Source organism: Methylobacterium sp. DB0501 (assembly GCF_011043735.1).
GTDB lineage: Bacteria > Pseudomonadota > Alphaproteobacteria > Rhizobiales > Beijerinckiaceae > Methylobacterium > Methylobacterium alsaeris.
Genome location: NZ_JAAKGV010000011.1, coordinates 1 through 114701, shown reverse-complemented (window position 1 = coordinate 114701; position 114701 = coordinate 1). Strand labels below are relative to the sequence as shown.

Genomic DNA, 114701 nt, shown 5'->3' with positions numbered 1-114701 from the left:
ACCAGGGCTTCCGTCCGCCGCTTCATGCCGCGCACCCGCGCCACGGTGAACTGCGCCATCACCTGGCGGCGCAAGGCGCCGTGGTCGGGCGGATCGCGGAAGATGAAGGGGCGGTGGCGGTCGGCGATCCGGTCCTTCAACGGGTTGACGATCCAGTCCTTGACCGGGTTGCCGGTGGCCGGGTGCTCGGCCGGCGGCAGGTCCTCCGAGCTGACCCGGGGATCGTGCAGCAGGGCGCGGATCGCCGCATGGCCGCTCGCCACGAACGTGCCGTCGTCCTGGCGCGCGACGGGACAGGCGCGCAGGCGGGCATAGAGCGGATAGGGGTCGGCGCGGTGCGCGGGGTCGCGGACCTGCGCGAACAGGGTGGCGTCGGACATGGAGGAGCCTCGGGGTGAACCGCGACGGATCAGGCGGCCTGAGCGGGCAGGCCCGGCGGCACCGGGTCCGGGTGCGGCTGGTCGGCGCCGCCGGTGATCGGCGGGAACGGCGCGCCCTCGCGGATCGCGCCCGCATAGGCCGGCAGCCAGCGCCCGGCATTGACCGCGACCGCCGCGATCGTGCGGCCCTCCCGGCCGTAGACCGCCAGGAAGCGGGCCGATCGCGGATCGCCCTGCACGATCGCCACCGCATCGGCCCCCTCGGTGAGCCCGAGGGACTTGATGTTGAGGCCGAACTGGCTCGACCAGAAGGCCGGCATCTCGGCGTAGGGGCCGGCGGCCTCCGGCCCCTCCAGCATGGCGCGGGCGGCATGCGCGGCTTGCGCGACGGCGTTGCCCCAATGCTCCAGGGCGACCGGACGGTTGTCGTAGACGGGGTGGGGGAAGCGCGCCACGTCGCCGGCGGCGAAGACCGCGTCGTCCGGCCGGCCGGCCGCGTCGAGTGCGCGGCAGGCGCCGTCACAGGACAGGCCGCCCTCGTCCGCGTCGAGGCCGGATCCGGCGAGCCATTCCGTGTTGCGCACCGCACCGAGCGCCACCACGACGAGGTCGGCCGCGATGGTGCCGCCCCCGGCGAGCCGCGCACGCCGCACCCGGCCGTCCCCGCCCTCCAGATGCGCCACCTCGGCGCCCATGCGCAGGTCGATCCCGGCCGCCTCCATTCGCCCGGCGACGAAGCCGCCGATCACCTGACCCAGGGCCGCCGTGAGGGGCGAGGGTGCCGGATCGACCACCGTGACCGGCAACCCGAGGGCGCGGATGCTGGAGGCGACCTCGCAGCCGATGAAACCGGCGCCGAGGATCAGCACCCGCCCCGGCCGCGCCGCCAGCCCGGCGGCGAGCGCCGCGGCGTCGTCGCGGCCGCGCAGGGTGTGGACACCCGCCAGGGCCGCGGCGCCGGCCTCCGGCCACGGCCGGGCGCGGGCGCCGGTGGCGATCAGCAGGCGGTCGAAGGGCAGGCGCTCGCCCCCCGCCAGGAGGAGCGCCCGCCCGGCGCGGTCGAGGCCCGCGGCGGGCGCGCCGAGGCGCCACTCGGCCCGGAGAGCCCCGACGCCCGGCAGGGTCGTGGCGCCCGGCGCGATCTCCCCGGTGAGGACGTGCTTCGACAGGGGCGGGCGGTCGTAGGGGAGATGAGGCTCGTCGCCGACGAGGACCAGCCGGCCCGCGAAGCCGCCGGCCCGCAGCGCCTCGGCGCCGCGCAAGGCCGCGAGCGAGGCGCCCGCGACGACGATCGTCCCATCCCTCACGCCGCGCGCTCCCGAGGCTCGTGCTCGACCCGGATCGCCCGGACCGGGCAGGCCAGCACCGCCCGGTCGATCGCCGCACGCTCCGCCTCGGGCGGGGCCGGGTCGTAGACCAGGATCTCGTCGCCCCGCAGCACGAATCGCTCCGGCGCCGCGTAGCAGCACTGGGCGTAGGCCTGGCAGCGATTCAGGTCGACGACGACGCGCATCCGCGGCTCCTCGGCGGTGGGGTTCGGCGGAAGAACCGCAGCGGCAGGCCCTGGTTCCGGCACCGGGCGGCGTGCGCGGCGCCCGATCGCGCTGCCATCGGGCGTTGCTCTAGGTCTCTGATTTTGCCGCATTTTCTGAGACGCGCCGGCAAGCACTTCGTCGGACCATGCTTGAGCGGATCGACAAGGCCGCCAAGGTCATAAGCGCCTGTTACGTCTAACAGACGCTTTCCGCTGAGAAATCGATTTTGACCGACGGATAATCCTTGCCTTTTCGGGCAACGCTAACTTAAGGATGTGAACCGATTTGCAATGACCGCAGAGCGTGCCGGCATGGACGAGACCGCCAACCCTCACGACCAGATCGTTACGCTAACGGCAGATATCATTTCTGCCTATGTCAGCAGCAATCATCTGCAGAGCGCCGAGCTTCCGAAGCTGATCGCCGATGTCTACGCTGCGTTGAACGACATGGCGCAGGGCGGCAAAGCTGCTCCCGAGCCGGCCCATCCCAAGGCGACGCCGGGCGAGATCCGCCGGTCGATCACCCACGACTACCTGATCAGCTTCGAGGATGGCAAATCGTACAAGACCTTGCGCCGCCACCTCACGTTGCGCGGCCTGACGCCGGAAGCCTATCGCCAGAAATGGGGCCTGCCCCACGACTACCCGATGACCTCGGCGAGCTACTCCGAGCAGCGCTCCGAGCTGGCGCGTTCCCTCGGCCTCGGCCAGCAGCGCCGCCGCAGCGCCGCGCGGCCCGAGGAGGAGGGCACCGGCGAGGCCGGCGATGCGGGTGAGACCCTCGCCCCGGACGCCGCCGCGCCGGAGGCCGAGATCGCCGCGGCGCCCGATGGCGCGGGCGAGGTCAAGCCCCGCCGCGGCCGCCGCGGTGCCTGACGCGATTCCCAAGTAGGGGCCTTTCGAAGACAGGGCCTTTTCGGGACCCGGGTCGCGGCCCGGGGATGGCAGGACTGTCCGGGTTTTCCCCCGACCTCCGTGTGCCGCAACTCAGCCGCGCGCCAGCGCCGCGAAGGCCCGGGCGACCGCGACGGCGCCCGGATCCTCCACCCCGGCGAGATCGGCGGCGGCGAGATAGCTCGACCGGCCGGTCCCGGCCCGGGTCATCCGGGCGGTCGCCGCGGCGCCCGCTTCGGCCGCCCGCGCCGCCGCGTCGAGGCCGCCGGCGGACAGGGCCCGGAGCGCCGGCACCAGGGCGTCGAGCAGGGTGCGGTCGCCGGGCCGCGCCCCGCCATGGGCCTGCAGTCGCGCCACCCCGGCCTCCAGGGCCTCCGGCCAGCCCATCCCTCGAGCGAGGCCGGAGCCGGCGGCCTCGAAGAAGATCGACATCAGGACCCCGCTCGATCCGCCGGCCACCCGGGCGAGGCGGTCGGCGAGGGCACGGCAGAGGGCGGCGGGCTCGGCCTGGGGCAGCCGGTTGCGGTCGGCGAGCACGGCGCGCGCCGCCGACGCGAAGGTGGACCCGGTATCGCCATCCCCGACCCGGGCATCGAGGGCGTTGAGCTCGGCTTCCGCGGCGATCAGGGCGGTGCAGACGGCCTCGAGCGCCGCCGCCACCGCGGGATCGTGCGAGGGCGTCGGCGCCGGGCCCCGGTCGAGGCGATCGGGCAGGGGCCGCGTCGCCGGGGGCGCGACGGGTACCGCCCGCGGCCAGGCCGGCACCTCGGTCGGGGCGGTGAGCGCCGCTTCGGTCTCCGCGTCGAGCGGCATCAGCGAGAGCGAGGCGCCGTGCATGTCGAGGGCCGTCATCGCGGCCGCCGGGCCGAGGAGCAGGCGCACCCGGGCGCCGAGCGGCGTCGCCAGCACCGCCCCCGTCAGCACCTGCCTCTCCAGGGCCGTGGTGCCGCCGAGATCGTTGACGAGGAGGGCGAGCGGTCCTCCCTCCGGCAGGGCCTCGGCGAGGCGGGCCGTCATCAGGCGGGCGAGGTCGTCGGCCGGCGGCAGGGCGATGCGCTCGATGCCGGGCTCGCCGTGGATGCCGAGGCCGAGCTCGGCTTCCCCCGGGGCGAGCCGGGACTCCGCCGTCCCGCCGGGCATCGTGCAGCCCGAGACCGCGATGCCGAGGGACTTCACCCCGGCCGCCGCCGCCCGCGCCACCCGCGCCACCTCGGAGAGGGAGCGCCCGCTCTCCGCCGCGAAGCCCGCCGCCTTGTGCACCAGGAGCGTTCCGGCGATGCCGCGGGGTTGCGCCGCCCCGGGGATCGCGACGTCGTCGGCCACCGTCACCGTCTCGACCGCGAGCCCGCGGGCCCGGGCCCGCTCGGCGGCGAGCCCGAAATTCAGCCGGTCGCCCGCGTAATTCTTGATGATGAGGAGGCAGCCCGCCGGCCCGGTCACCGCCAGGATGCCCGCCAGCACCGCATCGACGGAGGGCGAGGCGAACACGTCGCCGCAGATCGCCGCGGTGAGGAGGCCGCGCCCGACGAAGCCCGCATGGGCCGGCTCGTGGCCCGAGCCGCCGCCCGAGACCACCGCGACCCGGTCGAGCGACCAGTCGGCCCGCAGCACGACCCGGATCGACGGATCGCCGTCGAGGCGGGCGAGCCGGCCGCCGCTGCCGGCGACGAGGCCGTCCACCGCCTCCGCCACCAGGGCGGCGCGATCGTTGATGAAATGGGCCATGCGGTCGGTCCCTCCGTCGTCGCGACCCCGCGGCCGCATCCGTCTGCCCATCCTGGCCCGGAGAGGGCGGCATACGCCAGCGGCGGTATCCCCGGCCGATACGGGCCGTCCGGCCGCACCGTCGCCACCGCACCCTCCTCCGATCCCCGACATTCCGGTTTCCATGCACCCATCGTCGACACGATTTTATATTGCAGATAATCTTGAGAATGATTCACAACGGCCAGATCATCAATAGATATAAATCATGACATTATCATATCGTGAAAATCGACCGGAGATGTCCTTGCGCAAGTCCTCTGGCCGGGATCGGGGGGCATGCTCGGCTACGCCGGTATGCCCGGTCTCGCCGATCGCGTCCTTCCGCCCATATCTCCGGTCATGTCCTTTCCGATGTCTCGTCCGGTGTCGCTTCCCATGCCCTGTCGGGCCGACCACCGGGAGGAGGGTTCGCCCTGGTGACGCGGCGCGCGTCCTCCGACGCACCTCCGGACAGTCAAGCCTTTCCGCCGTCGCGGATTCGATTTCGGGTGAGACCATGACGCAGAAGCAGCCGCCGCTCCGAACACTGCGAGCCTTGCATCCCAACTGGACCGGCCATCTCGACTTGTACCCGGATGGCATCGTCGTCCACCGGGAGCATGGAGACCGCGGAACATATACTCTCGACGATGGCATCATGGCGATCGAGTGGAATCGGCACGGGGCCGACAGATACGTTGCGCACGGCGACATCTACATGCAGCACGGGATCGAGCCCGTCGATCTCGGCGCCTTGAACTGGGTGTCCCTCCGGAAAGAACTGTTCCGGGCATCGGGGCTGAGGGTCCGGCTGCCCGGGACCGGCTACGAAGTCGCGATCCGCCTCGGAACCACCGATATGGCTGTCTTCGAGCAGGTCTTCGTCGCGCGGGAATACGAATCCGCGGCGCTGCCGTCCTCGGCGCGGACCATCATCGATCTCGGGGCGAATGTCGGCTACGCGAGCATCTACTTCGGGCTGCGCTATCCGGAGGCCAGCATCACGATGGTCGAGCCGGACCGGGCCAACCTGGACGCCGCCATCGAGAATACCCGGGCGCTCGGGCCGCGGGTGACGGCCCACCACGCCGCGATCTGGTCCGACGACGGCGTCGTCAGCCTGCGCCGGCAGGGCGAGGACGGCGCGAGCCTGGAGAGCTGGGGCTTCCAGACGTCGCGGAACGCCGTGCCCGACGGGGAGGTCGTCCCGAGCATGACCATGTCCAGCATCATGCGCGCCAGCGGATGCGCGGAGGTGGATATCCTGAAGGTCGACATCGAGGGCGCCGAGATCGAGCTGATGTCCGACGGCGACACGGGCTGGCTGTCGGCCGTGGGAATGATCATCGTGGAGACGCACGACCGCTTCCGCCCGGGCAGCGACGCTGCGGTCAGGGGGGCGCTCGCGACCCTGTTCGAGGAGCTGCCGCCGCAGGGCGAAAACCTCATCTTCCGCCGCAAGGAGCGGCGTTGAGGGGACGGCGAGCCGGGCGGGCCCGCGCCGCGCCGCCCCCGGTGCGTCCGGTCCGCGTTGACACGGACGCCCGAGTCGGGTTGTGGAAGCGGGCGCGGACGGAACCGAGACCGTGTCGCGGGCGCCGGGACGGCGCGCACGGAGATTTCTGCGGTGGCGCGGCAGCCGGGTGCGGACAGGACCTCGAGACCCGCCGGAGCGTTTCGCAGCGATGCAAGCCCGGCCTGTCTTCGATGAACCGGCCGCGACGCCGATGACCGACCCCCTTCCGTTCCTGGCCGGCGGTGGCCGCGCGGCCGAGATGATTCGCGCGCGCGACTGGTCCGATCATCCGCTCGGGCCTCCGGAGACGTGGCCCGAGACCCTGCGCACGGCGCTCTCCCTGGTGCTGAACTCGCCCGAGAGCATGATCCTGGCCTGGGGGCAGGACCTGCACTTCTTCTTCAACGAGACCTACTTCCCGCTGCTCGGGCCCCGCCTCGACTGGGCGATGGGCGAACGCTTCGACCGGGTCTGGGCCGATGGCTGGGAGCAGGCCAAGCCCATCATCGACGATGCCTTCGCGGGACGCAGCCGGCGCTTCGTCGACCTGCCGTGGAAGCTCGGCACCGACCGGGGCGAGGCCGAGACCTGGTGGACCTTCTCCTACTCGCGGGTGCTCGACGGCGAGGGCCGCGCCGCCGGCCTGTTCATCCTCACCAACGAGACCACCGCCCAGGTGACCGCGACGCGGCGCCTGCAGGAGAGCGAGGCGATCGCCCGGCAGAACATCGAGCGGGTCCAGCTCGCCCTCGGCGCCGGGGCGATCATCGGGACCTGGTTCTGGGACCTGCCGACCGACCGCTTCACCGTCGACGAGGCCTTCGCCCGCAGCTTCGGCCTCGATCCGCATCTGGGCCGCGACGGCCTGAGCCTGGAGCAGGTGATCGAGACGGTACATCCGGACGACCGGGCCGGCGTGATCGCGGCGATCGACGCGGTGGTGATCCGCGGCGGCGCCTACGCGCATCAGTACCGCACCCGGCGCGCCGACGGGAACTACTACTGGCTCGAGGCGAACGGGCGGGTCGACCACGCCCCCGACGGGACGCCGCTGAGCTTTCCCGGCGTCCTCATCGACGTGGAGGAGCGCCGCGCCGTCGAGGCCGAGCGCGACCGCGCCACCACGATGCTGCGGGCCCTGACCGAGACGCTGGAGCAGCGCGTCGCCGAGCGAACCACCGAGCTGATGCGGGCCGAGGAGGCCCTGCGCCAGTCGCAGAAGATGGAGGCGGTGGGCCAGCTCACCGGCGGCCTCGCCCACGACTTCAACAACCTGCTCGCCGGCATCTCGGGCTCGCTCGAACTGATGCAGACCCGCATCGGCCAGGGCCGGCTCAAGGACATCGACCGCTACATGGCGGCGGCGCAAGGGGCGGCCAAGCGCGCCGCGGCACTGACCCACCGCCTGCTCGCCTTCTCGCGCCGCCAGACGCTCGACCCGCGCCCGACCGACGTCAACCACCTCGTCGCCGGGATGGAGGAGCTGATCCGGCGCAGCGTCGGCCCGGCGATCGAGATCGCCGTGGACGGACCGCCCGATCTCTGGACCGTGCTGGTCGACCCGCCCCAGCTCGAGAACGCGCTGCTCAACCTCTGCCTCAACGCCCGCGACGCGATGCCCGACGGCGGCCGCATCGCCATCGCCACCGGGAACCTCGTCCTCGACGCCGCGGCGGCCCGCGACCACGAGGTTCCGCCCGGCGAGTACCTGTCGCTCGGCGTGACCGACACCGGCAGCGGCATGCCGCCCGAGGTAATCGCCCGGGCCTTCGACCCGTTCTTCACCACCAAGCCCCTCGGGCAGGGCACGGGCCTCGGCCTGTCGATGATCTACGGCTTCACCCAGCAATCGGGCGGGCAGGTGCGGATCGCCTCGGCGGTCGGGCGCGGCACCACGGTCCGCCTGCTCCTGCCGCGCCACCACGGCACCTCCGAGACGGAGGCGGAGCAGCCGGGCCTCGCCGACGCACACCGGGCCGAGCAGGGCGAGACCGTCCTGATCGTCGACGACGAGCCGACCGTGCGGATGCTGGTGACCGAGGTGCTGGAGGATCTGGGCTACACCGCGATCGAGGCCGCCGACGGCGCGGCCGGCCTCAAGGTGCTGCAATCCGACGTGCGGATCGACCTCGTCGTCACCGATGTCGGGCTGCCGGGAGGCATGAACGGTCGCCAGATGGCGGATGCGGCCCGCGTGCGGCGGCCGGGCCTGAAGGTGCTGTTCATCACCGGCTACGCCGAGACCGCGGCGCTCGGCACCGGGCAGCTCGAGCCCGGCACCGCCATCCTGACCAAGCCCTTCGTGGTCGAGGTCCTGGCCGCGCGCATCCGCGAGATGCTCGCGCGGGGCTGAGCAACGCCGATTTTTTGCATCGCGCAGGCGATCGTACGAGGGTGCGGCGTCCGGCCGCGGGATGAGCGTGCGTTACGCAACGTTAAACGCCGTCATGCATACACGATGGAACGCCCAAAAAATTCCCTGGGACTCCACCATGTTCGCCCCCGCGCGCCGCTCGAGCACCGCCGCCAAGCTGGATGCGATCGAGCGCTCCCAGGCCGTCGTCGGCTTCGATCTCGACGGGATCCTGACCGAGGCGAACGAGAACTTCCTGCGGCTGATGGGCTACGGCCTCGACGAGGTAAGGGGCCGCCACCACCGTCTCTTCGTCGACCGCGCCGAAGCGGTGGAGCCCGCCTACGAGGCGTTCTGGGCGTCCCTGCGCCGGGGCGAGGTCAAGAGCGCCGAGTTCCGGCGCCTGGCCAAGGGCGGACGCGAGGTCTGGATCCGTGCCAGCTACAACCCGGTGCTCGATGCCCGCGGCCGGCCGGTCCGGATCGTCAAGGTCGCCCTCGACATCACCGCCGAGAAACAGGCGGCGACCGATGCCGCCGGGCAGATCACGGCGATCAACCGCTCGCAGGCGGTGATCCACTTCACCCCCAACGGGACGATCCTCGACGCCAACCCCCACTTCCTGGCCGCCATGGGCTACGGCCGCGACGAGATCGTCGGCCGCCACCACCGCCTGTTCGTCGCCGCGGAGGAGGCCGAGTCGCCGGATTATCGCGACTTCTGGGCCCGCCTCTCCCGCGGCGAGTACCATGCGGGCGAGTTCAAGCGCCGGGGCAAGGACGGGAGCGAGGTCTGGATCCAGGCGACCTACAACCCGATCCTCGACGCGACCGGCCGGACGCTCAAGATCGTCAAGTATGCCGCCGACATCACCGCCGCCAAGCAGCACGCCGCCGACACCGCCGGCAAGATCGAGGCGGCGCTCCGCTCGCAGGCGGTGATCGAGTTCGACATGGACGGCATCATCCTCGATGCCAACGGCCATTTCCTGAAGGCGATGGGCTACGGCCTCGACGAGGTCGTCGGCCGCCACCACCGGATGTTCGTCACCCCCGACCAGGGCGAGAGCCGGAGCTACGCCGAGTTCTGGGAGGCCTTGCGCGCCGGGCGCTACTCCGCCGCGGTCTATCGGCGCCTCGGCAAGGGCGGCCGGGAGGTGTGGATCCAGGCGACCTACACCCCCGTCCTCGACCTCAACGGCCGCCCCTGCAAGGTGATCAAGTTCGCCACCGACGTCACCCACAGCATGACCGTCCGGTCCCGGTCGATCGCCGCCGCCGAAACGACCCTGACCCGGGTCCAGGCGGTGGCGAGCGCCTCCGAGGAGCTTCACCGCACCTCGACGGCGATCGCCGACCGGATGGGACAGTCGCGCGAGGCGGTCGACGCGATCCAGGAGCGGATGGGGCGTGCGAGCCAGGCCACCGCCCGGCTCGACGAGGCCGCCCAGGCGATGAACGGCGTGGTCGAGGCGATCACCGCCATCGCCGAGCAGATCAACCTCCTGGCCCTCAACGCGACGATCGAGGCGGCCCGCGCGGGTGCCGCCGGCCGCGGCTTCGCGGTGGTCGCCGCCGAGGTGAAGAACCTCGCCGGCCAGGCGCAGGCGGCGACGGGCCGGATCTCGGGCGAGATCGGCGCGATGCAGACCGTATCGCGCGAGGTCGCCGAGGCCCTGGGCTCGATTCGCGGCGTGATCGATGCCGTGCAGGGTTTCATCGTCGAGACGGCGGCGGCGAGCGAGCGCCAGCGCCGCACCAGCGGCGAGGTCAGCAGCAACATCCAGGTGACCGCCGCAGGCGTCGCCGACATCGCCGGAAGCCTCGACGATTGGCTGCTCGGCCTGGAGGGGCGTCGGGCCGAGGAGCGGGTCCGCACCTCGCGCTCGGCCCGGATCACGCTGCCGGACGGGGCGAGGCCGGTCGACGCGATGGCCTGCATCCTGCTCAACCTCTCGGGCTCGGGCGCCAAGATCGCGCTCGAACGTCCGGTGCGGCTGCCGGGCCGGGTCGAGCTGCAGGTCGACGACGGTCCGGCCCGGCCTTGCGAGGTGGTGCACCAGCGCGGCTGCGACGTCGGGGTGAAGTTCCTGGCCCGATCCGATTGATCGTTTTCCCCAGGAAAACATTTTATGAGCCGGCTAATTTAGCCCGATGTACGGTCGCGGCGGCGTGCGGGAGAGGCGATCGCCTTACAATCGTGGCCATCCCAGCAGCCGCGCCGGTGCGAACGGCGCCACCGGCACCGACGGCGCCCGACCGGCGGCGAGGTCGGCAACCAGCTGGCCGGTGATCGGGCCGGTCGAGAGGCCGATATGGCCGTGGCCGAAAGCGAAGATCAGGCCGTCGTGGCGCGGGGCGGGGCCGATTACCGGCAGGCCGTCGGGGGTCGAAGGGCGGGAGCCGAGCCAGGGCCGGTTGTCGAGGGGCTGGCCGAGGCGCACCGTGCCGGCGGCCTCGCGGGCCGCGGCCTCGATCTGGCGATAATCCGGAGGCGCGTGACGGTCGGCGACCTCGACGCCGGAGAGCACCCGCACCCGACCCTCGCCCATCGGCGACAGGATCGAGGCGGCGCCGGTGTCGTAGATCGGCCGGTTCAGGGCCGGGCTGCCGGGCTGGAGCGCGTAGTGCCGGTGATAGCCGCGCTCGGCCGCGAAGGCGAAGCGGTAGCCGAGAGGTCGGGCGAGTTCGTGCGCCGCCGCCCCGGTCGCCAGCACCACCTGACGCGCCCGGACCATGCCCCCGGGATGGACGACGCGCCAGCCTTCCGCCGTCGGCTCCAGGCGAGTCACGGTGGTGCGCAAGGTCCGCCCGCCGAGTCCGGCAAACAGCCGCTCGCAGGCCTCGACGAGCCCGCCCGGATCGGCGACGGCGCCGGTTTCCGGCAGCAGCATCGCCCGGGCGAAGGGGCGGATCAGCGCCGGCTCCAGCGCCTGGATGCCGGCCGCGTCGAGGATCTCGAACGGAACGCCGTGATGCCGGAGGATCTCGCGCTCCAGCCGTGCTCCGGCGAAGGCCGCGTCCGTGCGGTAGAGCTTGATCCAGCCGCATTCGCGCAGGAGGTGGGGCACGCCGGCCCGCGCGGAGAGACGCTGATGCTCGGGGTAGGCCGCGCCGGTGAGCGGGGCCAGCGCGTCGGCCGCCCGGCGCCAGGCCGAGGTCCGGGCGCTCGCCAGGAAATGCGCCGCCCAGGGCATCACCCGCAGCAGGTGCTGGTGGCGCAGGCGCAGGCCGGCATCGGCGTTGCGCAGGTAGGCCGGCAGCTTGCCCCACAGGGCCGGGCTCGACATCGGGAAGATCGAGCCGCGGCTGACCACTCCGGCATTGCCGTAGGAAGTGCGCGCCCGCGCCTCGCCGGGATCGCACAGGAGCACGTCCCGCCCGCGGTCGGTCAGGGCGATGGCGGAGGATAGGCCCACCATCCCGCCGCCGACCACCACGATGTCGGCCGTCCGTTCGTCCTGCTGCATCGGAGAACTCTTTCGCCGCTCAGGCGTATTCGGTTGTTTTCAAGACTCGTCCCCGACCCGCGCCCTCGTCCTGAGGTGCTGCCGTGTGCGGCAGCCTCGAAGGAGGCGGTCGCGAATGGGAGGGGGGAAAGAAGAAGGGTCCCGGTCTCGCATCGACGGACCGGTCCGGCATCACCCGGGCAGCCCCGCCAGATCCCGCACCGTACCCAACAGCACCCGCGTCGCCGCGTCGGCATCATCCAGGGTGATGGCTTCGGCCGGGTTGTGGCTGATGCCGCCGCGGCAGCGCACGAACAGCATCGCCGAGGGGCCGAGCGCCGCCATCGCCACCGCGTCGTGGGTGGCGCCCGAGGGCAACCGCAAGGGGGCGTGTCCGAGCCGCCGCGCCGCCCGGTCGAGGGCGTCCTGGAAGCCCGGATCGAGGGCGACCGCCGGGTTGTCCATGAAGGTCTCGCAGGTGAAGCCGACCCCGCGGCGTTGCGCGATCGCCCGACACTCGGCCCCGATCGCCGCGAACAGGGTGCTGCGGTCCGCATCCTCGGGAGCGCGGACGTCGAGGCTGAAATCGACCCGGCCGGCGATCACGTTGACGGCGCCCGGCACCACGGCGAGCGCGCCCACCGTCGCGACCGCGCCCGCGACGGCCTCTCCCAGGCGCTCGACGGCCAGCGTCATCTCGGCGGCGGCCGCGAGCGCGTCCCGGCGCATGCCCATCGGCACGGTTCCGGCGTGGTTGGCCTCGCCCGTCACGGTGCAGCGCCCCCGGGTGAGCCCGACGATGCCCGACACCACACCGACCGGCTGCGCCGCGGCCTCCAGGGCCGGCCCCTGCTCGATATGGATCTCGAGGTAGCCGGCGACCTCGCCCGGCCTCCGGGCCAGGGCCGGGATGCCCTCCGGGTCGCCGCCGAAGGCGAGGAGCGCGTCGCGCAAGGTGGTGCCGGCGGCGTCGCGTCCCTCCAGCCACTCGGTTTTGTACTGCCCGGCCCAGGCCTTCGAGGTCGAGAGCGAGGTCGGGAAGCGCACGTTCTCCTCGTCGCCGAAGGCCACCACCTCGAGGGCGAAGGGCAGGCTCGCGCCGCGCAGTTCCTCGGCCACGGCGAGGCCCGCCGCCACCCCGAGGGGCCCGTCGTAGCGCCCGGCATCGACCACGCTGTCGATATGCGAGCCGAGCACCAGGGCCGGCAGGCCCGGCTCGCGGCCCTCGATCCGCCCGACCACGCTGCCGGCGGCGTCGATCCGCGCCGCCATCCCGGCCGCCCGCATCAGGCCGAGCACCGCCTCGGCCGTCGCCCGGTGGGCCGGCGACAGGTAGAGCCGGGTCAGCCGGCCGGGCTCGTCGGTGTGGCGGGCGAGGTCGTCGATCAGCGCCATCACGCGGGCGCCGAGGCGGGGATTGGTCTCGGTCATGGCTGGTCGCGACCCTGCGGCTTCGAGCGGGCGGTATGCAGGGTCGGTGCCGGTCGAGGCAAGCCACGGCGTACGAACCGCGGCGACGTCCGGTCAGCGCCCGGCGGGCACCGGCCCGTCGAGCGGCGCGAGGGCATCCGGGACCGCCGCGGTCGGGCGGATGCGGGCGAGGTCGCGGGCGAGGCCTCTGAGATCCGGCACCGGCACCCCGCCTTCGCCGAAGAGCGCCGCGTCGAGGGCGGCGAGCCGTGGGCCGAGGGTCGGATCGGCGCGCCACGCCGCGGCGAGACCCGGGTCGCGGCGGGCAGCCTGGGCGAGAGCCGCGTGGAACCCCGCCGCGTCGCGCCGCCGGGCGGCCCGGGCGAGATCCCGCAGCGCGCGCGCCGCCGGCGTCTCGCGGCGCTGCCGCAGGCCCCAGGCGCCGAGGCCCAGCCCGAAGGCGAGGGCACCTGCGAGGAGCGCCCGCCAGGGCGAGGCGGGGGGCGGCGGCGCCTCGGCGGGCTTTTCGGCCCGCCCGCCGATGATGCGGGCCGGAATCTCGGCCTCGCGCATCACCCGCGCCCGGGTGTCGAACCACGGGATCGAAATCGCCGACAGGGTGATCGGCTCGGGCACGCCGGGGCGCACGTCCCAGCGATAGGTGACGCGGGCCACCGGCCCCGCCGGGGTGATGCGGGTCTGGCGCTCGACCGGGCCGGCGAAGGTGAGGACGCCGCGGGTGCGCAGCACGGGCCGCGGCGGCAGGGCGTCGGCGGTGACGCCGCGAGCGTCGAGCGTCACGGTGCGGCGGGCGGGCTCGCCGAGCTTCAGGCCCTCGGGCTCGGGCTCCCACTGGTCCGTCACGGTCACGTCCTGCGCGGCCAGCCACCAGGGCTCGGGCGCATCCGGCCCGCCCGGTCCCTGCCAGGCCGCGACCTCGATGGGCAGAGGCGCGGACCGCACGTCCACCACCCGGCGCTCGCCGCCGTCGACGATGGTCAGGCGGTGGACGAAGGGATCGATGACGAAGCGGCCGGGTCCCTGCGGGAACACCGCGACGGTGCGCTCGAAGCCGCGCGCCTCCTGGCCCTGGATCGTGACGCGGGACCAGTGGTCGCGGCCGAGCTGGGTCCAGCCGAAATGCGGCAGGCTCGGCTGGCGCAGGTCCTCGAGCGCGATCTGCGCCCGGTAGGTGCCGCGGATGTGCAACAGCACCATCTCGCGCGGGTAGGGCGTGGCGCCGCCCGGCACCTCGGCGGTGACGGTCAGGCTCAGGTCGCCGTCCTCCAGGGCCGAGGCCGGCCTCGGGGCGAGCGCCGGCGCCGCGGCCAGCACCAGGGCGGCGACGAGGCACCCTCTCACCATGGGTTACTCCCGGGCTGCACGGCGGTGCCGGCCTCGCGCCGGCGGGTCTGCTCGGCGAGGATCCGCAGGCGCACGAAGCGGCCGGGATCGTCGGTCAGGGTGGCGAGCCAGTGCCGGTCGGGGCGAATCTCCCGCGCCTCGAAGCTCTTCGAGACCCGGCGCACCTCGCGCTCGATCACCTCGGACACGCTGGCATTGGCGCCGCCCTGGCGCCCGCCGCCCTCGGCGTCGCTCGCCGAGCCGCGGGCCTGGCCGCGGCCGGGATCGACCGCCCGCTGTTCGGCCCGGCCGGTGCGGGCGGCCTTGGAATTGCCCGGCGAATCGGCCGCCGAGGACGCCTCGCGATGGCCGGCCAGGCCCTCGCCGCTGGAGGCGGTGCCGGGATCGTTGGCATCCGATTCGGTCTTGGTGGCGTAGCGGGTGGTGGCGTCGGCCTGGGCGTTGGCCTGGCCGGCGGTGCGGCCGCCGGGGGCGTCCGGCGTGTCGAGGAGGCGCGCGATCAGCTCGCGGTTGGCCCTGGCGTCCTCGTCCGACGGGTCGCGGGCGACCGCCGCCTCGTAGGAGGCGAGCGCCCCCTTGAGGTCGCCGGCGAGCGCCAGGGCGTTGCCGCGGTTGTAGGGCGAGCCCGAGAAGGCCTCGGCGGCTTCCGCGTAGCGGCCCGCGGCGTAGAGGGCGGTGCCGCGCCAGGCCGGGTCGTCGCTGACGCGGGCGGCCAGCCCCGGCATCCCGGCCCCGAGGAGCAGGCGGGCGAGCGCCGCGGGCTCGACGGCGAGCCCCAGCAGGAGGACGGCCCCGGCGGCCGGCAGGATCCGCATCAGGCACTCCGCCGGAAGAGGAGCAGGACCGGCACCAGCGCGAGGCCGGCGAGGAAGCGTCCGAGATCCTGCCAGGCCAGCACCGCGTAGCCCCCCTCCGCCAGGTGGCGGGCGACGCTCTCCGACACCGCGGCCAGGACCGGGGCCGGCGCGTCGAGGCTGCCGGCCGCGCCGCCGCCGAGGGCGGCGAGGCGGGCGAGCCCGGCGCCGTCCGGCCGCGGCGCGTCGGGCGGCAGGGCGGGACCCGCCGGCACCAGGATCGTGTGCAGCCGGTGGCCGTCGCTCGCCAGCGCCGCCGCCTCGCGGGAGGCGGCCTCGTCGAGGCCGCCGCCATCGGTCACCAGCACCACGTCGCCGGTCACCACCGCGCTCTCGGCCAGCGTCCGGCGGGCGAGCGCCAGCGCCCGGGCCGGATGGCTGCCGCGGTCGGGCACGGTGGTGCCGTCGAGGACGAACAGGATCGTCCCCAGGGTATCGCGGTCGGTGGTCGGCGGCGCGGCAAGGTAGGCGTCGCCCGCATAGGCGACGAGGGCGACCGCCTTGGTGCCGGCGGCCTCCGCCAGCCCCTGCGCCAGGACCCTCGCCTCGCCGAGGCGCCCGCCCTCGGCGACCGAGCGCGACAGGTCGAGGGCGACGATCGTCGCGTCGAGGTTGCGAAAGCCCGCGGTGTCGCGGCGCTCCACGGCCGGCCCGGCGAGGCCGAGGGCGAGGAGGGTGCAGGCCGCGACCAGCAGCCATTGCCCGCCGCGCCGGCCCGGCCGCACCGCCCCGCGGGCCTGGAGCGCCGCCATCAGGTGCGGCTCGACCGCCCGGACCCAGTCGCCCAAGGGGGCGGAGCGGTGGGCGGCGCGCCAGGCGAGCAGACCCAGGACCGGCAGGGCGAGGAGCCACCAGGGACGCAGGAGGGTGAAGGCCTCGGTCACGCCGCCCTCCGGGTCAGCAGGAGCACGAGGGCGGAGAGTAGCGCCAGCCCGCCCGGCCAGGGCCACAGGTCGCGGCGCAAGGGCACCGGCGGGGCCCGGTCGCGGCCGCCCTCGAGGGCATCGATGCTGTCGGCGACGCCGGCGAGGTCGTCGGTGGTGCGGACCCGGAAGAACCGGCCGCCGCTCGTCGCCGCCACGTCGCGGAGCGCCTCGGAATCGACCACGTCCTGCTCGCCATTCGCGTCGGCGAGGTCGCGCGGACCGAGCGCGATGGTGTGGACCCGGATGCCGAGCTCGCGGGCCAGCACCGCGACGTCCCGCGGCGTGGTCTGGCCGGCATTGTTGGCGCCGTCGGACAGCAGCACCACCACCTTGGACGGGCCCGGCAGGGCGTTCAGGCGCTTGAGGGCGAGGCCGAGCCCGTCGCCGATGCCGGTCGAGCGGCCGACGAGGCCGATCTGCGCCTCCTCCAGCGCCCGGGCCACCGCTTGCGTGTCGAAGGTGGGGGCCGCCGCCACGTCGGCCTGGTCGGCGAAGATCACGAGGCCGACCCGGTCGCCGGCCCGGCGGCGGATGAAGTCGGCGCCGACGCGCTTGACCGCGGCGAGGCGCGAGGTGTTGCGGCCGTCGAGCGAGAAGTCGATCCGCTCCATGCTGCCCGAGAGGTCGAGGGCGAGCACGATGTCCCTTCCCGAGGCCGGCAAGGCCGCCCCCGGCAGGACCATCCGCGGCCCGGCGAGGGCCGCGACGAGGGCGACCCAGACGAGCCAGGTCAGGGCGGCGCGCGCCTTCGTCCCGGCGGCGAGCGGCCCGCCGCGGTCGAGCCCGGCGACGAGGGAGGCGGGCACCGTCAGGGCGCCGCTGGTCCCCGCCTTCGGCGGCAGGAAGCGCGCGGCGAGGAGCGGCAGCGGCAGGAGCAGGCCGGCGAGCGGAGCTGCGAAATCGAGGGTGGCGAATCCGGCCATCGTCTCAGGCCCGCAGCCGCGCGAGAAGGCGGGCGAGGCCGGCCTCGGCCTCGGCGAGGTCGGGCGCCGGGCCCGGGGCGTAGAGGTTCTCGGTCAGCGCCCGGCCGGGACCGTCGCCGAAGAAATCGGTGCGCAGGGCGGCGTCGAGGCCCGCCGGCCCCTCGACCCCGAGGCTGCGGGCGAGCCGGCGGCTCAGGCGCGCCAGGGCGACGCGGCGCTCCGGAGGCGGCAGGGCCCGGGCGGCGGCGAGTTCGGCGAGCGCGGCGCGGCGGATCGGGCGGCCCCGCCACCGCGGCGCGAGCCAGGCCGCGAGGGCGGCGAGCGCCAAGCCGGCGATGACGGCCGCCAGCATGTCGAGCCGCACCAGCCCGGGATCGGGCGGGGCATGCAGCCCGCGAAGCCCGGCGAGCGCCCCGTCACAGCACGGCATCGAGCCGCTCCATCAGGGGCGCGAAACCCTCCGGCCCGGTCTCGGCGTCGAGGCGCACCACCGTGACGCCGAGACGGGCGAGGCCCGCGGCGCGCTCCTCCGGCACCGGCCGCTGACGCCCGATCCGCGCGGTGCCGCGCTGCCCGTCCGGCGTGGCGTAGGGATAGAGGCCGGGCGGGGGCTCGCGCTCGAAGGCGTCGCTCACCAGGATCAGGCTCACCGTGATCCGCTCGGCCAGCGCCGCCAGAACCTCCTGGAAACCATCGCCGGGTGCGTCGAGGGCGCTCGCCAGGACGAGGTGCCCGCCCGCCGGCAGCAGGGCGCGGGCCCGCTCCAGGGCCGGGCCCAACGGCGGATCGGCCCGGGAATCGGCCGCGAGCGCCGTCGCGTGCGCCCGGGCGAGGCCCTGGCACAGGGCGGCCATGCCGCGCCCGCCGGGCCGCGGCGGCAGCAGCGCCGGCTCGGGAGCGGCGGCGCACAGCCCGACCCGGCCGCCATCGCCGGCGATGCGCCAGCCGAGCAGCGCCAGCGCCTCGGCGGCGGCGACCGAGCGCAGGGCGCGGCGGGTGCCGACCAGCATCGAGGGCCGGAAATCCGCCAGCATCACCACGGCGCGGTCGCGCTCCTCGTGGTGGGTGCGGACGTGGAGCGTGCCGGTGCGGGCGGTGGCGTTGCGGTCGATGTGGCGCACGTCGTCGCCCTCGGCCCAGAGGCGCACATCGTCGGGCTCGCTGCCGCGCCCGCGCCGCCGGGTGACGATGCCGCCGGGCAGCCCCGACCGGGCCCGGTTCGTCGCCCCGGTGCCGCGGCGGGCGAGATGGCGCAGGCCCATGAGCAGGCCGGCCTCGACGGCGATGCCGGGGGCGCGCAGCGGATCCGTGCCGGGAAGCGGCCGCGCCGCAATCGGGACCATCGTCAGAGGGGCCGCACCCGGTCGAGGAGGCCGGCCACCACGGCGCGGGCGGTCTGCCCCTCGGCGGCGGCGCGCCAGGTGAGCGCGAGGCGGTGGGCCAGGGCATCGCCGGCGAGCGCCACGACGTCGTCCGGCACCACGTGGTCGCGCCCGTGCAGGTAGGCCCGGGCCTTGCCGGCGAGCATCAGGGCCAGGGTGCCGCGGGGCGAGACCGGGTGCTCGATGGCGCTGCGCAGATCCGCTGCCGCCGGCCCGCCGCGGGTGGCGGCGACGAGGCGGACCAGGAAGTCCTTGAGCGCCGGCGAGACGTGGGTCTTGAGCGCAGCGGCGCGGGCGGCGCGCAGCTCCTCGGCGGTGAGCCGCACCGGCATCGGCGCGGCCTCCTCGTTCATCTCGCCCTCGACGAGGTCGAGGATGCGGCGCTCGGAGGCCTCGTCCGGCATCCCCACCACGACGTGGAGCAGGAACCGGTCAAGCTGCGCCTCCGGCAGCGGGAAGGTGCCGGCATGCTCGATCGGGTTCTGGGTCGCCACCACCATGAAGGGATCGGGCAGCGGGTGGGTGGTGCCCGCCACCGTGACCTGCCGCTCGGCCATCGCCTCGAGGAGCGCCGACTGCACCTTGGGCGGCGCGCGGTTGACCTCGTCGACCAGCACCAGGGAGTGGAACAGGGGGCCGGCCAGGAACTCGAACCGGCCGCCGTCGGGCCGCCAGACCGTGGTGCCGGTGAGGTCGGCGGGCATCAGGTCGGGGGTACACTGGATGCGGGCAAAGCCCGTATGGAGCCCGTCGGCGAGGCGCTTCACCGCCCGGGTCTTGGCCAGCCCCGGCGCCCCCTCGATCAGCAGGTGGCCGCCGGTGAGGAGCCCGATCAAGAGCCGCTCGACGAGGCCGGACGCGCCGATCAGCCCCGCTTCGAGGCCGGTCCGCAGGGCGTCGAGCCGCGCCCGCACCGGATCGTCGGACGCCAGGGGGTCGGCTCCCGCAATGCTCCGCATCGCAGCCTGCTCAGCGCCTCGCGCCATCCTGGCGTCTCCCCTCGGGCCGGTGCTTCGTGGGCCGGCGTTGCGGGGATCAGGCCGCGTCTTCCCCGGTGCGTCAATCCCGTGGGTGAGGGGGGCGGGGTGTGCTTAAGTCCGCGGCAGGGCCGATCGAAGTCCTTCGCCGTACGGGCCCGGCTCCTCAATCTCCCGCACAAGCCGGAGCTGGGCGGAGAATGGAGAGGCGCGGGTTTGCTCCTCGTCCCGCGGGCCGGGAGACGAGCAAACCCGCGCCGTCTATTTCTCCCGGACGGGCCCGTCATCCGGGGGAGGGAAAGCACGAGCCTTCACAGGCGCTTGACGCCTCACACCGTCCAGGGTGCCGGCCGGTTCGGGCTGAGGCCGTAGCGCGCCACCGCCTCCGCCACCTTCGCCCGGTCGAGCTTGCCGTCGTCGGCGAGCGCCGCGAGGGCCGCCACCGCGACGTGGTGCCGATCGACCTCGAAGAAGGCGCGCAGGGCGCTGCGGGTGTCGCTGCGGCCGAAGCCGTCGGTGCCCAAAGTCACGAAGCGGGCCTGGATCGCGGTCGCGATCAGCTGTGGGTAGGCACGGACGTAGTCCGTGGCGGCGACGACCGGGGCGGACCCTGACAGCGACTCCTCGACGAGGCTGCGCTTCGGCGGCAGGCCGGGATTCAGACGGTTCGCGCGCTCGACCTCGCGGGCCTCGCGGGCGAGTTCGCTGAAGCTCGTGACGCTGTGGACCTCGGTGGCGATGCCCCATTCCGCGGCGAGAAGCTTTGCGGCCGCAATGACTTCCGGCAGGATCGCACCGGAACCGAGGAGACGGATAGCCGGCTCACCGTCTCCGTAGCCGGCAAAACGGTACATCCCGCGGATGATTCCGTCCCGCACGCCCGCCGGCATCGAGGGCTGGGCGTAGTTCTCGTTCATCGCGGTCACGTAATAGAACGCGTCCACGTCGCGCTCCATCATGTCGCGGGCGCCGTGATCGAGGATCACCGCCATCTCGTAGGCGAAGGCCGGGTCGTAGGCGCGGCAATTCGGGATCGTCGCAGCGACGAGGTGGCTCGAACCGTCCTGGTGTTGCAGACCCTCGCCGCCGAGCGTGGTGCGGCCGGCGGTCGCGCCGATGAGGAAGCCGCGGGCACGCTGGTCGGCCGCCGCCCAGATCAGGTCGCCGACGCGCTGGAACCCGAACATCGAGTAGTAGATGTAGAACGGCAGCATCGCGAGGCCGTGGACGCTGTAGGAGGTCGCGGCCGCGGCCCAGGACGAGATCGCCCCGGCTTCCGTGATGCCCTCCTCCAGGAGCTGACCGTCGCGGGACTCCTTGTAGTAGAGCATCGAGCCGGCATCCTCCGGCTCGTAGAGCTGGCCCAGCGGCGAGTAGATGCCGACCTGCCGGAACAGGTTCGCCATGCCGAAGGTACGCGCCTCGTCGGCGACGATCGGCACGACCCGTGGGCCCAGCTCCTTGTGCTTGATCAGGCTGCTGAACAGCCGCACCGCCGCGGTGGTGGTGGACATCTCCTTGCCGTCGGCTTCCAGCGCGAAGCCCGCATAGGTGGAGAGATCCGGCACGGTGACATGGGCCGCCGTGCGACGACGCTTGGGCAGGAAGCCGCCGAGCTTTTCGCGGCGCTCGCGCAGGTAGCGCAGCTCGCGGCTGTTCTCGTCGGGCTTGTAGAATTCCAGCCGCTCGACCTGCGCGTCGGTGAGCGGCAGGGCGAAGCGATCCCGGAACGCCTTGAGGGCGTCGGTGTCGAGCTTCTTGGCCTGGTGGGCGGTCATGCGCGATTCGCCCGCGCCGCCCATGCCGTAGCCCTTCTTGGTCTTGGCCAGGATCACGGTCGGGCGGCCCTTGGTCGCCTTGGCGGCGGCGAAGGCCGCGTAGAGCTTGCGGAAATCGTGACCGCCGCGCTTGAGCTTGTCGACGTCGCCGTCCGACATGTGGGAGACCAGCGCCTTCACCTCCTCGTCCTCACCGAAGAAGTGGGCGAGGTTGTAGGCGCCGTCCTTCGCTCCCAGCGTCTGGTACTTGCCGTCCACCGTGGCGGCGAAGCGGCGCAGCAGGGCGTGGTTGGTGTCGCGGGCGAAGATCGCGTCCCATTCCGAGCCCCACAGCACCTTCACGACGTTCCAGCCGGCGCCGCGGAAGACGCTCTCCAGCTCCTGGATGATCTGGCCGTTGCCGCGCACCGGCCCGTCGAGGCGTTGCAGGTTGCAGTTGATGACGAAGGTGACGTTGTCGAGCTTCTCGCGCGCCGCCAGCGTCAGGGCGCCGATCGATTCCGGCTCGTCCATCTCGCCGTCGCCGAACACGCCCCAGACGTGCTGGCCGCTCGTGTCGGCGAGCCCCCGGTCGCTCAGGTAGCGCATGAAGCGCGCCTGGTAGATCGCGTTCATCGGCCCGATGCCCATCGAGCCGGTCGGCACCTGCCAGAAGTCGGGCATCAGCCAGGGATGGGGATAGGAGCACAGGCCCTCGCCGGCGATCTCCTGGCGGTAATGCTTCAGGTTGGTCTCGGAGAGCCGCCCCTCCAGGAAGGCGCGGGCATAGACGCCGGGCGCCGAATGCGGCTGGAAGAACACCAGGTCGGCGCCGGCCCCGGAGGCGTCGCCGGCCTGGAAGAAATGGTTGAAGCCGAGCTCGAAGATCTCGGCGGCCGAGGCGTAGGAGGCGACGTGGCCACCCAGTTCGCCATAGGCCATGTTGGCCCGCACCACCATGGCGAGCGCGTTCCAGCGCATGATCGAGGTGAGGCGCTCCTCGACCGCGAGGTCGCCCGGATAGGGCGGCTGCTTCTCCAGCGGAATGGTGTTGCGGTAGGGCGAGTAGGGCGGCGCCTCCTCGACGATTCCGATCTCGCGCGCCTTCTGTTCCAGCCGGTCGAGCAGGAAGCGGGCCCGGGCGGCGCCACCGTGGCGGAGCACCGATTCGAGCGAGGCGAGCCAGTCCGCGGTCTCGGCCGGATCCGGATCGGCCACGCCGCGCGGGCCCAGGATGGCTTGACCGTTCGGGCGGTCGTTCTCGTTGACCGGCACGGCCGGGATCGGCTTGGCGCTCGCGCTCATGGCGTCGTTTCTCCCATCGATGGCGCCAGGATAATTCCCCGGTCGCGGCAGAAGCTGCTTCGTTTGCCGCCTTCCCGACCGAAAGCGCAAAACATTTTCGCGAGATCGGTCGTGCGCGGTCGATCTTGCCAAGGAGTACCGCCGGCGCCGCCCGTTCCGTCCTGGCATCGGGCGCACAGGCGGCAGCGCTCGCCGGGTAGCGTCAATGGCACTTTTGTCCTAAGCTCCCCGGCAAAATCAGGCCGTGCGGGACCGGCCTTCCCGTGATGTTTCCTCGCCGGACGGCTCGGCAAGGGACACGGGGTCGCCGGCTCGCTCACGCCCGGATACGCGGGAGCCTCCATTCCGATGACCGCCGACACGGCCTCCAGCCTGCTCCAGACGCCGCTGCACGCCCTGCACCAGGAGGCCGGCGCCCGGATGGTGCCGTTCGCCGGCTATCTGATGCCGCTGCAATATCCGCTCGGGCTGCTCAAGGAGCACCTGCATGCCCGCAAGGCCGCCGGGCTGTTCGACGTCTCGCATATGGGCCAGATCGCGGTGCGGGCCCGCTCCGGCGACCTTGCGGACGCCGCCCGCGGCCTCGAGACGGTGCTGCCGATCGACGTTCTCGGCCTCGCTCCCGGGCGCCAGCGCTACGGCTTCTTCACCACGCAGGGCGGCGGCATCCTCGACGACCTCATGCTCGCCAACCTGGGCGACCACTACCTCCTGGTCGTCAACGCCGCCAACAAGGCCGCCGGCCTCGCTCATCTCCTCGACGCGATCGGCACCGAGTGCACGGTCGAGCCGCTCGACCGAGCGCTGATCGCGCTCCAGGGTCCGGGGGCGGAAGCCGCGCTCGCCCGCCACCTGCCGGTGGTGGCCGAGATGCGGTTCATGGATGCGCGCACCGTCACCTTCAACGGCGAGGACGGCGTGGTCGTCCGCTCCGGCTATACCGGCGAGGACGGGTTCGAGATCGCGCTGCCGGCCGAATCCGCCTTGGCGCTCGCCCGGGCGCTGCTTGCCGATCCGGAGGTGAAGCCGATCGGCCTGGGCGCCCGCGATTCGCTGCGCCTCGAAGCGGGCCTGTGCCTGCACGGCTCGGACATCGACCACGAGACCTCGCCGGTCGAGGCCGGCCTGTCCTGGGCGATCCCGAAGGTGCGCCGCCGCGGCGGTGCCCGGGCCGGCGGCTTTCCGGGGTCCGAGCGCATCCTGGCCGAGCTGGAAGAGGCGCCGGCGCGCCTGCGGGTGGGCCTGCGGCCGGAGGGGCGCACCCCGGTACGGGCCGGTGCGGCGCTCTACCAGACCGCCGATGCCTCCGAGGCGGTCGGCCGGGTCACCTCCGGCGGCTTCGGGCCGAGCCTCGACGGGCCGATCGCCATGGGGGTGCTGCCGCGCCCGCTCGCCGTGCCCGGCACTCCCGTCTTCGCCGAGGTGCGCGGCCAGCGCCTGCCCTGCACGGTGGTGCCGCTGCCGTTCCGTCCCGCCGGCTTCAAACGGTCCTGAAGAAAGGGAAGTTTCATGCTGAAATACACCGACGAGCACGAGTGGCTGCGCCTGGAGGGCGATGTGGCGACGGTGGGGATCACCGACCACGCCGCCGAGCAGCTCGGCGACCTCGTCTTCGTCGAGCTGCCGAAGGTCGGTGCCACGCTGACCAAGGGCGCCGCCGCCGCGGTGGTGGAATCGGTCAAGGCAGCCTCCGACGTCTACGCGCCGGTGGACGGCGAGGTGACCGAGGTCAACGAGGATGCGGTAAGCAACCCGGAGAGCGTCGGCACGGATCCGCAGGGCGCCGGCTGGCTCTACCGCGTCCGCCTCAGCGACCCGTCGCAGCTCGACGGATTGATGGACGAAGCGGCCTACCGCGCCTTCGTCGGCTGAGCCGACATCCGTCTCGACGGGCGGGGTCGCACGGCTCCGCCATTCGCTTTCGAGCCGCCCCACGCGGCGCCGATCAGGGCAACTCCCCCATGCCGATGGACAAGTACGATCCCTACGACTTCGCCAACCGCCGCCATATCGGCCCGTCGGTGGACGAGATCGCCGGCATGCTGGAGGTGGTCGGTGCCGAGAGCCTCGACGCCCTGATCGACGAGACCCTGCCGGCCGGCATCCGCCAGAGGGACGCGACCGAGTTCGGCGCCGCCCTGTCGGAGCGCCGGGCGATCGAGCGCCTGCGCGCCACCGCCAACAAGAACAAGCTCCTGACCTCGCTGATCGGCCAGGGCTATCACGGCACCACGATGCCGCCGGCGATCCAGCGCAACATCTTCGAGAACCCGGCCTGGTACACGGCCTACTCGCCCTATCAGCCCGAGATCAGCCAGGGCCGGCTCGAGGCGCTCCTCAACTTCCAGACCTGCGTCAGCGACCTGACGGGGCTCGACATCGCCAACGCCTCCCTCCTCGACGAGGCGACCGCCGCCGCCGAGGCGATGGGCATGGCCCGTCGCATCGCGACAGCGAAGCCCGACACCTTCTTCGTCGACGCGCAGTGCCTGCCGCAGACCATCGCGGTGCTGAAGACCCGGGCCGAACCTTTCGGCTGGCGGATCGTCGTCGGCGATCCCTTCACCGACCTCGACCCCGCGGCCGTGTTCGGCGCGATCGTCCAGTATCCGGGCGTCGAGGGCGCGGCCCACGACTTCACCGACGTGTTCGCGCGCCTGCACGAATCCGGGGCCATCGCCGTGGTGGCGGCCGATCCGCTGGCGCTCACGGTCCTGAAGCCGCCGGGCGAGATGGGGGCCGACATCGCCGTCGGCTCGATGCAGCGCTTCGGCGTGCCGATGGGTTATGGCGGACCCCACGCCGCCTACATGGCGACGCGGGAAGCCCACAAGCGGGCGCTCCCCGGGCGCATCGTCGGCGTCTCGGTCGATTCCCGTGGCAACCGCGCCTACCGGCTCGCGCTCCAGACCCGCGAGCAGCATATCCGGCGCGAGAAGGCGACCTCGAACATCTGCACCAGCCAGGTGCTGCTGGCGGTCATCGCCTCGATGTACGCGGTGTTCCACGGGCCGCGCGGGCTCAAGGCGATCGCGATGCGCATCCACCGCGACGCGACCCGGCTCGCCGCGGGCTTGAACCGGCTCGGCTTCGAGACCCATCCGGACGCCTTCTTCGACACGATCACCGTGACGGTCGGGCCGTTCCAGGGCGTGATCCTGAAGAACGCCGTCGCCAACGGGATCAACCTGCGGAAGGTCGGCAGCGACCGGATCGGCATCACGGTCGACGAGCGCACGAGGCCCGACATCATCGAGGCGGTGTGGCGCGCCTTCGGGGGCGACGCGCTCACGTACGACGAATCCTGGCCCGAGCCGCGCCTGCCGGTCGATCTGGAGCGCACCTCCGATTACCTGACCCACCCGATCTTCCACATGAACCGGGCCGAGAGCGAGATGACGCGCTACATGCGTCGCCTCGCCGACCGCGACCTCGCCCTCGACCGGGCGATGATCCCGCTCGGATCCTGCACGATGAAGCTCAACGCGACCGCCGAGATGCTGCCGGTCTCGTGGCCGGAATTCTCGGAGCTGCATCCCTTCGCGCCGAAGGATCAGGCCGAGGGCTACGCCGAGATGATCGCCGATCTCTCGCAGAAACTCGCCGACATCACCGGCTACGCGGCGATCTCCATGCAGCCGAATTCCGGCGCGCAGGGCGAGTATGCGGGCCTCTTGGCGATCCGCGTCTACCACCTGTCGCGCGGCGAGGGGCACCGCACGATCTGCCTGATCCCGTCCTCGGCCCACGGCACCAACCCGGCCTCGGCGCAGATGTGCGGCATGACCGTCGTGGTGGTCGGGGCCGACCGCAACGGCAACGTCGACGTGGCCGATTTCCGCGCCAAGGCGGAAAAGCACGGAAAAGACCTCGCCGCCTGCATGATCACCTACCCGTCCACCCACGGGGTGTTCGAGGAGGCGGTGCGGGAGATCTGCGACATCACCCACGCCCATGGCGGCCAGGTCTATCTCGACGGCGCCAACCTCAACGCCCTCGTCGGCCTCGCCCGGCCGGGCGACATCGGGGCCGATGTCAGCCACATCAACCTGCACAAGACGTTCTGCATCCCGCATGGCGGCGGCGGGCCCGGCATGGGGCCGATCGGCGTCAAGGCGCACCTGATCCCGTTCCTGCCCGGCCACGTGGAGACCGACGGGCGCGAGTTCTCGGTCTCGGCGGCCCCGTACGGCTCGGCGGCGATCCTGCCGATCTCCTGGAGCTACTGCCTGCTGATGGGCGGGCGGGGTCTCACGCAAGCCACCCGCATCGCGATCCTCAACGCCAATTACATCGCCAAGCGCCTCGCCGGAGCCTACGAGGTTCTCTACACCGGCACGCATGGGCGCGTGGCGCATGAATGCATCATCGATGCCCGCCCGCTGATGAAGAGCGCGGGCGTCAGCGTCGAGGACATCGCGAAGCGCCTGATCGATTGCGGCTTCCACCCGCCGACGATGAGCTGGCCGGTGGCCGGCACGCTGATGATCGAACCGACCGAGTCCGAGACCAAGGGCGAGATCGACCGCTTCTGCGACGCCATGCTGGCGATCCGCGAGGAAATCCGGGCGATCGAGGAGGGCCGGATGGACCGGGCCGACAACCCGCTCAAGAACGCCCCCCACACGGTCGAGGACCTGATCGGCGCCTGGGAGCGGCCCTATTCCCGCGAGGCTGCCTGCTTCCCGGCCGGCGCCTTCCGGGTCGACAAGTACTGGCCGCCGGTCAACCGGGTCGACAACGCCTATGGCGACCGCAACCTGGTCTGCGCCTGTCCGCCGGTGGAGAGCTACATGAAGGCGGCGGAGTAGGCGGAGGTTCGGAGCGCCCGGTCTCGGTGGAGGCCGGGCGCCGCCCGGATCAGGCCGCGTCCGGGATGCGAAGCTTGGCATGCAGCCCGGCTGCGGCCAGGAGGGCGACGAGATCGTCGCGTGGAAACGCGTTGATCCTGCCGCGCGTGAGATCCGCGACACGAGGCTCCGTCATGCCGCCTCGGCCGCCGTCCGCTCCTTCGCCCGGATATGCCGCTGCATCAGGCCGTCGGCTCATCTCGAATGTTCGATGCCAGGCCAGCGGCTTGGCGAAGATTCGAGAACGGAATCAAAGGTCGCTTTCAACGACCGTTGGTATGATCCTCCACCCGTCGAGTTGAGCAGGCTTGGCTCCGCATCTCGCCTGGAATATCCTCGGTGGATATTCTTTATCTCCGCGTGGAACAGGCCAGGCCCTTTTCGCCAAGGATCCAGAGGTCGACGCACTCGCTCGGGCACTGGCGTCACTCAGGCGCACCACCAAGACCGAGGCGGTGCGGCAGGCCCTGCGCAGCGAAATCGATCGCGAGAAGAACAAGTTCGATCTCGTCGCCCAGTCGATCGCCTTCGCGCGCGGACTTCGAGAACAGGCCGGCCCAAATCCTCGCCCCGCCGACAAGGCCTTCATCGACGGGTTGTACGAGGATCCGTGATGTTCATCGATGCTCCGCATCGACCGCGATCCTCGCCGGCGAGCCGGATGCGGCGGCCCTCGTCGCGCGCCTTCAGCAGGCTCACCAGCGCGTTACATCGCCACTCGCGGTCTGGGAGACGAAGGTCGCACTCGCCCGCATCCTCAACCTGCCACTTACCAACGTGCAGCGGGCCATGCGCGACTACCTCACGCTCGCGTCGGTCGAGGTTGTCGCCCTGCCTCCCAGGGTGGCCGACGGCGCGATCGAAGCGTTCGATCGCTATGGCAAAGGCCGTCATCCCGCCGGGCTCAATTTCGGAGATTGCTTCGCTTGCGCCTGTGCCCAGATCTACCGGATGCCACTCCTTTTCAAAGGCGACGATTTTCCCCTGATCGACATCCCGGCCGCCTGAGAGAGCCTCCCCTCGACGGGCGCCTCAGCCCGCCTCCCCCAGATAATCCCGCCAGATCGCCTTCTCACCCAGCCCCGCCGAGAACGCGGCATGCGCCGCCCGCTCGGCATCGGTGAGCCGGCTGCGGGTCGGGCGGGGGCCGTGCTCGACGGGGGCCGCACGCAAGGAGGGACCGGCCGGGCCGGCATTGCCGTCCACCGTCAGCCCGAGCGTCGTCTGCTTGCCGCCGAGCAGCTCGATATAGACCTCGGCGAGGATCTGCGAATCGAGGAGCGCGCCGTGCTTGGTGCGGCGGGAATTGTCGATGCCGTAGCGCGAGCAGAGCGCGTCGAGGTTGTTGGCCGCCCCCGGATGCTTGCGGCGGGCGAGCGCCAGGGTGTCGACGACGGAGGCCAGGTCGATCAGGGGCGGGGCCTTGTCGCCCAGGCGCGCGTACTCGGCGTTGAGGAAGCCGACGTCGAAGGCGGCGTTGTGGATCACGAGCGTCGCGTCGCCGCAGAAGTCCAGGAAGTCGGGCAGGATCTGCGCGAAGAGCGGCTTGTCGGAGAGGAACGCGTCGGAGAGGCCGTGGACCCGGAACGCCCCCTCCGAGACCGGCCGCTGCGGGTTGATGTAGCGGTGGAACTCGCGCCCCGACGGGATGTGATTGAGGAGCTCGATGCAGCCGATCTCGATCAGCCGGTCGGTCTTGGCCTCGGTGCCGGTGGTCTCGGTGTCGAGGACGATCTCGCGCAGCATCCTGCGGCTCCCCTGTGAGAATGGTTCCGACCGGTGTAGCGACGAAGCGTTAACCGGCCCGCCTCGCCGCCGCCGCGGCGATCACCGCGTCGACCTGCGCCTCGGCATGGGGGAAGCCCCGGTCGGTCTCGATCAAGAAGTCGGCGCGCCGGCGCTTCTCGGCGTCGGGCATCTGCTTGGCCAGGATCTGCGCGAAGGCCTCCCCGGTCATGCCCGGCCGGGCCAGCACCCGGGCGCGCTGCACCTCGGGCGGGGCGGTGACCACCGCGACGGCGTCGCACCCCGCCTCGCCGCCGGTCTCGAACAGCAGCGGCACGTCGAGCACGACGAGCGGCGCCGCGGCGTGGGTGGCGAGGAAGTCGTCCCGCGCCTGACGCACCAGGGGGTGGACCAGGGATTCGAGGCGGCGCAGGCGCTCGGGCTCGCCCAGCACGGCGTTGCGCAGGGCGGCCCGGTCGACCGAGCCGTCGGGGGCGAGCGTCCCGGGGAAGGCCTCGCCGATCGCCGCCGCTGCCGCCCCGCCCGGCCCGTAGAGGGCGTGCACGCAGGCATCGGCGTCGTGGACCGGCACGCCGCGCGCCCGGAACATCGCCGCGGTGGCGCTCTTGCCCATGCCGATCGAGCCGGTGAGGCCGAGGACGAACGGCCGGCTCATCCGTGGCTCCCGAGATCGGCGACGATGCGCGCGCGCAGGGCCGGCGACACGTCGGGCGTGCGGCCGAACCAGCGCGAGAAGCCCGGCACCGCCTGGTGCAGCAGCATGCCGAGGCCGTCGACGGCCGGCAGCCCCCGGGCCCGGGCGGCGGCGAGAAGCGGGGTCTCGAGCGGCACGTAGACGATGTCGGAGACCGCCGCCCGATCGGGCAGCGGCGCGAGATCGAGGACGAGCGCGTCCTGCCCGGCCATGCCGAGGGCGGTGGTGTTGACGAGGAGCCCGGTCTCCGGGAGTTGCGCCGGCACCGCGTCCCACGACACCGCCTCGATCCGGGCCGGGTCGAGGGCGGTCAGGCCCTCGGCGCGCTCGGCGCTGCGGTTGGCGACGATGAGGCGGGGAAGGCCGCGCTCGAGGAGCCCGACCAGGATGGCGCGCGCCGCCCCGCCGGCCCCGAGCACCAGGGCGGCCCGGCCCGCGGCGACGCCCGTCGCCTCGGGCCAGCCGGCGCCGAGGCTGGCATCGAGATGGCCGAGGAAGCCGGGCGCGTCGGTGTTGTCGCCGTGCAGGCGCCCATCCTCGAACCACAGCGTGTTGACGGCGCCGATCCGCTCCGCCCGCGGCGTCAGCACCTCGGCGAGGCGGAACGCCGCCTCCTTGTGCGGGATCGTGACGTTGCCGCCGACCCAGCCTTCGGCCCGCAGGCTGCGAACGAAGTCCGGGAAGGCGTCGGGATGGACGTCGACGCGCTGGTAGGATCCCGGCAGGCCGTGCTCGGCGAGCCAGTGGCCGTGGATCAGCGGCGAGCGCGAATGGGCGATCGGGTGGCCCACCACGAAGGCGCGGGGATGCGGGGTCGTCATCGGGAAGGTCGTCTCAGAAGGCAAGAAGTCCCCGTCCGCGCAACCGCGCGAGCAGGGGCAGGAGCGGCAGGCCCAGGATGGTCGAGTGGTCGCCCTCGATACGGTCGAACAGATGGATGCCGGCGCCCTCGAGCTGGTAGGCGCCGACGCTGCCGGTGACGGCGGGGCCGGCGGCGTCGAGATAGGCGGCGATTGCCGCCTCGCCGAGCGGCCGCATGGTGAGCCGCGCCGTCACCACGAAGCCCTCGACCACCGCGCCGTCGATCGCCAGCGCCACGGCGGAGTGGAGCGCGTGGGTGCGTCCCTGCAATCTCGCGAGGTGGGCGGCCGCACCCGCCCGGTCGGCGGGCTTGTGGAAGACCGTGCCGTCGAGGTCGAGCACCTGGTCGGCGCCGATCACCACCCGGTCGGGCGCTCGGCCCGCGACGGACGCGGCCTTGGCGGCGGCCAGGCGCCCGGCGAGGCTCTCGGGGGAGAGGCTCTCGGCCGCCGCCTCGACGGCGCGCTCGTCGACGTCCGGGGCCCGGGTCTCGACGGCGAGCGCCGCCGATTCGAGCAGCCCGCGCCGGGTCGGGCTGGTCGAGGCGAGGAGGAGCGGCGCGGGCCCGCGCCAGAGGGAGGACATGGAGAAGGACGTGGGGGAGGACATGGGCGGCATCGGCGTCAATCGGCGATGAACTTCAGACGATGCTCGCGGTGGAGGTCGACGATCGCCGCCGCCGTCTCCTCGATCGAGCGCCGGGTGACGTCGATCACCGGCCAGCGGTTGCGGGCGAAGAGCCGGCGCGAGGTCGCGATCTCGTTCGCCACCGCGTCGCGGTCGACGTAGGAGGACGAATCGTCGGCCTTGAGGCTGAGCAGGCGGTTCTGGCGGATCTGCACGATCCGCTCCGGCGAGGCGATCAGCCCGACGATGAGCGGCTGGCGCAGGGTCTCGAGCACCGCCGGCGGCGGCACGCCGGGGATCAGCGGGATGTTGGTGGTCTTCAGGCCGCGATTGGCGAGGTAGATCGCCGTCGGCGTCTTCGAGGTGCGGCTCACCCCGAGCAGGATCACGTCCGCCTCGTTGAGGTCGAGCGGCAGGTTGCCGTCGTCGTGGGCGAGCGTGAAGTTCATCGCGTCGATGCGCTTGAAGTACTCCGCGTTCAGCATGTGCTGGGCGCCCGGCCGGGCGGTGGAGTGGGTGCCGAGATAGGATTGCAGCAGCCGGTGCACCGGCTCCAGCACCGAGAGCAGCGGCGAGCCGGTGGCCCGGCAGGCCTCTTCCAGGCGCTCGGTCAGTTCGCGCCCGACCAGGGTGTAGAGCACGATGCCGGGGGCCTGCTCGATCTCGTTGATCACCCGTTCGAGCTGGGTGCCGGAGCGCACGAGGGGATAGACGTGCTCGATCGCCGAGACCCCCTCGTACTGCGCGGCCACGGCGCGGCCGACATTGATCAGGGTCTCGCCGGTGGAATCCGACACGAGGTGGAGGTGGAAGTAGCTGCGGACCACGCGGACTCCCCGGGCTCGCCGCTCCGTGCGGCAGACGCTGGCGCATTTTCCGACGAGGCGGGTACCGGTTCGTCGCGGAAAATGCAGCACGATCAAAGGTCTGGAGCAGAACCCGATGGCCAGGCGATCGGGCGCCGCTCCAGCGATTCCGGCGCCCGGCCTGTCGTCCACCGATCGGCCGCGCGGAGTCGATGAGTGTGGATAATGCGCCGACGAAGCGAGGTCCAGGCGCGAGGCCTGTGGGTTAACGGCTCGACGCCTCAACAGGCCGACCGTTAACACTCGTGGCGGGCCGCCCGTGGGAGAATCCGGGACGTGGGACCGCCGAGTCGAGTCCGGCAGGGGCCAAGCCCCTCCTGACTCTCGTGATCCTTCGACAATGGAGCAAATCTGTTAAAGGCCTCTTAACGCACCGGCGGTGGGGACGGCCTGTGGACGCCGCTGGGGCCCCGCGATGCCTGCCCCCAATAGAAAAAACAGATTCCTAGAATCTCTCTTTTCTTTTCAGAGGCCTGGGTGGGGACGAGGATCGCCGGGGGTCGCGACCACGCGTCGGGCTGGCGCCGAGGGGCGGTTCTCGGCATAGGGAAACGACCGCCGGCGTGGCGGCAGACGGTTTTCGGGGGGACGGAGAATGGGCGGGACCGCGGGAACCGGACGGGGGGCCGCCGAGCGGCCGATCCTGCGGGTGCTGAACGGCGAGGCACTCTCGCCGCCGCCGGCCTGGATGATGCGCCAGGCCGGGCGCTACCTGCCGGAATACCGGGCGGTGCGGGCCGAGGCGGGATCGTTCCTCGACCTCTGCTACAACCCCGACTTCGCCACCGAGGTCACCCTGCAGCCGATCCGCCGCTTCGGCTTCGAGGCGGCGATCCTGTTCTCCGACATCCTGGTGGTGCCCCACGCATTGGGCCAGGACGTGCGCTTCGTGGAAGGGGAGGGGCCCCGCCTCGACCCGATGGCCGGCCGGCCGGAATTCGACCGGCTGATCGAAGCGGGCGACCCGCGGATCATGCGCCACTTGCGTCCCGTCTTCGAGACCGTCGGGCGGCTGCGCGCGGAATTGCCGGCCGAGACGACGCTGCTGGGCTTCTGCGGCGCGCCCTGGACGGTGGCGAGCTACATGATCGGCGGGCGCGGCACGCCGGACCTGGCCCCCGCCCGCGACCTCGCCGCCCGCGACCCCGCCCTCCTCGATGCGCTGATCGACCGGCTGGTCGCGGTCTCGATCGAGTACCTGGTGCGCCAGTTCGAGGCCGGCGCCGACGCGGTGCAGATCTTCGAGAGCCATGCCGGCGCCCTGCCGGACGTGCCCGCCGGGGAGACCGGCGACGCCCTCGCGCGCTGGAGCCTCGGGCCGATCGCCCGGATGGTGTCCGGCATCCGCGCCCGGGTGCCCGGCGCCAGGATCATCGTCTTCGCCCGCGGCTCGGGGCTCGACGGCCATGCCCGCGTCGCCGGGGAGACCGGCGCCGATGCGGTCGGGGTCGACTGGGCGGTGGATCTGAAGGCCCTCCGCGCCCGCCTGCCGGCCTCGGCGGTCACGCAGGGCAACCTCCACCCCGAGACCCTGATCGCCGGTGGCGAGGCCCTGGACGCGGCCGTGGACGCCATCCTGGAGGCCACCGCCGGCACGCCCCACATCTTCAACCTCGGCCACGGCATCACCCCGCAGACGCCGATACCCCATGTCGAGCGGATGCTGGCGCGGCTGCGGGGGTGAGGGGAGGGGGGCTCGGCTCGCTCTCCGCGACGGCCCTGCATCCCTCCGGGTCGTCCCACGGCCGCCGCGCAATGAACCCTCCCCCACTCTGCGGGGGAGGGTGCCCCACGAGGTGGGGCGGGAGAGGGGAACCACGCTTCCGGAAAGGTCGCGAGCGTCATGGAGGGCGCCCACTGAACTTATGTCGCGCTGCCCCTCTCCCGGCCTGCACCGCCGGCCGCCCTCCCCCGTCCCAAGTCGGGCATGCCCGATTTGGGCACGTCGATACGGACCTCGGGCAAGCCCGAGGTCCGTGGGGGGAGGGTTTCGGCGCGGCGGCCGTCGCTCCCGCACCTCGCAGCCTGCTGTAAGATTTCGAAAAACCTTACATCCCCAACAGGAACCATCCCACCGTGTATCTCTGGATCAAGTCCGCCCACATCATCGCGCTCATCGCCTGGATGGCGGCGATGCTCTACCTGCCGCGGCTGTTCGTCTATCACGCGGCGCAGCCGGCGGGGTCGGCGCAGGGCGAGATCTTCAAGGTGATGGAGCGGCGGCTCGCCAAGGCGATCATGCTGCCGGGAATGATCGCCACCTGGATCTTCGGCATCGCCCTCGCGGTGATGAGCGGCGCCTACACGCAGGGCTGGATGCACGCCAAGTTCGCCCTGGTCCTGGCGATGAGCGGCATCCACGGCTGGCTGTCGCGGATGGTCAAGGACTTCGCCGCCGACCGGAACACCCGCAGCCCCAAATTCTACCGGGTGCTCAACGAGGTGCCGACGCTGCTGATGGTCCTCATCGTGATCCTGGTGGTGGTGAAGCCGTTCTGAAGGAGTCGGCATGTCTCAAGGGACTTTCATGGCCGCCATCGAGACGCAGACCCTTTCCCTCACCCTGGCCGGGCGGTCCCTGAGCCTGCCGGCCGACCGGATCGGCGAAGGACCGCCGGCCCTGCTGCTGCCGGCCCTGTCGTCGATCTCGACCCGCGAGGAGATGCGGCCCCTGGCGACGCGGCTGTCCGCCCGCCACGCCTGCCTGGTGCCGGACTGGCCCGGCTTCGGCGCGCAGGCGAGGGCGCGGGTGCCGCTCGCGCCCGCCACGCTCCACGCCTTCCTCGACGCGCTGCTCGCCCGGGCGCCCGGCCCCTACGCGCTCGGGGTCGCGGCCGGTCACGCCGCCGGCTACCTCGTCGCCGCGGCGGCCCGGCACCCGGGCGCCTTCGCCCGGCTGGTCCTGGTGGCGCCGACCTGGCGCGGGCCGCTGCCGACCGCGATGGGCGAGGAGCGCCGACCGCTGTTCGAGCGCCTGCGCCGGGCGGTCGAGGCGCCGGTCCTCGGCAACCTGCTCTACCGGGTCAACGTCAGCACGCCGATCGTGGCGCGGATGATGCAGGCCCACGTCTATGCCGACCGGGCCCGGGTCACCCCGGCGCTGCTCGCCGAGAAACGGCGGGTGACGCACCAGCCCCGCGCCCGCTTCGGCACCGCCGCCTTCGTGACCGGCGGCCTCGATCCGGTCCGCAGCCGGGAGGCGTTCCACGCCCTGTTCGGCCCCGGCCTGCCGCCGGTGCTGATGCTGCGCCCGAGAGGGGCGCCGCGCCGCTCGGGCGCCGAGATGGCGGCGCTCGCCGAGAGCGGGCTCGTTCGCAGCGTCGAGATCCCGGGGGCGCTCGCCGCCCACGAGGAATGCCCCGAGGCGGTCGCCGCCGCGATCCTGGCGGCGGAGGCGTGAGGCCGGTACGGGCGCTCCTCGCCGCGGCGCCCGCCGCCTAGGCCAAGGCAGAACCGGGGGCCCGAACGAAAACGGCGCCCGGTCGCATCACGACCGGGCGCCGTCCTCGGTTCGTCGAAAGGCCGGGCCTCACGCCACCTTGCGCTTGGCCTGCCTGGCCCGCCGGCCGAGGATGTTCAGCACCTCGACGCCGGCGGAGAACGCCATCGCGGTGTAGACGTAGCCCTTCGGCACGTGCGCCCCGAAGCCCTCGGCGATCAGCGTCATGCCGATCATGATGAGGAAGCCCAGCGCCAGCATCACCACCGTCGGGTTGGCGGCGATGAAGCGCGACAGGGGGTTGGCGGCCACCAGCATCACGGTCACGGCCGTCACGACGGCGATCACCATGATCGGCACGTGGTCGGTCATGCCGACCGCCGTGATGATGCTGTCGATCGAGAACACGAGGTCGAGGAGCAGGATCTGTCCGATCGCCGCGGTGAAGCCGAGGGAGGCGCCCCCGCCGGCCTTCTCCTGCGGGTCGGGGTCGAGGCTGTGGTGGATCTCCTTGGTGGCCTTCCAGAGCAGGAACAGGCCGCCGGCGATCAGGATCATGTCGCGCCAGGACAGGCCCTTGCCGAAGATCTCGAAGACCGGCTGGGTCAGGTGGACGATGTAGGCGACGGTGCCGAGCAGCGCGAGGCGCAGGACCAGCGCGAGCCCGATGCCGATGCGCCGGGCCCGCGACTGCTGCTCGGCCGGCAGCTTGTTGGTGATGATCGAGATGAAGATCAGGTTGTCGATGCCGAGCACGACTTCCATGACGACCAGGGTCGCGAGGGCGGCCCAGGCCGTCGGGTCGGCGGCCAGCTGAACGAGGGATTCCACGGCGGACGGTCCTGCTTCACGGGAAGATCGAGGGGCGGTCCGACGGCGCTTCAGGCGGGGCGCGGTCGTGCGGCGCGTGAACCTGCACGGCCTTGGGCAGCACCCGGACATGGGCGGGGGTGTAGGTGGTCAGCTCGCCGTCGGTGTTGACCGGGCGCGGCTTCCTGGTGCGCAGGATCACCTCGGTGGTCTGGAAGGCGCGCACGTCGGCAGCCTTGCCCTGGGTGCCCCGGCGCAGGGCCGGCAGCAGGGCGAGCAGCCGCCACCAATGGGCGACCTCCAGGCTGTAGAAGTTGAGCAGGCCGTCATCGACGGTGGCGTTCTCCTCCACCGTCATGCCGCCGCCGTAATGGCGGCCGTTGCCGACCGAGACCTGGATGGTGCGCACGGTCTCCACGGTGCCGTCATGCTCGATATAGACCGTGAACGGCCGCGCCCGCCGCAGCAGCCGGAACGCCGCCACGCCGTAGCCGATCGTGCCGAGGCGGCGCTTGAGGTCCGCCGTCAGCTCGCCGGCGAGATCGGCCGAGAAGCCGATGCTGGCGACGTTGAAGAAGTAGTGGCCGTTGACGCAGCCGAGGTCGATCGGCCGGGCCGGCACGGTGGCGATCACCTCCGCCGCCTCGAGCGGATCGGCCGGCAGGCCGAGGCTGCGGGCGAGGTCGTTGGCGGTGCCCAGCGGCAGGATGCCGAGGGGCAGCTGCGCTTCCGCCAGAGCCTGGGCGGCGGCGTTGAGGGTGCCGTCGCCGCCGCCCAGGATCACCATGTCGCAGGTCGAGGCGTGGGCGTGGATCAGCGCCTTGCAGTCGGTCTCGCCCGGGTGCGGCTCGACCGGCTCGATGCCGCCGCGGCGCAGCACGCCCTTCACGGCATCGAGGTCGAGGCCGCCGTTGCGGGCCTTCTTGTTGACGACGAGCAGGGCCCGCCGGGTCGCCTCAGCGCCGGACATCGGCACCTCCCGCGACGGAATGGGGATGGGTGGGGGGAATGACGCGCAAGGATGCGGTCCCTCCAGTGCGATCGTGCCGCGTCAGCACAAAGGCAGAGAAGGGGTCCGACATCGCGGTCGACGCCTCGAACCGCCAGAGGGGCCCGGACCCGGCAAGACCCTGGAGGTGGGGTCGCGGCCGCGCTTGGCAAGGGGTCGCTTGGCAAGACGGAAGGAGAAGTTCGCGCGCGGCGCGCGCCCGGGCCGGTGCCGGAAACCGATTTTGCCGGATGTGCCTTTCCGGATGTGCGCAGCGGGGGTAGCGGGGAGGGCGGCGGACCCGCAATGGAACCGTAACCGCGGCGACGAACGTTCACTTCCCTGATCGTGGTCCTCCCCCCGGTGCCGCTCCCCATGTCGCCGCTTTCCCTGCCGCCGCTCCCGCCCTCCCGCCTGCGCGCCCCTCCGGCGTCGGCCCTCCTCGCCGGCCTCGGACTCCTGGTCTCGTCGGCCGCCCTGGCGCAGGGCTGGGTCGATCCCCCCGGTCGCGGCGGCGCGGCACCCGCGCCCGCGCCGGCCCCCAGATCCGAGCCCGCGCCGGCCGCCCGGGCGGCGGCGCCCGCCCCTCAAAAGGCCCACACCGCCCCCCGCCGCGTCGCCGAGGAGCCGCGCCGGCCGGCCCGCAGCACCATCCACGCGGCCACCGAGGCCCGGCGCGCCGCGCGGCTCGCACGGACCGAGCGGCCGCCGCTCCCCGTCACGATCCCGGCCCGCCCGCCGGTCGCGGTCTCGGACGGGCAGATGCGCGACTGGGCCCAGGCGTCGCAGCGCCTCGCCCGCGACTACCTGGCGTCGATCTCGGGGCCCAACGGCGCCGCCCTGGCCGCCGCACCCGGCTTCTACGGCGATCAGGTCGTCTTCCACGGCCGCACCATGACCGTCTCCAGCCTGATGTCCGAGAAGCGCCGCTTCGTGCAGCGCTGGCCCGAGCGGCGCTACCGGCCGCGCCCGGATTCCCTGCGCACCGCCTGCAATGCCGGGCTCGCCGTCTGCCGGGTCCAGGCCACCGTCGATTTCTCGGCCTTCAGCCCCGATCGCCGCGCACGCTCGCAGGGCACCGTCGACCTGGAACTCACGGTCAGCCTCGCCGGGTCCCGCCCGGTGATCATCGCCGAGACCAGCCGGGTGGTCAGCCGCGAGGCGGTGGCGAGCCGCGAGTAGTGCGGGCGCGGTTCAGGAGACGTGTGACAGGTCGCCGGTCCGTCCCTAGATGTGGACGGATGACGGCTCGGGGCCCCGCGGCCGGGGGCGATGGGATACGATGCGGACATGACCTCGCGTGAGCAGTTGCAGGCGCTGATCCGGGCGGAGATCGACCGGCAGCGTCCCGTCGCGGTGGCCCGTCGCACCCTCGAACTCCTGGTGGAATCCGCGATCCGCCGCCACGACGCCCCGCCGGGCTACGAGGTGGTCGACCGCGACGGGCGCCCGCGCACCCGGACGGTCGCCGGCGAGGCGCTGCCGCTCACCCTGAGCGATCTCGTCGACGAGCTGCGTCGCCAGCATCCGACCTTGTTCCAGCCGCCCGCCGCGCCCGTTCCCGTGCCTCCTGCCGAGGCGCCGCGGGATTGGATCGTGGTCAAGCCGGCGACCCCGCCGGCTCCATCGCCCCCCGCCGCGGCCCCCCGTGCCGATCGGTTCGCGCGCCTGCGCGAGGCCCTGGGCGACCTGCCGGAGCGCCTGCGCCTGCCGCGGCGGGAGCCGGTCGCCCCTTCCGTCGCGGCGGCGCCCGTGATCGTGACCCCGCCCGCCGGCGAGGGACTGAAGCCGGGCCTCGCCCGGCCCCGGCCGCTGCCCGGCGGCAGCCTGCCTCGCCGCCCGCTCTACGCGGCGCTCGGCACGCTGGCGGTGCTGGGCGTCGGCTACGCGGCCCTGCGCGGCGGCGAGCCGACCCGCGAGGCCGCGGTCGCGCAGGCGCCCGCCCCGGGCACGGACCGGCCGGCCGGCAAGCCCGCGGAGGCGGGAAGCACCGAGCGCAAGGCGGCCGACGGCAAGACGGTTGACGGGAGGACGGCCGAGGCGAAGGCGCCGCCCGGTGCCGGCGACAAGGCCGGGCCCGCGAGGCCCGGCGAGGGGAAGCGCGAGCCGGTCGAGACCGGGGCCCTGGTGCCGGAGGCGGCCGGACCCGTTGCCGGCGTCGCCGAGGTGCTCGACACCGCGACCCTGCGCCTCGGCGGCCGGACCCTGCGCCTCTACGGCGTCGAGGCGGCGCGGGGCGCGCAGGCGAGCGACCTGACCGGCTACCTCGCCGGCCGTCCGGTGAACTGCCAGCCCAATCCGGGCCGCACCGCCTGGATCTGCACCGTCGACGGCCACGACCTCTCCGAGGTGGTGCTCTATAACGGCGGCGGCCGCGCGACGCCTGAGGCGACGCCGGACCTCGTCGAGGCCGAGCGGCACGCCCGCACCGGCAAGCTCGGGATCTGGGCGAAGCCGTAAGTCCTGCGCCTCACCGCAGCCCCGGCGCGCCGAGGAGCGCCACCAGGGCACCCTGCCGCCCGGTGCCGGTCTTGGCGAACACCGCCTTGATGTGGCTGCGCGCGGTCTCGACCGCGATGCCGAGCTGGTCGGCGGCCTCGTCGAGCGCCGCGCCGCCGGCGAGGATCGCGGCGAGCCGCGCCTCCGCGGTGGTGAGGCCGAAGACCTGCGCCAGCAGGGCCGGATCGGGCCGCCGGTCGGCCTCGAGATCCGTGACGAGGAGGAGCGCGCTCGCACCCAGGAACGGCGAGCGGGCGGCTTCGATCACCGGCAGGGCACGCAGGACCAGGGGGCGGCGGTCGCGCCGCGGCACCAGGACCGGCCCGGCAGGTCCGGCGCGACGCTGCTGCAGGAGGCCGGCCGCCTCCTCCCGCGCCCGCGGATCGGCGATCCGCAGGATCCCGTCGATGGCCCGGAAGTCCGCGTCGAACAGGGCCTCCGCCCGCGCGTTGGCGCCGATCACCCGGCCGGCCCCGTCGAGGGCGAGCGCCGCCTGGGCGACCTGATCGAGCCCGCGCAAGGCGCCGTCGAGGGCGGTGCGGCCGATCGCCTCCGACAGGGCGGCGGCCCGGCCGAGCCGCGGCATCAGGCCGGCGAGCGGCCGCACTTGCGCCGCCTCGAAGGGACCGCGCGGCGTCCGGCGCTGCACCGACACCCCCCAGTGCTCGGGCCCGGCCCGGAAGCCCGCGACCGCGAACCAGTGGTAGCCGTGCGGCCGCAGCAGCTCGTTGTAGAACGGGGCGCGGGCCATCTCCTCGGCGCTCAGGATGTCGGGATCGGTGACGACCTCGCCCCGCATCACCCGCGGCACCGCGCGGGTGCGCAGGTCGTTCACGTGCCAGCCGTGCCGGAAATAGTCGGCGACCAGCTCGTCGACCTCGGCGGTGCAGGGCGCGCCGGGCGTCCGCCGCCGGCTCTGCAGCAGTATCGCGCCGTCGCCGCCGACGAGGGCCGAGACGCGCTCCAGCACCGCGCTCCAGCGCGACGGATCGAACACCGCCTCGCCGAGGCTGTCGTCGAGGCGAAGCAGGGCGTCGGTCGGGACCATGGCGGCACGGCTCTCGGATTGACCCTGCCGGACTTTAGGTCATCCACCGCCGGACGCCGTGGGCTGTTTGGCCCGATCGACAGGATTTCTGTCCGTGAGGCGGCGGATCGGTCGGGAATTCCGACCGTGTGCGGAAAACTGTTTCTCGAACGGGGCGCGAGGTTCTCCTGTCCCAGCGGGCGGGGAGGGGGACGATCCGCGCCGCCTTGGTTCCGAGGCGCTCTGCCCCGATCGGTCCCTCCGCGTCAGCCGAACGCCCCGACCTCGTGCTGGATCATGCCGCTGATCTCGCGCACGAGGCCGAACAGGCGGCGGATCGGGGCGAACAGGGTGCGGTGCTCGGCCTCGTAGGTGCCGACCCCGCGAGGGCCCGCCGGCTCGCCGAAATTGAGGCCGAGCGTCGGGTCCGGCGTCACCGGGAAGATGTCGTCGAGGAGCTTCAGGCAGCTCTCGACGTCGAGGCGCAGGATGCGCTCGATCAGGGCCTCGCGGGTGATGCCGTTCTGGGGCCGGAAGCCCGGGATGTGCATGGCCAGGAACCAGATCCGGTGGATCAGCGCGAGGCGCAGCGCATGCAGAAGCGCGAGCCGCGGCGTCATCGCGGGCAGGTCGGGGGCGACCGTATGCAGCATCAGGTGGTCGTGGGTCAGCCGGCCGAACAGGCGGCGCAGGTGCGGCGCCAGGTTGAGCCGATCGAGGGCGGCGGCGACGGCCACGATCTCCTCGCGCCGCCCGTCCCGGGTGGCGCGCCGCGCCCGCTCCAGCCAGACCGAGGGATCGAGGGTGTCGATATAGGCGCGCAGGACGTCGAGGTCGCCGACGGCGGTGGCTTCCTGCACCAGCCGGAAGGCGCGGGCGAAGCGCTCGGAGCGCTCGCGCATCTCGACGAACAGGTCGGGCGCCCGGCCCGCCGCCCGCCCGACACCGTGCAGGGAATTCGCCAGGAAGCCGAGCTGCTGCAGGATCGCGTTGTTGGGGATCGCCCGCATCTGGCGCGGATGGGTGATGGCGACCGGGCCGCCGCCGTCGGATTGCCGCGCCACCGGTCGCGAGCCGGTGCGGTCGATCAGGTTCGGCCCGAAGGTGCCGAGCAAGGCCGCGTAGCCCGGATCGTTGACGAGCGTCTCCATGTCCTGGCGCACGCCGGTGAAGAACTCGGTGGCGAAGTCGGCCTCCGCGTAGATCGGGTCGGGGGCGGGCTGGAGCCGGCTGTAGACGTGCTCGCCGATGCGCGCGACCGTCGCCTCGGCGAGGGCCTGGGTGCCGAACATCAGGTAGCCGTCGCTGCCCTGGAAGCTCGATTCGAGGCTGGTGCGGATCCCCGCCTCGCGGTTGCGCCGCCGCGCATGGTCGGGGGCGAGGTAGGCCAGCCGGTCGGCGAGGCTCGTCGGGTGGGCGCCCCGCCCGATCGATTCGCCGTGGGTGTCGAAGATCACCAGCTCGATGTCGGTGAGGTCGTGCGCCGCCATCAGCTCGGTGATGCGGAAGCGCAGGCGCTCGATCCAGAAGGTGGCGGCGAGCTGGCCGACATAGCGCCCCGAATCCGAGTAGCCGAATTGCACGACGAGGCGCCCGATGCGCTTGAGGTAGGCGCGCCAATGGGGCGAGCGAAGCGCGTCCTCGATCACGTGCACGCCCTGTTCGAGGGCCGACGCCGTCTCGAACAGCGGCGTGATCTCGACCCGGTCGCCGATGCCGAAATGCTGGGCGAGCCAGAGGGCGGCGAGGAGCGTGTAGCCGGTCTCGGTCTCGGCGATCAGGAAGCGGACCGGGTGGGTGCCGTCGATGTGCTTGAGGATCTGGGCGATCGTCATCATCAGCCGGGCGGCCGAGGCGCGCTCGGCGGCGAGCGCCCCGAAATCCACCGGCACCGCCGCGACCGCGTCGAGGAGCGCGTTGATCGAGGCGAGGTGGGAGCGGCGCTGGGCCGGATCGGTCGGGTCGCCGTCCTGGTCGAGCTCCCGGCGCACCGCGTTGTGGACCTGGCTGGCGTTGAGCCGGAAATGCGGCAGGCCGTTCTGGAGCCCGTGCGCGGCGACGCCGGCCCTGAGGACGCAGAGCGTGAGCCGGGCCGCGTCGTCGGCGGCCTGCCCCACCGCCCGGTCGAGGAGGGCGAGGAGGGGACCCGCCTCGGTCTGGGCCCGGTCGCGCTCGATGATGAGCGCCAGCGCGAAGCGGTGCACCGCCTCGAGCGCCGGCTGCTCGCCGAGCTTCGGCGCCACCGCGAGCTGGCGCAGGACCGCCGCCCGCGCCTCCCCGGCGAGCCGGCGGGCGGGCTCCGCGGCGGGATCGTCGGGCAGCTGGGCCAGAACCCGGTCGAACTGGGTGCGCTTCGATTCGAGCCGGTAGCGCAGGGTGTCCCACCAGCCGATATCGGTGCGCCCGTCGGTGTCGCAGCCGACCCAGGAGGCGAGCACCACCGGCATCGGGACCAGCTCGCTCCAGCGATCGGGCCAGCGCGAGCGGGCGGCCCGCAGGATCGCCTCGTTCAGCCCGTCGAGGGCGGCGCGGCCGTGCTGGACCGCGTGCCGGGCCTGGTCGAACTCGTCGTTGAGGGTGATCACCGGGTCGGCCCGGGCGGAGAGCGCGGCGGCTTCCTCGATCGGGGCATGGCGCGCCGCCGGATCGGGCTCGGAGGCGGCCTCGGCGAGCAGCCGCGCCACCGCCTTCGGCATGCCGAAGGTCGGGTGGGCGGTGAACACCGCGGAAAAGCGCGTGCGCTCGACCCGGGGGCGGGCGGTCTCGAACGCGGTCTCCAGGTCGCCGAGGGCGGAGGCTGCCACGGCCTCGATCGCCTCCCGGGAATCCGCCTCCGCCCCGAGGCCGAGATAGGCCCGCAACCGCGCCGCCCGGGCCTCCAGCGCCCGAGCCCGCAGGCGCACGAACAGGCCCGCCAGATCCTCCTCGCCGATCTCGTCGCGGTCGAAGCGGCGGCTGATCGCCAGCGCCACCGTCAGGACCGGATTGCGGAACGGGTCCTGGCTCGCCTGGCGGCGCGCCTCCTCGACCAGCCCGAGCAGGTCCGCCTCGAGGGTCTCGGGGGTGACGTGCAGGTCGTCCTGGTGGCCGGAGCCTTGAAGCCTGTCCATCGGGTCGCTTCGTCCTGTGGCCGGATTTCCGTCCGGGTCGCGCGGGGCGCGGGCTCGCGCCTGACGGGCCGGTGACGCAAGGAGCGTTCCGCGGCCCGGCCACGCTTTATCGCGGGTGGTCCCGGGTGGCGAGGCGCCCTGCGGCCCTAACAACACGGCCCCGCCCGGATTTTTGCCTGGTGGCCTTGGACCAATGGTTAAGATTTCGTCAATGCGCCATCATGCGGCCCGGGAGACGATGAAATCAGGATGCCGATTCGAGGAGGAACGCGCCATGATGTCGATCGGAGCCGCCCTGAACGCGGCCGCCACCGTCGTCGGCCATGCACTGCCTGCCGGGCGGGCCTGGGAGAGCCTGCCGGTGCGGACGACCCGGGAGGTCGGGGAGGGGGCCGGGGGGACGATGTCCACGGCACCCGGAGAGACGGCACCCGGAGACACGGTCACCGGGGAGGCGGTGCTCCTCGGCGCCATCGAGGCGGGCCTGCGCGAGGCGGGCTACCTGGGGAACTGACGCGGTTTCCTCGGAGCCGCACGAATCCTGCAAGGCCGCACGGGTCGCGGCGCGGCCGCATGCACGATCGTCGCCGCGCGACCGGACAGGGCGACGGAAATGCTCTAAGGCTGGCATCACGATGGAGATGATCGTGATTCTGGCTGCCGTGGCAGCCCTGGTCTTCGCGGGCCTGGTGCTCGCGTTCGGGTATGGCCGCGCGCGTCCGACCCTGCGGCTTCCGCACGAGCAGGAGCTGGAGGACAGGGGCGACGAGCTGTTCCGCGACTTCGACCAGGACCTCGCCGACGTGCTCGACGATGTGGCGCGGGAGCCGGAGGCGCCTCGCACCTTTCCGGAGCGGCTCGCCGCGCCCGATGCGCCCCGCCCCCGCCCACAGGGCCGCCTGACCATCGATCACGATCCGGCGGAGCCCGGCTTGGCCCCCGCCCGGTCCGGCTCCCGCGGGACCGAACACGACGGAGAGTCCCGGTGACGCGTTACGCCGTGCTGGCCGCCCTGATGCTGGCGGCGCTTCCGGCTGTCCCCGCCCAAGCGGCCCCTGCTCAAGCCGCCCCTGCCCAAGCGGCGCCCGAGAACGCAGCGCCCGAGGCGGCGCCCGTCTGCCCGGCGCCGCAGGCTCCGGAATTCGCCGCGGGCAAGGGATTTCGCCTCTTCGTCACCCGGCAGGGGACCATGAGCTGGAGCAATCCGCTGCGCCCGCTCTCGCCCGAGACCGTGCAGGTGCTGCAGGTGGTGATCCGCAACAAGCTCGCCACCGCCTACGGCCCCGACCTGTCGGGCCTGCGCCGCGGCCCCTCGCCGGCGGCCCTCGAGGCGCAGAACGGCGCGACGATCCGGTGGGCCGGCAGCCCGGAAGGCCTGCCGCCGACCCTGCGCATCCTGGCCGACGACGGCGGCCAGGTCCTGGCCACGCTGACGTTCAAGGCCTGCGGCGATCCCCCGAAGGTGGCCGAGCCGAAAGCCCCCAAGCCGGCCCCCGTCGCCCGCAAGGGTGGCCCGAAGGCGGCCAATTCCGATCCATCCAGGGCCGGGGCCCAGGGCGAGCCGGCTCAGGCCGACGCGGCCGACCCTGCCGCCAGGGAGCCGGCACGCCGCGCGCCCAAGGCCCGGCGCGAGAAGGCGGCAGCGCCCGAGGGGGCGCCGGACCGGACGCCGGGCGGCCTCATGCTGCCGCAGGGTGCGATTCCCTGACCTGTCGGCGAACCGCCTTGCCCGTCCCGGCGTTTGCGTGAGCCCGACGGCGGCCCGGCTTCCTCGAACATTTGCCTCGACCAACCCGATCTCGGAGACGCTCGACGATGTACGATTCCTGGCTGCGCCTCGGCCTCGACACCGTTCGCCTCGGACTGGAGGCGCAGACGGTCGTCGCCCTGCGGCTCGCCAAGCTCTCGCTCGGCGGCGCCGCGGCCCAGATCGAGGCGCAGCGCATGGTGACCGAGAAGGTGGAGGCCGCCGCCGAGGCGGCGATGACGCTCGCCGCCGGCGGCACGGCCGAGCGGGTGGTGCGGGATTACCGCCGGAAGGTGCGGGCCAACGCCCTGCGGCTCAGCCGCGGCTGACGCACCCTCCGGCGCGTCGCGATCGGCGGGCCCGGGGCCGTCGCCGGGCGGCCGTTACGGAGGTACGATCACTCGATGGCCGTCACGCGGCCGCCGTCACTTGCGGGCGGCCATCATGTCGTGGGTCAGTACCGTCAGCTTGCCGATCAGGCTGGTGATGTCGCCGTGGGTGCAGGACCACTGCGTGCCGATTGCCCCGCCGTCGGAAGAGACCGAGACCACCGCGACGGAGCGCAGCTTGCCCTCGCGGGCCAGGCGCAATTGCTCCTGCAGCACCTCGATCATCGAGGCGGTGTTCTCGTCGACGGGGGCCGCGGCCACGGCCTGCGGGAAGGCGACGATGCGGTTGGTGTCGGCGGCGGTTTCGCTCATGGGACTCTACGAACGCTTGCGGGAATCGGAAGGGCGGGGATCGACGGGACCGGATCGGTCGAGCCGTCCCAGGAGCGCGGCGAGATCCGCCGGCAGCGCCTCGGCCAGGCAGCCGTCGAAGGCGGCGTGCAAGCCAGACGCGAGAATGCCCGGTGCGAGAATGCCCGGGGTCGGTATCGTGGCCGGCGGCCTCGTGCCCGCCGCGGACCGGGGTGCCGGCGGCAGGATGGCGGGAGCCGGCCCGCCGGGTCGATCGTGCATCGCCCGTGACATCATCGCAGCCTCGCGCTTCTGGAGCCGCCCTCGCCTTCAAAACTGCCTATCCGAGCGCGGATCACAATCCCTGCTCTGTGGCCGAGCTTTCACTTCCAAACATCATGTTGTCGGATCGCAACACCGGTCCGAGCGTCCGAAACACGTCCGACGAGGCCTGCCGCGCCGTGCCGCCTCTCCTCGCCAAGGCGCCCCGAGGCGCCCCCTCGCCCAGGTGCACCCGGCCAAAGTGCCCCTGCCAAGGCGCCCGGCAGAGGCGCCCGGAACGACCATGGCGAGACACGCGAGCATAGAAAATTTCACAGTAATGTCCGGAAAATCGTCCTTATATTGATCGTATGTAACTTTTGATATAACAATCATGATGAAAATATGTTAGAACAAGCTATGCGTGGAATGGCGGGGCGCCTTGGCCGAGTTTCTCATCCATGGCGGGGCGCCTTGGCCGAGTTTCTCATCCGCAAACTTGAGCATTTCACGAACCTGTCCGGTGAGGACAGACAGGCGCTCGACCACGCGTCGCGCCAGCGCACGCGCCGTATCCGCTCGCGCGACGACATCGTCCACGAGGGCGACCTGCCGCAGGGGGTGAACCTGATCCTCGAAGGCTGGGCCTGCCGCTACAAGACTCTTGAGGATGGCCGCCGTCAGATCATTGCCTACCTGCTTCCTGGCGACCTGTGCGACCAGAACGTCTCGATCCTGCGCGAGATGGACCACTCGATCGGCACCGTGACCGCCGTGACCCTGGCCGAGATCCCGACCGAGACCATGCGCCAGCTCACCGCCAGCCATGCCCGGCTGTCGCAGGCCCTGTGCTGGGAAGCGCTGGTGGCGGCGGCGATCCAGCGCGAGTGGACGGTGAATATCGGCCAGCGCACCGCCTTCGAGCGCCTCGGTCACCTGCTCTGCGAACTCTACGTGCGTCTGCGCGCGGTCGGGCTCACCCAGGGCAATGCCTGCGAACTGCCCCTGACCCAGGCCGAGATCGCCGACACAATCGGGCTGTCGGTCGTACACGTGAACCGCACGTTGCAGGAGCTGCGCAGCGTCGGACTGATCTCCTTGCGCGGCCGCGAACTCACCATCCATCGGCTCGACGCGTTGCAGCGGGCGGTGCAGTTCAACCCGAACTACCTGCATCTGGGCCGGGAAGGGCGGCACCTCGATTCCAATGAGGCCTGAGGCCGACCCGTTCGGAATCGAGGCCACGGAGGAGCCCGATTTTCGCCGGATGGTCGAGTCCATCCCGCATCTGGTCTGGCAATCGAATCCGCACGGCGACTGGATCTGGGCCAGCCGGCAATGGGCCGCCTTCACCGGGCAGAGCGCCGAGCGCAGCTGCGGCTGCGGCTGGCTCGATGCGGTGCACCCGGAGGATCGCGAGCCCACCCGCGAGGCCTGGCGGGCGGCCTCGCGCCGCGGCCACGTCGCGGTCGAGCACCGCCTGGTTCGGCATGGGACGGAGGACGGGCCGGCGGGCGACTCCTATCGCTGGTTCTTCACCCGGGCGATGCCCCAACGCGACGATGACGGCCGGGCGGCGACGTGGTTCGGCACCTCGACCGACATCCACGACCTGTATCTGATGCGCGAGGCGCAGGCGTTCCTGGTCCAGGAGTTGCAGCGCCGGGGGCGCAACAACCTTGCGGTGATCCGCGGCATCATGCGTCGCGTCGCCGAGACGGCCGCCAGCGCCGAGGAGGCCGCGGCCCATCTCGACGACCGCCTCGCCGCGATGGCGCGGATCCAGGCCGAGGTCTCGCGCGAACCCTTGTCCGGGGTCGCCCTCGACGTCCTGATCCGGGACGAGCTTTCCGCCCATGCCCTGCCGGAGCCGAGCGAATTGTCCGGCCCGCCGGTGCGGCTGCCGGTCGAGGTGGCGGAGAAGCTCGGGCTCGCGCTGCACGAGCTGGTTCGGGGCGCCGTGCTCGACCGCCACGACCGGATCGCCGCGAGCTGGAGCACGACGGCGAGTCACCTGACCCTGACCTGGCGCGAGCGCTCGCGGCCGGGTCCGGGCCTCGCCTGCGGCGAGACCCTGCGCGCCGAGATGCTGGAGCGAATGCTCTCCTACGACCTGCGCGCCGCCACCACCATCACGGAGACCGAACGCGACCGCTCCGTCGTCATCGTGCTGCCGCTGCCGCGCTCATCCGGCACCGCCTAGAGCATTGTCCGACGACGAGGAGACCGGTTCGTCGCAGGGAATGCGGCACAATCAAAGATCGAGGGTCCTGTCCGATCGCCGCGCGATCGGGCAGCGCACGAGTGTTTCACGTGGAAACGCCGGGCAGCGAGCGGCCGTAAGGCTTCGTCAAGCATGAGCGTGTGCCTGCGGGCCCCCGATTTCGCAACCCAGGCCAGGCTCCGCCGCGGATTGACGCCGGCCGGCTCGGCTTGCGACAGACGGGTGTCCGGCCAGTCTCGTCACGACCCCTGCACTCCATGTCCCACGCCTCCGCCGCGCCGTTCACCCGCGCCGGCATCCTCACGGGCATCCGGCTCAGCCTGCCGCTCTGGCCCAGCATCGCGGTATTCGGCGCCGCCTTCGGAGCTGCCGCGGCTCAGCGGGGCCTGAGCCTCGCGGAGGCCGCGGGTGCCAGCGCGCTGGTCTATGCCGGCTCGGCCCAGATGGTCACCCTGGAGGTCTGGGGCCAGCCCTGGACGGTGAGCGCGTTGCTCGCCGCCATGACGGTGACCGGTCTCATCAACGCCCGCATGATCCTGATGGGCGCGACGATCCAGCCCTGGATGCGCGGCACGCCGCTCTGGCGCACGGCGATGACGCTGTTCGTCCTCGTCGATGCGAGCTGGCTCATCGGCGTGCGCCACCGCTCCGAGGGCGGCCGCGACCTCGGCGTGCTGTTCGGCTCCGGCATCGGCCTGTGGCCGCTCTGGGTCGCCTCGACGATGGCCGGCCATCTGGCGGGCGCCCTGGTAACCCAGCCCCGGGCCTACGCCCTCGACATGATCCTGCCGGTCTTCTTCGCCGCGATGCTGGCGCCGCTCTGGCGCGGGGTGCGGCCGGCCCTGCCCTGGCTGGCGTCGGGTCTCGTCGCGCTCCTGGTGCAGCGGCTGGTGCCGGGCTACGCCTTCATCGCGGCGGGCGCCGCGGCGGGCCTCGTCACCGGCCTCCTGGTGGATGACGGGGCGGCCCGGTGATCGACGCCGTCCTCGCCAGCCCCGCCGGTCCGTGGATCGCCATCCTGGCGCTCGCCCTCGTCACCTATCTCTGCCGCGCCTCGGGCGTGGTGCTGATGAGCCGGGTCCGGCTCACCCCACGGGTCGAGCGGGGCCTGCGCGCCCTGCCGGGCTCGATCGTGGTGGCGACCGCCCTTCCCACCGGCCTCTCCGCCGGCCTGCCGGGCCTCCTCGGCCTCGCGACGGCTGCCGGCGTGATGGCGCTGACGCGGTTCGAGCTGGCGGCGGTGCTGGCGGGGCTGGGGGTGGTGGCGGCGGGACGGGCGCTGGGGTTGTAGGGCCGCATGCCAGGGACCGGCTGATCCCAACCGCACCTCACGGCGGGGCCTCGGCTGGGATACGCCGCCGAACGCGAGCGAGGGGTCGAGCCAGTCCCGGCCTCACCGCAGCCGTTGCCGGATCCGGAACCCCAGCCCGTCGCGCAGGTCGCGATAGGCGTCGAGCCGCTGCTCGCGCGAGCCCTGCGACACCGTCGGGTCCGGGGTCGGCCAGTACTCGACATCGGCCGCGACCGTGCGGGTGAGTTCCAGCGCGGCGTGATGGGCTTCCGGCGAGAGCGAGACGATCAGGTCGAAGTTCAGGCCCTCCCACTCCTCCAGTTCCTCCAGGGTGCGGGGGCGGTGGCGCGAGGCGTCGATGCCGACCTCGTCGAGGGCCGAGACCATGAACGGGTCGGTCGGCTCGCCGCTGCGCACGCCGGCGGACTGCACGTAGACCGACTTGCCGAAGTAATGCCGGGCCAGCGCCTCGGCGCAGGCCGAGCGCACGGCATTGAAGTTGCAGACGAACAGCACCGACTGCACCCGCCGGCCCGGTTTCGCGGGATCCGGCTTCGACGGATCGGCCCCAGGGGCAGCGGCGCTGTCCGGAAGGGGGCTTCCGGACACCGGGTCAACCCTTCCAGTGCAGGGCGAAGATCAGGGTGAACAGCCGGCGGGCGGTGTCGTGGTCGATCTCGACCTTGCCGTCGAGGCGCTGGAGCAGCAGCTCCGAGGCCTCGTTGTGGACGCCGCGCCGACCCATGTCGATCGCCTCGATCTGGCTCGGCGAGGCGGTCCGGATCGCCTTGAAGTAGCTGTCGCAGATCATCTCGTAGTCGCGGATCACGCCGCGGAACGGCGTCAGCGACAGGAGATGGGTCATCACCGGCTGGCCGTCGGCGGTCGAGATGGCGAAGGAGAGCTTGTTCTCGACGAGGCCCAGCGCCAGCGCGTAGGGGCCGCCGTCGTGGTTGGCGACGCGAAAGCTGTTGGATTCCAGGATGTCGTAGATCGCGATGGCGCGCTCGTGCTCCTGGTCCGGGTTGCCGCGCCCGATCGAATCCTCGTCGAGCGTCACCGCCGCCAGGCGCTGTCGCGGATCGGGAGCCTCGCTCGCCATCGGATCTCCTCCCCCGTCTCGCGGGCGTTCAAGGGACGTGCAGCAGAGGCGAGCGCGGTCCCGCGCGCAAGCCGGACCTAAGCAGACTTGCATTGGCAGGCCAACGCTTCGTCCGCCTAGACTCTTGTTTTAGCGCAGATTTTTGTCGCAAAACCGGCAACCGCTCTTGCGGAATCTGCTGACGTCAGGATGACCCGGACAGGTTAAAGGTTCAGGCGGATCGCCACCGAGCGGGCATGCCCGTCGAGCCCCTCCGAGCGGCCGAGGGCCACCGCGGCGGGGCCGAGCGCCCGCAGGGCCTCCGGCGTGCAGGAGAGGAGCGAGGTCCGCTTCATGAAGTCGAGCACGCCGAGGCCGGAGGAGAACCGGGCCGAGCGGGCGGTCGGCAGGACGTGGTTGGGTCCCCCGACATAGTCGCCGATCGCTTCCGGCGTGTGGGCGCCGAGGAAGATCGCCCCGGCATTGCGCACCCGCGCCGCCAGATCCTCGGCATCCGCCGATTCGATCTCCAGGTGCTCGGGCGCGAGGCGGTCGACGAGGGGGATCGCGTCGGACAGGCGCTCCACCCGTACGATCGCGCCGTAGTCGCGCCAGCTCGCCGTGGCGATCTCCCGGCGCGGCAGGGTCGTCAGCTGTCCCTCGACCGCCGATGCCACGGCCTCGGCGAGGGCGTCGCTGTCGGTGACCAGGATCGCCTGGGCGGCCATGTCGTGCTCGGCCTGGGCGAGGAGGTCGGCGGCGACCCAGTCCGGGTTGGCCGAGGAATCGGCGAGGATCAGCACCTCGGAGGGGCCGGCGATCATGTCGATGCCGACCTGGCCGAACACCCGGCGCTTGGCCGCCGCCACGTAGGCGTTGCCCGGGCCGACGATCTTGGCGACCGGCCTGATCGTCGCCGTGCCGTAGGCCAGGGCCGCCACGGCCTGGGCGCCGCCGACCCGGAAGACCTCGTCGACACCGGCGAGCTTCGCGGCGGCCAGCACCAGCGGGTTGGTGATCCCGTCCGGCGTCGGCACCACCATGGCGAGGCGCGGCACGCCCGCGACCTTGGCCGGTACCGCGTTCATCAGCACCGAGGACGGGTAGCTCGCGGTGCCGCCCGGCACGTAGAGGCCGACGGATTCGAGCGCCGTCCAGCGCCAGCCGAGGGTGACGCCGAGCGCGTCGGTCTCGCGGTGGTCGGCCGGCACCTGGGCGCGGTGGTAGGTCTCGATCCGCGCCTTGGCGAGCGCCAGGGCGTCGAGGGCTTCGCCCGAGCAGGCGGCGGTCGCGGCGTCGATCTCCTCGCGCGAGACCCGGATGGTCTCGGGGGTGAGGTCGAGCCGGTCGAAGCGCTTGCTGTAGTCGATCAGCGCCGCGTCGCCGCGATCGACCACGTCGCGGATGATGTCGCGCACCGCGACGTCGACATCCTCCGCCACCTCGCGCTTGACCGAGAGCAGGCGGGCGAACTGCGCCTCGAAATCGGGGTCGCGGGAATCGAGGCGCTGCATGCTGTGTCCGGTCTCGTGGTCGGCGGGCGGAAGGTTCGAGCAGGACCCGCCGACTGCCAAAAAATTCAGGCGGCGTCGAGAGGCCTGTCGAGCGAGCCGTGCAGCGGCTTGCTGTCGGCCTGCCAGACCGGGCCCAGATCCTTCATCGCCGCCTCGATGCATTCGAGTTCGAGCCGGATCGCGCCGCCGCCGGAGAAGACCAGGGTCGCGGTGCCGGACGGCGCCTCGCCGGGCTCGAAGGTGACGGCGAGGAGTTCGAGCGGGGTGTCGGGCTCATCGCGGGAGATGTTGCGGCAGCGGACGCCGAGCACCCGGTCGAAATGCAGGCCGGTCAGCCGCCGCCGGGGCGGGGCGCCGTCCGGGCATTCCCAGTCGAAGCGCCGCGCCACCAGGGCGAAGCGGCGCTCCCGGGGCAGGTAGGCGAGGTCTCCGGTCCGCAGGACCGCATCCTGAAGGTGGGTCGAGATGACCGCGAGATCGTCGGCGTCGAGGGCAGCGAGCTTCAGGAGCTCCATCTCCGCGTCCTTCACTGTCGGCGTCCCTGTGCTGGGGGCCGGCCGTGACGGCGGCGCGGCCCGTGCTGTCGGAATGATACCGACGGTAGGTGGCGATGCCCCCCGCCGACGACAACCGCCGGCCGGTGGACGGCGTGCGGCCGAGACTCCTCTCCGGTCAAGTCTCCTCGCCCGTCGGAGGCCCTTCGTCATTTCCGGCTGTCGCAACGGCACCGAATCGCCTCAGCCGGCGTTCATGTCCGACCGCCTAGCCTGACCATCAAGAGAGGTTCGGCTCGATCCGGACCCTGACAGTCGATCGAAGGAGAGTTTCGTGAAGACCGTGATGACCGCGGCCCTGGCCGCCCTGACCCTCGGCCTCGGCGTCGCGCCCGCCTTCGCGCAATACGGCTACGACGACGAGTATCGCCCCCGCCGCCGCTACGAGGAGCGCTACGACTACGATCGTCCGCGCTACCGCGACGAGTACGAGCGCCCGCGCTATCGCGGCGAGTATGGCGGCGGCCGCATCGGCCGGATCTGCGTCACCGCCCGCGGCAACTGCCCGACCCGCCCGGCGCCCCTCAACAGCTCCTGCGGCTGCGAGGTTCCGGGCTTCGGCTTCAAGCGCGGCGCCATCGGGTACTGAGCGAGGCGGTGCGAGGACGGCATCGCCGCCCTCGCACCGGTTGCCGTGCACCGGCAGGATCACGGTCCGGCCCGAGCCACGCCCTTTCCCGCACGGCTGGACCGGCCTTGAGGAAGGCGAAGGCCGCGCCCGGAAATCGCGTCAATCCCAGATGTCCGCGTTCAGGATCTCGTGCGCCAGCGCCCGGCTCGGCTCCCGGTGCAGCCCCGGGCCGGACAGCACGAACTCGACATCGGCCAGCCGCGGCAGGTCGGGATGCGCCAGCTCCTGCAGGCCGTCCGGGATCAGGCTGCGGGGCTGCGCCATCACGCCGACCCCGGCGAGCGCCGCGGCGCGCAAGCCGCTCAGGCTGGCGCAGGTGCAGGTGACCCGGAACGCCCGGCCCTCCTGCGCGAGCGCGGCGAGCGCGATCGCCCGGGTGATGCTGGGGGGCGGAAAGCTCGCCAGCGATACCGGCTCGCCCCGCTCCGGAAGGGCGGTGGGAAGCCCGACCCAGACCAGCCGGTCGCGCCGTACCAGCATGCCCTGCGTCTCGCCGACATGGCGCTTGCCGAGCACGAGATCGAGCTCGCCGCGGGCCAGCGCGTCGTTGAGGAAGCCGGTCAGCGCCACGCTCAGCTCGAGGTCGACCGACGGGTAGGCCTCGCGGAAATCGCGAAGCACCTCCGACAGCCGGCTCTGCACGAAATCCTCCGAGGCGCCGAACCGCACCTTGCCGCGCACCGGCCCGCCGGCGAGCGCCCGCTCCAGCCGCTCATGCGCGTCGAGCACCGTGCGGGCGAAGCCCAGGACCGTCTCGCCCTCCGGGGTCAGCGCCACCGAATGGGTGTCGCGCGCCACCAGCCGGCGCCCCAGCTGCGCTTCGAGCCGCTGGACGTGCTGGCTCACCGTCGACTGGCCGAGGCCGAGCTGCTCGGCCGCCCGGCTGAAGCTGCGGCTGCGCACCACCGCCGCCAGGGTGCGAAGCAGCACGGGATCGATCAGGCGGGTGATGATGGCTCTCCGCATCCTGCATGAACGACGCACAGGTTATCGCATTTCACGATAACTGTAATCCCGGTGCCCTGCGTACCCTTCCGGGGAGGGGCCGATTAGGTTGGTTCGGCCATTTCCCCGATCCCGAACGCGGCCCGACATGCTCTCCCGATTCCGCCCCGACACCTTCACGCTGATGATCGTCGGCGCCCTGATCCTCGGCAGCGTCCTGCCGGTGCAGGATCGGGCCGCCGAATGGCTCGGCGTCTTCGCCAACGGCATGATCGCGCTCCTGTTCTTCCTGCACGGCGCCCGCATCGACCGGCAGACGGCGCTCGCCGGCCTGGTGCATTGGCGCCTGCACCTCGTGGTCTTCGCCTCGACCTTCGTGCTGTTCCCGGTCCTCGGCCTGGCCGCCGGCCTGCTCAGCCCGACCCTGCTGACCCCGGCGCTGGCCGCCGGCGTGCTGTTCCTGTGCGTGCTGCCCTCGACCGTGCAATCCTCCATCGCCTTCACGTCGGTGGCGGGCGGCAACGTGCCGGCGGCGATCTGCTCGGCCTCGGCCTCGAACATCCTCGGCATGTTCATCACCCCGCTCCTCGTCGCGGTGCTGCTGAACTCGCAGGGGAACCACCACGGCTTCGACTGGGCGGCGGTGGCTAAGATCATGGCGCAGCTGCTGCTGCCCTTCGTCCTCGGACAGTTGCTGCAGCCGCGGCTCGGCCGGTGGCTGACCCGGCACAAGCCGCTGACCATGGTGGTCGACCGCGGCTCGATCCTGCTGATCGTCTACATCGCCTTCAGCCACGCGGTGGCGACGGGCCTGTGGAGCCGCACGCCGCTGCCGGCGCTGGCCACCATGCTGGTCGTCGACCTCGTCCTCCTCGCCGTGGTCCTGTCGATCACCACCGCCGCGAGCCGCCTCCTCGGCTTCTCGAAGGAGGACGAGATCACCATCGTGTTCTGCGGCTCGAAGAAGAGCCTGGCCTCAGGCGTGCCGATGGCGAACGTGATCTTCGCCGGCCAGGATGTCGGCGGCATCCTGCTGCCCTTGATGCTGTTCCACCAGGTCCAGCTCATGGCCTGTGCCGCGCTCGCTCGCCGCTACGCCGAGCGGACGCAGGCGATGCTGGCCGCCGAGGAGGGCCCGGCCCGGGCCGGCGTGGCCCCGGCCGCCGTCAAGCTCGCGGCGCGCTGACGAGGGCTCGCGGCGCGTTGACGAAGGATTCACGTCGTCGCGTCATTCTCCTGGTCGAGCCAGGTTGCGTAACGGCTCGCGTGAGTGTCCGGCCCCGTCGCGTGTTCCGCGGCGGGGCCGCGCCGTTTCATGGGGCCGTTCGCTGCTTGCGCGATCCTTCCGAGTCACGACCTCAGGATGAGGTCGCGGGCGGGACGAGGATCCCCGGATCTTTCGTATTCCATTAACCGCATTGCTTCAGCCGGCGCACACCATCCCGCCCCTAGCCTCCCTGGGTGCCGTCACCCGAGGAGGCGCCCGATGACCACGTTCGTCCTGCCGCGCCGCGACCTCGCGGGCATGCCGTTCCTGCAGGCCTTGCGCGGCTTCGGCCTCGTCCTGATGGCGGCGTTCATCTTCTTCGCCTGCTTCGCCTTCTCGGACACCTCGCCCTACGACATCGTGGCGATCCCGACGATCGTGCTCTGGGTCCTGCTCGGCGTGCGGCTCTACCGGGGGGCGGTCCCGCTGGTCATGGTACTGCTCGTCTATGTCGGCGCCACGGTGGTGGCCCTGATGCCCTATCTCGACGAGGAACTGCCGCCGGTCTGGACGGTACAGCTGTGCTACCTCGCCGTCACCGGCATCTTCTTCACGATGTTCTTCTCCGACGAGTCCGACCGGCGGGTCGAGCTCGCCCTCAAGGTCTACACCGCCAGCACGCTGCTCAGCGCCGGCCTCGGCATCGGCGGCTATCTCGGGCTGATCGGCAACGAGGACCTGTTCAGCAAGTACGGCCGGGCCTCGGGCACCTTCCAGGACCCGAACGTGTTCGGCTCGTTCCTGACCCTCGGCGCCTTCTACCTGCTGCACGACCTGCTCACCGGCCGGGCCCGGCGCCCGCTCCTGGCGGGCCTCGGCCTCGCGGTGATCCTCGCCGGCGTGTTCCTGTCGTTCTCCCGCGGCTCCTGGGGCGGCACCGCGGCGATGGGCGCCCTGATGGTGGTGATGCTCTACCGCACCAGCGCCCCGCGCTTGCGCCGCCGCATCGTGCTCCTCGCCGCCCTGACGGCGGGGTTCGGGGCGGTCGCCCTCGTCGGCCTCCTCTCCATCGGCGAGGTCCACGAGACCTTCGCCAAGCGCGCCGCCGTCACGCAGGATTACGACGAGGGCGAGACCGGCCGCTTCGGCAACCAGCTGCGCGGCATCGGCATGCTGATCGAGGATCCGCTGGGGATGGGGCCCCTGCGCTGGCGCCGCACCTTCAACCTCGAGCCGCACAATTCCTATATCGGCGCCTTCGCCAATGGCGGCTGGGTCGCCGGCGTCGCCTTCGTGTTCCTGGTGCTGATGACCACCCGGGTGGGGTTCCGGCTGATGAGCCAGGACACGCCCTACCGCCGGCACGCCCAGATCGTGGTGCCGGCCCTGCTGATGTTCTTCCTCCAGGCGATGCAGATCGACATGGAGAAGTGGCGCCACGTCTACATGATGCTCGGCATCGTGTGGGGGCTGGAGGCGGCGCGGGTGCGCTGGCTGGCCGGCGGGCGGGCGTAGCGGCCGGGCCCTGCGGAGGTCCGTCGAGGCGCGGGGACGGTCCGCCATACCGATGGGACTAGAGCCCGGACGGATATGGGCCTATGTGGGCGCGAGCCCACTGAACCCCGCGCCCGCCTGCCCGCCATCGCGCCGGCGGGCCGCGGCGACCGTATCTTCTTCTGCGAGACCCGATGCCCAAGCCCGCGAAGGCCGAGAAGGCCGCCACCCTCAAGCCCCGCCTGCCGCGCGGCCTCGTCGACCGCGGGCCGGCCGAGATCGCCGCCACCCACCGGATGCTGGAGAAGATCCGCGAGAGCTTCGAGCTCTACGGCTTCGAGGCGGTCGAGACCCCGTTCATCGAGTATACCGAGGCACTCGGCAAGTTCCTGCCCGACCTCGACCGGCCGAACGAGGGCGTATTCTCGTTCCAGGACGACGACGAATCCTGGCTGTCCCTGCGCTACGACCTGACGGCGCCGCTCGCCCGCTACGTCGCCGAGCATTTCGATGCCCTGCCCAAGCCCTATCGCAGCTACCGCGCCGGCTACGTCTTCCGCAACGAGAAGCCGGGCCCGGGCCGCTTCCGCCAGTTCATGCAGTTCGATGCCGACATCGTCGGCGCCCCGACCGTCGCGGCGGATGCCGAGATCTGCATGATGGCCGCCGACACCCTGGAACGTGTCGGCATCGGCCGCGGCGACTACGTCGTGAAGGTCAACAACCGCAAGGTCCTCGACGGCGTCATGGAGGCGATCGGGCTCGGCGGCGACGATCAGGCCGGCCGGCGCCTCACCGTGCTGCGGGCGATCGACAAGCTCGACCGGCTCGGGCCCGACGGCGTGCGCCTGCTGCTGGGCCCCGGCCGCAAGGACGAGAGCGGCGACTTCACCAAGGGCGCCGGCCTCGCCGACGAGGCGATCGAGCGCATCCTGCGCTACGTCTCGTTCCAGGCCGCCCCCACCGAGGGTGGCGACCGCCTCGCCTTCTGGGAGAATTTTTTCGGCGGCTGGGGCGAGGTCGTCGGCTCCTCCGAGACCGGGCGCCAGGGCATCGCCGAGTTGCACGCCATCATGAAGCTGTGCGAGGCGGCGGGCTACGGCCACGACCGGGTGCGGGCCGACCCGTCGGTGGTGCGCGGCCTCGAATATTACACCGGCCCGGTCTTCGAGGCCGAGTTGACCTTCCCGGTCGTCAACGAGGACGGCCAGACCGTGCGCTTCGGCTCGGTGGCCGGCGGCGGGCGCTATGACGGGCTCGTCGGCCGCTTCCGCTCCGAGCCGGTGCCGGCGACCGGGTTCTCGGTCGGCGTCTCGCGCCTGTTTTCCGCCCTCCAGGTGGTCGGCAGCCCGATCGTGTCGGGGAGGAGCGCCCCCGGTCCGGTGGTGGTGCTGGTGCTCGACCGCGAGGAGACCGCCGCCTACCAGGCCCTCGTCGCGGGCTTGCGCCAGGCCGGCATCCGGTCCGAGCTCTATCTCGGCGCCTCCGGCATGAAGGCCCAGATGAAGTACGCCGACCGCCGCGGCGCTCCTTGCGTCGTCATCCAGGGCAGCGACGAGCGGGCGAAGGGCGAGGTTCAGATCAAGGACCTGATCGAGGGAGCCAAGGCCGCCGAGGCGATCGCCAGCAACGCCGAGTGGAAATCCGCCCGGCCGGCGCAGTTCTCGGTGCCGGTGGACGAGATGGTGGCGCGGGTGCGCGAGGTGCTGGCGCGGCATGATAGCGTTTCCGGACGATGACTTCCGGAAACGCTATCACCAGCCCGCGCGGCGTCTGAGCGAAGCCGAAATCCGCATTGCGAACGCGATTGCGCAGCGATCGCCGAGCACTCAGTCGGATGTCGTATGACGGGGGGGTGAGGGCCGTTGGCTGCACGCACGTCCCGCGGGCCCAAGGCCGTCCGGTCAGGAGAAAGGCGCGGGATCCCCTTTTCCACGCGGGGGAGGGGATCCCCGCGCTCGTATCCAAAAGATCTTTTCCCTGGGCGGTCCGGATTTCCCGGCCAAAGGACTTTGCCGGGTTCTCCATCCGACCTCACGTCGTGACCGGCAGGACCGGGACCGACGTCGATGCATCCGCGTCGGCGATCCGTTCGGATCGCCTCACGTCCATGCCCGTCCCCGGCGCGTCGAGTCGGATCCGCCGTCCGCAGGATGACGGCGAGGGTCCGACCCCGCGCCCGCCGCTCCGCCAGCACGTCCGTGCGCCCGGCAACGCGAGTGCGGTGGATCGCAAGGCGTCGCGGGACCCGCGGGCCGCGGGTTCCCGGTCGTCGCCGCGAAGGTGAAGGCGCTGGTCGGGCACTCGTGTAGCCCACGCCCCCTCCTGGAGCCTCGGCGTCCCGGATGGCGGTTCGTCGCGGACGATTCGGCACGACCGACGACAGGGAGCGGCGCCCGACGGTACCACGATCGGGCGCCGCTCTCGCATGAGACCGTTGACGGAGGAGTCCTTCCGGCAACGGTCTCATGCGGCGCTCGAGCGAAGCCGAAATCCACGTTGCGACGCGATCAGCCGGATTTCTCGTGAGATCGGTCCGGATCGGTTCCTCTCCTGCCTGCCGACCGACCCTCACCTACCGACCGGCACGATCCGCCCCCACCGGACGACCCGATCGGCCGGACCTCCGTCGTGACCATTGTGGGTTGCATAAGGTCTTACCGACTCTATTTCACGTATAATATTTCAACAAGTCAATTTCAAGTTGTGGAAACATCGGTAAAAATCCACACTTTACCATTCGTCATGACGCTCTAGCTTCCGGTTTGCCCTGGAAACGGGTGATGCGACCGTAGTTTCGTTACGGCAGAGGAGCGAACGTGTCAGAGACATGGCGCCGTTTCGCCAGGATGGGCGCGACGATCACGCTCGGCTGCGGCCTGTCCGGCTGCACCCTGCGGGTGCTCGATCCCGCCGGCCCGGTCGGGATGCAGGAGCGGACGATCCTGCTCAACGCGTTCGTCGTCATGCTCTTCATCATCATACCCACGATGGCGGCGACGCTCGCCTTCGTCTGGTGGTACCGGCCGGGCAACCCCAGGGCCGTGCGCCGGCCGCACTGGAGCTTCTCGGGCCGCGTCGAGATCGTCACCTGGTCGATCCCGCTCATGACGGTGATGTTCCTCGGCGGCATCGCGTGGATCGGCAGCCACGACCTCGACCCCGGCAAGCCCTTGACCAGCCCCGAGAAGCCGCTCGAGGTGCAGGTCGTCTCGCTCGATTGGAAGTGGCTCTTCCTCTATCCGGAGGCGCGCGTCGCGAGCCTCAACCGGCTCGTGATCCCGGTCGGCCGGCCGGTCCGGTTCCGCCTCACCTCGGCGAGCGTCTGGAACGGCTTCTTCGTGCCCCGGCTCGGCTCGATGATCTACACGATGAACGGGATGGCGACTCGGCTCAACCTCCAGGCGGACCGGGAGGGGAGCTTCCTCGGCCTGTCCTCGCACCTGAGCGGCGACGGCTTCGCCGACATGACCTTCGAGACCCGCGCGGTCCCGGAGGCCGCCTTCGCCGCCTGGATCGGCGGCGCGCAGGGCTCGACCGACACGCTCGACGACGACGCCTACCGGGCGCTGTCGCGGCAGAGCAGCAAGGTCCCGCCGAAGACCTTCCGGCTCGCCGATGACGGCCTCTTCGACCGGATCGTCGCGCAGGCGCTCCCGCCGGGCCCCGGGCCGGTGAGCGGCCGGCCCGATCCGACCGTGTCTCCCCGCCAAGGAAACTGATCGTGCTCGGCAAGCTCTCCCTCGCGGCGATCCCGCTCGATCAGCCGATCCCGCTCTTTGCCGGCGCCTTCGTCGGCCTCGTCCTCCTCGGCATCATGGCCTGGATCGTGCTGGCCGGGCACCTGCCCTACCTCTGGCGCGAGTGGATCACCTCGGTCGACCACAAGCGCATCGGCGTGATGTACGTGATCTTCGCCCTCGTGATGCTGCTGCGCGGCTTCACCGACGCGATGATGATGCGCTCGCAGCAGGCCCTCGCCTTCGACGCGCCGGGCTACCTGCCGCCCGAGCACTACAACCAGATCTTCTCCGCCCACGGCACGATCATGATCTTCTTCGTGGCGATGCCGTTCATGATCGGGCTGATGAATTTCGTACTGCCGCTCCAGCTCGGGGTGCGCGACGTCGCCTTCCCGACGCTGAACTCGGTGTCGTTCTGGCTCACCTGCACCGGCGCGCTCCTCGTCAACCTGTCCCTCGTCGTCGGCGAGTTCCAGCGCACCGGCTGGCTGCCCTACCCGCCGCTCTCGGAAATCACCTACTCGCCCGGGGTCGGGGTCGATTACTGGCTGTGGGCCTTGTCCATCTCCGGCATCGGCACGCTGATGACCGGCATCAACTTCGTCACCACCATCCTGAAGATGCGTGCACCCGGCATGAGCTACCTGCGCATGCCGATGTTCTGCTGGACCGCGCTCGCCACCAACCTGCTGATCGTCGCGGCCTTCCCGATCCTCACCGCGGTCTCCGCGATGCTGATCCTCGACCGCTATCTCGGCTTCCACTTCTTCACCGACACGGCCGGCGGCAACTCGATGCTGTTCATGTCGCTGATCTGGGCCTGGGGGCACCCGGAGGTCTACATCCTGATCCTGCCCGCCTTCGGGATCTTCTCGGAGGTGGTCTCGACCTTCTCGGGCAAGCCGCTCTTCGGCTACCGTTCGATGGTGCTCGCCACGATGGCGATCTGCATGCTCGCCTTCATGGTCTGGCTGCATCACTTCTTCACGATGGGGGCGGGCGCCGACGTCAACGGCGTCTTCGGCATCCTGTCGATGATCATTGCGGTGCCGACGGGCGTGAAGATCTTCAACTGGCTGTTCACCATGTATGGCGGCCGCGTGCGGATGAGCGCCGCCATGCTCTGGTCGATCGGCTTCATGCTCACCTTCGTGGTCGGCGGCATGACCGGGGTGATGCTGGCCATCCCGCCGGTGGACTTCGTCCTCCACAACTCCACCTTCCTGATCGCGCATTTTCACAACGTCATCATCGGCGGCGTGCTGTTCGGGGCGTTTGCCGGCTACACCTACTGGTTCCCGAAGGCCTTCGGCTTCCGGCTGCACGAGGGCTGGGGCAAGGCCGCGTTCTGGTGTTGGCAGGTCGGCTTCTGGCTCGCCTTCGGGCCGCTCTACGTCACCGGCCTCGACGGGATGACGCGCCGCCTCCAGCATTACGACGTGCCGGAATGGCGGCCCTGGCTCCTCGTCGCGCTCCTCGGGGCAGTCACCATCCTCGCCGGCATCGCCTGCCAGGCCGTGCAGCTGGTGGTCTCGATCCGGCACCGCGACGCCTTGCGCGACACGACGGGCGATCCCTGGGACGGGCGGTCCCTCGAATGGTCCACCGCCTCGCCGCCGCCCGCCTTCAACTTCGCGGTGCTGCCGGACGTCCACGGGGAGGAGCCGTACTGGACGGTCAAGGAACGGGCCCGGGAGCAGCATGTACTGCCCGAGCCGCCGCGCTACGCACCGATCGCGGTGCTGCGCAACAGCCCGACCGGCTTCGTCTGCGCCTTCTTCGCCACCCTGATCGGCTTCGCGATGATCTGGCACATCTGGTGGATGGCGATCGCGGGCGGCGTCGGCGCCTACCTCACCTTCGCGGTCTTCGCCTGGCGCGACCGCACGGAGGACGAGATCCCGGCCGACGAGGTCGCCCGGATCGACGCCCAGAACCGCCGCGCGCGGCGCGACATCTACGCCACGATGGAGACGGTCCGTTGAGCGCCTCGACCGCACCCCTCGCCGCGGGCCCCGGAACGCCGATTCCACGCCCCCCCGATCCCTACCGCCTCGGGCGCAATCCGGGTGGGGAGAGCCCGGCCACCGGCCATGGCAGCGGCGGACCGGCGCCGACCGCGATCGTGGTGAGCTACGGCTTCTGGATCTTCATCCTCGCGGACGTCATCACCTTCTCGACGCTGTTTGCCGCCTTCGCCGTCCTGAAGGACGCGACGGCGGGCGGCCCCGCCGCGGCCGACCTCGTCGACCGGGGCACCCTCGCCCTCGAGACGGCCTGCCTGCTTCTGTCGAGCTTCACCTGCGGCCTCGCGACGGTGGCGATGCGGGTCCGCAACCGGTTCTGGTTTCAGGTCGCGATGCTGGCGACCGTGGTGCTCGGCGCCGGCTTCCTCGTCCTGGAAGCCCGGGAATTCGCCGGGCTGGTCGCGCAAGGGGCGGGGCCGACCCGCTCCGCCTTCCTGTCGGCCTTCTTCACCCTGGTCGGCTGCCACGGCGTCCACGTCACGGCCGGCCTTCTCTGGGCGCTGACCATGATGGCCCAGGTCGCCGCCAAGGGGTTCCGGGACGACGTCGTCCGCCGCACGTCCTGCTGGAGCCTGTTCTGGCACGCCCTCGACATCATCTGGGTGGGCGTCTTCACGGTGGCCTACTTGATGGGAGTCAGCGCATGAGCCCCGTGCCGCAAGCCGCCGCCGGACAGGCGGGCGAGGGACATCGGTCCGGCGATGCCGCGCCCGGAGACCAGGGGCAGGCGGGGGAGGGCGTTGCCGCCGCGATCCGGAGCTACCTCGTCGGCCTCGCCCTGGCGGCGCTGCTGACGGCGGTCTCGTTCTGGCTCTCGTACACCCACGTCATCTACGGCCCGGTCGTGAACGTGGCGCTGATCGTGCTCGCCATCGCGCAGATCGGCATCCACCTGGTCTTCTTCCTGCACCTGACGACGGCGCCGGACCACATCAACAATGCCCTCGCGCTCGCCTTCGGGATCCTGGTCGTCGTGCTCCTGATCGGCGGCACCGTTTGGATCATGGGGCACATGAACGCCAACATGATGCCGACGGGCGGGACGATGCCCCTGACCCCGGGATCCGGGATGCATCACTGAGCGGGGGCGGCATCCCGGTTCGATCGGCGACGTGGCAGCCGGACGTGGAACGGCGCCCGATCCCATCTGCGGATCGGGCGCCGTTCCAGGCGTCAGGGTTTGCCGCGTCGTCGCCGACGCGGTCGCGACGATCAGCGCTTGCGATACACGAACACGTCCTGGTGCGCGTCGAGCTGCATCGGCCGGTAGGAGACGGGTTCGAGATCCGGCGCCGCCTCGGCCACCAGCCGCTCGACCGCATCCTTGGTGAACCAGGTCAGGCCGTACTCGTCGGTGTAGTAGGGGTAGCGGGCGTAATAGTACCCGTCCCGTGCCATGGCGGTGAGCACGGCCGGCTTGTCGAGCCAGTATTGCTCGTAGCGCTCCGCCGTCTCGGCCGAGCCCTGGCCGTGAATGGTGAACACCGCGACGCCGCCGGGCTTCAGCGCGCGGGCCACGTCGCGCAGGTTCGAGACCACGAAGTCGCGCGGCAGGTGGGTATAGACCGAGAGCAGGTAGATGAGATCGTAGGTCGCGGACGGCTTGACCGTGGCGCGCTCCATCACCGGCACCTGCGTGGCGCCGAACTCGGATGCGGTGAAGCGGGCGCCCTCGTCGATCACGTCGCAGACCGCGATCCGGTCGCCCGGCAGGCGCCGCGACAGCTCGCGCACGATGCGGCCGTAGCCGCAGCCGATCTCCAGCGCCCGGCCGATCGAGTCCCAGTCGCGCCCGGAATCCCGGAGCGCCGTCTCCAGGATGTCGACGAACTGGCGTGCGCCCGTCGTGTAGCTCGCGACCCGGTCGGGGGCCGTCGAGGTCAGCATGAAGTCGTTGTAGTGGGCCCGCCCGATGCCGGCGACCGGCCGCGCACCGAGGCGCGAGCCGAGCGCGAACCGCGCCTTGCGCCCGACGGCGTAGAGGGCCGGCGAGCGCTTGATGACGTTGAGCATCCCGGGCGGGATCAGCTTGGTCGAGAGAGAGGGCACGGGTTCGCTCCGCCTGGGGCCGCTCTCGCCCGGGGGCGGTCGAGAGTGGCCGCACGATGCCGCGCCCCGGCCACCCGGACAACGATTGACGCGGCTCAAGCCTAACGGAGGCTTGAGCCCGCCGGACGCATCCGCCGGACCGGGCTCATCGAGCCTGCCTTGGGCTTTTCGAGCCGATCGTCTGCAAGTGAACTTACACCCGCTCGCGCCGGATCTCCGCGCCGCAGCGCACGAGCTTGGCCTCCAGCGCCTCGAAGCCGCGGTCGAGGTGGTAGACGCGGTTGATCTGGGTCTCGCCCTCGGCGGCAAGCCCGGCGATCACCAGGGAGACCGAGGCGCGCAGGTCGGTCGCCATCACGGGCGCCCCTTTCAGGCGCTCGACGCCCTCGACCACCGCCACGTCGCCCTCGAGCCGGATCCTGGCGCCGAGACGGGCCAGCTCCTGCACGTGCATGAAGCGGTTCTCGAAGATCGTCTCGCGGATGCGCGACTGGCCCCGGGCCTTGGTCATCAGGGCCATGAACTGGGCCTGGAGGTCGGTCGGGAAGCCGGGGAACGGATCGGTGGTGATGTCGACCGCCGCGATGCCGTGGCCGTTGCGGCGCACCCGGATGCCGTGATCGAGCGGCGTCACCTCGGTGCCGGTGGTGGCCAGGATGTCGAGGGCGCTGTGCAGCAGGTCGGCCCGGGTATTTTCCAGGGTCACGTCGCCGCCGGTCATCGCCACCGCCATGGCGTAGGTGCCGGTCTCGATCCGGTCGGGCAGCACCGCGTGCCGGGCGCCGGAGAGGCGCGACACGCCCTCGATCATGATCCGGGGCGTGCCGGCGCCCTCGATCCGCGCGCCCATCCGGGAGAGGCAGGCGGCCAGATCCACCACCTCCGGCTCGCGGGCGGCGTTCTCGATCACCGTGGTGCCGTGAGCGAGCACCGCCGCCATCAGGGCGACATGGGTGCCGCCGACCGTGACCTTCGGGAACTTGATCTCGCCGCCGCGCAGGCCGTTCTTCGTGCGCGCCACCGCGTAGCCGCCGTCGATCTCGATCGTGGCGCCGAGCGTCTCCAGCGCCATCAGCAGCAGGTCGACCGGGCGCGTGCCGATGGCGCAGCCGCCCGGCAGCGAGACCCGGGCCTCGCCGAAGCGGGCCAGCAGCGGCGCGATCACCCAGAAGCTCGCCCGCATGGTCGAGACCAGGTCGTAGGGGGCCGTGGTGTCGATGACGTTCGACGCGGTGAGCCGGATGGTCTGGCCGGCCTCGGTGGTCTGGCCCGGACGCTTGCCGACCACCATGTGGTCGACGCCGTGATTGCCGAGGATGCGCAGCAGCGACGCCACGTCGGCGAGCCGGGGCACGTTCGAGAGTTCCAGCGTCTCGCCGGTGAGCAGGCTGGCGATCATCAGCGGCAGCGCCGCGTTCTTGGCGCCCGAGATCGGGATGATGCCGTGAAGCGGCTTGCCGCCGACGATGTGGATGCGATCCATGGTGACAACGTCCCTCGCGCGCCGCGGCGCGTCCCGGGCGCCCCGTGAGCGCGCCCTGATTCCGAAAACCCGATTATTGCACCGCAGCAATGCGACTGCTACGCTTGGGCGTCAACGCTCATCCCCCGCGGTTCGATCCGCCGGCGGTTCCGGCGACGTTTCGCCGGGTGCCTCCACCTCGGCCGCCTCGCGCCCCCGCGCCTGGGCCTTGCGGCGCTTGAGGTTGTCCCGCAGGGCGGCCTTCAACCGCTGCTCCCGCGTTCCCTCGCCCTGCCCGCTCATCGCGCGCGACCCTTCGTCGCCATGACCAATTTCCCGCTTCCGTGCCCGCGCGGGAGGCGTCAGAACGCCTGCCTCGCCCTCGACTTTTTCAAAAGACAAAGCCGTCGCATTTGAGCGAGATCAAGGCGCGACCAGCGGCGTCCCGGCGATTCGGCCGTCCGCCGCGCGGACCGGCTCCTCCCCGGGGTCAGGCCCGGTCCCGCCCCCGGACGGCACGTCCGGCCAGACCGCGAAGGACCACGATGCCCGAGACCCGGCCCGAGACCCGCCCCGACACCGTTCAGGGCGCGACCGATTACCAGGCCCTCTTCCGCGGCGCCCTCGAGCGCCTGCACGGCGAGCGCCGCTACCGCGTCTTCGCCGACATCGAGCGCATCAACGGCCGCTTTCCCGCCGCCCAGTGGCGCCGGCCGGACGGCTCCACCCGCGAGATCACCGTGTGGTGCTCGAACGACTATCTCGGCATGGGCCAGCACCCGGCGGTGGTGGGCGCCCTGACCGAGACCGCGCGGCGCTGCGGCGTCGGCGCCGGCGGCACCCGCAACATCGCCGGCAACAACTCGCCGCTCGTCGACCTGGAGCGCGAGCTCGCCGACCTGCACGGCAAGGAGGCGGGCCTCGTCTTCACCTCCGGCTACGTCTCGAACCAGGCCGGCATCTCGACGATCGCCAGGCTGATCCCGAACTGCCTGATCCTGTCGGATGCCTTCAACCACAACTCGATGATCGAGGGCGTGCGCCAGTCGGGCTGCGACAAGCGCATCTTCCGCCACAACGACCTCGCCCATCTCGAAGAGCTGCTGATCGAGGCCGGCGACCGGCCGAAGCTGATCGCCTTCGAGAGCGTGTACTCGATGGACGGCGACGTGGCGCCGATCAGCCGCATCTGCGACCTCGCCGAGCGCTACGGCGCCCTGACCTATCTCGACGAGGTCCACGCGGTCGGCCTCTACGGCCCGCGCGGCGCCGGCATCGCCGAGCGCGACCGGGTGATGCACCGGGTCGACGTGATCGAGGGGACGCTCGCCAAGGGCTTCGGCTGCGTCGGCGGCTACATCACCGGCTCGGCGGCGCTCTGCGACGCGGTGCGCAGCCACGCCGCCGGCTTCATCTTCACCACGGCGCTGCCGCCGGCGATCGCGGCGGCCGCCATTGCGTCGATCCGCCATCTCAAGCAGTCCGGCGCCGAGCGCGAGGCGCATCAGCGCCAGGCCGCCCGCACCAAGGCGGCCCTCCTCGATGCCGGCCTGCCGGTGCTCGCCACCGACACCCACATCGTCCCGGTGATGGTTGGCGACGCCGAGTTGTGCAAGGCGGCGGCCGACCGGCTGCTGGAGCGCCACGGCATCTACATCCAGCCGATCAACTATCCGACCGTGCCGCGGGGCACCGAGCGCCTGCGCATCACGCCCTCCCCGTTCCACGGCGAGGCGCATATCGGGGCGCTGCGGGAGGCTCTGGTCGAGGTGTGGGACGCACTCGACCTGCCGCGGGCCGGGACGGTGTTCGTCGAGGCGGCGGAGTAAGCTCTATATTTCCTGGAGCACTGGCGGTGTCCGTCAGTGCTCCTCCCGGCGTGCGGCGTGGCGGATCGTAAATACAATGATCTCGTAGAGTGCCAGATCGACACCGTACAAAATGAGGTACGGGCAGCGCGGCACCGCGAAACGCCGCACATCGCGTCTCTGACGCCTGCCGATTTCCGGATAGGCGAAATGAGCCGAGACGCGGCTTTCAGCTTCGCCTCCACACGCAATGCTGCGCTTGGATTGCGAGCGTAGAGTAATCGGCAATGCGCGCGAGATCCGCTTCGGCTCGATGCGTGAGCCGCAGCTTCATCGCCGAGCACGGCGGAAGGCAGCACTCACGATGTCAATGGCATCGCCTTCAGCGAACTCGCCTCGCTTCGCCTGTGCCATTCCCTCGAGTACGGCTTCCAAGTGCTCTGGCTCGATCTCTTCAGGCTCGCCATCATGCGCGTAGGCCAGCAGCGCTCGCGCCAAATCGTCCTGTGCCTCGGGGGGCATCGCCTCCGACGATACGAAGGCTTGCCGAAGCAGTTCCGTCATCGCTGAATGCCCCCTTCTTCGTGCCGTTCGCCTTCATAGCAAGGATGACGTAGAGGTCCCACCGCTTCGCATCTGACGTTGCGTCATACGCATGAGGAGAACTGCGAGAGCCGGGAGCAAAGCTCCCGGCCGGTCTCAGAGACGCCCCAGCAACCGCTCCACCAACGGGTTCTCTGCCGCGAAGGCGTAGTCGATGCGCCGTACGCTCACCGCCTGGGCTCCGGCCTGGACCAGCGCATCGGCGAGGCCGAACACCGCGTCGGCGGGGCAGCGCAGCACGATCTCCCCCCGTCCCTCCGGCGCGCCGTAGGGCAGTTCGGCCTCGTGCAGGGCGGCGAGGCCCGCGAGGTCGATCTCGCCCGACACCGGCATCCCGGCCCGGACCTCGCGGGTGGTGCGGGCCCGCTCCTCGGCGCTGATCCGGCCGAGCACCGCCTGCACGGCGCGCCGCGGGGTCTCGCTCCAGGAGGCGGCGAGCGAGGCGACGAGGTTCGCCTCCGAGCGCAGGATCACCCCGTCGTCGAGGATCTTCAGCGCGTTCGCCGCGAGGGTCGCGCCCGTGGTGGTGATGTCGACGATGATCTCGGCGCTGCCGGAGGCCGGCGCGCCTTCCGTGGCGCCCAGGCTCTCGACGATGCGATAATCGGCGACACCGTGCTCGGCGAAGAAGCGGCGGGTCAGGTTGACGTATTTGGTGGCGATGCGCAGGCGCCGGCCGTGGCGCACCCGCATGTCGCTCGCCACTTCGTCGAGGTCGCTCATCGAGCGCACGTCGATCCAGGCCTGGGGCACCGCCACCACCACGGTGGCCTGGCCGAAGCCGAGGGGCGTCAGCAGCTCGACCTGGCCGGCGGCGTCCGGCAGGGTCTCGCGGATCAGGTCCTCGCCGGTGATGCCGAGATGGGCCGCGCCGCTGGCGAGCTGGCCGGCGATCTCGGAGGCCGAGAGGAAGCGCACCTCGACCCCGTCCACGCCTTTCAGCCGGCCGCGATAGTCGCGGGCGCCGCTGGTCTGGGCGAGCGTCAGGCCGGCGCGGCCGAAGAAGGCGGCGGCATTCTCCTGCAGGCGGCCCTTCGAGGGCACCGCCAAGACGAGGGGACCATCGAGGGGACCATCGAGGGGAGTGGCAGTCATCGTGTCGCTCATCAGCGCGCCCCCTCCAGGCGTTCGAGCCAGAACGAGCAGCCCACGGCGGGCAGGGCGTCCCGGCTGCCGAGATGCTGGAGCAGGCCGTCGTAGCGCCCGCCGCCGACGAGCGGCTTGGCTCCCTCGTTCTCCGCGACCTCGAAGATGAAGCCGGTATAATAGTCGAGGTTGCGGGCGAAGCTGCCGGTGAACACGAAGCGCTCGAGCGGCAGGCCGCGGGCGGCGATGAAGCCGTTGCGCTCCTCGAACAGGGCGAGGGCGGCTTCCAGCCGCGGGTCGTCGAGGCCGGCCCGGCGGGCGAGGTCGCGGGCGGCCGAGGCCGCCGCGTCGGGATCGCCGCTGAGGGCGAGGTAGGCGTCCAGCACCTCGCGGGCGCGCGTTCCCAGGCCGGCGCCGCCCTCGGCATGGGCCGCCGCCTTGGCGAGGAAGCGCTCGGCGATCTCGCCGGCGGTGCGGCCGCCGACCCGGCTGATGCCCGCGATGGCGAGAACGTCCTCGACGAAGGCCCGCACCCCTTGCGGGTCCTGGCCCTGGATGGCGGAGAGCAGGCCCGCATGGGCGGCATCGACCGTCACGGGCGCGGCGATCGCGTCGAGGGAGCGGCCGGCGGCGACGGCCCGCAGGGTCCGGCGCTTGGCCGCCGGCTGGACGTTCAGCGCGTCGAGGAGCGCGGTGATCAGCCCCATGTCGCCGAGGCGGACCTGGCGGTCGCGGCGCCCGAGGCGGTCGAGCCCGTCGAGGGCGAGCCCCAGGATCTCGGCATCGGCCGCCGGCACGTCGGTCCGGCCGATCGACTCGATGCCGGCCTGGTGGAACTCGTCGGGCTCGGCCGCCCGCAGGCGGAAGACCGGGCCGAGATAGCTGTAATCGGCCGCCTGCCCGTCGGCGACGGCGCGGTGGTGGCGCCCGACGGGAATCGTGTATTCGGGCCGCAGGCAGAGTTCCGCCCCGGCGCCGTCCTGGGTGATGAAGATGCGCCGGCGGATGTCCTCGCCGGACAGCTCCAGGAAGGGCTCGACCGGCTGCAGCACCGGCGGCTCGACCCGCGCGTAGCCCCGGTCCTCGAACAGCGCCAGAAGCGCCTCGTGCGCCGCCGCCGGCCGGGGGGCCGCGGCTCCGTTACCCGTCATTGGTCCCACTATCCAATTTGCCTGGGCGGCCCTGTAGCAGCACCGGGCGGGCTTGGCGACCGTGGGGCGCGCGGCCGTCTGCGCAGGGCCGCCGCCCGCTCGTTCGTCAGGCCGCCACCTCCGCCGGCCGGGTCCGCTCCGCGGCGAGGCGCGTCACGGCGGCGAAGTCGACCTTGCCGGAGCCGAGCTGCGGCAGCCTGTCGACGGTGACGATCTCGGACGGTACCGCCAGCTCGCTCAGGCCCCGGGCGCGGGCCTCGGCCTGGAAGGCGCTGCGGGTCGCGTCCTTCTTCTCGGTCACCAGCACCAGGCGCTCGCCCTTGCGGGCATCGGGCACGGCGGCGACGGCGCTGCCGACATCCGGGTAGAGCTCGGCAGCCAGAGCCTCGACGGCGGCGAGGGAGATCATCTCGCCGCCGACCTTGGCGAAGCGCTTGGCCCGGCCGCGGATGGTGACGAAGCCGTCATCGTCGATCGTCACGATGTCGCCGGTATCGTGCCAGCCCCCGGGCGGCGGCTCCAGCACGCCGGGCTTCTCCGCCCGCAGGTAGCCCAGCATCACGTTGGGCCCGCGCACGAACAGGCGCCCGCCCTCGCTCACGCCCGCGACCTGCTCCAGCCGCGCCTCCATGCCGGGCATGATCCGCCCGACCGTGCCGAAGCGGTTGAACATCGGGGTGTTGAGGGCCAGCACCGGCGCCGTCTCGGTGACGCCGTAGCCCTCCAGGATCCGCAGCCCGAATTTTTCCGCGTAGGCCTTGCGGGTCGCCGGCTTCACCGGCTCGGCCCCGGCCAGGATGTAGCGCAGCGAGCGGAAATCGTAGGCGTGGGCGACCCGCGCATAGCCGGCCAGGAAGGTGTCGGTGCCGAACAGGATGGTGCTGTTCGAGCCGTAGACCAGCTCCGGCACCACCCGGTAATGCAGCGGCGACGGGTAGAGGTAGACCGGCACGCCGGAGACCAGCGGCAGCACCAGCCCGACGGTGAGCCCGAAGGAATGGAACACCGGCAGGACGTTGAACACCTTGTCGGTGCGGCCGAAATCGATCCGCGCCTGGGCCTGGGCGGCGTTGGCCAGCATGTTGCGGTGGGACAGCACCACGCCCTTCGGCGTGCCCTCGCTGCCCGAGGTGAACAGGATCGCCGCCGGATCCTCCGGGCGACGGGGATGGAGCGCCCGGCGCCAGCCGAACAGGCCGCGCAGCCGGTCGAGCCGGCCGACCCGGCCGCGGACGTCCTCCAGGTAGACGATCCTCAGGCTCTGGCCCAACGCCTCCAGGAGGGCGTCGAGGCGGCCCTTCTGCACGAAGGCCCGGGAGGTGACGATGGTGTCGATCTCCGCCGCCTTGCAGGCGTTCAGGATGTTGGCCGCGCCCGCCGTGAAGTTGATCATCGCCGGCACGCGGCCGGCCGACATCACGCCGAGCACCGTGACGGCGGCGGCGTTGGCGTTCGGCAGCATCACGCCGAGCGCCCGGCCCTGCGGGGCCAGCGGCCCGAGCTTGGCCCCGAGCACCCGGGCGCCGGCGAGCAGGCGGCGATAGGAGAGCTTGCCCGAGACCGGATCCTCGACGGCGACCCGGCCCGCGCCCTCGCGCTCGGCCGCATCGACCACCGCCTCGAACACCGTCCGGTCGATCGGGGCGGTGCGGAAGATCAGGTCCGACATCACGCCGTAGAGGGCCGCGCCCGCGGCCTGGCGGCGGGCCTTGCCCTTCAGCGCGGGATCGACGTCGAGCCGCACCGGCTCCAGCACCGTCACGATGAATTTCGGCCACCAGCGCCGGCGCACCTGGGCGCGGGACAGGCGCGAGAAGACGGTCTGCTCCGGCCCCTCGATCTTCACCGGCACCACGGGCGCGCCGGACTTGTCGGCGATCAGGCCGGCGCCGTCATAGACCTTCATCAGGCTGCCGGTGACGGTGAGCCGGCCTTCGGGGAAGATGATCAGGGTCTCGCCGGCCTTGACGGCATTGATCAGCGTGCGCGTCGCCATCGGCTTTGTCGGGTCGAGGGGCAGCGCCCGGGTCAGCCACAGGAAGGGCTTCACCCACCATTTCTGTGCGATGGTGTGGTCGATGGCGAAGGTCGGGTCGCGCTCGGTCAGCGACAGGGCGAGGCCGGCATCCAGGAAGCTGACGTGGTTGAGGGCGATGATGGCGTTCGGCCCCGCCTTCTCGATGTTCTCGAGGCCCCGCACCTCCAGCCGGTAGAAGGCCCGGAACACGATCGACAGGAAATCGCGGAATCCGCTGGTCGGCAGGACCGCCAGGATCGCGAATCCGGCGAGCAGGTTGGCGATGCCGACGATCACGAACTGGCCGGCCGAGGACAGCCCGGCCTTCTGCAGCACCGCGAGGCCGACGGCCCCGAGCACGATCAGGGCCGCGGCGAGCACGTTCGAGGCGGCGATGACGCGGGCGCGGCGCTCCTTCGGCGTCCAGGCCTGGAGCGCGGCGAAGGACGGCACGATGAACAGGCCGGCGGCGGCGGCGAGCAGCACGAAGTCGAGCGCGATGCGGGCGCCGCGCCAGGAGGCCAGGAAGTCGAGGGCGCCGATGGGTGAGGGCGGCGGCACGCTGGTGGCGGCGACGTGGGCGAGATCGAGGGAGACGAGGCCCATGACGAGCGCCGCGATCGGCGTCGGCAGCATCACGATCCGCCCGGCGCAGAGCCAGGAGGCGAGGCCGGAGCCGAGCGCGACGCCGACCGAGAACATCGCGAGGAGCGCCGTCACCACGGTCTCGTCGCCGCCGAAGGTGCCCTTCACCAGCGCCGGCAGGAGGGCGAGCACGACGGCGCCGACGAGCCAGAACCAGCTGGTGATGACGCCGGTGCGCCACAGCCGCGTATCCGCGTAGAGATCGCGCATCAGGCTGCCCGTGGAGCGCAGCACGTTGCGGTCGACCTGGAGGTACGGCGCCGCCTCGCCGGTCTTCGGGATCAGGAGGCTCGCGAGCCAGCACAGGAGGGCGAATCCCATCACCAGGAGCCCGAACGCGTGCGCCCCGCCATGGGTGACGGCGAGGCCGCCCGCGATGGTACCGGTGAGGATGGCGAGGAAGGTCGCGGCCTCGATGAGCGCGTTGCCGGCCGGCAGCTCGGCCCGTTCGAGGTGATCCGGCAGGATGCCGTACTTGATCGGCCCGAACAGGGCCGCCACGATCCCGAACAGGATGAGGGCCAGAAACAGGATCGGCACCGAGGCGAGCCAGAAGCCCAGCACCGCGACGCCCGCCGCCAGGATCTCCGCCGCCTTGAGGCGCTTGGCGATGAACGCCTTGTCGTAGCGGTCGGCGAGTTGGCCGCCGAGGCCCGAGAGGAAGAAGAACGGCGCGATGAAGGCCGCGCCGGCCAGCGTCACCAGGGCCGCCGAGCCGCCATCCGCTCCGCCGCCGACCCCGCCGGCCCCGAACATGATCAGGAACACCAGGGCGTTCTTGAGGAAGTTGTCGTTGAAGGCGGAGAAGAACTGGCACCAGAACAGGGGCGCGAAGCGCCGGCTGGCCATCAGCTGTCCGGACATGAGGGGCGTTCCTCGCTCGGTGACGGGGGGCTCGGGCAGGCCGGGCGCCGCCGCGACGGCGCAAGGCTTAGCCGGGAAACCCTAATCGGTTTCAGTACCGCAATCTGTTGCCGCAATCTCTCGCCGCGATCTGCGGCGATCCGATGTCGGGGAACCGCCGCCCTGCCGGGGCGGGTTACTCCTTGCCCATCTCCATCAGCAGCCGCTCGGCCCGGGCATCCTCGATGCGGTTGACGAGACGCTTGCCCTCGTGGACGTCGCGCACGGTCTTGGCCAGGGTGATGCAGGACTGGACCAGCATCGTCACGCCCATGGCGAGATAGGCCTTGGTCCAGAGGTCGAGGGGCAGGAACAGGATGCCGCCCGCCACCATGGTGGCGGCGCCGATGAAGGAGGCGTAGGTGAACGCCACCCAGGCGGAGGTGTGCTGCGGGTTCTGCGGGGTCATGATCGTGAATCCTCGAAAAGGTGAGACCGGTGCGGGGCGCTCAGGCCGCGCGGGCCCGGACCTTGTGCGCTCAGGCCGCGCGGGCCTGGCCTCCCGGCGCTCAGGCCGCGCGAGCCTGGACTCCCGGCGCTCAGGCCGCGCGGGCCTGGGCGCGAAGGCGTTCCATCACGCCGCCGGCGCTCGGCCGGGTGCGCGGGCCGAAGCCGGCCTCCTCCAGGCGCCAGCACAGGGATTCCGGCGTCGCCGCCTCGATGATCGCCAGCGCCTCGTCGGAGGCGGCATCCGCGGCCTGGGCCTCGCGCAGGCGGCGCAGGGTGGCCTGCGCCTCGGCGAGCGCCGCCGGGCTGCCCAGCCCCGTGCCGCGCCGGGCGCGCAGGCGGCGCACCGCCTCCGCCGCGCGGGCGATGCGCTGGCCGCGCTCCAGTTCGGCGAAGTGCCGGGCGCCCTTGCGCACCGCCCGGCGCAGGGAGGCGACCTCCGCGGCGTAGGCCGCCCGGGTCGTCTCGAGGGCCAGGGCCTCCTCCTCCATCTCGGCGATCGCCTCCGCGGCTTCCGCCGCCAGGTCCTCGCGCCCGCCGGCGAGCGCCGCGACGGCGCGGGCCTCCAGATCGGCGAGCCGGCCGGCGAGCGCAGTTTGCGCCTTCGCATCGGCGGCCTCCTGCGCGATGGCACGCGCCAGGGTCCGGCGGCTGTCGTCGAGGGCGGCGGCCGCGTCGCGCAGCTGCTGCTCCAGGATCAGGAAGGCGTGCTGGTCGTGCAGGTCCTCGGCGGCGCGGGCGGCGGCGCCCCGGACGAGGGTGGAGAGGAGATTGAGCATCATGGGCTCCGGGTCGGCGGTCGCCAGGTCCGTGAACGCTGTTCACGAATGCATCCTTCCACAGGTTTGAACGTTGTTCAAGCTCAATTCTGAACGTTGTTCAGGGAGAGGGCGCGGGCATGCGCACCGATGAGCGGCGGGAGCGGCTGAAGGCGGCCCTGCTCGACGCGGCAGAGCGCACCATCGCGGAGAGCGGCCTGTCGGGCCTGAAGGCCCGCGACCTGGCGAAGGAGGTCGGCTGCGCACTCGGCGCGATCTACACGGTGTTTCCCGACCTCGACGCCCTGATCCTGTCGGTGAACCTGCGCACGCTGGCGCTGTTCGACCGGGTCATCGCCACGGTCCCCCTGCCGCCGGCGCCGCAGGGCCCGGCGACCCCGGAGCAGCGGGACGCGGCGGTGGCGACCCTGGTGCGGCTGGCGGTGGCCTACCTGCACTTCGCCTCCGAGAACCCGGCGCGCTGGCGCGCCCTGTTCCAGCACCGGGTCGCCGAGGCGCTGCCGGACTGGTACCTCGTCGAGCAGGTGCGGCTGTTCCGCACCATCGAGGCGCCGTTGCGGGTCCTGCGCCCGGATCTCGACGAGGGGGGACGGGCGCTTCTCGCCCGCTCACTGTTCTCCGCCACCCACGGCCTCGTCAGCCTCGGCCTCGACGAGAAGCTGATGGTGCTGAGCGAGCCGGTCCTGCGCGGGCAGATCGAGATCGTGGTGGGGGCCTTGGGGCGGGGGCTGGCGGAGGGGTGAATCCGGCTTCCCCGACAGCCGACGGAACGGGCGCGACCGTCCTGTCAGAGTCCGTGGGGAGATCGATCGCGCCCCGCCCCTACCACGGCACCGTCTCCCCCCGATAATCCAGGTACAGGCATCCCCGCTGCCCGAGCCGTCCCTCGACCACCTCCGCCATCCCCTCGGCGCTGGTCGCCACGTCGATGTCGGCCTCCGGGCCGCCCATGTCGGTGCGCACCCAGCCCGGATGCATCAGCACCGTGCCGAAGGGCGCGTCGCGGTGGCGGGCGGAGAAGGAGCGGGCGAGCGTGTTGAGCGCGGCCTTGCTGGCCCGGTAGCTCTCCCAGGAGCCCCCCTCGTTGAGCGAGACGCTGCCGAGGATCGAGCTCATCAGCACCATCAGGCCGCCGGGGGCGACGTGCCCGGCGAAGGCCTCGGCGAAGCGGATCGGGCTGATCGCGTTGGTCTCGTAGACCTTGAGCGCCGTCGCCCGGTCGCCCTGCGGCAGCGGCACGTGGGCGCCGTCGGCGATGCCCGCGACCACGAACACCACGTCGAAGCTGCGGCCCGAGAGAGACTCGCGCAACGCCGCCACGCCGGCATCGTCGTCGATGTCGACCCGGGCGAGTTCGGGCGCGACGGGGCTCAAGGACGCGAGCGCCGGCGCCTCGCCCCGGGCGGTGGCGGTGACGGCCCAGCCGCGGGCGAGGAAGGCCCGCGCCAGCCCGAGCCCGAGGCCCCGCGAGGCCCCGACGATCAGCACGCTGCGGTCCTGCTTGGCCCGATGATCCTTGGCCCGATGATCCTTGGCCTGATGATCCTTGGCCATGGCGGTCTCCTTCGGTCGTGTCCGGTCGGGAGATAGGGCCCGCGCCGCCACGGCAAGCGTCGACAGCGCGCACTCACGGCCGTCAGGCCGCCGCGGCCCGGGCCGCGCTCCAGCGCTCCACCGTCGCCAGCAGCTCCTCGGGCCGGAACGGCTTGCCAACATGGTCGTCCATGCCGGCGGCCCGGAACTGTGCGATCTGCTGCGGCAGGACGTTGGCGGTGAGCGCGACGATCGGCAGGCGGCCGAGCGGAGCGCCGAGATCGCGGATGTGGCGGGTCGCGGTCAGGCCGTCCATGCCGGGCATCTGCACGTCCATCAGCACGAGGTCGTGCGCACCCGCCTGCACGGCCGAGATCGCCTCGGCGCCGTCGTCCACCACCGTCACGCGGTGGCCGCGGCGCTCCAGGATGGCGCGGGCGATCTCCTGGTTGATCGGGCTGTCCTCGACGAGGAGGATCCGGGCCGGCCGCGCGAGCGGCGCCGCGGTGCCGCGCTCCCGGGCCGCCGCCGCGTCGCCCGCCTCCGCCAGCGGCACGGCGAACCAGAAGGTCGAGCCCTCGCCGGGCCGGCTCTCGACCCCGATCTCGCCGCCCATGGTCTCGACGAGCCGCCGGCTGATGGCGAGCCCGAGGCCGGTGCCGCCGAAGCGGCGCTGGATCGAGCCGTCGACCTGGGAGAAACGCTGGAACAGGCGGCCGAGCCGGTCGGCCGGGATGCCGATCCCGGTATCGCCGACCGCGACCCGCAAGGCGTGGCGCCCGGCCCCGAGCGGCGCGCTCGCGAGGCTCACGGTGACGCCGCCGGCGGGCGTGAACTTGATCGCGTTGACGAGGAGGTTGAGCAGCACCTGGCGCAGCCGGTCCAGGTCACCCACGAGGCGGGGGGCGAGCCCGTCCTCCATCCGCACCGCGAGGGCCAGGCCCTTGGCGTCGGCCGCGGTCCGGACGATCGCGACCGCGTTGTCGGCGAGCACCGCCGGCGCGAAGGGCCGCGGGTCGAGGTCGATCTGCCCGGCCTCGATCTTCGAGAAGTCGAGGATGTCGTTGACGACGGTGAGCAGGGCCTGGCCCGCCTCCTGGATCCGCTCGGCGCTGCGGCGCTGGGCCGGCGGCAGGTCGCCCTCGCGCACCAGGAGGTCGGCGTAGCCGATCACGCCGTTGAGCGGCGTGCGGATCTCGTGGGACATGGTGGCGAGGAAATCGGTCTTGGCGGCGCTCGCGGCTTCCGCTTGAGCTTGTGCGGCTTCCGCCTGGGCCTGGGCGGCTTCCGCCTGGGCCCGGGCCGCCTCGGCGACGCGGTTGGCCTCGAGCACCGCGAGCTCGCGCCGCTTGCGCTCGGTCACGTCCGAGAAGGTGCGGATCGCCCCGCCCTCGGCGAGGCGCACGGTGCGCACCTCGAGGACGGTGCCGTTCGGTCGGGTGCGCTCGTAGATCGGGGGCGCGTCGAGGAGGTCGCCCTGGAGCTTGAGCCAGGCGTCGCAATCCGGCCGCGCTCCCGCGAACTCGCCGCCGGCCTGCTGCCAGGCGACGAGGTCGGCCAGCGTCCGGCCGGCGCGGCGGAAGTCCGGCGGCAGGCCCAGCAGGTCGGTCGCCCGCTCGTTGCAGAGCTGGACGATCCCGGCGGCGTCGATCACCAGGACACCCTGGTCCATGTTGGCGAGCGTCGCGTCGAGGAGCGCCGTCTCGCGTCGCAGGGCGGCTTCGGCGGCGCGGCGCGCCGTGATATCGGAGACGGTGCGCAGGATGCCGCCATCGGCGGTCGGCGCGACGTGGACCTCCAGGACCGTCCCGTCCGGCCGCACGCGCTCGTAGCGCTCGCCGATCACCGCGAGGTCGCCCATCGCGATCGCCTGCGCGAAGGCCGGGTCGAGCCCGGCATATTCGCCGGCCGCGTCGAGCACCCGGCGCATCTCGGCCCGCGTCGGCCGTGCCGCCAGGAAGGCCGGATCGAGGCCCAGCAGCGCGGCGAACCGCCGGTTGGTGACCGCGACCGTTCCTTGCGCGTCGACCATGATCAGGCCCTGGTCCATCGCGTCGAGGGTGGTCTTGAGGACCGATTCCTGCGCGACCAGGGCGCGGGTGCGCTCGGCGATGCGCTCCTCCAGGTCGGCGTTGCTCTTGCGCAGGGCGTCGGCCTGCCGGTGCAGGGTGGCGGAGGTCTGCGCCAGCACCGCCCCGACCTCGTTCACCTCGCGGATCGGCGTCACCGGGCTCGAAAGCGGGATGCCGCGGCTGAGGTCGGCGGCGGCCTGCGACAGCAGGGCCTTGGCGAGCAGGATGCGCCGCCCGACGAGCACCGAGGCGAGGAGCGCGATCAGCCCGAGGCCGAGGATCACCGGCGCCAGCACCATCACGGAGGTGACGAGGGGCGCCCGCAGGGCCGCCTGCTCGATGCCGATCGTCACCGTCCAGCCCGAGAGGCCCGAGCGGTGATGGGTGCCGAAGACCGGGATGCCGCTCAGGTTGCGGCCGGACCACCGACCCGTCGCGCCCGCCGTCGCCTCGAAGCCCGGCAGCGGCCGGCCCGCCCCCATGCCGGTGGCGACCGACCGGGCGATGACGATCCCCGCCCGGTCGGAGACCGAGCCGGAATAGGGCGCGGTGACGCCGGCGGCGCGCAGCAGGTCGCCGAACAGGCCGGCCGGCAGGGAGGCATCGAGGAGGTAGACCGCCGCGCCGTCGCGCAGGACCGGCACCGTGACGACGACGATCGGCTTGCCGGTGAGGGCGCCGATCATGAAGTCGGAGATCGCCGGCGCGCCGGTGTCCCGCACCCGGCCGTCCAGGGGAAGGACGGCCCGGGGCAGGGGCTCGCCCGGTGCCAGCCGGGTGTTCACGCGCTCGCGGCCGTCGGGCTCGCGCAGGACGATCTTGACGCCCTGCAGGCGCACGAGCTCGCGGACCTGGCGGTCGAACTGGACGAAGTCGCCGGTGTCCAGCGCCGGCGAGGTGGCCAGTGCCTGCAGCATCGCGATCTGGCCGCTGAGGAAGCGGTCGATCTGCTCGACCGCATGCGCGTTGAGCGTCGCGGTCCGCTCCTCCATCCGGGCCTGCTCGGCCTGCACCCAGCGTTGCGCGAGGAGGGCCGTGATGAGGACGGCCGGCACCAGCAGGGCGACCGCGAGCGCGGCGATGTAGGCCCGCAGCGGCCGCGCCGGCAGTCCGGGCGACCGTACCCCGCCTTCGCCGCTCTGATGGAGATCGGACACGATCCAGCCGGCCCTGAAACCTTGCGACCCGCCGCAAGCAGACCGTGTATAGGGCACGAACGGGGGCACGTCGTCCCGTCGCCACGGTTATCGGCGTGTGATGCGGGCGTCCCCGGCAGGGCGTGCAGGGAGGGGAGCGGGCAGGAGGCGGACATTCTCCGCTCTCAGCGCCTGCTCGATTGGTCTCTACGGATATGAAATCCACCGTGTCATTCCGGGGTCGCGTAGCGGAGCCCGGAATGACGAGGAGGGTGTGAATACCGCCGAAACGGCCCTCAATCCATGTCCCGGCTCGCATCCCCGTCGAGCCCGCCCTCGAGGTCGTCCTCGGCCTCGGCGTCGGATTCGTGCGCCTCCAGGCCGGCGGCCTCGGCGAGGTTGCGGGCGGCGCGGCGCAGGAGCTTGCGCAGGCGCCGGCGCTCCTTGTTGTCGAAGCCGTCCAGCATCTCGGCCTCGACATCGTCCCAGATGCCCTCGATCGCCGCGGCCTTGGCCATGCCCGCCTCGGTCAGGCGCACCCGGACGATGCGGCCGTCCCCGGCCTCGGTCCGGCGCTCGACCACCCCCATGGCGGCGAGCCGCGTGATCGTCTTCGAGGCGGTGGGCGGGCGCACCCGCAGGGTGGCGGCGAGATCGCCCATCGTCATGGTGCCGGCCGTCGCCAGCGCCTGCACCACCTGTTCCTGGCCCGCGAAGAGATCGAGATCCGCGAGGCGGTCGCCGATGCGGCCGCGATGCAGGCGCGCGGCCTGCATCAGGGCCCAGCCGACGCTCTTGGCGCCGGGGGGCCGGTGGCGCTTGGCCGCCCGGCGCGGCACGTCCACGGCCAAAGCCTGCTCGCCCGCTGCCATGGCGTGTCGCCCCTGTTCTCGAGCCCAATCCTGCCGCCCCGGCACTGTGAGCGCAAGGGCGGCGGCCGGGCGCCCCGCGGCGCCCCTGGTGGCGCACATGCCAGCCCGCCCGTGACGGCTGGATGACGGTGCCCGGTTTCGATCCCTTCCCCCGCGGCTTATGCTGGCGCGGCGTGAACGAGAGCGGAGCGACGCGGATGCCGGCCCGGCCCTGGGGCGACCTGACCACCGAGGAATGCCGCGACGGCGCGTTGAAGGCCACCGTGGCGGTGCTGCCGGTCGCGGCCGTGGAGCAGCACGGGCCGCACCTGCCGCTCTCGACCGACGTCGTCATCGCCGAGGGGTACCTCGCGCGGGTCGTGGATCTCGTCCCCGACGACCTCGACGTGCGGGTCCTGCCGGTCCAGGCCGTCGGCCTGTCGCCCGAGCACACCGACTTTCCCGGCACCCTCACGCTCACGCCCGAGACGGCGCTCGGGGCCTGGGGCGAGATCGGCGACGGGGTGGCGCGGGCCGGGTGCGGCCGGCTCGTGATCGTGTCGTCGCATGGCGGCAACAGCGCGCTCGTGGACCTCGTGGCCCTGGGGTTGCGCGGCCGGCACGGGATGGTGGCGGTCACCACCGCCTGGAGCCGCTTCGGCACGCCGCCCGGGCTGTTTCCCGACGACGAGGTGCGCCACGGCATCCATGGCGGGGGGATCGAGACCGCCCTGATGCTGGCGCTCCGGCCCGACCTGGTGCGGGCTGCTGCGATCCGCGACTTCGCCCCGGCGACCCGCCGGATCGCCCGCGACTACACCCATCTGCGGGCCGGTCGCCCGGCCGCCTTCGCCTGGCACGCGCAGGACCTGAATCCGGCGGGCGCCATCGGCGACGCCCGCCTGGGCAGCGCGGAGGCCGGCCACGCCCTCCTCGACCACGGCGCGCGCGCCTTCGTCGAGCTGCTCGGCGAGATCGCCCGCTTCACGCTGGACGGGCGCCTCGCCGGGCCGGTCTCGCACCGGGCGGAGTGACACACTATATCGTGCGTCGCCGCGCCGCCCCGGCGGCGCCCCCGCGACCGGTTTCGCTGCAAGAAGACGCCCCCGCATGTCCGACAAGATCCCCGTCACGGTGCTCACCGGCTATCTCGGCGCCGGCAAGACCACGCTCCTCAACCGCATCCTCACCGAGCCGCACGGCAAGCGCTACGCCGTGATCGTCAACGAATTCGGCGAGATCGGCATCGACAACGACCTCGTCGTCGGCGCCGACGAGGAAGTGTTCGAGATGAACAACGGCTGCATCTGCTGCACCGTGCGCGGCGACCTGATCCGCATCATGGACGGGCTGATGAAGCGCAAGGGCAAGTTCGACGCGATCATCGTCGAGACCACCGGCCTCGCCGACCCGGCCCCGGTCGCCCAGACCTTCTTCGTCGACCAGGATGTCGGCGACGCCGCCCGCCTCGACGCGGTGGTGACGGTCGCCGACGCCAAGTGGCTCTCCGAGCGCCTGAAGGACGCCCCCGAGGCCAAGAACCAGGTCGCCTTCGCCGACGTGATCCTCCTGAACAAGGCCGACCTCGTCGACGAGGCCGGGCTCGACGCGGTGGAGCGCCAGATCCGCGCCATCAACCCGTCCGCCGAGATCCACCGCACCCAGCACTGCGCCGTGCCGCTCGCGACGGTGCTCGACCGCAAGGCCTTCGATCTCTCCCGCATCATCGAGATCGAGCCCGAGTTCCTGGAGGAAGGGCACCATCACCACCATTCCGACGAGATCCGGTCGATCTCGGCAAGGATTCCCGGCGCGGTCGATCCCAACAAGTTCATGCCGTGGATCTCCGACCTGACCCAGGTCCAGGGGCCGGACATCCTGCGCTGCAAGGGCATCGTCAGCTTCCCCGACGAGCCGCGCCGCTTCGTCTTCCAGGGCGTCCATATGATCCTCGACGGCGACCTGCAGGACGAGTGGAAGCCGGGCGACCCGCGCGAATCCCGCGTCGTCTTCATCGGCCGCCACCTCGATCCGGAGGCGATCCGCAAGGGCTTCGAGGCCTGCCGGGCCTGACGGCGCGGTCTTCGATCGAGCCGGGACCGTCGTCGATCCGGCTCGCTCGAAGGCTCGGCGGGCCGATCGCCCGCCGGGTCAGTCCGCGCAGCGGAGCCCGGACCCGGAGGGTGGCCCAGGCCTTCGACGGAAAAGAAGCGTGCCGCTCCGCCCGGCAGAGCTAGCGCACCGTCACCTGACCCTTGATCTTCTCGTAGGTCGCCCGGCTCAGCACCCGCTTCGACAGGAGTTCGCTCGGCGACGCGTAGGGCCGCCGGGCGATGATCGCCTTGCCGATCATGCCGCCGCCCAGACCGTTCAGCTCCGCCAGGCTGGCGGTGTTGAGGTCGACCGTGCCGGTCGAGGGCGGGGCGTCGGCGGTGTCGTCGGCCTGCGGCAGCGGCGCCGACGGCGTGGCCGGAGTGAAGACCGGGGGAGGGGAGGGCGCCGGGGCGTCGGTCGGGGGCGGCATGACGTTCGGGGCCGGGGCCGCTTGACTCTGGGCTGGCGGCGTCTGGCTTGCGGCTGACGGCGTCTGGCTCGGGACGGGCGTCACCTCCGCCACCGGCGGCTGGCGCAGCGCCGGCGGGTCGGCCGGGCGCGGGCCCGGATAGACCGAGCGCACCGCATCCCCGTTCGCGGGCGTCGGCGTCGGTGCGGCGCTCCGGCCGGTCTCCGCCCGCTTCGACGACTCCACCTTGGGGGGTTCCGACACGTGCGTGCCGGTGGTGCGCGGCACCATCACCTGCCACAGGCCGGCGAGGCCGGCCGCCAGCACGACGATGACGAGGGCGCGGGTAATGGCCGAACCGGTCAGCATCGTGGGTGTGTGTCCTTGAGGGCGTGGGATCGCGGACCGCCGACGGCGGCCTTCGGGCCCTACTCTACATCGGGTTATGGCCGGCGCGAGGCATGACCGCCGGCAGGCCACCGGTATTCCGCCGGATGTCCACGGTTTCGCGCGGTGATGTCCGTTTCAGCAGCGGGTTTTCCCCAGAGTTACGGGGATGATGGTGATCCGAAGACCTGTCGCCGCGGTCGTCAGGCGCCCGCGGGCAGGCGGCGGATCGACCGGATCGCCCCGTCGCCGGTGCCCGGGCCGGTCCGGCCGGCGCGGATGCGGGCTTCCGCCTCGGCCAGGGGCTCGATCGCCACCGCCATGTGGTGGCCGTTGGCGTGGATCAGCTGCGTCGCGTCGAGCATCATCCCGACATGGCCGCGCCAGAACACCAGATCGCCCCGGCGCAGGCCGGCGAGATCCAGGGTCACCGGCACCGGGGCGCCGAGGGCCGCCTCCTGCTGGTCGCTGTCGCGGGGAGCCGGGATGCCCGCGGTGGCGAGCGCGGTCTGCACCAGCCCGGAGCAGTCGAGCCCGAGGCTGCTGCGCCCGCCCCAGAGATAGGGCGTGCCGAGGAAGCGCAGGGCCGTCGCGGCGACGTCCGGCTCGATGGCATCCAGGGGTGCGAGGTGCCCGGACCAGACGAAGCGCCCGTCGGCGAGCCGCGCATAGGCGCCCTCGCGGTCCGCGACCGCCACCTGCGCGCCGAGGCTGAGGGCGCCGAGCGCCGGCCGCTTCAGGTCGGCGGCCGGGTACAGGAAGGTGCGCAGGGCCGCGACCCGGTGGGTCGGGGCGGGATCGACGGGGGCCAGCGCCTCGGCCGGCAGGTAGCCGACATAGGAATCGGCTGCGAGCTGCGCGAAGGCCCAGCCGTCGCGCAGGTCGTAGACCGTCGCGGCCTCGCCGAAGAGCGCCTCGCTGTCGAGGGCGGCACCCGTATCGGGGGCGCGCCGCAGGGGGGCGACGGCTTGGCCGATCCGGTGCGGCCGGCCGGGCACGAAGCGCGCCGCCTCGACCTGCCCGCGCAGGCGCTCGTCGGCGAGGTCGGGCCGGGCGGGGGTGAGGCGGGGATCGAGGCGGGGCAGGTCGGTGCGCGACATGTCGGTCATGGCTCTACCCTCACAGGCCCGCCCCGCGGCGGCAAGGTGGCACCGCACGGCCCCGTCACGAGCCTGCGACCTTATGCCCACCCCTGTCCCCGATCCGCACACGAACGAAATTTCGCAGCCGCCGCCGCAGCCTATCGGGAAACACGGCGCAACCATTCCAGCCGCGCCGGGTTGGACATGCGCGTGTTGCACTGCAACAATCGCCGTGCCTGCGCTATGGTCAGCCCATGATGATGAGCCGCACCGTGAAGAAGCCGACCGACAAGCCCCGCAACCTGCCGCCGATCCGGGTGCGCAAGGAGCCCCCCACCATCTCCGAGGCGGTGGCGGCGGCCCAGGATCTCGCCGACGACGTCGAGCAGCAGGTCGAGATCGCCGCGGGCCTGATCGGCCTGCCGCTGGAGGAGGTGCGACCGCACGTGCTGCAGGCAGCCAAGACCCTGGCGGCCAAGCCGAAGGCCGCGCCCGAGCGAATCATCAGCACCGGCAGCGGCCTGCGCGGCCCGCGCACGGTGATCGTCGAGCGCCGGGCCGGCCGGCCCCTCGTCGAGCGCCGCACCCGCCCGCCCCTCGACGGGCGGCGCTGAAGCGCTCGCAATCCTGTCACCCATCTTATGCTGTTGCACACGGGACCGCATTCGAGAGAATATTGTTCACCATCGAACGCCCCGGTGCGATTTCGGCGGTCCGTCGGCCCGTGTTAGGCTGGCGGCATGAAGTTCCTGCGGCGAGGGCGACGTCCGGTTGCCGTCGGTATGGTGTGCACATGAATTCTCTTGAGCCTGTCACGACAGGCGTGGAAGCGTTGCGGCTCGACAATCAGCTCTGCTACGCGCTCTACGCGGCCTCCCACCGCATGACGAAATGCTACCGGCCGCTGCTCGAGCGGCTGGGACTCACCTACCCTCAGTACCTCGTGCTGATCGTGCTGTGGGAGACTGACGGGCTCACGGTCTCCGACATCGGCCGCCGCCTGCGCCTCGATTCCGGCACGCTCACCCCGGTGCTCAAGCGCCTCGAGGCGGCAGGCTTCGTGCGCCGCACCCGGCGCCAGGCCGACGAGCGCGAGGTCGAGATCAGCCTGACCGACGAGGGCCACGCCCTCCAGGCCGAGGCCGTCGAGGTCCGCCGCTCGGTGGTCAAGACCCTGCAGATGTCCGAAGCCGAGATCGCGGAGCTGCGCGCCCGCCTCGACACCCTCATCGCCACGCTGGGCAGCGAGGGATGACCGCGCCGGCTTGCTTAGCCGGTTAATCATTCCTACTTGAGCGCCGCGCTCCATCCCGCTTAAAGGGACGGGCGAGGTGCGTCGTCCGCCGCGAGGGAGGCCGGACCGCGGATCCGCATGTCGACGGCCTGACGGCCTCCCGCTCAAGACCGGACCAGCGAGTGCGCCCCGCCGTGACACCCGTCCTCTGCCCTAGCGCATTTTCCGGCGAAGCGGATACCGGTTCGTCTCAGAAAATGCGGCAGAATCAAGGACCTGGAGCACTGCCCGGTGGCAACGCGATCGGGCGGTGCCCGAGCGTTCGAGCCGGCCTCCCCGGTCATTGCGCCTGCGCGGGCCGGACGGGATCATGAAGAGCCTGCGGGCCCTCGCGGGCCTCCTTGCCGGATGGTCGGAACGCAACGGCGAGCCGCGCCGGCAGGTCGCCGTGCTGCCGGTGCGCGCAGGCCCGGACGGCGCCCTGCAGGTCATGCTCATCACCTCCCGCGAGACGCGGCGCTGGGTGGTGCCGAAGGGCTGGCCGATGAAGGGCCTGAAGAACTACGAGGCTGCCGCCCGCGAGGCCTACGAGGAGGCGGGCCTGATCGGCCGGGTCGGCCGGCGGGCGCTCGGCAGCTACTTCTACCACAAGCGCCTGAAGAGCCGCGACATGGTGCTGTGCCAGGTCCAGGTGTTCCGCCTCGACGTGCGCAAGCAGCTCAAGACCTGGCCCGAGCAGAGCGAGCGCGAGGGGCGCTGGTTCAGCGTCCCCGAGGCGGCCGAGGCGGTCACCGAGGCCGGGCTCGCCGCCCTGATCCGCGCCGCCGGCGCCGAGGGCGCGAAGGCCCGCAAGGCGAAAGCCAAGGTCGCCGTCAAGATTCCGCCCAAAGCACCGTCCAACAAGCCGGCTTCCGAGAAGCCGGCCTCCGGCAAGGTCCCGTCCGGCAAGACTCCCTCCGGCAAGCCCCCCTCCAAGGCCTCCTGACGCCGTCGCTATCCGTCCGTCACACGGCCCCGCTAAGGCTGCGAGGGTCGGCGGGCCCGCCGGGACGGCCCGCATTCCTGACGACGAGCGGCGACGCGATGGCGATCATCCAGGCCTTCCAGGCCGGCGAATTCCTGAACTCCACCTTGAGCCTGCTCTGCGCCTTCGTGCTCGGCACCCTGATCGGCGCGGAGCGCCAGTACCGGCAGCGCACCGCGGGCCTGCGCACCAACGTGCTGGTCGCGGTGGGCGCCGCGGCCTTCGTCGATCTCGGCATGCGCATCGGACACGGCGACGGCGCGATCCGGATCGTCGCCTACGTGGTGTCGGGCGTCGGCTTCCTGGGTGCCGGCGTGATCATGAAGGAGGGCATGAACGTCCGTGGCCTCAACACCGCCGCGACCCTGTGGTGCTCGGCCGCCGTCGGGGCGCTGGCGGGGGTCGATCTCGCGGCGGAGGCCGTCCTCGTCACCGTCGCGGTGCTCGCCGGCAACACCCTGCTGCGGCCCCTCGTCAACGCCATCAACCGCATTCCGATCGACGAGCGCGACACCGAGGCGACCTACGAGGTCCGCGCCGTCACCGAGACCGCGCGCCTCTCCGAGGTGCGCGACCTCCTGGTCGAGCGCCTGGAGGCGGCCCATTACCCGGTGAGCGAGGTCGACGTCGAGGAGCGCGGCGAGGACGACGTCGAGGTTGTCGCCACCCTGGTCAGCACGGCCATCGAGCCGGCGGAGATCGACGCGGTGATCGCGCGCCTGGGCGCCGCCGAAGGAATTCGGCAGGCGACCTGGACGGTGCGGACGACGGATTGATGTCGCACCGCAGGTTCGCCACAGATCCAGCGAGCATGAGTTCCGATCGACGAAGCAGGGCGGCGAGCCTGGCGCGTAGAATTGTCAGGCCTGCACAATCCACATCGCATGATTTGGGGTTATTTTTGGGGTGCGCCGAAATGCAGGCGGATTTGCCTCCGTTCCGGCGATGTCGAGTCCCGGTCGTTACTCATGGGTGACGCTGGTTGAAGTTCGAGCAAGCGTGCGCGTCAGCCCCTGGTTCGCCCATGGCATTCCGTTCTGCGGTACGCTAAAGGTGGCCCCGGATTCACGATACCCCCTTCTCATCGTTAAAGCAACTATAGGTTGCAAAACCCCTAACGTAGCGAAATGCAATGACGAGAGACCATGACGCCCCCACCCGTTTCCACGTGATGGTGGAGGAGAGGATTTTCGACACGGTCAAGGGTGTTCTGCCGGGGGCCGTCCAGGCCGAGCCGCTTCGCCTCGAAGCCCAGGGAAAAGTCGATCTCCCGTTCGGATTGGAGAAGTTTTCGGGCGGATCGGATCGCGACAGAAGGAACAGCTTCACGATCGGCTTCATCATCGCGTCGGAGCTCGACGAGGATCTGAAGGACCGGATCGAGGCCGTCCTGCCCGAGATCGCCCGGCCCGGCTCGATCCTGTCGGTGAGCGAGACCGAGATCGGGCGTGCGACCGTCGAAGGCTGGTGCTGGGAGCGCGTCGGGTCGCTCTTCACCGACGTGATGAAGAGCTACGCCCGGTCGAACCTGGCGCAGGCCACCTTGCGGGCAAACAACCATCGTCTCGAGAAGGTCCTTCAGGCCCTCGAGGATCCGATCCGCGCCATCGGTCCGATGTCGGACCGGCTGGTCTACCGGGTCGAGCCGGCAGCGTATCCAGTTCATCGTCAGCCGACCGGCGAGGACGAGAGCATTCTGATCTCTCAAAATCTGTCCGGTGAGATCCCCAGCATTAAGTCGATCGAGTTCTTCATGAGTCGCGATGCTGATGAGGAGGACGGCTCTGTAAATTTCAAAGCAATCAGATCTCATTCCGGAAATCTGATCTGCGATGTCAATATTCCCCTCTCGGCAATCCGCAGGGGATGGAATAATGTGCAATGTACGGAGACTTACGGAGGAAAGCGCGAGCCTGTCCGCGTCGAGGTTACACTCAGCGGAGAGGGGGCACGATCGGTCTTCCTCGCACTTGGGCAGCCCAACCCCATCCGCGAAGAATGCGCAAGCATCAGCACCAACGACATGAACGACCGTCCGTTGGCAATTCAGGTCTGGTCAGGCATGCCGGCCTTTCTACCGCTGGCCGGTGCGCGTGCGCCGACGGTCGAGGCTGCCGTCGCAGCCAAGAGCATACCCGCCGTGGTCATGTCACGAGCCGAGCTGTTCCATCAGGCAAGCGGTATCGCGGATTTCAATACGGTTGCCTTCGACGAGGAAACCAAGTCCCTGCTCGTGCACCCGTTGGGGCTCGCGCCTACGATCAGCTGTCTGAGATCCATTGGCGCGTCCGGTTACCGCAAGATTCTCGCGGTGGTCGAGCTCCGGAACAAGGACGCGCAAGCCACGGAGTTCGCCGTTTTTTCAGCGTCCGGACTCCCTGCGGCTGCGATCATCGATACGGAAAATCCCGATTTTCTACAGTATGTCAAATGGAACGCGTTCAAGGCCGGCGAATGGGGAGAATTTGAGGTCGAAATTGCGCCGATGAATGCAGATATTATTGATATTTATCTTCTGACGCGGAACCGGACGGAGAATTACAATCTTTCGTGGGCGTATTTCCGTAGCATTACGCTTCTGCCCTGACTATTTTGATTAGGATGACAATCATGCGTATCGTCTTCGTGGTGCCGACATTCCGTCACAGCCTTCTGCTCCACGAGGCTGTGCAATCCGTGCTGGATAACGGTAGGGAGGACGCTGTCGATATTGTCATTGTCGACGACGGATGCCCGGAACTCGAGACCTTGTGCGGGGGCGTTGGTCTATCGATCCTGCACGAGAATGTCCATTATTGCAGAAGTTTCAATAAGGGTCTTAGTGGCGCACGCAATGTCGGTATCGAATATAGCTTAAAAAATATCGATTTCGATGCAATATACTTTCTTGACGCTGATAATCGTGTCTCGGATTATTCCGTCGCTCAAATGATTCAACTCTTGCGGCACAATTCCGAGGGCGACTGGTTTTATCCCGATATCAGAATGTTCGGAATCGAGTGGAGCGGGAGCTACGAAAGCTCGTTCTCGCCGTTCATTGAAGCGCTGCAAAACATATGCGAGGCTGGAAGCCTGGTGCGTAGGAGGGTGTTCGATCGAGGTATCCGCTTCTCGGAGACGTTGAAGCATGGTTTCGAGGATTGGGATTTCTTCCTAACTGCATCGGAAGCTGGTTTTCATGGTATCCATGCGCCCTCGCTGGGGTTCCTATACCGCAAGCGCCCAGAGAGTATGCTTGCGGACTCGACTCGTGATCAAGAGTTTGTCCTAAAGCAGCTTGAGGACCGGCATCCGTGGATCAAAGATCGACGGTGGTTGACGCATGCGGAGCATGTTTATAATCCGAGATACGCCATTTTCATTTATGACTTAGGCGTCGTTCGAATGTCATCTTCGATTGAATCTTTTACAGAAGAGATGACTTGGGACGAATACAAGCGCCGATTCTGGGCATGGGAAATTAAGCCCAACGTATATAACATCGGGTCAACGATGATCGTCATGAACAGCGCCACGCTGTCTCTGCTGGAATCGCTGATGCTCGGATCCTGGGTCATCTTCGACTTGGAGCGAGGACTGCAGCGAGCAAATCTAACCTCGGTTGAAATTAGTCAATCTGCGAATCACGACTTGAAGATAAAGGCGCCTGTTCCGTATTCAGGGGTTAATCTGGACTGCTTGGCCATCTCGTCGCGCCTTCTGCGAGAAGTCGTCAGCGACAGCAGCGATGGCTGGGTCAGGGGACTGGTATCCGGTGCCCATGGCGGTGCTCATACATCGAGGGCCGTCCATCTTCCGAAGGGCAGCCCCATCAATCTACTCCCAAGTCCGGTCGCCGAAAACTTCCTGTACATGTGCCGGGACCTGGCCACGTCGAGTTACTCACAGTCGAATAAAACCTTGCGTCCGCGAGACTCGGTAGGTTCGCCCAATCGGGCATCCGCCGCTGTCATGCTGAGAGATAAGTTCGGCCACACCGTGCTGGCGCCGTATCTGAAGCGGAAAGATATCGAGATCGGGTTCGTATTGCCCATTGTCGATTTCGGCGGTGTCGAGAAAGTAACGCTGGCCGTCGCCAAGCAGATGAGAAACCTCGGATACGGTACGAATCTTTTCGTTGCCAAACGGCGGGAAATCAAGCAATTCAATCTGGTTGCAGCGGCGTTTGATCGCGTTTTTTTCATTGATAATGATGCTTTCGACGACTGGAGCGGCCCGGATTATCTCGGAACTAATCTGTCGAAATGGTCCGTGAGTGGATCGCAGATGGATGAGGCCAACCTCCTATCTGCCATGGATGTCCTGATATCCTGCCATTCCCTGGATATTTTAGGCGTCATGGGCCAATTGCGCCGGAGCGGAACCGTCACGGCGTCTTACTTGCACCTGTTCGACAAGACGTATCTCGATCGTCGGGTTGGCCATCCTTTCGTTGCCGTCGCGTACGAGCACGCGCTGGATCTGTTCATCGGTTGCTCCGAAGCGATCTGCGCGGAACTTCAGGCGGAGGGCGTTCCGCCGTCGAAACTGGTCGTCGTTCCCAACGCGCCGTCGATCCGGAAGCCGAAGGTGTCGCGCCGCGAGCGAGGCCGTGCTGGCTCGTCCCAGGGACAGCTGCGCGTGCTGTATATGGGCCGTCTCGATCGCCAGAAGGGGATCGAACGGCTTGAAGCCGTTGTGCGCGAATTGAGCCAGTCCGACGACATTGCTTTCCGGATCGTCGGCAAAACGATCATCGATGATGGAACGAGCCGGCCATTCATCGAGAAGCTCGTCGAGCCTCCGGTCTACAGCGAGAAGGATGTCGCAAGGCTGTATGAATGGGCCGATGTCATTATCCTGCCCTCGTATTACGAAGGGCTGCCTCTGACGGTCCTGGAAGCGATGTTGATGGGGGTCATCCCCCTCGTGACCGATGTCGGCGCGGTCAGGGAGGCCGTCGACCACGACGTGGATGGCTTCGTCGTGGCGGAGGAAAACTGCGTGGCCGACATGGTGGCGATTCTGCAACGGCTCGCGAGCGATCCGGGGCGAGTGGCGGAATTGTCCCAAGCCGCGGCGGCGGCGGGGCAGCAGCGCAGCTGGGCACGTTCTGTCGTAGACCTCGACGAGGTGTTGCGTGCATCGGTGGCCAAGAAGCGAAAGAGGCTGTCCAACACGCCTAAGCTTGCTTCTTAGCGGGTGCCAATCTGCCGTCGAACAGGTTCGTCATGCCGGGCGCGGGCGGGTCTTTGTGTCCACTCCTGTCACGACGGCCCGGTGCCATCGAACACGTCGGTTCGATGGCACCGGGCCGCTCTGAAAGACCGTCGAGGCGCCCGGTGCGTCATGCGTCGACGGAACGGTGTTCGCGGGCAGGGCTCCGTGATGTTCCTCGAGGCCATCGACGTTGATGAGCCTGTCTCTCCTCCGATGCAGGTGAGCGGCCGGACGGGCTCGGCGCCCGGCGCGATCGTCCGACCACATCGGGGCCGATCGTATCACCAGCCCGCGCGGCGCCTGAGCGAAGCCGATTTCCGCATCGCGAAGCGATCAGTCGGAAATCGTATCAAGCGCGGCGCCTATCCCGCTCGTGACCGCGCCCGGGCCCTGCGGCCTGCCCGTCAAGTCCCGGGAAGCGTCACCCGCCGGGCGCGTCGGCGCTGGATCGCCAGGAAGCTGCCGAAAGCGAGCCCGATGACGAGGAGCGAGACGCCGGTCGTCACGGTGCCGAGCGCATAGATCTCCGGCGTCGTCACCGTGGTGGTCAGGCCCTGGAGTTCGAGCGGCAGGGTGTTGCGCCCGCCGATCGCCTGGCTGGTCCGGGCAAGCTCGTCCCAGGACAGGGTGAAGCCGAACAAGGCCACGCCGACGAGGGACGGCAGGATGATCGGCACCACGACGTGTCGCAGGCTTTGCGGCCCGGTGGCACCGAGGTCGCGGGCCGCCTCCTCGTAGGCGGGGTTGAAGCGGTTGAACACCGCGAACATGATGAGGAGGCCGAACGGCAGGGTCCAGGTCAGGTGGGCGCCCAAGGCCGACGTGAACAGCCCCATCACGGTGCCGTGGTCCTGGAGGAAGCCCCAGCCGGTCCGGGCTGCGAGCGCCTTGATGCCTTCGTCGATCAGCCGGAACTCGAGGCCGATGCCGAGCGACACCACGATCGAGGGCACGATCAGGCTCGCCACCGCGGTGTAGAAGAGCGGCGTCTGGCCCCGGAAACCCTTGCGGAAGGCGAGGCCGGCGAAGAACGCGATGGTGACGGTGAGCCCCATCACCACGAGCCCGAGCCCCAGCGAGCGCCGGAACGCCGCCCAGATGTCGACCACGCCGAGGCCCGCCCAGAGGCGCGAGAACCAGAAGGTCGAGACCCCGTTCATCGGAAAGGTGAGGCCACCCTGCGGGCCCTGGAAGCTGAGCACCAGGATCGTCAAGGTCGGCCCGTAGAGGAAGAGCACGAACAGCCCGAAGAAGGCCGCCAGCACGTAGAACGAGAAGGGGCGGGGCCCGTCGCGGCGCATCCTACAGCTCCCGGCGCAGGTCGATCAGGCGGGTGAGCGCGGCGATCAGCACCATCACGGCGCCGAGCAGCACCACCGCGTTGGCGGCGGCCGCGGGGAATTGCAGATAGGCCATCTGTACCTGGATCACCTTGCCGACGGAGGCGATCTGCTGGCCGCCCATGACGCCCACCGTCACGAAGTCGCCCATGATGAGCGTGAGCACGAAGATCGATCCGATGGCGATGCCGGGCTTGCACAGCGGCACGATGACGTTCCACAGGGTCTGCCAGGGGGTGGCGCCGGCGTCCGAGGCGGCCTCGATCAGCGAGCGGTCGATCCGCATCATCGAGTTGAAGATCGGCACGATCATGAACACCGTATCGAGGTGGATGAAGGCCAGCACCACCGAGAAGTCGGAATAGAGCAGCCCCTCGATCGGGCTGCGGATCAGGCCGAGACCCATCAGCGTGTCGTTGACGAGGCCGTTGCGCCCGAGCAGCGGCACCCAGGCGATCATCCGGATCACGTTCGAGGTCCAGAACGGGATGGTGCAGATCAGGAACAGCACCGTCTGCATCGCCGTCGAACGGACGTGGAAGGCGACGAAATAGGCCACCGTGAAGCCGATTCCCAGCGTCGCGGCCCAGCCGAGCAGACAGAACTTCAGCGTCGACAGGTAGGTCCGGAAGGTGGTGCAGAGGTCGCCCCCCGACAGGCAGCCCTCGAACACGTCGGCGTAGTTCTGCAGCGTGAAGGCCGGGATGATCTCGTACTCGTTGTACTCCCAGAAGCTGACGATCAGGGTCAGCGCCAGCGGCACCACGAAGAACACCAGGAACACGAGCCCGAGCGGCATCGCCTGCCAGTAGGCGAGGCGGCGCTGGCGCCGCGTCGCGGCGGCGAGGCCCGCGGGGCCCGAGGCGGCTTGCGCCGCCTCGGGGAGTGTGCGGGTGGAAGCCGTCGCCGTGCTCATGCGGCGATGAACTCGTTCCACTTGCGCACCATGTAGGTGTTCTCGTCCATCACCGAGTTCCAGCAGGCGACGGCGCCCATGCGGTTCTCGAACGAGCCGCCGTCACGCACCGCGCCGGCCTTCTCCATGATGGTGCCGTCCGGGGCCTTGATGTCCTTCTCGGCCGGCTTGCCCTCCATCCAGAATGCCCATTCGTAGGGCTCCATATGGGCTTTTGCCGTTTCCAGCACCGCCGAATAGTAGCCCTGGCGATTCAAATAGGCACCGGCCCAGCCCGACAGGAACCAATTGATGAAATCGTAGGCAGCGTCGAGCTTCTTGCCGGTCAGGGTCTTGGGCAGGCCGAAGCCGGTGGCCCAGGCGCGGTAGCCTTCTTTCAGCGGCTGGTAGGTACAGGCGACGCCCTGCGAGCGCACCTTGGTGACGGCGGGCGACCACATCGACTGGATCACCGTCTCGCCCGAGGCCATCAGGTTCACGGATTCGTTGAAGTCCTGCCAGAAGGCGCGGAACTGGCCGGCGCGCTTGGCGTCGATCAGCACCTTCATGGTGCGGTCGATCTCCGCCTTCGTCATGTTGCCCTTGTCGGGATAGGTGTAGTCGCCGGTCGCCTCCACCACCATCGCGGCATCCATGATGCCGATCGACGGGATGTTGAGGATCGAGGCCTTGCCCTTGAACTCGGGGTTCAGGAGTTCCTTCCACGAGGTGATCGGACGCTTGATCAGGTCGGGGCGGATGCCGAGCGTGTCGGCATTGTAGGTCGTGGGGATCAGGGTGATCCACTCGGTCGGGGACGCGGCGAACTTGGTCGAGGTCGGACCTTCGAGGTAGAACACCTTCTTGGGCGCCGTGCCCTGGTCGCCGATCTTCTTGCCCGCAACCTCGCCCTTGGTGAAGACCGGGGTGATCTTGTCGGCGTTCTTGATGCGCTTGGCATCCATGCCGACGAGGTTGCCCGACGGCATCAGCTTCTTGAGGCTGAAATACTCCGAATCGACGATGTCGAACGAGTTCGGCTGGGTGACGACGCGCTTCGAGACCTCGTCGGTCACGACCGGGATGTACTCGATCGTGATCCCCAAGTCCTCCTTCACCTTGCGGGCGATGTCGCCGCTCTGGTTCACGGCGGTGCCGAGGTAGCGCAGGGTCACCGGCTCGGCGGCGATGATCGCCGGGAAGCCCGTGATCGCGCCGGAGCCGGCGGCGAGGCCGGCCGCGGCGCCGGCCCCCTGCAGCAGCGTGCGGCGGGACAGCCGGGGTGTCTTCATCTCGGTCATGGCGGGTTCTCCCTGTGTGAAGTCGTCAGGCGTCGAGGCGATGGGCCTCGCCGGCCGGCCAGCCCACCCGCACCGTGTCTCCGAGGGTCAGCGGGTGGGCGGCGAAGGCGTGATCGCTCAGGATCGCGGTCAGCGCTGAGCCGGATTCGGCGGCGATGTCCGGCGCCTCGAGGCTCACGTGGACGGTGCTGCCCTGGTACTCGACCGCGACCACCCGGGCGCTCAGCCCCTCCGGGCCGGCCTCTTGCCCGAGCCGCATCCGGTCGGCCCGCACGGCGATGCGCCGGTCGGGCAGCGCGATGACGTTGTGGCCGCCGATGAAGCGGGCGACGAAGGCGGTGGCCGGGCGCTCGAACACCGTGCGGGGATCGGCCGCCTGCTCGATGCGGCCGCCATTCATCACCACGACGAGGTCGGAGAGGGCCATCGCCTCCTCCTGGCTGTGGGTGACGTGCACGAAGGTGATGCCGAGTTCGCCCTGCAGGCGCTTCAGCTCGGTGCGCATCCGCACCCGCAGGAACGGGTCGAGCGCCGAGAGCGGCTCGTCGAGCAGCAGCACCTTCGGCCCGGTGACGAGGGCGCGGGCGAGGGCCACGCGCTGCTGCTGGCCGCCGGAGAGCTGCGCCGGCAGGCGGCCGGCGAGGTGGTCCATCTGAACCAGCGCCAACATCGCCTCGGCGCGCGTGAGGCGCTCGGCCTTCGGGATGCCCCGCATCTTGAGTCCGAAGGCGACGTTGTCGCGGCAGGTGAGGTGGGGGAACAGCGCGTAGCTCTGGAACATCATCGCGGTGCCGCGCTGGGCCGGCGGCAGGTCGCCGACGGCCTTCGGGCCGATCACCACGTCGCCCGACGTGACCGTCTCGTGCCCGGCGATCATCCGCAGCGTCGTGGTCTTGCCGCAGCCTGACGGCCCGAGCAGGCAGCAATACGAGCCGGAGCGGATCTTCAGGTCGATGCAATCGACCGCGACAGTATCGCCGTAGCGCTTGGTCAGGCTGGCGAGTTCGATGTCCAACGAGAAAGCTCCCCCACGATGTCTGCCTTTGGGGGAGCCTTGCAAGCTATGGGCCAGGCAAGGGGCCAGGCAAGGACGCTTGGGTGTGGGGCTGGGGCGTGTCCGGGCGGCCTCCCGGCCGGTTCGCGCGGCGGGTCCGGCTGGCGCGGCATTTACCTCCCGCGAGCCTGTTGCAATGCGCCGGGCGATCCGCTATCCCCCCGCTCGTCTTCGGCGCACCACGGAACGCCCGGCCACGAGGCCGCGGGCGGACTGGGATGGGCCGACGGGCCGTTGTAGCTCAGTGGTAGAGCGCATCATTGGTAATGATGAGGTCGGGAGTTCAATCCTCCCCAGCGGCACCATTTTCACCGTGAGAGTCAGAGATTTCGCTCGGTGTGTCTGAAGGCTGTCGATCCCGTGCGGGTGGGCAGCGCGGCACCAGCGCGCCGTTGTAGCTCAGTGGTAGAGCGCATCATTGGTAATGATGAGGTCGGGAGTTCAATCCTCCCCAGCGGCACCACCCTTCTCCTCCCGGCAGATGACGTAAGCCCAGGCCGACCAGCGATCGCGCGCGATGGACCGGACATGCGTCCATCGGGGTTTGAGCCGCGATCCGGCGGTGTTCACGATCATTGGGCGTAGCTCGACCGGTTGCCGCCCGGGGTTCGAGGTCATCGGACCATCCTGTCGCGTCACAGAGACGAACGCGGCGACGGTCGGCCCCGGATTTCCCTCCGCCGCCATGGTTGAAGTATGACGCGGCGACGCTGTCGCCACATCACGATAATGCCAACAAAACATGGTTTTGGATCGTGAAAAAGATCCGACTGCTCACCGTGGTTCCCATGCACCGCCAAGTCATCCCAGCGGACAATCGATTCAAGATAGAAAGTCATCCATCTTGCTGTGCACGCCAGCTTCGCATTTATACCATGGGTCTTGGTCGTCAGGCGCATGCATCGGCTTGAACGATCCCGCCGAAGCCACCTGGAGATCTGCTGGCGTGATCATGCGATGAAAAATATGGCCGTGCCCCGAACTGTTGACAGGGCTTGGCGCAGATTGTCTGATCCATAATCAATTTTCGAACATGCCTGGAGCGTGGGGATGATTGCAGAGAGAACGTTTGCAGACATCGCACTGGCCTACTCCCGTGGCGCGCTGACCCCGTTCCTGGGCTCGGGTATCAGTCATCCAAATTGCCTGCTTTGGCCGGAATTCGTATCCGCGCTCGAACAGGAGGCCAATCAATTAAGGGTTGTGCAAAACATCGCTGCTCTTCGCCCCGATGACCCGGGGACGCTGATTCGGCGTGCGGAGCGCGCAGTCAGAATTCTGCAGAGAGAAAATCTTACCGGCTTCTCAAATGTGATACAGCGTATTCTTTACAGGGGCGAAGCCGGCGCTGTGCCGATCAACCTTGATTTGCTGTCAAAAATCTGGTGGCCTCTCGTGGTTACGACGAATTATGACGGGTTGTTTCTAAAAAATTTCAATAATTACTGGATTTCTCAGCAGGGCGAGCCCTTGCCGGATGCGACCCGCATGAAAGTAAGGGGTCGTTCACCTCGGCATTGCCAGGATGTATTATCATCCTTGCGAAATCCGGATCAACCGATTTTATGGGCGATCCAGGGGTATGTCGGACTGAAGACCGAATCCCGCACACATCTCGCCGATGAGATCGTTGTCGGGCACGAGGAATATCGCAAGCAGACATATGAAGCAATCCATTTTCGGCGCACTTTCGCGGAAATATATCGAACAAGGACATTATTATTTGTCGGAGCCGGTTTGCAGGAGCCGTATTTCCTTGATTTATTTGGAGAAATATTACAACTTCTCGGGCCGATATCTCACCTTCATTATGCAATAATCAAATCGGGATCGTTGGATCCTGAATTTTTGCTGAGTCAGTATCAGATCAGGGCGATCGAATATGATGTCGGCCCGGACGGGGATCATTCCGCTCCGGTGGGTCAGGTCCTGGAAAAGGTTGCCGAGGCGATCAAATCTCCTGAAGCCAGGACCATTCGCTGGAGTTTCAATGTCAATCGAGGTCCTCGTACGGGCGTGGATGCGAGCGGGGTCAAGACGAGCGTCGAGATCATCAGGGGCGATATGCCGTCGCGCTTATCTCCAAACGAGGCGATCGTCGTATCCGGCAAGCAGGAAGTGTCAGGAATAGAGCTGAGCCGGGCTGCGCGGGCAAATCTCGATCGACTCAAAATGACGCCGGACTATCGCTTGGGGAAGGCCTGCGACGAAAACGGCTATGTTTATCCGATCTGTGGGTTCAAGGAAGGGCGTGGATACGCGGCTATCATTCGGCGCCTGGCGGAGCAAAGCGGGGAAGCGCGCGATGCACGTCTGGTCGGCCCTGTGATGGCGGCGGTGCTGGATGCTGCGACGAGGGACGGCGTCGATCGCCTACACCTCTATCCGCTGGCGACCGGGCAGCGTCGGACGTTCCCGCCCTACGTCTCCCTGATGGAAATCCTGAGGGCATATCGGAGATGGAAATCCGGCAATCCATCGCAGCGCCTCAGGTTGAGCATCCATACCGACAACGAGTTTCTCATAAATCTGATCTCGTCCCGTCGCATCGACCCGCTGGACATGTTATCGTCCTCATCGATAAGATTTTGGATAGAAATCACCCGGTCGGAAGAAAACATCATCAGAATTTATGACGAAGCTGATGAGACGACGACTTTGAAGACGATATTCGAAAAGCATTCGATACCGGAAAATTGGCTTTATTCCGTCCGTCCGGCGCCGGGAAAGAAATCCATCCGGCGTCAGGTCGGAATGGCGTGCGACGATGCCTCCACGATGGAGAGCGAAGGAATATTCCTCGGAAGCGTCCTGCGGGTCATCCCGCCGCTCGGTAACGGTCAGGAAGGTCCGGAGGGCATCTGATCGGAACCGTAGCAGCCGGCAACGGGCGGGATCGTCATCCCGGGGATACCGCCCGGCTCGCCCGTCGGGATCCGGGCGTGGCGGCCTTTCGCAGCGCCATCGGACGCGTTACGCCACCCTCCGGCTCTCCCGCCCCTCACCCTCCCACGCCGTCTCTCCCGCCATCATCCCGGCCAGCTGCTCGACCGGCTGCGGCCGGCCGATCAGGTAGCCCTGAACCTCCTCGCATCCCTCCTCGACGAGGAAGCGCATCTGCTCCTCGGTCTCGACGCCCTCCGCCACCACGCCGATCCGCAGGGAGCGGCCGAGGCCGAGCACGGCGCGGACGATCACCGCGGCGGAGGGGCGCTCGGCGAGCTGGCTGACGAAGGAGCGGTCGATCTTGATCTTGTCGAACGGGAAGGCCTGCAGGGTCGCCAGCGACGAGTAGCCGGTGCCGAAATCGTCCATGGCGATCCGGATCCCGAGCGCCTTCAGGCGGCGCAGGACCGCGAGCGCGCGGGCCATGTCGTTGATGATGACGGTCTCGGTGACCTCGATCTCGAGCCGGTCCGGCGGCAGGCCGGTCTCGGTCAGGATCGCCAGCACGCGTTCGGGCAGGTCGGCCTGCTGGAACTGGCGCGGCGACAGGTTGACGGCGACGTTGAGCGGACGCGCCCAGCCCGCCGCCTCGCGGCAGGCCGCCCGCAGCACCCATTCGCCGAGCGGCACGACGAGGCCGGTCTCCTCCGCGAGCGGGATGAACGCCCCCGGCGGCACCAGGCCGCGCAAAGGGTGCTGCCAGCGCACCAGCGCCTCGAACCCGACGAGCCGGCCGCAGGCGGAGCGAACTTGCGGCTGGTAGTGCAGGATCAGCTCGTCCTGCGCGACGGCGCGGCGCAGGTCGGCCTCCAGCTGGCGCCGCTCGGCGAGCGCCGCGTCCATCGCCGGTGCGAAGGGGCGGGCAGTGCCCCGGCCCTCGGCCTTGGCCGCGTGGAGGGCGAGGTCGGCCCGGCGGAGGATCGCCTCCTCGTCGGTCCCCTGGGCGGGGGCGAGGACGATGCCGACGCTCGCGCCGATCTCGACCGCCTGGCCGCCGATCCGGACCGGCCTGCCGATCTCACCGATAATCGCCTCCGCCATGGTCTGCAGCCCGGCCTGCAGCCGGGCCTGCAGCTTGGCGTGCATCTCGGCGTGCATCTCGGCCTGCACCTCGGCGGGATCGCCGGCCGAGGCGACGAGGATCGCGAATTCGTCGCCGCCGAGCCGGGCCGCCGTATCCCCGGGGACGAGGCCCGCGCTCAGCCGCTGCGCCACCGCGCGCAGCAGCGCGTCGCCGACGAGGTGGCCGAGGGCGTCGTTGATCTCCTTGAACCGGTCGAGCCCGAGGCACAGGACCGCGCAGGATCCGCCGCCGGCGGCGATCTCGGCCAGGCGCCGCCGCAGACGCTCGCGGAACAGGGTGCGGTTCGGCAGGTCGGTCAGCGCGTCGTGGGCCGCCATGTGGGCGATCCGGCTCTCGGCCTCCTTGCGTGCGCCGATGTCGATCTGCGTGCCGACGAGCCGGGCCGCCCGTCCGTCGGCGTCGTGACCGACGACCTTCGCGCGGGTGAGGAACCAGCCCCAGGCCCCGTCCTGGCGCCGCAGGCGGTGCTCGCACTCGAAGGTCGGCGTCGCGCCCGCGAGATGCGCGTCGAACATCGCGACGGCGCGGTCCTGGTCGTCGGGGTGGATCAGCTCCTGCCAGGTCCGGATATGGGACGGCAACGCGCCCGGGGCGTAGCCGAGCAGGTGCCACCAGCGGTCCGAGATCCAGGTCTCGCCCGTCGCGAGGTCGCAATCCCACAGGCCGTCGCTGCCGGCATCGAGCGCGAGCGCCAGGCGCTCCTCGCTCACCCGCCGCGCATCGTGCGCGCGGGCGATATCGTCGATGTCGAGGGCCGTGCCGATCCACTCGACGGCCGCGCCGTCGGACAGGACCGGCACCATGACGACCTTGTGCCAGCGATACCGGCCCGACAGGTTCCGCAGGCGCGCCTCGGTCTCGAAGGTGCGGTCCCCGGCCTCCGCCTCCAGCCACGCCGTGGCTACCGCCGTCAGGTCGCCCGGGTAGTAGGCGGCGAGGCGTTGCGCGCGGGAGGAAGGCCCCGGGCCGAAGAACGCCTGGAAGCTCCGGTTCGTGTACTGCGCCTGGCCGTCGTCCCGCGTGACCCAGACCATCTGGGGCAGCGCGTCGGTGAGTGCCCGCAGGCGCTCCTCGCTCGCCGCAAGGGCGGTCCTCTGCGCCTCGAGCATCCGATTCAGCCCGCGCAGGCGGCCGGCGGTGAGCGCCAGGACCGCGCAGGCGAGCACCGCGAGGGTGACGACGGCGATGCCGGCGGCGAGCGCCGCGCGGGGCAGGCTGTCGGCGACGAAGCCGACGCTCGGATCCGGAACGGCCTCGACCGAAGCCATGGCGAGGACGTGCATCGACGCGATGGCGAGCGACAGGAGAGCCGCCGAGGGGATCAGGCTGCGCCGGCTCTCCGGGCGCGGCAGCGCCAGCGCGGCTGCGCAGGCCAGGAGGCAGCCGGTCGCGGCGGCCGCCGCCGCCAGGGCCGGATCCCAGGCGAACCGGCCCGGGATGCGCACGCCCAGCATGCCGGTGACGTGCATGGCGGCGATGCCGAGGCCGAGGAGCAGGCCGGCGGCGACGCCCCTGAGGGGCCCTCGGGCCGGCCGCAGGAGCGCAAGCGCCGCGAGCGCGCTCACCACGCTGACGCCGAGCGAGGCGAGGGTGAGTTCCAGATCGTAGCCGACGCCGAGGCCCGGATCGTAGCCGAGCATGGCGATGAAGTGCGTGCTCCAGATCCCGGCGCCGGCCGAGAAGCCCGCACCGACGAGCCAGCCGAGGGAGCGCCCGCCGCGCTCGACCCGGGCCTGCTCCAGCAGATGCAGGGCGGTGTGGCAGGAGAGCCCGCAGACCAGGGCCGCCAGGGGAAGGGCCCAGGCGGTGTGCTCGGCCGTCAGGCAGACGAACGCACGGTACATAGAGTCCTTCTTTGGCAGCTCTCACTGTCGCCATCATGCGGCAATGAACTTAACAAAGGAGAACAGCGGAGACATGGGACGCGCGTCCGGATCCTGCCTCGACCGAGGGTGTATTACCCGTGGATAGCGCTGCCGCTGCACCATATTCGATCCGGAGACTCGGGGAAGATGTGTGTTGGAGCGGTGGATAGCCTGACAAATGGCGACAATTGGCTCAAAAGATACCCGCCAGCCGGCGGATCCGGGCGCGCCGGTTCGCGGCCGCCAGGTGCGAATTAACGAGACGTTAACCATTCCGCTCCAGTGATTCGGCGATGTACTCACAGCTCCGCCGTACCGGCTGGCGCCCGCTCGAGGCGGCCGGCCACATCGCCTTCGGACTCGCGCTACTCGGCTTCGGGCTCGCCTGCGCGGGCGCCGATCTCCTCGGTGGCTGGGAGAAGGCCGGCCGCCTCCTCACCGGGGCGGGTTGACCTACCGCTGCTGCCGCTCGACCGCATCCTGCCGCTTGCTCGCACGACCTTCGGCAAGGGTCGGGAGCGGCCGTCCAAGGTTTCGCCGGATCCGAACGGGCTGCCGCCCCGTCACGGGGCCCGCCCCGCGGCCTCCTCGACTGGGCATCATCGCCGGCTCCCGGAAGCGGATCCGGCCGGATGCTTCCAGGGCAGATCCGAATGCGGCCACGAGGACCGGATACGGCGGCGAAACCATCCCGGTTGCATCCCTGGCCCAAGCTGTTAAGCTTGACCGTGCCGGGACGCGAGGCCAGTCCCGCCGCCGCGGCCGCAAGGGCCGCCCCGACGCCGCCGGACGAAGGGCGGCGCTCGCCAACGCCGGTGCCGCCGGAATGCGGCGCCGGGCGTCTCCCGTCCCGGGGCCGTCGCCCGTCTCCATCGCCGTGCGCCCGTCGGGGCACCGGGAGCGGGCACATCCCTTCCCACCGGACGCGGGTCGCGTCGCAGGTCCCCGGTTCGCCGCTCCCGGTTCGCCCCTTGCGGCCCACCGGCCGGTCCCGCCCGCGCATCCGACACGTCGAGAGGATCCGACGCGATGATCGATCACCGCCGCCGCCTCCTGAGCCGCGCCGCCCTCACGGCGGAGGGCCGCATCACCGTCCAGCGCGCTCCGGACCGGGCCTGGCCCGGCGACCACAGCCGGCTCTGCGCCCTGGAGAACGACGGCCACCTGCTGTTCCTGGGCGAGCAGCCCGGTCTGCTGCCCGGCAGCGCTTCCGCCGTCTGGCGCCTCACCGCGCAGGGCCGGGAGACGTTGCGGGGGGCCTGACGGCCGCGCCCGGCGCGCTCCGACGCGAGACCCTCGCGTCACAGGGACCGATCGGGACGCGGAGCCGCACCGCGCTTCAAAACCGGTCTGTCCGGGCCTACCTTCCAGAGGCGGGCCACGGCCCGGACAGGCCGTCGAGGTGAGCGATGGACTACGTCTGCGACGTTCCGGGCAAGGCGACCTTGCCCAATTCCGCTCCGGCCCTCGGGACGCCCGCGCCGGGGACGAAGACCTGGTTCCGGATCGAGACCGAGGCGGAGGCGATCCGGGAATCGGAACTGATGGGCCACGCCGTCGAGAAGCATTTCCGCCAGGCGCAGGCCCGCGCCGAAGCGTCTTACGTGCCGCCGGCCGGGCCGTACATCGAGCAGCAGATCGGCCTCAAGGCGCATTTGCGCCGGACCATGCCGCGCTTCTTCACCTTGCGCGACCCGGAGGGCAACGGGCTCGCCACCGCGATGGTGCCCGCGGGCGCCGGCTGCCCGATCATCGTCGGGGTCGGCAACCGCGACCCCTACGTCGAGCATGCCGAGGCGATCCGGGTGCTGGCGGCCCATCTCGGCATCCCGCTCGAACGCAGCCGTTGCTACCCCTACGGCCGGTAGGGGGTCGTCACGCCGCCTCGGCCCGGGCGGCGAGCGGCACCGCGATCAGGCAGGCGAGGCCGCCGGCCGCGAAATCGAGCCGGACCTCGCCGGCCAGCTCCCGCTCCAGGCTGGTGCGGATCAGCCGCGTGCCGAAGCCGGTCCGGGCCGGCGCCGCCACCGGCGGTCCGCCGCTCTCGCGCCAGCGCAGGGACAGGGTCCCGGGCCCGACCTGCCACTCCACCGCCACCTGACCGGTCTCGGCCGAGAGCGCGCCGTACTTCGCCGCGTTGGTGGCAAGCTCGTGGATCGCCATCCCGAGGGGCAGGGCCACCGCGGGGGTGAGGGAGACCGGCGGTCCCTCGAGGCGGATGCGGTCGGGCCTCCCTCCGGCATAGGGTTCGAGCTCCGCCGACAGGATGCCGCGCAGGCCCGCCCCCTCCCAGTGGTTGGCGGTGAGCACGTTGTGGGTCTGGGACATCGCCAGCAGCCGGGCCTCGAAGCTGCCGGTGAAGTCGTCGAGGGAGGCGGCGCTGCGGGCGGTCTGGCGCGCCATCGACTGCACGGTGGCGAGCGTGTTCTTCACCCGGTGGTTCAACTCGTGGATCAGCAGCTCCTGGCGCGCATCGGCCGCCCGGCGCTCCTCCTCCTGCCGCCGCAGGGCCTCGGCCGCGACCGTCAGGGCGTGGCTGATCGCCTGCGCCTCCCGCACGGCGGAGGCCGGCACCGCCACCGCGTCGCCCCGCCCGAGGGCGGCGGCAGCGACGGCGAGGCGGCGCAGCGGCCGGGCGAGCAGGCCGGCGGCGAACCAGCCGATGCCCGCCGCCGCCGTGGCGACGACGAGGCCCCAGAGCAGGATCTGCCGGCGCAGGTCCTCCACCGACGCGAAGGCGGTGCCGGCATCCTGACGCACCAGCACGGTCCAGCCGAGGCCGGGGAAATCGCGGTAACCTTTCGTCGGCCGGTAGCCGGTGAGGTAGCGCTTGCCGTCGGCCCAGGTCTCCGCCGCGGTGCCGGAGCGGCCGTCCCTGGCCGCGGCGACGCTCGGCAGGTCCGCCGGCAGGATCATGTGGGTCAGGGCGCCCGGGCCGAGCAGCACCGTGCCGTCCCGGGCCAGCACCAGGGCGGTGACGTCGCGCATGGCCCCCGAGGTCTCCCGCAACGACGCCTCCGCCGCCCGGGCCCAGGTCCAGTCGAGGTGGCCCGAGACCACCCCGAGGAGGCGACCGTCGTCGCCGCGCACCGGGGCGGCGATGTCGAGCACCCGCTGCGGCTCGTCGCCTGGGCGGCGCGGCGCCAGGGTGGCAAGGAGCACGGCGTCGTGCACGTCGCCGACGAAGGGCCGGTCCCGTCCCTTCGTGAAGTACTCCCGATGTCCGACCTCGACGCCTTCGAGGGCGCCGGTGCTCGTCGCCGCGATCCGGCCGTCGGCGCCGACGAGCCCGATGAGGGCGTAATCCGGATAAGTCTCCTGCGCCCGCCGCAGCACCCGGCGCTTGCGCTCGACCGGGACGGCCGGATCGCGGATGGAATCGTTCTCCGCCAGGATGATCATGTCGCGCCAGCGCTCGAACAGGCCGCGGTCGAGACGGCCGGCCAGGGTGCCGGCGACGTCGGCCAGCTCGGCCTCGATGCGCGCCTCGAGCCGCTGGCTCGCCACCCGGGACGCGACCAGGGCGAGGACCAGGGTCGCCACCAGGCCCGCGGCCCCGAGACCGAGGGCCAGGAAGACGCGGAGCGGCGGCTGGGGCAAGGGGCGGTCCGGATCTCGTGGCCCAGGGAGGGCGGATCTTCCCCGGTACCGGCCGATCCTACCCCGAAGTCGTCGGCGGGCGGAAGCCTCGCCGCTCCGGGATCCGTCCCGCAACCCGTTCGAAGGGGCCGGCAGGCGCACCGGACTTGCCACCGCGAACCGCCCGAGCCGGCTCTCAGCCCTGGCCCGGCTCGATCATCGCCCGGACCTTGGCGGCGAAGGCGTCGATGGCGAAGGGCTTGGTGATCATCCGCATGCCCGGCGCGAGGTGGCCGTTGCCGAAGGCGGCGTTCTCGGCGTAGCCGGTGATGAACAGGACCCGCAGCCGGGGCCGCACGGCCAGCGCCTCGTCGATCATCCGGCGGCCGTTGAGGCCCGGCAGCCCGACATCGGTGACGACGAGGTCGATCCGCCCGGGCCCCTCCAGGATGCGCAGGCCGGCCGGCCCGTCGGGCGCCTCGATCACCCGGTAGCCGAGTTCGGTCAGGGTCTCGCCGATCAGCGCCCGCACCGTGGCGTCGTCCTCCACCACCAGCACGGTCTCGCCGCGCTCGGCCCGCGGCACCGGCATCGCCGTCCTCGCCGGGGCGGGCTCGTCCGCGGCCCGGCCGGCATGGCGCGGCAGGTAGAGCTTGACCGCCGTGCCCTGGCCCACCTCCGAGTAGATCCGCACGTGCCCGTCGGATTGCTTGGCGAAGCCGTAGATCATCGACAGGCCGAGGCCCGTGCCCTGGCCCAGGGGCTTCGTGGTGAAGAACGGGTCGAAGGCCCGGGCGATCACCTCCGGCGGCATGCCGCCGCCGGTATCGCTGACGCAGACGCAGACATACTGCCCTGCCCGCACCCCGATCTCGCTCGCCACGTAGGCGTCGTCGAGATGGGCGTTGGCGGTCTCGATGGTCAGCCGCCCGCCCTCCGGCATCGCGTCGCGGGCATTGATCGCGAGGTTGAGGATCGCGTTCTCGAGCTGGTTGGGGTCGCAGAGCGTCAGCCACAGGCCGCCGGCCACTACCACTTCGAGTTGCACCCGCTCGCCGAGGGTGCGGCGCAGGAGCTCGTCCATCGAGCCGACCAGCCGGTTGACGTCGAGCGACCGGGCCTCGAGCGGCTGGCGCCGGGCGAAGGCGAGGAGGCGGTGGGTCAGCGCGGCGGCGCGCTGGGCCGAGGCCATGGCGAGGCCGGCATAGCGGGCGAGGTTCTCGGTCCGGCCCTCGTCGATGCGGGTCTGCATCAGGTCGAGGGAGCCGACGATGCCGGTCAGCAGGTTGTTGAAGTCGTGGGCGATGCCCCCCGTCAGCTGCCCCACCGCCTCCATCTTCTGGGCCTGGCGCAGGGCCTCCTCGATCCGGGCGCGCTCCTCGATCTCGGCTTTCAGGCGCGCATTGGCTTCGGCCAGGGCCGCCGTGCGCTCGGCCACCTGCGCCTCCAGCGCCGCGCGCCGTTGCGCCAGGGTCTCGCGGGCGCGGACCTGGTCGTCGATGTCGGTGCAGGTGCCGAACCAGCGCTCGATCGCCCCGGTCTCGGGATCGCGGATCGGCATCGCCCGGCCCAGCACCCAGCGATAGACCCCGTCGTGCCGGCGCAGGCGGTACTCGATCTCGTAGGGCTCGCCGGTGGCGAGCGAATGCCGCCAGCGCCGCCACGCCTCCGGCTGCTCGTCGGGGTGGAAGATCGCGTTCCAGCCCTCGCCGTCGGTCGAGCCCTCCCGCACGCCGGTGAACTCGTACCAGCGGGTGTTGTAATAGTCGTGGTAGCCGTCCGGCAGGGTCGACCACACCATCTGGGGCATCGATTCGGCGATGGCCCGGAACTTCAGGGCGCTGTCGGCGAGCGCCGCCCGCGCCTCCTTCTCGGCGGTGATGTCGATCCCGAGCAGGTACAGGTCGGCGATCCCGTGGCGGGGCCCTCGATGAGGCTCGTAGCGCATCAGGACGCAGCGCCCGTCGGCCTTGGGGTGGGGTGCCTCGAACGAGGCCGTCTCGCCCGCGAAGGCCCGGGCGAGCAGCGGGCGGCGCAGGGCGTAGACGTCCTCGCCGACGATCGCCTGCAGCGGCCGTCCGACGACCTGCGCCGGATCCAGGCCGAACCACCGCGAAAAATTACCGTTGGCGAAGCGGCAGATCTCGTCGCGGCCGAAGGCGGCGATCAGGACCGGCGCGGCCTCGGTGACGCTGCGCAGGTCGTCGCGCTCGACCGTCGTCTCCGCGAAGCGGCAGAGGATGTGCCGCTCCCGGATCCCCTGCCTCGCCAGGATGGCGAGGGCCGCGGCCGGTTCGCTCGTCAGCTCGATCCGCCGCGCCGCGGCATCGAGCACGATCAACGTCCCGGGGGAGCGGCCGTCCGGGCCGGGGAGCGCCACGACGGCGCAGAAGCGCAACGGCTCCCGGCCGCGGGCCAGGGACAGGTCGGCGGTGCGCCGGTCCTGCGCCATGTCCGGCACGATGATGGCACGCGTGGGCTCGTCCACGCAGACGAGCGCGGCGAGCGCCGCCGCGTCGCTCGCCGTGAGGTGGGGCGGCGCCGGTCCGCGGAAGGGCGCGCCCGGCCGATGGACCAGGGCGAAGGCGGTGCCGCACGCGATCCGGGCGAGGAGGGCGGTCCCATCGAGGTCCGGTTCCGGCATGCCGGGCGGGAGCGCGTCGCCGTCCCGTCCCGCCGATGTCGTGTATCCGCTCTCGTCGTGGCTGTTCTCGTCGTAGCTGCTCATGGCTGATCGTTGCGGCGCGCCCGGTCGTCCATTCAGAGTCTTCCTGTCAGAGCCTTCCTGCGCCGACCCAGCGGAACGGCAGCCGATAGACGGACGATGTCGCGCAGGCAACCGGCGAGAGGCCGCCGGGTTGCCTCGCGGATGTCATCGGGGCGCAATTCACTTTCGCGCGACGCGCCCTGCGGCGCGATGACCGGCCCGGGACGGTTGCGCAAATCGGGCGGTAGAGGTAACCTGTTGATTATGTTGTAGTTTTCAAAAGTTCTAATCTGAGAGCGGTCAGCGGGAGCGATCCCCGGGCCCTCCGCCGATCGGATGACTCGGTTCCAGCATGATCGTCTGTTCCTGCAACGTGCTCTCCGATGGCCAGGTGCGCGGCTGCCTCCATCCCGGCCCCGGCTGTCCGCGCACGCCGGCCCAGGTCTATGCCTGCCTCGGCTGCAGCCCGAAATGCGGTCGCTGTGCCCGCACGATCCGCGGCATCCTCGACCGGGCCTTGGCCGAGGCGCATTCCGCCTGCACCACCACCTGCGGCGCGGCCTGCACGCTGAAGGAATTGAAGGAGGAGGCCGCGTGAGGCGGCCTCCCCCATGGACTGCCGGTCAAGCTCCGTGGACTGCCGGTTGAGGCCGGACGCGCCTTACTCGACCTCGGGCTCGATCTTCTCGAGGCCGCCGATGTGGCGCTGGGCGTAGAGCGGCAGGCCGACCTGACGGATCAGTTCGAGCTGGGTCTCCAGGAAGTCGATGTGGCCTTCCTCGTCGGCGGCCAGGTCCTCGAACAGCTGCTTCGAGACGCGGTCGTTGATCGAGTCGCAGTACTTCGCGGCCTCGAGGTAGAGGCTGCGGGCCTCGACCTCGGCGGCGAGGTCGCACTCGATGATCTCCTGGACGTTCTGCCCGATCCGCAGCGGGTCGAGCTCCTGCAGGTTCGGGAAGCCTTCGAGGAACAGGATCCGATCGACGAAGCGATCGGCGTGGTTCATCTCCTCGATCGATTCCTTGCGCCAGAACTTGGCGAGATCGATGTAACCCCAGTCGTTCAGCATCCGGAAGTGGAGCCAGTACTGGCTCACCGCGGTCAGCTCGCTGCGCAGGCCACGGTTGAGATACTCGACGACCTTGGCGTCACCCTTCATGCTCGATCTCCCGTATCGATCGTCATCGGGACCGGGCCGATGCCGGTCCAACCGGGGTCCTAGCTAGCAGCGAACGTGCCGCAGGGCCACAGCGGCTATGTTCTGACAACGTCAAGTCGACCGAGAGTCCCGCCCGACGGTCACGCGTCGCGGCAGGCGAAGGCGTCGAGTTCGAGGGCGTGGCCGGCCCGGTCGCGCTTGGCGGTGAGGTAGCGGATGTTCTCCGGCGTGACCCGGCCGAGCGCCCGCTGGGTCTCGACCACCCGAAGGCCGGCCGCCTCCAGGCTCGCCGCCTTCTCGGGGTTGTTGCTGACGAGCCGGACGGCAGTGACGCCGAGCGCCTTGAGCATCGCCGCCGCGAAGTCGAACCGGCGCTGGTCGAGGCCGAAGCCGAGGGCCTCGTCGGCCTCGTAGGTGTCGAGCCCGCGGGCCTGGAGGTAGTAGGCGCGGATCTTGTTGGCGAGCCCGTTCCCGCGCCCCTCCTGGTCGAGATAGAGCACGATGCCGCCGCCATGCTGGGCCATCCAGCCGGCGGTGCCGCGCAGCTGGTCGCCGCAATCGCATTTGAGCGAGCCGAACAGGTCGCCGGTGAGGCAGGCCGAATGCAGCCGCACCGCCACCGGCGCGGAGAGGTCGGGCCGGCCGATCACCACCGCCACCTGATCGCGCAGGCCCTCGCCGCCGCGAAAGACCACGAACTCGCTGTCCGGGGCGCTCGCCAGCGGCACCGGCGCCCGGCTCACCGGCCGCAGCCCGGCGGCCTGCCGGGCCGGATAGGCGAAGACCGCCTCGGGCGTGACCGCCAGGGTGCCGGGCGGCACCGCCTCGCCGGGCACCACGATGACCGCCGGCAGAACCTGGGCGAGCGCCATGAGGGCGAGCGCCGCCGCGTCGCCGGGCGAGACGGGCGCCACCGGCGCGTCGATCCGCCCGTCGAGGCGCAGGCTCAGGGTCTCGATGCGGGCGGGATCGAGCGCCGGCAGGGCGACCGCGCCGGCCTCGGTCCGGTCGGCGAGGCCGAGGCGGCGCAGGCGCGGCGCCGGCAGGACGAGGCGCGCACCGGTCCCGGCGAGCGCCGCCAGGGTTGCCGTCGTGCCTGCGTCGAGCGCCTCGGCCGACAGGGCGAGCACCGGGTCGGCGCCGTGCAGTGCCACGGGCCGGCCGGCGCGGATCTCCGCCAGCGCCCGCTCGACGTCGATCTGATCCCGGACCTGTTCGCGGCCCGCGGCCGGGTCTAGATTGAGATGGCTCTGCATCGCGACCGACATCACCGATCCTGAGAGAGATGACCCGGCGCGGGGGCGACGGGTCGGGAACCGTGAGGACGAACCGGTGAGGGAACAAAAGCCACGGTTCGACGCCGCACGGATGTGGGGCTTGCCGCCCCGCTCTGCCGCGGATCCCTCCATCAACCTTTCGCGATTGTCCAGGGTATCCATACGCCCCGGGAGTGAGGCCGCATGACCCCGCACAGCACGAGATCGGGCCGTTACGCGCCGTCCCAGAAGGTGCTGCACTGGGCGGTCGCCGCCCTGGTCTTCGCCCTGGTGCCGATCGCGCTCGCCATGGCGAACCTGCCCGACGGCGCTCTGAAGAACGCGCTCTACGAGTGGCACAAGTCGTTCGGGCTCACCGTGCTGGGCCTGGCGCTGGCGCGTCTCCTGGTGCGCGCCGCCCGCGGCGCTCCGCCGCTGGTGGCGGGCCTGCCGGCCTGGCAGCGCCGGGCGGCCCAGGCCTCGCACCTCGTGCTCTACCTCCTGATCGTGCTGGTGCCGCTGCTCGGCTGGGCCGGTACCTCGGCCTGCTGCGCCCCGGTGATGCTCTACTTCACGCTCCCCCTCACCCTGCCGATCTCCGGTGGGATGCCGGTGGGCGAGGCGATCCTCAAGGTGCACCAGGTCGCGGCCTTCACCCTGGTGGCGTTGGTGGCTTTGCACGTGGCGGCGGCCCTGCACCACCACCTCGTGCGACGGGACGGGACGTTGCGGCGGATGTGGTCGGGGGGAGGGGAGGGGTGAGGGTGGGCGCCATGGCCGCCGCCGTACCGATTCCTGTCCACTGCAGGGTTCGGACGATCCAGGCCCCTGCCCGTTGAACCGATCGAGGTGCTGGCTCGCGGTGATCTGCCACGATGGCACGGGGCGCCGCTGATCCAGGAGTGAATGGCGGCGTGAGCGCACTCACGCCGCCACCGCATCACGCCGGTAATCGGATCAGATCACCCCGTCGGCCTTCTTTGCATTCGGGAAGAACTCATCGATAAACGAGATCGAATCGCTCAGCAATTCGCGCCAATCGAGATGGAAATTCGCGTGTGTGATGTGCTCACGCGCTATTGTTCCATCTGTGATCATGTGAACAGGGATGTGGCGAGTCGGCGTGACATCGGACCGGAACGTTTTGTCGTGCTACACTCGCAGAGGCCATTTTTGGTGACTGGCTTCATCCACGACAGATCGGGTCGCCATCCTCCGGCGCGACGGGCGCGACCGGCGCCCGCGCCGTCGCGCGCTTCCTCGAGAAGCCCGACGCCGCCCGCGCCGCCGGCCTGATCGCCGAGGGGGCGCTGTGGAACGGCGGCTACTTCCTGTTCCGAGCCGACGTGATGCTCGACGAGCTCGAGGCCCATGCCCCCGCGGTGCTCGACGCCGCCCGCGCCGCGCTGGCGGGCGCCGTGCGCGACCTCGACTTCGTGCGCCTGGGCGCCGAGGCGTTCGGGCAGGCGCCGCAGATCTCGATCGACTACGCGGTGATGGAGCGGACCGAGCGGGCCGGCGTGCTGCCGGTGGGCTTCCCGTGGTCGGATATCGGCACCTGGGGGGCGCTGTGGGACATCGCCGCGCGGGACGGCGACGGCAACGCGCTGCGCGGCCGGGTGGCGTTGCAGGGCACGCGCAACAGCCTGGTCCATTCCACCGGGGAGATCCTGACCACGGTGGTCGGGCTCGACGACGTGGTGGTGGTGACGACGGACGACGCGGTGCTGGTGGCGAGCCGGGAGGCGGCCGGCGAGGTGAAGGGCCTGGTCGAGGGCCTGCGGCGGCGGGGCGAGCCGGAGGCGGATGCCCACCGGCTGATGTACCGGCCGTGGGGCTCCTACCAGCGGATCGA

General features: G+C 71.0%; 97 protein-coding genes, 2 tRNA genes and 2 pseudogenes (1 of these 101 running past the window's edge). 49 read left to right on the top strand and 52 right to left on the bottom strand.

All coding sequences use genetic code 11. The features are described 5' to 3' along the window. The 3 genes in view from G4G93_RS17540 to G4G93_RS17530 are tightly spaced (at most 29 nt apart) and all read right to left on the bottom strand, a layout consistent with a single transcriptional unit that may run on beyond the window. Positions 1–380, bottom strand: partial view of a cytochrome P450 gene (locus tag G4G93_RS17540; protein ID WP_165085872.1) — the beginning only. Its footprint begins 874 nt before the window's first position; only the first 380 of its 1254 coding nucleotides appear in the window; the start codon lies at positions 378–380; its stop codon lies off the left edge, out of view. A gap of 29 nt (positions 381–409) precedes the next feature. Next, positions 410–1687 carry an FAD-dependent oxidoreductase gene (locus tag G4G93_RS17535; protein WP_165085871.1) on the bottom strand — a complete coding sequence of 426 codons (1278 nt, stop codon included), beginning with the start codon at positions 1685–1687 and terminating at the stop codon, positions 410–412. Next, positions 1684–1893: a ferredoxin gene (locus G4G93_RS17530; protein ID WP_165085869.1), complete on the bottom strand. Its 210-nt coding sequence runs from the start codon at positions 1891–1893 to the stop codon at positions 1684–1686. The genes G4G93_RS17535 and G4G93_RS17530 overlap by 4 nt, the downstream gene beginning before the upstream one ends. Before the next feature lie 312 nt (positions 1894–2205). On the opposite strand from G4G93_RS17530, the gene G4G93_RS17525 reads away from it, so the two are divergent. Beyond that, complete coding sequence (locus G4G93_RS17525; protein ID WP_246736844.1) at positions 2206–2793, top strand: MucR family transcriptional regulator; 588 nt, start codon at positions 2206–2208, stop codon at positions 2791–2793. Between the two features lie 111 nt (positions 2794–2904). On the opposite strand, the gene G4G93_RS17520 is transcribed toward G4G93_RS17525, so the two are convergent. After that, positions 2905–4536 (bottom strand): dihydroxyacetone kinase subunit DhaK, encoded by a 1632-nt coding sequence (locus G4G93_RS17520; RefSeq protein ID WP_165085867.1) that lies wholly within the window; start codon positions 4534–4536, stop codon positions 2905–2907. Between the two features lie 538 nt (positions 4537–5074). On the opposite strand from G4G93_RS17520, the gene G4G93_RS17515 reads away from it, so the two are divergent. The 3 genes from G4G93_RS17515 (at position 5075) to G4G93_RS17505 (ending at position 10533) form a co-directional block, all read left to right on the top strand. Continuing rightward, positions 5075–6031, top strand: a complete 957-nt coding sequence (locus tag G4G93_RS17515) for an FkbM family methyltransferase (protein ID WP_165085866.1) — start codon at positions 5075–5077, stop codon at positions 6029–6031. Between the two features lie 253 nt (positions 6032–6284). Further along, a complete protein-coding gene (locus G4G93_RS17510) occupies positions 6285–8426 on the top strand; it encodes a hybrid sensor histidine kinase/response regulator (protein WP_165085864.1) in 2142 nt (713 codons plus the stop codon). A gap of 139 nt (positions 8427–8565) precedes the next feature. Next, a complete protein-coding gene (locus G4G93_RS17505) occupies positions 8566–10533 on the top strand; it encodes a PAS domain S-box protein (RefSeq protein WP_165085862.1) in 1968 nt (655 codons plus the stop codon). Positions 10534–10617: 84 nt separating this feature from the next. Here the strand turns inward: G4G93_RS17505 and G4G93_RS17500 are convergent, their stop codons facing one another. The 10 genes from G4G93_RS17500 to mdeB all read right to left on the bottom strand — a co-directional run bounded on the left by G4G93_RS17500 (position 10618) and on the right by mdeB (position 22773). Continuing rightward, entirely contained in the window at positions 10618–11895 is a 1278-nt protein-coding gene (locus G4G93_RS17500; protein WP_165085861.1) for an NAD(P)/FAD-dependent oxidoreductase, read from the bottom strand. Between the two features lie 171 nt (positions 11896–12066). After that, entirely contained in the window at positions 12067–13305 is a 1239-nt protein-coding gene (locus tag G4G93_RS17495) for an allantoate amidohydrolase (RefSeq protein ID WP_165085859.1), read from the bottom strand. A gap of 93 nt (positions 13306–13398) precedes the next feature. Next, positions 13399–14649 carry a BatD family protein gene (locus G4G93_RS17490; protein WP_165085858.1) on the bottom strand — a complete coding sequence of 417 codons (1251 nt, stop codon included), beginning with the start codon at positions 14647–14649 and terminating at the stop codon, positions 13399–13401. Next, positions 14643–15464, bottom strand: a complete 822-nt coding sequence (locus tag G4G93_RS17485) for a tetratricopeptide repeat protein (protein ID WP_246736843.1) — start codon at positions 15462–15464, stop codon at positions 14643–14645. The genes G4G93_RS17490 and G4G93_RS17485 overlap by 7 nt, the downstream gene beginning before the upstream one ends. Then, positions 15464–16387, bottom strand: coding sequence for a VWA domain-containing protein (locus G4G93_RS17480; RefSeq protein WP_165085857.1), 924 nt, complete (start codon positions 16385–16387; stop codon positions 15464–15466). Before G4G93_RS17480 ends, G4G93_RS17485 begins: the two co-directional genes overlap by 1 nt. Further along, positions 16384–17352, bottom strand: a complete 969-nt coding sequence (locus G4G93_RS17475; protein ID WP_165085855.1) for a VWA domain-containing protein — start codon at positions 17350–17352, stop codon at positions 16384–16386. Before G4G93_RS17475 ends, G4G93_RS17480 begins: the two co-directional genes overlap by 4 nt. A gap of 4 nt (positions 17353–17356) precedes the next feature. Continuing rightward, the gene (locus tag G4G93_RS17470) at positions 17357–17782 is read right to left on the bottom strand and encodes a DUF4381 family protein (RefSeq protein WP_165085853.1); all 426 of its coding nucleotides are present in this window, start codon (positions 17780–17782) and stop codon (positions 17357–17359) included. Beyond that, entirely contained in the window at positions 17769–18686 is a 918-nt protein-coding gene (locus G4G93_RS17465; RefSeq protein WP_395413773.1) for a DUF58 domain-containing protein, read from the bottom strand. Before G4G93_RS17465 ends, G4G93_RS17470 begins: the two co-directional genes overlap by 14 nt. Before the next feature lie 11 nt (positions 18687–18697). Continuing rightward, complete coding sequence (locus G4G93_RS17460) at positions 18698–19693, bottom strand: AAA family ATPase (protein WP_165086080.1); 996 nt, start codon at positions 19691–19693, stop codon at positions 18698–18700. A 347-nt stretch (positions 19694–20040) separates the two neighbouring features. Then, the gene (gene mdeB, locus G4G93_RS17455) at positions 20041–22773 is read right to left on the bottom strand and encodes an alpha-ketoglutarate dehydrogenase (protein ID WP_165085852.1); all 2733 of its coding nucleotides are present in this window, start codon (positions 22771–22773) and stop codon (positions 20041–20043) included. A gap of 348 nt (positions 22774–23121) precedes the next feature. Here mdeB and gcvT point away from each other — a divergent pair, with 348 nt between their 5' ends. The 3 genes from gcvT (at position 23122) to gcvP (ending at position 27584) form a co-directional block, all read left to right on the top strand. Continuing rightward, the gene (gene gcvT, locus G4G93_RS17450) at positions 23122–24267 is read left to right on the top strand and encodes a glycine cleavage system aminomethyltransferase GcvT (protein WP_165085850.1); all 1146 of its coding nucleotides are present in this window, start codon (positions 23122–23124) and stop codon (positions 24265–24267) included. Between the two features lie 15 nt (positions 24268–24282). Beyond that, the gene (gene gcvH, locus G4G93_RS17445) at positions 24283–24645 is read left to right on the top strand and encodes a glycine cleavage system protein GcvH (RefSeq protein ID WP_165085848.1); all 363 of its coding nucleotides are present in this window, start codon (positions 24283–24285) and stop codon (positions 24643–24645) included. An 89-nt stretch (positions 24646–24734) separates the two neighbouring features. Then, complete coding sequence (gene gcvP / locus G4G93_RS17440) at positions 24735–27584, top strand: aminomethyl-transferring glycine dehydrogenase (protein WP_165085846.1); 2850 nt, start codon at positions 24735–24737, stop codon at positions 27582–27584. 49 nt (positions 27585–27633) lie between these two features. Here the strand turns inward: gcvP and G4G93_RS36420 are convergent, their stop codons facing one another. Continuing rightward, a complete protein-coding gene (locus G4G93_RS36420) occupies positions 27634–27759 on the bottom strand; it encodes a hypothetical protein (protein ID WP_281409706.1) in 126 nt (41 codons plus the stop codon). A gap of 172 nt (positions 27760–27931) precedes the next feature. On the opposite strand from G4G93_RS36420, the gene G4G93_RS17435 reads away from it, so the two are divergent. After that, positions 27932–28237, top strand: a complete 306-nt coding sequence (locus tag G4G93_RS17435) for a type II toxin-antitoxin system VapB family antitoxin (protein WP_206289844.1) — start codon at positions 27932–27934, stop codon at positions 28235–28237. Next, positions 28128–28631: a type II toxin-antitoxin system VapC family toxin gene (locus tag G4G93_RS17430; protein WP_312892093.1), complete on the top strand. Its 504-nt coding sequence runs from the start codon at positions 28128–28130 to the stop codon at positions 28629–28631. Before G4G93_RS17435 ends, G4G93_RS17430 begins: the two co-directional genes overlap by 110 nt. A gap of 24 nt (positions 28632–28655) precedes the next feature. On the opposite strand, the gene dnaQ is transcribed toward G4G93_RS17430, so the two are convergent. Genes dnaQ through G4G93_RS17405 form a run of 5 tightly spaced genes read right to left on the bottom strand, consistent with a single transcriptional unit; the run spans position 28656 to position 32378 of the window. Then, a complete protein-coding gene (gene dnaQ, locus G4G93_RS17425; RefSeq protein ID WP_165085844.1) occupies positions 28656–29369 on the bottom strand; it encodes a DNA polymerase III subunit epsilon in 714 nt (237 codons plus the stop codon). A gap of 49 nt (positions 29370–29418) precedes the next feature. After that, positions 29419–30024 (bottom strand): dephospho-CoA kinase, encoded by a 606-nt coding sequence (coaE, locus tag G4G93_RS17420; RefSeq protein WP_165085843.1) that lies wholly within the window; start codon positions 30022–30024, stop codon positions 29419–29421. Beyond that, positions 30021–30884 carry a shikimate dehydrogenase gene (locus G4G93_RS17415; RefSeq protein WP_165085841.1) on the bottom strand — a complete coding sequence of 288 codons (864 nt, stop codon included), beginning with the start codon at positions 30882–30884 and terminating at the stop codon, positions 30021–30023. The genes coaE and G4G93_RS17415 overlap by 4 nt, the downstream gene beginning before the upstream one ends. Positions 30885–30897: 13 nt before the next feature. Continuing rightward, positions 30898–31533 carry a Maf family nucleotide pyrophosphatase gene (locus G4G93_RS17410; RefSeq protein ID WP_165085840.1) on the bottom strand — a complete coding sequence of 212 codons (636 nt, stop codon included), beginning with the start codon at positions 31531–31533 and terminating at the stop codon, positions 30898–30900. 14 nt (positions 31534–31547) lie between these two features. Then, a complete protein-coding gene (locus G4G93_RS17405) occupies positions 31548–32378 on the bottom strand; it encodes a pyruvate, water dikinase regulatory protein (protein WP_165085838.1) in 831 nt (276 codons plus the stop codon). A gap of 634 nt (positions 32379–33012) precedes the next feature. Here G4G93_RS17405 and hemE point away from each other — a divergent pair. The 3 genes from hemE to G4G93_RS17390 all read left to right on the top strand — a co-directional run bounded on the left by hemE (position 33013) and on the right by G4G93_RS17390 (position 35817). Continuing rightward, positions 33013–34101, top strand: coding sequence for a uroporphyrinogen decarboxylase (gene hemE, locus G4G93_RS17400; protein WP_165085836.1), 1089 nt, complete (start codon positions 33013–33015; stop codon positions 34099–34101). Between the two features lie 392 nt (positions 34102–34493). Beyond that, a complete protein-coding gene (hemJ, locus tag G4G93_RS17395) occupies positions 34494–34916 on the top strand; it encodes a protoporphyrinogen oxidase HemJ (RefSeq protein ID WP_165085835.1) in 423 nt (140 codons plus the stop codon). Between the two features lie 10 nt (positions 34917–34926). Continuing rightward, positions 34927–35817 carry an alpha/beta fold hydrolase gene (locus tag G4G93_RS17390; protein ID WP_246736841.1) on the top strand — a complete coding sequence of 297 codons (891 nt, stop codon included), beginning with the start codon at positions 34927–34929 and terminating at the stop codon, positions 35815–35817. Between the two features lie 129 nt (positions 35818–35946). On the opposite strand, the gene G4G93_RS17385 is transcribed toward G4G93_RS17390, so the two are convergent. Together G4G93_RS17385 and G4G93_RS17380 are read right to left on the bottom strand one after the other, a co-directional pair. Then, positions 35947–36687 carry a TerC family protein gene (locus G4G93_RS17385; RefSeq protein ID WP_165085834.1) on the bottom strand — a complete coding sequence of 247 codons (741 nt, stop codon included), beginning with the start codon at positions 36685–36687 and terminating at the stop codon, positions 35947–35949. A gap of 16 nt (positions 36688–36703) precedes the next feature. Further along, positions 36704–37636 carry a lipid kinase gene (locus G4G93_RS17380; protein ID WP_165085832.1) on the bottom strand — a complete coding sequence of 311 codons (933 nt, stop codon included), beginning with the start codon at positions 37634–37636 and terminating at the stop codon, positions 36704–36706. Between the two features lie 393 nt (positions 37637–38029). Here G4G93_RS17380 and G4G93_RS17375 point away from each other — a divergent pair, with 393 nt between their 5' ends. Beyond that, entirely contained in the window at positions 38030–38836 is an 807-nt protein-coding gene (locus G4G93_RS17375; protein ID WP_246736840.1) for a hypothetical protein, read from the top strand. 108 nt (positions 38837–38944) lie between these two features. Further along, on the top strand, positions 38945–40114 hold the full coding sequence (locus G4G93_RS17370) for a thermonuclease family protein (protein ID WP_165085830.1): 1170 nt from the start codon (positions 38945–38947) through the stop codon (positions 40112–40114). Positions 40115–40124: 10 nt separating this feature from the next. Here the strand turns inward: G4G93_RS17370 and G4G93_RS17365 are convergent, their stop codons facing one another. Continuing rightward, positions 40125–41201 carry a helix-turn-helix transcriptional regulator gene (locus tag G4G93_RS17365; RefSeq protein WP_165085829.1) on the bottom strand — a complete coding sequence of 359 codons (1077 nt, stop codon included), beginning with the start codon at positions 41199–41201 and terminating at the stop codon, positions 40125–40127. 245 nt (positions 41202–41446) lie between these two features. Then, positions 41447–44290, bottom strand: a complete 2844-nt coding sequence (locus G4G93_RS17360) for a phosphoenolpyruvate carboxylase (RefSeq protein WP_165085828.1) — start codon at positions 44288–44290, stop codon at positions 41447–41449. 274 nt (positions 44291–44564) lie between these two features. Between G4G93_RS17360 and G4G93_RS17355 the strand changes: the two genes are divergently transcribed. From G4G93_RS17355 to G4G93_RS17340, 4 genes are all read left to right on the top strand, one after another. Beyond that, positions 44565–44804 (top strand): hypothetical protein, encoded by a 240-nt coding sequence (locus tag G4G93_RS17355; RefSeq protein ID WP_165085826.1) that lies wholly within the window; start codon positions 44565–44567, stop codon positions 44802–44804. A 121-nt stretch (positions 44805–44925) separates the two neighbouring features. Then, positions 44926–45279: a hypothetical protein gene (locus G4G93_RS17350; RefSeq protein WP_165085825.1), complete on the top strand. Its 354-nt coding sequence runs from the start codon at positions 44926–44928 to the stop codon at positions 45277–45279. Beyond that, a complete protein-coding gene (locus G4G93_RS17345) occupies positions 45276–45998 on the top strand; it encodes a hypothetical protein (RefSeq protein WP_165085824.1) in 723 nt (240 codons plus the stop codon). The genes G4G93_RS17350 and G4G93_RS17345 overlap by 4 nt, the downstream gene beginning before the upstream one ends. A gap of 107 nt (positions 45999–46105) precedes the next feature. Beyond that, positions 46106–46366 carry a hypothetical protein gene (locus G4G93_RS17340; RefSeq protein ID WP_165085823.1) on the top strand — a complete coding sequence of 87 codons (261 nt, stop codon included), beginning with the start codon at positions 46106–46108 and terminating at the stop codon, positions 46364–46366. Positions 46367–46462: 96 nt separating this feature from the next. Here the strand turns inward: G4G93_RS17340 and G4G93_RS17335 are convergent, their stop codons facing one another. Beyond that, positions 46463–46738, bottom strand: a complete 276-nt coding sequence (locus G4G93_RS17335) for a hypothetical protein (RefSeq protein WP_165085822.1) — start codon at positions 46736–46738, stop codon at positions 46463–46465. Between the two features lie 714 nt (positions 46739–47452). Here G4G93_RS17335 and G4G93_RS17330 point away from each other — a divergent pair. The 4 genes from G4G93_RS17330 to G4G93_RS17315 all read left to right on the top strand — a co-directional run bounded on the left by G4G93_RS17330 (position 47453) and on the right by G4G93_RS17315 (position 50493). Continuing rightward, a complete protein-coding gene (locus G4G93_RS17330; protein WP_165085821.1) occupies positions 47453–48196 on the top strand; it encodes a Crp/Fnr family transcriptional regulator in 744 nt (247 codons plus the stop codon). Next, entirely contained in the window at positions 48186–49181 is a 996-nt protein-coding gene (locus G4G93_RS17325; RefSeq protein ID WP_281409705.1) for an HWE histidine kinase domain-containing protein, read from the top strand. The genes G4G93_RS17330 and G4G93_RS17325 overlap by 11 nt, the downstream gene beginning before the upstream one ends. 278 nt (positions 49182–49459) lie before the next feature. Then, the gene (locus tag G4G93_RS17320) at positions 49460–50176 is read left to right on the top strand and encodes an AzlC family ABC transporter permease (protein ID WP_165085818.1); all 717 of its coding nucleotides are present in this window, start codon (positions 49460–49462) and stop codon (positions 50174–50176) included. Continuing rightward, complete coding sequence (locus G4G93_RS17315; RefSeq protein WP_165085817.1) at positions 50173–50493, top strand: AzlD family protein; 321 nt, start codon at positions 50173–50175, stop codon at positions 50491–50493. The genes G4G93_RS17320 and G4G93_RS17315 overlap by 4 nt, the downstream gene beginning before the upstream one ends. A 102-nt stretch (positions 50494–50595) precedes the next feature. On the opposite strand, the gene G4G93_RS17310 is transcribed toward G4G93_RS17315, so the two are convergent. The 4 genes from G4G93_RS17310 to G4G93_RS17295 all read right to left on the bottom strand — a co-directional run bounded on the left by G4G93_RS17310 (position 50596) and on the right by G4G93_RS17295 (position 53603). Beyond that, positions 50596–51018 carry a low molecular weight phosphatase family protein gene (locus tag G4G93_RS17310; RefSeq protein WP_165086072.1) on the bottom strand — a complete coding sequence of 141 codons (423 nt, stop codon included), beginning with the start codon at positions 51016–51018 and terminating at the stop codon, positions 50596–50598. An 88-nt stretch (positions 51019–51106) separates the two neighbouring features. Continuing rightward, a complete protein-coding gene (locus G4G93_RS17305; RefSeq protein ID WP_165085815.1) occupies positions 51107–51595 on the bottom strand; it encodes a UPF0262 family protein in 489 nt (162 codons plus the stop codon). 203 nt (positions 51596–51798) lie between these two features. Continuing rightward, positions 51799–53088 carry a histidinol dehydrogenase gene (gene hisD / locus G4G93_RS17300; protein ID WP_165085813.1) on the bottom strand — a complete coding sequence of 430 codons (1290 nt, stop codon included), beginning with the start codon at positions 53086–53088 and terminating at the stop codon, positions 51799–51801. Between the two features lie 65 nt (positions 53089–53153). Next, the gene (locus G4G93_RS17295; RefSeq protein ID WP_165085812.1) at positions 53154–53603 is read right to left on the bottom strand and encodes a DUF2948 family protein; all 450 of its coding nucleotides are present in this window, start codon (positions 53601–53603) and stop codon (positions 53154–53156) included. A gap of 313 nt (positions 53604–53916) precedes the next feature. Here G4G93_RS17295 and G4G93_RS17290 point away from each other — a divergent pair, with 313 nt between their 5' ends. After that, on the top strand, positions 53917–54231 hold the full coding sequence (locus G4G93_RS17290) for a hypothetical protein (protein WP_312892075.1): 315 nt from the start codon (positions 53917–53919) through the stop codon (positions 54229–54231). Positions 54232–54372: 141 nt separating this feature from the next. Here G4G93_RS17290 and G4G93_RS17285 read toward each other — a convergent pair whose 3' ends face one another. After that, positions 54373–55239, bottom strand: a complete 867-nt coding sequence (locus G4G93_RS17285; protein ID WP_206289842.1) for a LysR substrate-binding domain-containing protein — start codon at positions 55237–55239, stop codon at positions 54373–54375. A 127-nt stretch (positions 55240–55366) separates the two neighbouring features. Between G4G93_RS17285 and G4G93_RS17280 the strand changes: the two genes are divergently transcribed. The 7 genes from G4G93_RS17280 to cyoD all read left to right on the top strand — a co-directional run bounded on the left by G4G93_RS17280 (position 55367) and on the right by cyoD (position 64770). Continuing rightward, positions 55367–56404 (top strand): bile acid:sodium symporter family protein, encoded by a 1038-nt coding sequence (locus G4G93_RS17280; protein WP_165085810.1) that lies wholly within the window; start codon positions 55367–55369, stop codon positions 56402–56404. A gap of 300 nt (positions 56405–56704) precedes the next feature. Then, positions 56705–57940, top strand: coding sequence for an O-antigen ligase (locus tag G4G93_RS17275; RefSeq protein WP_165085808.1), 1236 nt, complete (start codon positions 56705–56707; stop codon positions 57938–57940). Positions 57941–58113: 173 nt separating this feature from the next. After that, positions 58114–59658 carry a histidine--tRNA ligase gene (hisS, locus tag G4G93_RS17270; RefSeq protein WP_165085807.1) on the top strand — a complete coding sequence of 515 codons (1545 nt, stop codon included), beginning with the start codon at positions 58114–58116 and terminating at the stop codon, positions 59656–59658. Between the two features lie 1080 nt (positions 59659–60738). Continuing rightward, positions 60739–61641, top strand: coding sequence for a ubiquinol oxidase subunit II (gene cyoA, locus G4G93_RS17265; protein WP_312892073.1), 903 nt, complete (start codon positions 60739–60741; stop codon positions 61639–61641). Positions 61642–61643: 2 nt separating this feature from the next. Then, positions 61644–63647, top strand: a complete 2004-nt coding sequence (locus G4G93_RS17260) for a cbb3-type cytochrome c oxidase subunit I (RefSeq protein WP_165085805.1) — start codon at positions 61644–61646, stop codon at positions 63645–63647. Continuing rightward, on the top strand, positions 63644–64336 hold the full coding sequence (locus tag G4G93_RS17255; RefSeq protein WP_206289841.1) for a cytochrome (ubi)quinol oxidase subunit III: 693 nt from the start codon (positions 63644–63646) through the stop codon (positions 64334–64336). The genes G4G93_RS17260 and G4G93_RS17255 overlap by 4 nt, the downstream gene beginning before the upstream one ends. Further along, a complete protein-coding gene (gene cyoD / locus G4G93_RS17250) occupies positions 64333–64770 on the top strand; it encodes a cytochrome o ubiquinol oxidase subunit IV (RefSeq protein WP_165085803.1) in 438 nt (145 codons plus the stop codon). The genes G4G93_RS17255 and cyoD overlap by 4 nt, the downstream gene beginning before the upstream one ends. Positions 64771–64901: 131 nt before the next feature. On the opposite strand, the gene G4G93_RS17245 is transcribed toward cyoD, so the two are convergent. Then, positions 64902–65738 (bottom strand): class I SAM-dependent methyltransferase, encoded by an 837-nt coding sequence (locus G4G93_RS17245; protein ID WP_165085801.1) that lies wholly within the window; start codon positions 65736–65738, stop codon positions 64902–64904. Positions 65739–65931: 193 nt separating this feature from the next. Then, positions 65932–67221: a UDP-N-acetylglucosamine 1-carboxyvinyltransferase gene (gene murA, locus G4G93_RS17240; protein ID WP_165085799.1), complete on the bottom strand. Its 1290-nt coding sequence runs from the start codon at positions 67219–67221 to the stop codon at positions 65932–65934. 524 nt (positions 67222–67745) lie between these two features. Here murA and hemA point away from each other — a divergent pair. Then, positions 67746–69029 (top strand): 5-aminolevulinate synthase, encoded by a 1284-nt coding sequence (gene hemA / locus G4G93_RS17235; protein ID WP_165085797.1) that lies wholly within the window; start codon positions 67746–67748, stop codon positions 69027–69029. Between the two features lie 309 nt (positions 69030–69338). Here hemA and G4G93_RS17230 read toward each other — a convergent pair whose 3' ends face one another. The 6 genes from G4G93_RS17230 to G4G93_RS17205 all read right to left on the bottom strand — a co-directional run bounded on the left by G4G93_RS17230 (position 69339) and on the right by G4G93_RS17205 (position 76639). Then, on the bottom strand, positions 69339–69572 hold the full coding sequence (locus tag G4G93_RS17230; protein WP_165085795.1) for a hypothetical protein: 234 nt from the start codon (positions 69570–69572) through the stop codon (positions 69339–69341). 135 nt (positions 69573–69707) lie between these two features. Continuing rightward, positions 69708–70706 (bottom strand): ATP phosphoribosyltransferase, encoded by a 999-nt coding sequence (hisG, locus tag G4G93_RS17225; protein WP_165085794.1) that lies wholly within the window; start codon positions 70704–70706, stop codon positions 69708–69710. 11 nt (positions 70707–70717) lie between these two features. Then, positions 70718–71848: an ATP phosphoribosyltransferase regulatory subunit gene (locus tag G4G93_RS17220; protein WP_165085792.1), complete on the bottom strand. Its 1131-nt coding sequence runs from the start codon at positions 71846–71848 to the stop codon at positions 70718–70720. A gap of 106 nt (positions 71849–71954) precedes the next feature. Further along, positions 71955–75374, bottom strand: a complete 3420-nt coding sequence (locus G4G93_RS17215) for an acyl-[ACP]--phospholipid O-acyltransferase (RefSeq protein WP_165085791.1) — start codon at positions 75372–75374, stop codon at positions 71955–71957. Positions 75375–75549: 175 nt separating this feature from the next. Beyond that, the gene (locus G4G93_RS17210; RefSeq protein WP_165085789.1) at positions 75550–75822 is read right to left on the bottom strand and encodes a YiaA/YiaB family inner membrane protein; all 273 of its coding nucleotides are present in this window, start codon (positions 75820–75822) and stop codon (positions 75550–75552) included. A gap of 130 nt (positions 75823–75952) precedes the next feature. After that, positions 75953–76639: a PspA/IM30 family protein gene (locus tag G4G93_RS17205; protein WP_165086063.1), complete on the bottom strand. Its 687-nt coding sequence runs from the start codon at positions 76637–76639 to the stop codon at positions 75953–75955. Between the two features lie 119 nt (positions 76640–76758). On the opposite strand from G4G93_RS17205, the gene G4G93_RS17200 reads away from it, so the two are divergent. Then, positions 76759–77382 (top strand): TetR/AcrR family transcriptional regulator, encoded by a 624-nt coding sequence (locus G4G93_RS17200; protein WP_165085788.1) that lies wholly within the window; start codon positions 76759–76761, stop codon positions 77380–77382. 79 nt (positions 77383–77461) lie between these two features. On the opposite strand, the gene G4G93_RS17195 is transcribed toward G4G93_RS17200, so the two are convergent. The 3 genes from G4G93_RS17195 to G4G93_RS17185 form a co-directional block, all read right to left on the bottom strand. Further along, a complete protein-coding gene (locus tag G4G93_RS17195; RefSeq protein ID WP_165085786.1) occupies positions 77462–78193 on the bottom strand; it encodes an SDR family oxidoreductase in 732 nt (243 codons plus the stop codon). An 82-nt stretch (positions 78194–78275) separates the two neighbouring features. After that, positions 78276–81401, bottom strand: coding sequence for a PAS-domain containing protein (locus tag G4G93_RS17190; RefSeq protein WP_165085784.1), 3126 nt, complete (start codon positions 81399–81401; stop codon positions 78276–78278). A 275-nt stretch (positions 81402–81676) separates the two neighbouring features. Then, positions 81677–82252, bottom strand: coding sequence for a MarR family winged helix-turn-helix transcriptional regulator (locus G4G93_RS17185; RefSeq protein ID WP_165085782.1), 576 nt, complete (start codon positions 82250–82252; stop codon positions 81677–81679). 197 nt (positions 82253–82449) lie between these two features. Between G4G93_RS17185 and G4G93_RS17180 the strand changes: the two genes are divergently transcribed. Both G4G93_RS17180 and G4G93_RS17175 read left to right on the top strand, forming a co-directional pair. Beyond that, positions 82450–83265, top strand: coding sequence for a creatininase family protein (locus G4G93_RS17180; protein WP_165086061.1), 816 nt, complete (start codon positions 82450–82452; stop codon positions 83263–83265). Between the two features lie 76 nt (positions 83266–83341). Next, a complete protein-coding gene (locus tag G4G93_RS17175; protein ID WP_165085781.1) occupies positions 83342–84304 on the top strand; it encodes a GTP-binding protein in 963 nt (320 codons plus the stop codon). Between the two features lie 160 nt (positions 84305–84464). Here G4G93_RS17175 and G4G93_RS17170 read toward each other — a convergent pair whose 3' ends face one another. Beyond that, on the bottom strand, positions 84465–85103 hold the full coding sequence (locus G4G93_RS17170) for a helix-hairpin-helix domain-containing protein (RefSeq protein WP_165085779.1): 639 nt from the start codon (positions 85101–85103) through the stop codon (positions 84465–84467). A 221-nt stretch (positions 85104–85324) separates the two neighbouring features. Continuing rightward, positions 85325–86230: a C40 family peptidase gene (locus G4G93_RS17165; RefSeq protein ID WP_165085777.1), complete on the bottom strand. Its 906-nt coding sequence runs from the start codon at positions 86228–86230 to the stop codon at positions 85325–85327. 227 nt (positions 86231–86457) lie between these two features. Between G4G93_RS17165 and G4G93_RS17160 the strand changes: the two genes are divergently transcribed. From G4G93_RS17160 to G4G93_RS17135, 6 genes and pseudogenes are all read left to right on the top strand, one after another. After that, positions 86458–86817 carry a hypothetical protein gene (locus tag G4G93_RS17160; RefSeq protein ID WP_165085776.1) on the top strand — a complete coding sequence of 120 codons (360 nt, stop codon included), beginning with the start codon at positions 86458–86460 and terminating at the stop codon, positions 86815–86817. 179 nt (positions 86818–86996) lie between these two features. Further along, positions 86997–87458: a MarR family winged helix-turn-helix transcriptional regulator gene (locus G4G93_RS17155; protein WP_165085774.1), complete on the top strand. Its 462-nt coding sequence runs from the start codon at positions 86997–86999 to the stop codon at positions 87456–87458. A 349-nt stretch (positions 87459–87807) separates the two neighbouring features. Next, positions 87808–88287: pseudogene (locus G4G93_RS17150) on the top strand (NUDIX hydrolase); the annotation flags it as partial. Positions 88288–88520: 233 nt separating this feature from the next. Beyond that, positions 88521–89237 carry an MgtC/SapB family protein gene (locus G4G93_RS17145; RefSeq protein ID WP_165085771.1) on the top strand — a complete coding sequence of 239 codons (717 nt, stop codon included), beginning with the start codon at positions 88521–88523 and terminating at the stop codon, positions 89235–89237. A gap of 356 nt (positions 89238–89593) precedes the next feature. Beyond that, complete coding sequence (locus tag G4G93_RS17140) at positions 89594–91048, top strand: DUF6212 domain-containing protein (protein ID WP_165085769.1); 1455 nt, start codon at positions 89594–89596, stop codon at positions 91046–91048. Between the two features lie 23 nt (positions 91049–91071). Next, on the top strand, positions 91072–93639 hold the full coding sequence (locus tag G4G93_RS17135; protein WP_165085767.1) for a glycosyltransferase: 2568 nt from the start codon (positions 91072–91074) through the stop codon (positions 93637–93639). 425 nt (positions 93640–94064) lie between these two features. On the opposite strand, the gene G4G93_RS17130 is transcribed toward G4G93_RS17135, so the two are convergent. From G4G93_RS17130 to G4G93_RS17115, 4 genes are read right to left on the bottom strand one after another with little or no spacing between them, the layout of a single operon-like run. Next, complete coding sequence (locus G4G93_RS17130) at positions 94065–94961, bottom strand: ABC transporter permease (RefSeq protein ID WP_165085766.1); 897 nt, start codon at positions 94959–94961, stop codon at positions 94065–94067. 1 nt (position 94962) lies between these two features. Further along, a complete protein-coding gene (locus G4G93_RS17125; RefSeq protein WP_165085764.1) occupies positions 94963–95916 on the bottom strand; it encodes an ABC transporter permease in 954 nt (317 codons plus the stop codon). Further along, positions 95913–97196, bottom strand: a complete 1284-nt coding sequence (locus G4G93_RS17120) for a PotD/PotF family extracellular solute-binding protein (protein ID WP_165085762.1) — start codon at positions 97194–97196, stop codon at positions 95913–95915. Before G4G93_RS17120 ends, G4G93_RS17125 begins: the two co-directional genes overlap by 4 nt. 25 nt (positions 97197–97221) lie before the next feature. Continuing rightward, the gene (locus tag G4G93_RS17115) at positions 97222–98211 is read right to left on the bottom strand and encodes an ABC transporter ATP-binding protein (RefSeq protein ID WP_165085761.1); all 990 of its coding nucleotides are present in this window, start codon (positions 98209–98211) and stop codon (positions 97222–97224) included. A 269-nt stretch (positions 98212–98480) separates the two neighbouring features. On the opposite strand from G4G93_RS17115, the gene G4G93_RS17110 reads away from it, so the two are divergent. The 3 genes from G4G93_RS17110 to G4G93_RS17100 all read left to right on the top strand — a co-directional run bounded on the left by G4G93_RS17110 (position 98481) and on the right by G4G93_RS17100 (position 101115). Next, a tRNA-Thr gene (locus G4G93_RS17110) sits at positions 98481–98555 on the top strand. Positions 98556–98638: 83 nt separating this feature from the next. Continuing rightward, a tRNA-Thr gene (locus G4G93_RS17105) sits at positions 98639–98713 on the top strand. A gap of 587 nt (positions 98714–99300) precedes the next feature. Beyond that, positions 99301–101115 (top strand): SIR2 family NAD-dependent protein deacylase, encoded by a 1815-nt coding sequence (locus tag G4G93_RS17100; protein WP_165085759.1) that lies wholly within the window; start codon positions 99301–99303, stop codon positions 101113–101115. 108 nt (positions 101116–101223) lie between these two features. Here G4G93_RS17100 and G4G93_RS17095 read toward each other — a convergent pair whose 3' ends face one another. Continuing rightward, positions 101224–104124 carry an EAL domain-containing protein gene (locus G4G93_RS17095; RefSeq protein ID WP_165085758.1) on the bottom strand — a complete coding sequence of 967 codons (2901 nt, stop codon included), beginning with the start codon at positions 104122–104124 and terminating at the stop codon, positions 101224–101226. Between the two features lie 314 nt (positions 104125–104438). On the opposite strand from G4G93_RS17095, the gene G4G93_RS17090 reads away from it, so the two are divergent. From G4G93_RS17090 to G4G93_RS17080, 3 genes are all read left to right on the top strand, one after another. Continuing rightward, positions 104439–104597, top strand: a complete 159-nt coding sequence (locus G4G93_RS17090) for a hypothetical protein (protein WP_165085757.1) — start codon at positions 104439–104441, stop codon at positions 104595–104597. 577 nt (positions 104598–105174) lie between these two features. After that, the gene (locus tag G4G93_RS17085; protein WP_165085755.1) at positions 105175–105408 is read left to right on the top strand and encodes a hypothetical protein; all 234 of its coding nucleotides are present in this window, start codon (positions 105175–105177) and stop codon (positions 105406–105408) included. 146 nt (positions 105409–105554) lie between these two features. After that, positions 105555–106013 (top strand): hypothetical protein, encoded by a 459-nt coding sequence (locus tag G4G93_RS17080; protein WP_246736839.1) that lies wholly within the window; start codon positions 105555–105557, stop codon positions 106011–106013. Positions 106014–106020: 7 nt separating this feature from the next. Here G4G93_RS17080 and G4G93_RS17075 read toward each other — a convergent pair whose 3' ends face one another. Next, positions 106021–107745: a sensor histidine kinase gene (locus tag G4G93_RS17075; protein ID WP_165085754.1), complete on the bottom strand. Its 1725-nt coding sequence runs from the start codon at positions 107743–107745 to the stop codon at positions 106021–106023. A 175-nt stretch (positions 107746–107920) separates the two neighbouring features. Beyond that, complete coding sequence (locus G4G93_RS17070; protein WP_165085752.1) at positions 107921–110452, bottom strand: hybrid sensor histidine kinase/response regulator; 2532 nt, start codon at positions 110450–110452, stop codon at positions 107921–107923. Between the two features lie 331 nt (positions 110453–110783). On the opposite strand from G4G93_RS17070, the gene G4G93_RS17065 reads away from it, so the two are divergent. Then, positions 110784–111029 carry a bacterioferritin-associated ferredoxin gene (locus G4G93_RS17065; protein ID WP_139037544.1) on the top strand — a complete coding sequence of 82 codons (246 nt, stop codon included), beginning with the start codon at positions 110784–110786 and terminating at the stop codon, positions 111027–111029. A gap of 63 nt (positions 111030–111092) precedes the next feature. On the opposite strand, the gene bfr is transcribed toward G4G93_RS17065, so the two are convergent. Both bfr and ribA read right to left on the bottom strand, forming a co-directional pair. Beyond that, positions 111093–111590 (bottom strand): bacterioferritin, encoded by a 498-nt coding sequence (bfr, locus tag G4G93_RS17060; RefSeq protein ID WP_099899675.1) that lies wholly within the window; start codon positions 111588–111590, stop codon positions 111093–111095. Between the two features lie 140 nt (positions 111591–111730). Then, a complete protein-coding gene (gene ribA, locus G4G93_RS17055; protein WP_165085750.1) occupies positions 111731–112858 on the bottom strand; it encodes a GTP cyclohydrolase II RibA in 1128 nt (375 codons plus the stop codon). A gap of 192 nt (positions 112859–113050) precedes the next feature. On the opposite strand from ribA, the gene G4G93_RS17050 reads away from it, so the two are divergent. Together G4G93_RS17050 and G4G93_RS17045 are read left to right on the top strand one after the other, a co-directional pair. Further along, the gene (locus tag G4G93_RS17050; RefSeq protein ID WP_165085749.1) at positions 113051–113608 is read left to right on the top strand and encodes a cytochrome b; all 558 of its coding nucleotides are present in this window, start codon (positions 113051–113053) and stop codon (positions 113606–113608) included. A gap of 467 nt (positions 113609–114075) precedes the next feature. Further along, positions 114076–114701, top strand: a pseudogene (locus G4G93_RS17045) (sugar phosphate nucleotidyltransferase); the annotation flags it as partial.

Coding starts and splice junctions, on each gene's coding strand:
- G4G93_RS17200 (WP_165085788.1), top strand. CDS start 76,759: ATGCGCACCGATGAGCGGCGGGAGCGGCTGAAGGCGGCCCTGCTCGAC.
- G4G93_RS17355 (WP_165085826.1), top strand. CDS start 44,565: ATGATGTCGATCGGAGCCGCCCTGAACGCGGCCGCCACCGTCGTCGGC.
- G4G93_RS17365 (WP_165085829.1), bottom strand. CDS start 41,201: ATGGTCCCGACCGACGCCCTGCTTCGCCTCGACGACAGCCTCGGCGAG.
- G4G93_RS17140 (WP_165085769.1), top strand. CDS start 89,594: ATGACGAGAGACCATGACGCCCCCACCCGTTTCCACGTGATGGTGGAG.
- G4G93_RS17070 (WP_165085752.1), bottom strand. CDS start 110,452: ATGAGCAGCTACGACGAGAACAGCCACGACGAGAGCGGATACACGACA.
- G4G93_RS17335 (WP_165085822.1), bottom strand. CDS start 46,738: ATGAGCGAAACCGCCGCCGACACCAACCGCATCGTCGCCTTCCCGCAG.
- G4G93_RS17515 (WP_165085866.1), top strand. CDS start 5,075: ATGACGCAGAAGCAGCCGCCGCTCCGAACACTGCGAGCCTTGCATCCC.
- G4G93_RS17065 (WP_139037544.1), top strand. CDS start 110,784: ATGATCGTCTGTTCCTGCAACGTGCTCTCCGATGGCCAGGTGCGCGGC.
- G4G93_RS17145 (WP_165085771.1), top strand. CDS start 88,521: ATGGCGATCATCCAGGCCTTCCAGGCCGGCGAATTCCTGAACTCCACC.
- cyoD (WP_165085803.1), top strand. CDS start 64,333: ATGAGCCCCGTGCCGCAAGCCGCCGCCGGACAGGCGGGCGAGGGACAT.
- G4G93_RS17295 (WP_165085812.1), bottom strand. CDS start 53,603: ATGGAGCTCCTGAAGCTCGCTGCCCTCGACGCCGACGATCTCGCGGTC.
- G4G93_RS17285 (WP_206289842.1), bottom strand. CDS start 55,239: ATGCGGAGAGCCATCATCACCCGCCTGATCGATCCCGTGCTGCTTCGC.
- G4G93_RS17360 (WP_165085828.1), bottom strand. CDS start 44,290: ATGGACAGGCTTCAAGGCTCCGGCCACCAGGACGACCTGCACGTCACC.
- G4G93_RS17080 (WP_246736839.1), top strand. CDS start 105,555: ATGGACTACGTCTGCGACGTTCCGGGCAAGGCGACCTTGCCCAATTCC.
- G4G93_RS17280 (WP_165085810.1), top strand. CDS start 55,367: ATGCTCTCCCGATTCCGCCCCGACACCTTCACGCTGATGATCGTCGGC.
- G4G93_RS17370 (WP_165085830.1), top strand. CDS start 38,945: ATGACCTCGCGTGAGCAGTTGCAGGCGCTGATCCGGGCGGAGATCGAC.
- G4G93_RS17485 (WP_246736843.1), bottom strand. CDS start 15,464: ATGCGGATCCTGCCGGCCGCCGGGGCCGTCCTCCTGCTGGGGCTCGCC.
- G4G93_RS17390 (WP_246736841.1), top strand. CDS start 34,927: ATGTCTCAAGGGACTTTCATGGCCGCCATCGAGACGCAGACCCTTTCC.
- G4G93_RS17530 (WP_165085869.1), bottom strand. CDS start 1,893: ATGCGCGTCGTCGTCGACCTGAATCGCTGCCAGGCCTACGCCCAGTGC.
- G4G93_RS17475 (WP_165085855.1), bottom strand. CDS start 17,352: ATGGCCGGATTCGCCACCCTCGATTTCGCAGCTCCGCTCGCCGGCCTG.
- G4G93_RS17500 (WP_165085861.1), bottom strand. CDS start 11,895: ATGCAGCAGGACGAACGGACGGCCGACATCGTGGTGGTCGGCGGCGGG.
- hemA (WP_165085797.1), top strand. CDS start 67,746: ATGCCCGAGACCCGGCCCGAGACCCGCCCCGACACCGTTCAGGGCGCG.
- G4G93_RS36420 (WP_281409706.1), bottom strand. CDS start 27,759: ATGACGGAGCCTCGTGTCGCGGATCTCACGCGCGGCAGGATCAACGCG.
- G4G93_RS17155 (WP_165085774.1), top strand. CDS start 86,997: ATGAATTCTCTTGAGCCTGTCACGACAGGCGTGGAAGCGTTGCGGCTC.
- G4G93_RS17460 (WP_165086080.1), bottom strand. CDS start 19,693: ATGCGGAGCATTGCGGGAGCCGACCCCCTGGCGTCCGACGATCCGGTG.
- G4G93_RS17340 (WP_165085823.1), top strand. CDS start 46,106: ATGTACGATTCCTGGCTGCGCCTCGGCCTCGACACCGTTCGCCTCGGA.
- G4G93_RS17470 (WP_165085853.1), bottom strand. CDS start 17,782: ATGCCGTGCTGTGACGGGGCGCTCGCCGGGCTTCGCGGGCTGCATGCC.
- G4G93_RS17130 (WP_165085766.1), bottom strand. CDS start 94,961: ATGCGCCGCGACGGGCCCCGCCCCTTCTCGTTCTACGTGCTGGCGGCC.
- hisG (WP_165085794.1), bottom strand. CDS start 70,706: ATGACTGCCACTCCCCTCGATGGTCCCCTCGATGGTCCCCTCGTCTTG.
- G4G93_RS17375 (WP_246736840.1), top strand. CDS start 38,030: ATGTCGCCGCTTTCCCTGCCGCCGCTCCCGCCCTCCCGCCTGCGCGCC.
- hemE (WP_165085836.1), top strand. CDS start 33,013: ATGGGCGGGACCGCGGGAACCGGACGGGGGGCCGCCGAGCGGCCGATC.
- G4G93_RS17220 (WP_165085792.1), bottom strand. CDS start 71,848: ATGACGGGTAACGGAGCCGCGGCCCCCCGGCCGGCGGCGGCGCACGAG.
- G4G93_RS17380 (WP_165085832.1), bottom strand. CDS start 37,636: ATGTCCGGCGCTGAGGCGACCCGGCGGGCCCTGCTCGTCGTCAACAAG.
- G4G93_RS17125 (WP_165085764.1), bottom strand. CDS start 95,916: ATGAGCACGGCGACGGCTTCCACCCGCACACTCCCCGAGGCGGCGCAA.
- coaE (WP_165085843.1), bottom strand. CDS start 30,024: ATGAGCCGGCCGTTCGTCCTCGGCCTCACCGGCTCGATCGGCATGGGC.
- G4G93_RS17195 (WP_165085786.1), bottom strand. CDS start 78,193: ATGGCCAAGGATCATCAGGCCAAGGATCATCGGGCCAAGGATCATCGG.
- G4G93_RS17490 (WP_165085858.1), bottom strand. CDS start 14,649: ATGGTGAGAGGGTGCCTCGTCGCCGCCCTGGTGCTGGCCGCGGCGCCG.
- G4G93_RS17090 (WP_165085757.1), top strand. CDS start 104,439: ATGTACTCACAGCTCCGCCGTACCGGCTGGCGCCCGCTCGAGGCGGCC.
- hisS (WP_165085807.1), top strand. CDS start 58,114: ATGCCCAAGCCCGCGAAGGCCGAGAAGGCCGCCACCCTCAAGCCCCGC.
- G4G93_RS17050 (WP_165085749.1), top strand. CDS start 113,051: ATGACCCCGCACAGCACGAGATCGGGCCGTTACGCGCCGTCCCAGAAG.
- gcvT (WP_165085850.1), top strand. CDS start 23,122: ATGACCGCCGACACGGCCTCCAGCCTGCTCCAGACGCCGCTGCACGCC.
- G4G93_RS17505 (WP_165085862.1), top strand. CDS start 8,566: ATGTTCGCCCCCGCGCGCCGCTCGAGCACCGCCGCCAAGCTGGATGCG.
- G4G93_RS17160 (WP_165085776.1), top strand. CDS start 86,458: ATGATGATGAGCCGCACCGTGAAGAAGCCGACCGACAAGCCCCGCAAC.
- G4G93_RS17180 (WP_165086061.1), top strand. CDS start 82,450: ATGCCGGCCCGGCCCTGGGGCGACCTGACCACCGAGGAATGCCGCGAC.
- ribA (WP_165085750.1), bottom strand. CDS start 112,858: ATGTCGGTCGCGATGCAGAGCCATCTCAATCTAGACCCGGCCGCGGGC.
- G4G93_RS17230 (WP_165085795.1), bottom strand. CDS start 69,572: ATGACGGAACTGCTTCGGCAAGCCTTCGTATCGTCGGAGGCGATGCCC.
- G4G93_RS17275 (WP_165085808.1), top strand. CDS start 56,705: ATGACCACGTTCGTCCTGCCGCGCCGCGACCTCGCGGGCATGCCGTTC.
- G4G93_RS17350 (WP_165085825.1), top strand. CDS start 44,926: ATGGAGATGATCGTGATTCTGGCTGCCGTGGCAGCCCTGGTCTTCGCG.
- bfr (WP_099899675.1), bottom strand. CDS start 111,590: ATGAAGGGTGACGCCAAGGTCGTCGAGTATCTCAACCGTGGCCTGCGC.
- G4G93_RS17175 (WP_165085781.1), top strand. CDS start 83,342: ATGTCCGACAAGATCCCCGTCACGGTGCTCACCGGCTATCTCGGCGCC.
- gcvH (WP_165085848.1), top strand. CDS start 24,283: ATGCTGAAATACACCGACGAGCACGAGTGGCTGCGCCTGGAGGGCGAT.
- mdeB (WP_165085852.1), bottom strand. CDS start 22,773: ATGAGCGCGAGCGCCAAGCCGATCCCGGCCGTGCCGGTCAACGAGAAC.
- G4G93_RS17320 (WP_165085818.1), top strand. CDS start 49,460: ATGTCCCACGCCTCCGCCGCGCCGTTCACCCGCGCCGGCATCCTCACG.
- G4G93_RS17325 (WP_281409705.1), top strand. CDS start 48,186: ATGAGGCCTGAGGCCGACCCGTTCGGAATCGAGGCCACGGAGGAGCCC.
- murA (WP_165085799.1), bottom strand. CDS start 67,221: ATGGATCGCATCCACATCGTCGGCGGCAAGCCGCTTCACGGCATCATC.
- G4G93_RS17165 (WP_165085777.1), bottom strand. CDS start 86,230: ATGACCGACATGTCGCGCACCGACCTGCCCCGCCTCGATCCCCGCCTC.
- gcvP (WP_165085846.1), top strand. CDS start 24,735: ATGCCGATGGACAAGTACGATCCCTACGACTTCGCCAACCGCCGCCAT.
- G4G93_RS17135 (WP_165085767.1), top strand. CDS start 91,072: ATGCGTATCGTCTTCGTGGTGCCGACATTCCGTCACAGCCTTCTGCTC.
- G4G93_RS17095 (WP_165085758.1), bottom strand. CDS start 104,124: ATGTACCGTGCGTTCGTCTGCCTGACGGCCGAGCACACCGCCTGGGCC.
- G4G93_RS17085 (WP_165085755.1), top strand. CDS start 105,175: ATGATCGATCACCGCCGCCGCCTCCTGAGCCGCGCCGCCCTCACGGCG.
- G4G93_RS17510 (WP_165085864.1), top strand. CDS start 6,285: ATGACCGACCCCCTTCCGTTCCTGGCCGGCGGTGGCCGCGCGGCCGAG.
- G4G93_RS17215 (WP_165085791.1), bottom strand. CDS start 75,374: ATGTCCGGACAGCTGATGGCCAGCCGGCGCTTCGCGCCCCTGTTCTGG.
- G4G93_RS17100 (WP_165085759.1), top strand. CDS start 99,301: ATGATTGCAGAGAGAACGTTTGCAGACATCGCACTGGCCTACTCCCGT.
- G4G93_RS17410 (WP_165085840.1), bottom strand. CDS start 31,533: ATGTCCTCCCCCACGTCCTTCTCCATGTCCTCCCTCTGGCGCGGGCCC.
- dnaQ (WP_165085844.1), bottom strand. CDS start 29,369: ATGCTGCGCGAGATCGTCCTCGACACCGAGACCACCGGCACCGAGGCC.
- G4G93_RS17210 (WP_165085789.1), bottom strand. CDS start 75,822: ATGACCCCGCAGAACCCGCAGCACACCTCCGCCTGGGTGGCGTTCACC.
- G4G93_RS17525 (WP_246736844.1), top strand. CDS start 2,206: ATGACCGCAGAGCGTGCCGGCATGGACGAGACCGCCAACCCTCACGAC.
- G4G93_RS17495 (WP_165085859.1), bottom strand. CDS start 13,305: ATGACCGAGACCAATCCCCGCCTCGGCGCCCGCGTGATGGCGCTGATC.
- G4G93_RS17305 (WP_165085815.1), bottom strand. CDS start 51,595: ATGGCGAGCGAGGCTCCCGATCCGCGACAGCGCCTGGCGGCGGTGACG.
- G4G93_RS17520 (WP_165085867.1), bottom strand. CDS start 4,536: ATGGCCCATTTCATCAACGATCGCGCCGCCCTGGTGGCGGAGGCGGTG.
- G4G93_RS17415 (WP_165085841.1), bottom strand. CDS start 30,884: ATGACGACCCCGCATCCCCGCGCCTTCGTGGTGGGCCACCCGATCGCC.
- G4G93_RS17120 (WP_165085762.1), bottom strand. CDS start 97,196: ATGACCGAGATGAAGACACCCCGGCTGTCCCGCCGCACGCTGCTGCAG.
- G4G93_RS17185 (WP_165085782.1), bottom strand. CDS start 82,252: ATGGCAGCGGGCGAGCAGGCTTTGGCCGTGGACGTGCCGCGCCGGGCG.
- hisD (WP_165085813.1), bottom strand. CDS start 53,088: ATGCAGCGCCTCGATTCCCGCGACCCCGATTTCGAGGCGCAGTTCGCC.
- G4G93_RS17205 (WP_165086063.1), bottom strand. CDS start 76,639: ATGCTCAATCTCCTCTCCACCCTCGTCCGGGGCGCCGCCGCCCGCGCC.
- G4G93_RS17170 (WP_165085779.1), bottom strand. CDS start 85,103: ATGCTGACCGGTTCGGCCATTACCCGCGCCCTCGTCATCGTCGTGCTG.